Here is a 113,343-nt window from a genome sequence, read left to right on the forward strand (position 1 = left end):
TCCAGATGCCGGGTAGCGGACGCGATCGTCGCCGCATACCCGAACGACAGGCGGCCAGAGGCGAACAGGCCGGCGGTGTGGGGCAGGCGCGGAAGTTGCCGGGAGAGTGTGACACGTTCTCCGGCGCGGGCGGTGCGTGACCCGGTAGCGGATGCCAGCCATGCTCCGATCGACCGCCGCCCGAACAGGTGGTGGCCTTTACCCGCTTCGGCTATCGGGAGGCGGGCGGCGATCGCGGCTTCGGCCAGATCGATCGCCCGTGCCAGGGCGACGATCTCCGCCATCGCCACCTCAACCTCGGCACCGGCCTCGGCCCCTGCGCTAACACCGGCCCGAGCGCCAACACCGGTCTCGGCCTCGGCTCCAGACCCGGTCTTGGTTTCGCCCGGCACCTTCCCCGCAGCCGCGGCCAGCCGCTCGGCACGAACGAGCAGGTCGATGACATCGCGTCCAGCCAGGTTCAGATCGGGCCAGTCCGCTACCCGGCTATCACCACCAGCAGCATCCGGGCCCGCACCGTTCTGGCCAGCGCTGCCAACATCAGCGTCTCGGCGGTTGGTGGCAGCGCCCCGGCCATCACCAACAGCATTGCCATCGGCCCGCCGGTCACTGCCACGCCGACCCACGTTCTGCTGCCGATCGTCCCGACCGGCACGCTGGGATCCGTTCGACGATGGCAGGCGGGACCGGTCGGGCCCTATGAAAGCGGACGCGATCGGCGATTGCGCCGGACCCGAAGGCCATCCACCGCCGTCAGGCTTCTGGTCTTCCGCCGCGTCCGGGAGGCCGAGCAGCCGCCGAGCCCATGACTGTGTCGTCTCCGGCTCGCCGCGTCGCCCACCTCGCCCGTCAACGCGCGCCGTGGCGTCCGGCTCGTCGCGTCCCGCAGCTCGCCCCTCAGAGCGCGCCGGGTCGTGCGGGGCGGGGTCAGTGACTCCCGCACAGCCGCTGGCGCTGCGGGTGCGGTCGAGGAGCCCGGCATCGCGGGCACGATCGAGAAGCACCGCCCCGTAGGAGTCACCGGAGAAGCGACCGGATCCGATGAACGGCGTGTGCCGCCTGGACCCGCGCCGCCGCGGGGACGTGGAAGGCGCGTCGGACGGCCGGGACGGAGGCGTTTCCCCTGGTCGGCATGACAGCAGCACACCACCCGAAAGCATCATCTCTTCGCACCTCCCCTCCCGGTCTGACGGTCGAGCCTCTGCGAGGATATCGTTCATGCGTTCGATAGGCAACTCTAAGTAGTCACACTTGTACTATTTGTGAGCACTGTAGATGGCATTCCGATTGGTGGGCATTCGTGAGCGGAGGCGGCCCGCCAAGGTCGGGGTCTCTGGTGTCAGGGTCTCTGGTGTCGGCGTCATCGCTGACGACTTCACGCGAAAAGGGGCACAGCCACATCCAGCAACGTTGACACTGCCCGGCCCTGCCCGGCTTGGGCACCTTGCGCCCACACGCCAACCCCAGGACCGAAGCGTTCTCATGCTGTGAGACCGAGTAATTGAAGGCCGTCGGCGGGATGGCTGCGGTAGTGGCCGGTGACGGCGACGAAATTGGTCAGGCCGATCAGGCGAGCCAGGCGCCCGGTCCGCGCTCTCGGCCGGAAACCCGTCCACGTTCTTGCCCAGCGTGTCGTCGTACCGCAGCTCGGCGCGCTATGCGAGTTACGCCACCGACGCTGTGCGAGTTGTGCCACCGAAACGGCGGTGAGCCGGGGAGCGCGTCAATGCTGGCGGTGGAGCGACCTGGTCGCGGACGTGCAGATCGGCGAGTGGACCAGCCATGGAAGGCCAAGGGCGACTGGTCGGTCAGAACGCCCCGGCCAGCGCCGTGTGGACCACCATGCGGAGACGCAGGGCTTTCTCGCCGGCTGCTGGAGCGATAGGCGCCTCCTGCGGATCGCGCTTCGCCGGGGATCTTGGTCGAATGGACGAACAGCTCGGCGGTCTTCGGAAAAACGGACGAATTCCCCGACCGGCCCTTCTCATACCGTGGCGGTAAACATCGACCGGAGGGCTGGTACGCGTTGTCCGTTGGTCTTCATCACCGCGCTCTGATCGCCCGGCGGGGGTCCCCGCGGTGAACCTCGACCTGATGCTCCAGGACCTGGAGGAGCTCGTCGTCTGCGAGTCCTTCTCCGCCGACCACGAGGCGGTCGCCCGCAGCGCCGCCGTGGTCGCCGAGCAGGGGGCCCGCCGACTCGGGACGCCCCCGGAGACGATCGTGATCGACGGGGTCAGCCACCTGCGGTGGACCTTCGGCCGTCCCCGCGTGCTGCTCGTCGGGCACCACGACACAGTGTGGCCGATCGGGTCGCTGCGCGAGCACCCCTGGTCGGTGCGGGACGGCGTCGCCCGGGGACCGGGCGTGTTCGACATGAAGGCCGGGCTGGTGCAGGCCTTCCACGCGCTGGCCGCGCTGCCCTCCCCGGAAGGGGTGTGCCTGCTGATCACGGGTGACGAGGAGCTCGGCTCCCCCACCTCGCGGGCGCTGATCGAGGACGCGGCGCGCGCCTGCTCGGCCGCGTTCGTGCTGGAGGCGAGCGCCGACGGCGGCGCGCTCAAGACCGGCCGCAAGGGCATCTCCGCCTATGAGCTCACCGTGCTGGGGAAGGCCGCGCACGCGGGCCTGGAACCGCACGCGGGAGCCAATGCGGCGGTCGAGCTGGCCCACCAGATCCTCGCCCTGAGCATGATGGGCGACGGCGCGACCACGGTGACGCCGACGCTGGTGTCCGCCGGGAGCACGATGAACACCGTGCCCGCCCTGGCCTCGGTCGCGGTGGACGTGCGGGTCCCCACCGTCGAGGAGCAGAAGCGGGTGGACGACCTGGTTCGGGCGCTGGCCCCGCGCGTGGCCGGAACCCGGCTGCGGGTGAGCGGCGGGCCGAACCGCCCGCCGCTGGAGGAGGCCTCGTCGGCGGGGCTGTTCGAGCTGGCCCGCCGCATCGCGGACGGCCTGGGCCTGCCCCCGTTGCGGGGCGTGGCCGTGGGCGGCGCCTCCGACGGCAACATCACCGCGGGCGTCGGCTGCCCCACGCTCGACGGGCTCGGCGCGGTCGGCGGCGGCGCGCACGCGGCACACGAGCACGCGCTCATCGCGGAGATACCCGGCCGCACCCGGCTGCTCGCGGAGCTGATCCGGGCGGTGCTCGCGTGACCGCCGCGCCGCGCGAGCTCCACAGCGTCCAGGAGTTCGAGGATGTCTTCCAGCTCTTCGACGACATCTGGCATCCCGAGCCGGGCGGGGCGCCCATCAGCGTCGAGCTGATGCGGGCGCTGTCCCATGCGGGCAACTACGTGGCCGGGGTCTACGAGGACGGCCGGCTGGCCGGCGCCTCGGTGGGTTTCCTGGCGGCGCCGGCGGGGCGGGTGCTGCACTCGCACGTCACCGGCGCCGCGGCCGGCCGCGGGATCGGTTTCGCGCTCAAGACGCACCAGCGGGCCTGGGCGCTCGAACGGGGCATCGAGCGGATCACCTGGACCTACGACCCTCTGGTGCGCCGCAACGCCTACTTCAACCTGGCCAAGCTCGGCGCCCGTCCGGAGGAGTACCTGCCGTCGTTCTACGGCGTCATGGAGGACGCGATCAACGCCGGGGACGAGTCGGACCGGATGCTCGCCGTCTGGCGGCTGACCGATCCGCGTGTGCTCGCCGCCGTACGGCGGGAGCCGTACGTGCCGGTGGTCCCGGCGGACGCGGCGGTCGGGCTGGCCGACGCGGACGGACGGCCGGTCCCCGGCCGGACGGACGCGGGGACGGTCCTCGTGGCGGTGCCGGAGGACATCGAGAGCCTGCGCCGCACGGACCCCGGGCTGGCCAAGGCGTGGCGGCACGCCGTGCGCGACGTGCTCGGCGGCCTGCTGGAGGAAGGGGCCCAGGTCACCGGTTTCCACCGGAGAACGTGCTACATCGTGGAACGCACCGTCTGATCGCGGCCGAACGCGGCAGGCGGTCCTACCGGAAGGAGGCGCGGCGAGACGCCGCACACCCACTATGAAGATCACTGGAATCGAGCTGCGGCGGATCGCGATGCCGCTGGTCGCGCCGTTCCGCACCTCGTTCGGGACGGAGACGGCGCGCGACGTGCTGCTCGTGCGGGTCGTCACGCCCGAGGCCGAGGGGTGGGGCGAGTGCGTGGCCATGTCACGGCCGCTCTACTCCCCCGAGTACGTCGACGGCGCGGCCGAGGTAATGCGCCGCTTCCTCATCCCGGCGCTGCCCGCCCACGCCGACGCCCAGGCGGCCGGCCGGGCGCTCGCGCCGTTCAAGGGGCACCGGATGGCCAAGGCCGCGCTGGAGACCGCGGTCCTGGACGCCCAGCTCCGGGCCCGCGGCGAGTCGTTCGCGGCGTACTTCGGCGCGACCCGTGAGCGGGTCCCCTGCGGGGTGTCGGTCGGCATCATGAACTCGATCCCCGAGCTGCTCGACGCCGTCGAGGGCTTCCTGGCCGAGGGCTACGTCCGGATCAAGCTGAAGATCGAACCGGGCTGGGACCTGGAGCCGGTCCGCGCCGTACGCGAGCGGTTCGGCCCCGACCTGCTGCTCCAGGTCGACGCCAACGCCGCGTACACGCTGGCCGACGCCCCGCACCTGGCCAAGCTGGACGCCTTCGACCTGCTGCTGATCGAGCAGCCACTGGCCAACGACGACATGGTCCAGCACGCCGCGCTCGCCCGCCGGATCTCCACCCCGATCTGCCTGGACGAGTCGATCGAGTCGGCCGAGCACGCCGCGGCCGCCATCACACTGGGCGCGTGCTCGATCATCAACGTCAAGCCGGGCCGGATCGGGGGCTACCTGGAGGCGCGCCGCATCCACGACCTGGCCCGCGCCCACGGTGTCGCGCTGTGGTGCGGCGGGATGCTGGAGACGGGCATCGGCCGCGCCGCCAACGTCGCGCTGGCCGCCCTGCCCGGCTTCACGCTGCCGGGCGACACCTCGGCCTCGCGCCGCTACTTCGCGACGGACGTCACCGCGCCGTTCGAACTGCGTGACGGCCACCTGGATGTCCCGGCCGGGCCCGGTATCGGCGTGGACCCCGTCCCGGACATCCTGGACGAGGTCACCACCTCGACCGAGTGGATCACCAGGTAGTTCCCGGAGCTTCTTGGGAGTGTCTGACAAATGTTGCCCGTAGCAGGGCTTGATTTGTCAGACACGACCTACTCCGAAGGGCGTGCCACGCGGCAGGCGCCGCTTCGCGTCAGGCCCTGGAGGGCCGCTGTCTCTGGGAGCTGTCGGCCGCGAGCGGGAGACCGCGCAGCGACAGAGCACTCGGCGGAGGTAGGGCCCCGTGAGCCGCCTCGGCGCGGAACGACTGGAGCAGGTACGCCACCAGGCGCCGGGGCGCAGCACTGTCACGCGGCAGCGCGGTGACCAGACCGCAGTGCGACAACAGGGCCACGGCGAGGTCGGAAGGGTGGAAATCGGCCCGCAGCGCGCCCGCTGCCTGGGCTCTGCGGACCAGGGTCATGAGGTCCCGCTCGGCCCGTTCTCGGGCCTGCGCGTGTTCCACCGTGCTGTCCGGGAAGGCCGCGACGAACGCGGCCGAGAACCCCTGTTCCTCCCGCTGAAGCTCGCAGGCCGTCTCGACCAGCCGCTGGAAACCCCGCCAGGGGTCGGGGTCGGCCAGCGCCTCGGTGAGCGCTCGGGCGCAGGTCTCCATCTGCTGCGCGAACGCGGCCCGGACCAGGGCGTCCCGGGTCGGAAAACGCCGGTACAGCGTCGCTACGCCGACCCCGGCCCGTCGGGCCACGGTCGCTATGGGCGCGTCGATCCCGTGCTCGGCGAAGACCGCACGGGCGGCGACGAGGATGCGCCCCCGGTTGCGCCGGGCGTCGGCCCGCAGCCCCGGGCCCGCGATCCGAGAGGATTCCTCCACCACTGTCTCTCACCTCCGGTCCAAACGGACGGTGCCGTCCGTTTAAGAGCCTACGCTCAGGGCCAGATCCCCCGTACGGCCACTGGTGGCGAAGGTGAGAACGATGGACGACCGCACGATGAGAGCAGTACTTTTCGACCGCTTCGGCGGCCCCGAGGTGCTGTACGTGGGCCGGGTACCACGCCCCGAACCGGCGCTCGGCGAGGTACTCGTGCGGGTGCGCGCGTTCAGCGTCAACGGCGGCGAACTGGCGGCCCGTTCCGGCAGCCTCCGTCTCTTCACCGGACAGAAGTTCCCGCAACGCGTCGGGTTGGACTTCACCGGCGAGGTTGCCGCGCTCGGCGCCGGCGCGACGGACGTCGCGGTCGGCGACCGTGTGTGGGGCACGGTGGGCCGTACCGGATTCGGCAGCGCCGCCGAGTACGTGACAGTCCGGGCCGAGCGGCTCGGCCGGGTCCCGGACGGACTGGATCTGGTGGCAGCCGCCGCGCTGCCGGTGGCAACCACGGCCATCACGGCGCTGCGCGACAAGGCCAGGCTGCGCCCCGGCGAACGACTGCTCGTACGGGGCGCAGCGGGTGGCGTCGGCAACGCCGCCGTCCAGCTCGGACAGGCATATGGTGCCGAGGTCACGGCCCTGGCCCGCGCCGCCAACCTCGACTTCGTCCGCACGCTCGGCGCCCACCACGCCATCGACCACCGGGCCGTCCCGCCGAGGGAACTGGGCCTGTTCGACGTGGTCCTCGACACCGCGGGCACCGACCTGCGGGCCTTCCGGCGCCTGCTGACGCCGGGCGGACGCATGGTCACCATCGCCTTCGACGTGACACGGCCCGCCGCCTCACTCGGCTACATCGCCGCCAGCGCCGTACACGGACGCGGCCGGGTGCGCTTCTTCAGCGGCAACCCCACGCGGGCGCTCTTCGACGACCTCGCCCGCCAGGTGGCGGAGGGGGGACTGCGCCCTGCGGTGGACAGGTACTTCCCGCTGGAGGAGACAGCGGCGGCCCACCGGGCGCTGGAGGCGGGCGGGGTACGGGGCAAGTACGTGGTCAGGGTCGACTGAGCGACGGCACCCGATCCCGCCCGGGCGACGGGGCAAAGATCGACGGGGAGGGAATTAGTGCCCCTCCCGCCAATTTTTGCCCCGTCGCGTCGCCCAGGGCGGCACCTCGCTGCGTTGACGCCCCACCCACGAAAAGTCCTCGCAGGCTCGGACTTTCCGCGGGGCCCGGGATTGTCGGCCGTAGGCTCCGCTACGGCCTCCTCCTCCGCCTTGCGATACACCACCCTGGATCGCCGCTCCGTCCGGGCAAACCTTGCCGGTCACGGCACTAGCTCCGGGCGAGGCGGGGAACCGCGTCGAGGAGCGAGCGGGTGTAGGCGTCCGAAGGCGCCTTCACCACCTCCTCGGTCGGCCCCGCCTCGACCAGCCGGCCCCGGTGCATCACCGCGACCACGTCGGAGACGTACCGCACCACGGCCAGGTTGTGCGAGATGAACAGCATCGACAGCCCGATCTCCTCGCGCAGCGAGCGGATCAGGTTGAGCACCGCGCCCTGGACGGAGACGTCCAGGGCGGAGGTGATCTCGTCGGCGATCAGCAGCGCCGGCCGGACGCCGAGCGCGCGGGCGATCGCCACCCGCTGCCGCTGGCCCCCGGACAGCTCGCGTGGGTAGCGCTCCGCGAGTGCGACGGGCAGGGACACCAGGGTCAGCAGCCGCTCCACCTCCGCCTGGCGGGCGGCCCGCGGCAGGCGCAGGCCCTCCGCGACCGACGCGCCGATGGTCATGCGCGGGTCGAGGGAGGTGAGCGGGTCCTGGAACACCATCTGCACCCGGCTCGGGTCCACCCCCTCGACGACCCCCGTGTACGGCACCAGCCCGCTCACCGCACGCGCGAGCGTGGACTTGCCCGACCCGGACTCGCCCACCAGGCCGACGATCGCGCCGTCGGGGATCTCCAGGGTGACGTCGTCCACGGCGGTGAAGGCGCCGAACCGGACGGTCAGGTTCTTGATGATCACTTGGCCTCCCAGCAGGCGACGCGGTGTCCCGCGCGGTACGGGATCAGGGGCGGCAGCTCGGCGCACTTGGCGCTCGCCAGCTCGCAGCGGTCCGCGAAGGCGCATCCGCCGGGCACCTCCGCCGGCGAGGGCTGGCGGCCGGGGATGCTCGCCAGCGGCAGCGACCTGTCGGTCTCCATGTCGGGCAGCGAGGCGACCAGCGCCCGCGTGTAGGGGTGCGCGGCGCCCGAGGCCAGCTCCCCGACCGGCAGCTCCTCGACCACCCGGCCCGCGTACATCACCACGACGCGGTGGCACAGCTCGCCGATGACGGCGATGTCATGGGAGATGAACAGGGTGGCCGCACCGGTCTCGTCGGTCACCTCGCGCAGCAGCCGGAGGATCTCCCGCTGCACGGTCACGTCGAGAGCGGTGGTCGGCTCGTCGGCGATGATCAGCCGGGGCGCGCCCATCAGGCCCATGGCGATGACGGCGCGCTGCCGCATGCCGCCGGACAGTTCGTGCGGGTGTTGCCGCGCCCGCGCGGCGGGCTCCGGGATGCGTACGTGCTCCAGCCGGTCCACCGCGCGGGCGAAAGCCTCGGCCCGGCTCGCGCCCTGGTGGACGGTCGCCACCTCGGCGAGCTGCCCGCCGACCTTCAGCGCCGGGTTGAGCGCGGCCATCGGGTCCTGGAAGACCATCGCCAGGGACGTGCCGAGCAGCTTGCGGCACTCGTCCTCCGGCAGCTCGCGGACGTCGGCGCCGCACATCCGCAGCCGGCCGGCGCTCACCTCTCCCGGGTACGGGACCAGCCCGCCGATCGCCGCGGCGGTCAGGCTCTTGCCGCTGCCGGACTCGCCCACCAGGCCGACGATCTCGCCGGGCGCGATCGTCAGCGAGAGCCCGCGCACCGGCGTGACGCCGCCGGGGAAGGTGACGGTCAGGTCCCGCACCTCCAGGACGGCGTCCGGGTCGGGCTCGCCGAGCTCGCCCACCTCGGGTACGGCTCGTCCGGCGGCCGCGTCGGTGGGCGTGGCACGGCGCGACGCCGCCCGCGCCAGGACGTCTCCCAGCAGGTTGAACCCGATGCCCGCGAGCGCGATCGCGGCGGCCGGGCCGAGGGCGACGGCCGGGGTGGCGTAGATCCGGCCGAAGCCGTCGAAGAGCAGCCGTCCCCAGTCGAACGACGGCGGCTGCACGCCGAGACCGAGGAAGGACATCCCGGCGAGCGCGAGAAGAGCGCCGCCCAGCACCTGGGTGAGCTGGAGGATGAGCGGCTCGGCGATGTTGGGCAGGACGTGCCTCGTCATGACACGCCACCGGGAGACGCCGAGCATGCGCGCGACCGCGACGTAGTCGGCCCCGGCGACGGAGGCCGCGAGCGTCTGGGTGAGCCGGGCGAAGCCGGGGGCGATGGCGGCGCCGATGCCGAGCACGGCGCCGCGCGCGCCGAGCCCCGCGATCACCGCGGTGAACATCGCGAGCAGCAGGCCGGGGAACGCGACCAGCGCGTTGACCGTACCGGTGACCAGGCGCGCGCCCCGGCGCGGCAGCACCGAGGGGAGCGCGCCGAGGATGACGCCGGCCGTCGCGCCGATGAGTGTGGCGATCATGGCGAGGGTGAGCGAGAGCCGCCCGGCGACCAGCACCCGGGCGAGGATGTCGCGGCCCAGGTTGTCGGTGCCGAGCGGGTGCGCGGCCGAGGCTCCCTGGAGGATGACCGCGGAGTCGATCCGCTCGGCCTCCGCTCCCCAGATCAGCGGCCCGGCGATCGCCAGGATCACCATGAGCGCGACCAGGAGGGTCCCGGCGATCCCGGCGGGGGTCCGCAGCAGGTGACGCATCAGGTCTCCTTCAGCTTGGAGGTGGGATCGAGCACGCCGAGCAGCAGGTCGACGAGCAGGTTCACCACCAGCACGATCGCGCCGTAGACGAGGATCACGCCCTGGGCCACCGGATAGTCCTTCTGGGTGATGGACTCCACGACCCGCAGTCCCAGGCCCGGCCAGGCGAAGACGTACTCGACGAGCACGCTCCCGGCGATCAGCGCGCCGAGCAGCAGGCCGCCCACGGTCAGCGTCGCGGTGAGCGTGTTGGGCAGGACGTGCCGGAAGTACAGCCGGGCGGCGGGCAGCCGCTTGGCCCGGGCCAGCCGGACGTAGTCCATGCCCAGTTCACGTAGGGTCTCCACCCGGGAGATACGGGCGATCATCGCGGTCGGCGAGATGGCCAGGGAGAGGATCGGCAGGACGTAGGACACGGGTCCCGCCTTGCCCGCGGGAGGGAACCAGCGGAGTCCGATCGCGAACACGGTGACCAGGGCGATCGAGTAGAGGAACTCGGGCACGGCGATGGCCGCGCCGGTCGCCGAGGTGAAGGTCACCTCGGTGCCCCTGTTGCGGCCGTTCTCGGTGCGGATCGCGGCCCACATGCCGAGCGGTACGGCCACGAGCAGGGCCGCGGCGGTCGCGAGCAGGGCGAGCCCGACGGTGTTGGGGAGCCGGGAGGCGATGATCTCCCGGACCGGCTCCCCGCTGAGGAACGACGTGCCGAAGTCCCCGCGGAACACGTTGCCCACATAGGACAGGAGCTGGGACAGGATCGGCTCGTCCAGCCCGAGCGCCGCACGCCTGGCGGCGACCAGTTCGACCGGCGCGGCCGGGCCGAGCGAGGCGCGTACGGGGTCGCCCGGGATCAGGTGCATCATCGCGAAGGACGCGACGAGCAGCACGGCCAGGGAGACGACGAACCGGACGACGCGCCGCAGCACGAACCCGCCACGGACCCGGCCGAGTGCCCGGCCGGCGAGCCTCCGCCGACCGGCCCGCCCGCCCTCGGCGGACGGACCGGCGGCGGACGGGCGCAGAGACTCCGCCATTCAGCCCGCCTCGGTCATCCGGATCGTGGTCGGTGCGACCGAGCCCGCCACTAGGTCGAACTTCGCGTTCTTGGTGGCGACCAGCACGGTGTCCTCCACGACCGGCACCAGGTCGGCGTCCTCGAACAGCGCGGACTCCGACTCCAGCCAGAGCTTGCAGCCCTCCTCGCCCGGCTTGCCGACGGCTTCGGTCACGAGCTTCTGGTAGCGGTCGTTGGCCAGGTGGGCGAAGTTGGCGCCCTCCGGCGCGGCCGGGCCGGACAGGAACCCTTCGAGCTGCGTGGGCAGCGTGACGCCGATCGGCAGCCAGACGACGTCCCAGTCCTGGGTGGCGGTCAGCGACTCCGACAGTTTGGTGTCGATGACGCCGTTCAGCGTGACATCGGCGCCCGCCTTCTTCCACGCCGCCGCGAGGTATTCGGCCGCGGCCTGCACGCCCGCGCCCTTGGTGGTGCCGTAGAGCAGGCGCAGGGTCAGTTTGCGCCCGTCCTTGACGCGGACGCCGTCGGGGCCGGCCTTCCACCCGGCGGCGTCCAGCGCGGCGGACGCGGCGGCCTCGTCGAAGGCCGGGACGTGACCGGTGACGCTGTCGCCCGGGCAGGGCCGCGGGTCCAGCACCAGCCCGGTGGCGGGGCGGCCGGTGCCGCTCGAGGAGATGCCGGCGAGTTCCTTGAGGTTGACCGCCTGGGTGAGCGCCTTGCGCACCGCCGGGTCCTTGGCGGGCCGGTCCTCGCCCTGGTGGTAGAAGAACTGCCCGTTGCCCGCCGAGATGACCAGCTTGCCGATGCCCGGGGTCGCCTCGAGCCGGGCGCGGTCCGCGCCGTAGATGACCGCGCCGTTGATGTCACCGGAGATCAGCAGGTTGGCCGCGGTCTGCTCGTTCGGCACGACCTTCAGCACGATCTTGTCGGGCTGACCGGATTCCTTGGTGGTGGCTCCGCCGGGTCCCCAGACGTAGTCCTTGCGCACCTGGAACGTGTAGTGGTCGCTGGGAGCCGCCTCGGTCAGCGTGTACGGCCCGGAACCCGAGGTGCCGCGGGCGAGGACCGAGCGGTCCTTCGCCCCCTTGCCGCAGACGACGAAGATCTGCGGGGCGTTCTCCAGGATGAAGCTGAACGGTTTCGGCGTGGAGAGTGTCACCGTTCCCGCCGCGTCGTCCGCCTCGGCCTTCATGCCGACGGGGACGGTCACACCGTTGAGCGGTGACTTGGTGGCGGGATCGGTGATGTGGTTGACGCTGCCGGCCACGTCCGAGGGGGTGAGCGGGGACCCGTCGGAGCAGGTGACGTCCTTGCGGAGGGTGAAGGTGACCGCGTCGGGTTTGACGTCCCATTTCTCGGCCAGCCCAGGGACGATCTTTCCATCGGGCCCGTAGTAGACGAGCGTGTCGTACGCGAACGACAGCACGCTGTTGGTCACAGAGAGCACGGCCATGGCCGGGTCGAGCGCGCCCGGATCGGCGCGGATCGCGAAGGTGAAGGTGCCGCCGTCGGCGGTCCGGCCGGACCCGGTGTCCGTGCTGCCGCCGCATGCGGCGGCGAACAGGCTGAGTGCGCCGATCACGGCCGCCGCTCGTGTGTTTCTCATCGGGGCTCCTGGAAGCTGGGGAGATGCCCCACATTCGCCGGTTCCGGGCGAACCTTCTTCGTTGCTCCGGACGAAAAGCGGGTGATCTCTCGTGCTAACCGCCGAAGATGCGCATCTGAAGCATCACCGCCAGCCGCGCCTCGGGATCGGCCAGGTCCAGCCCGCTGATCTGGACCAGCCGCTTGAGCCGGTACCGGAAGGTGTTGGCGTGCACGTGGATCTTGGCCGACGCGGCGTTCACGTCGCCGAAGGCGTCCAGGTACGCCCGCAGGGTGCTGACCAGCTCACTGCCGTGCCGGGCGTCGTGCTCCAGAAGCCGCTCGTAGGGGCCGGTCGGCGTCTGCTCCTCGGCCTGGACCAGGTCCGAGAGCTGGAGCAGCAGCGATTCGAAATGCACGCCGGTGTAGCCGGCGACCACGCCGGACGCCTCACGGGCGCGCAACACCCGCAGGGCCCGGTCGGCGTCGGCCCGGGATCGCGCCACCTCGGCCAGGTTGCGCGCCATGCGCCCGACGCCGATGTTGGCCGCGTGCCGGGGACCGACCCGGGCGAGGAAGCTTTCCGCGACCCGTACGGCCCTGGCCTCCTCCTCGCCGCCCGCGTGCAGGGGCAGCACGGCGTACGCCACCGAGCCGACCAGCGCCGCGGCGGCCTTGGGATGGATGGCGCCGACGTGCAGGGCGAGCGCGTCGCAGAACCGCTGCCGGTCGCTCTCCCGGCGGGCCGCGTCGGCGTCGGGGCCGTCGCTGAGCTGGGCGGCGAGCACGCACAGGCGCTCGCTGGCCACGCCGAGCCGGCCCGCGGCCTCGGCGGCGTCCCCGCCGCCCGCCAGCACCGTGGACAGCAGGTCGGCGCGCAGCCGTCGCCGGGTGTCGGCCCCGGCCCGCTGGCGCAGCAACTGCAGGGCGACGATCTTGGCGGCGTCGGCGAGCGCCTGCCGGCGCTGCCCGCTCAGCGGCTCGCGCACCACCGCCCAGATGGAGCCGAGAATCTCGTCCCCGGAGCGCACGGCGACCGCGGCCCGCGCGATGGCCTCGTCGTTGAGTTCGATGTAGATCGGCTCGCCGCTCTGGTAGAGCTGCCGGAAGAACCCGCGCTCCTCCAGCATCCGCCGGTAGCGTTCCGGCACCTGGCGGCCGAGCACGGTCTCGATCCGCCCCGCGTCGGCCTCGTCCTGCCGCCCCGAGTACGCCAGCACGCGGGAGGACCGGTCCTCGATGGTGATCGGCGCGTCCAGCAGCGCGCACACGGCGTTGGCCAGCGCGAACAGGTCGTCGAGCGGAGTGTCGTTCCCCGGTTCCGCGAGGTCGCCCTCGGCCAGCAGGGCGCGCAGCAGCGCCGCCACCTGCGCCCAGGAGGCGGCCCGGGTGAGCCCCAGCACCGCCACCCCGGTCTCGCGGACCTTCGCGTGGACGCGGCCGTCCACGTCCACCGGCTGCTTGACGACGACGCCCGCCGCCGGGCCCGCCGCGTCGAGCAGGGCGCATATCTGCTCGGCGCGATCGACCCCGACGGCGAGCACGATGCTCCCGGCGGGCAGGAGCGGCTCGTCGAGCGGATCGTAGATGTGGACTCCGGTGACCTCGGCGTCGAGGAGGTCACCCTCCGCGGCGGCAACGTCCAGGACGGTGCTGCCGAGGTCCTCCAGGATGCGGCGCAGGCTCGCGCGGGGCCGATCACTCATCCGCTCACGATAGTGAACATAAACCGACATTATTCGCGGAGGTGCTCAATTGCCATGCGGGCCGCCCGGCCGATCGCCGCGTCCGCCTGGGGCAGCCGGAACCCGAGCGAGTCCGTCCGGAGGTAAACCGCGGCGGCGTAGCGCCGCCCGTCCGGAAATTCCACGACACCGGCCTCGTTGCGCACGCCCGGGAGGGTGCCGGTCTTGCCGGAGACCTTCACCTCGTCGCCGAACCCGGAGGAGAGGCGGTGCGGCCAGACCTGGTTGCCCATGATCTTCCGTACCTCCGCGCACGCCTCCGCCGGACCGGCCTCGTCCCGCCAGATCTTGCTCAGCAGGCTCGTGGTCTCACGAGGTGTCCCCGAGGTCGTCCGCTCCGGGTCGAGCACCGACAGCGCCCGCATCCGCTCCTCGGACACACCGGCGAGATCCTCCTCGGAGACGTTCTCGACGGAGAGGCCGAGCTCGGTCACCATGCTGCCCAGCAGTTCGGCGCAGCCGCCGATCAGGCGAGTACGCCCGAGGCCGAGCCCGCGCAGCGTGGCGTGCAGGTTGTCCAGCCCGACCCGCCGCAGCAGCACGTCGGTGGCCGCGTTGTCGCTCATGGTCATCATGAAGTGGGCCAGGTCGCGCAAGGTCAGCGAGACGTCGTCGGCGCACCCGGAGGTGCCGATGCCTCCGTCCTTGTCGGCCGTCGTGACGGTGAGCCGCTCGGTGCGATCCAGGGTCCCCGCCGCCGCCTGCCTGGCGTACTCCAGCACTACAGGGATCTTGAACACCGAGGCGAGCACGACCGGTTCGTCGGGGTTGAGTCCGATTTCGGCGGAGCCGTCGACTTCGCGGACGTGGACGAAGCCCTCCACGTCCGCGTCGTCGAACACCTCCTTCAGGAGGTCACACACGGCGCAGCGCCCGTCCGTTGTGGACGTAGGCGGCCCGGCCGTCCTCGACCACGAAGGTGAGGGTCTCGTGCCTGCCCTCCTCCGGCTCGACCGCGATGAAGGAGTGATCGCGGTAGTGGACGAACCGGGTGGTGGTCTCCGGGGCCCCCGTGCTCGCCATGAACTCGCCGGGGATCAACGTGACATCCAGGCCGCCGTCCGCCCCGGCCACCTCGTACGAGAGCGCCGGGCCGTCGTACCTGCCGGCGTAGGGCGTGGGATCCACGGCCTGCGGCGTCGCGGGCAGAGCGGGCAGGGCGGGCACCGGGAGCCCGGCGACCTCGCGGATCAGCGGCAGGGCCACGTCGGTGAACAGCCCCATGAAGCCGGGGCCGTTGACGGTCATCGCGATCGCGAAGTCCGCGCCGGGCGCGACCCGCCAGAACGTGCTCTGCCCGATCGTCCCGCCGTCGTGACCGAAGACCTCACCACCCCAGTCGAACAGCTCGAACCCGAGCCCCCAACGGCCGGCGAGCAGCCCGGAGACGCCGGGCACGTCGACCTGCCCGGTCCGCATGGCGGCGACCGCCTCCTCCGACAGCAGGCGGGTGCCGTCCTCGGCCACTCCCCCGGCCATGAACATCCGGCCGAAGCGGACCAGCTCGCGCGGGGCCAGGCACATCGTGGAGCCGGCCGGAGCGTTGGAGCGCGGCAACTGCCACGAGGGGAAGACGGTGCCCTCGGGACCGACATGTCCGGCCGACGCCCGGAAGAGGATCGCCTCCTCGGCCAGGAGCGCCCAGTTCGTGGCGCCGAGCGGCTTCAGCAGGCGCTCGCGCATCGCCTCCTCCCACGTGGTGCCCCGCACCCGCGCGACCAGCGCGCCCAGGACGCAGTAGCCCGCGTTGCAGTACGAGAACAGGGCGCCCGGCTCGTGCACGTGACCGGCGCCGTGCAGGAAGGCCACGAACTTGTCCAGGCAGTCGTCGCCGCGCCCGGTGTCCTCGAACAGGTCGCCGTCGAAGCCGCCCGTGTGGGTGAGCAGGTGCCGGACGGTGATGCTCTTCTCCGCGCCGTCGGCGACGGCGAACTCGGGCAGGTAGTCACGGACCGGCCGGTCCAGCTCGACCAGCCCTTCGTCCACGAGCTGCATGACCAGGGCGGCGGTCCAGACCTTGGTGGTGGAGCCGACCTGGAAGACGCTGTCGGGCGTGGCCTCCACGCCGGTGTTCCGGTTCACCACCCCGGTGGCGACCTCGACGAGCTCGCCGCCCGTCCAGACGGCGAGCGCGGCGCCGGGCACTCCGTGCCGGCCGGCCGCCTCGTCGAAACGCTTCTGCAGATCCTCACGCATGCCGGCTCCTCAGGCGGTCTTGGGCGTGGCGCGCACGCCGAGGTGGACGTAACGCGAACCGTCGGGGAGCTCGTAGAAGACCGCCGAGGTCCACTGCGGCTCCCCTTCGGGACGGCCGACGAAGGTGGTGTCGTCCACCGGGACGAGGTCGAACTCCATGGGCGGCTGCAGCCCGGCGAGGGCGCCGGTGGCCTCGCCGTACAGCGAGAGCCGTCCGTCGCGGGCCGTGAGCGTCATCCGGACGCCGGCCCGCTCGTACACGCCGGCGTACCGCTCGACGTCGGTCTCGTACGGCTCGGCCGGGGGTCCGAGCACGGGCGGCACGGCCAGGCCGAGCAGCTCGTCGAACAGCTCGGTGGCCAGGGCGTGATGGAAGGCGGCGGTGTGGCCGCCGTTGGCCAGCACGCACACCACCGTCTCGGTCTCGGGGACCATCCAGAGCATGGCGGCCTGGCCGATGGTGTTGCCTCCGTGGGAGACGATACGGCGGCCCTGCCACTCGTCCAGGATCCAGCCGAGGCCCCACTGCTTGCCGATCGTGTGTGGGTCGGGGATGTCCACCTGGGGCTCCCACATCGCCTGCGGGTCGGCGAGCAGCTCGGTGCCGAGGTGCGCCCGCGCGAAGGCGACGACGTCCGCGGGCCGGGCGCAGATCAGCCCCGCCGGGCCGCAGGACCGCATCAGGCCCCAGGCGGGGGCGGGCCGGCCCTGCATGTGGCCCATCGCGCCGCGGAAGCGCAGCACGTCCTCCGGCAGGGTCCAGGTGTGGGTCAGGCCCAGCGGCTCGATGATCTGCTCGCGCAGCGCGGCGTCCCAGACCTTGCCCGTGAGGCGCTCGACAACGCGCCCGGCGATGATGAACCCGGAGTTGCAGTACGACTGGGTGGCGCCGAGCGGATGGTTCTGCGCCAGGTCGGCGCACGCCTGCACGTACTTCTCCACGCAGTCGTCACCGCGGCCCGTGTCGAGGAACAGGTCGCCGTCGATGCCGGAGGTGTGCGTGAGCAGGTGCCGGATCGTGACGGTCTTGGTCACCTCGGGGTCGGCGACCCGGAACTCCGGCAGCACCTCGGCGACCGGGGTCTCGAGCGTCAGCTCGCCCCGCTCGATGAGGAGCATGATCTGCGTGGCGGTCCACACCTTGGTGACCGAGCCGATCTGGAAGAGGGAGTCGGTGGTCACCTCCACCCCGGTGTCCGTGTTGAGCACGCCCGCCGCGAACTCGTGCACCTCACCCTCGTGCAGGAAGGCCAGGTTCGCGCCGGGAACCTCGAACTGGGTGATCAGCTCGGCGAGGCGGGAGTGCCAGCGACCGGGATCCACTGCTGCAGCCACTCGACGATCCTTTCGTTGTAGTCCACCCGGTGGGACGGGCGGCCGTTGAGGATGAACAGATGTGAGCCGCCCGGATAGCGGACCAGCCGGACCGGCACGCCCTGCTCGCGCAGGGCGGCGAACCACTGCTCGGCCTGGCCGACCGGGCACCGGTCGTCGGCGTCGCCGTGCAGGAGCAGCGTGGGCGTGGTCACCTGGGCGACGTGCGTCATCGGTGACTGCGCGGTGATGTCGCCCCGGCACTCGTACGCCTTGAGAAGGTGCCCCGCGTCCGAGGTGCCGGCCATGCTGACCAGGTCGCTGACGCACCCGCCGGGGATGGCCGCCTTGAACCGGCCGGTCTGCGTCGACAGCCAGCAGGACATGTAGCCGCCGTAGCTGTAGCCGGTGACCGCGAGCCGTTCCGGGTCAGCGGTCCCCTCGTCGACCAGCTCGTCGATCGGGTTCAGGAAGTCGCCGGTGTCGGCGATGCCCCAGGCGCCCACCGCGGCCGTGTAGAACGCCTCGCCGTACCCGTCGCTGGCCCGCGGGTTCATGGTGAGCACGGTCCAGCCGCGCGCGGCGAGCACCTGGTGGTAGAGGTGCGCCCCGTCGAACACCGGCGCCCAGGCGTTGTGCGGGCCGCCGTGCGCGTCCAGCAGGAGCGGCCCCGGCCCGGTGAGCGTCTCGTCCCGCAGCACGAACCCCTCCACGAGGGTCCCGTCGGGCGCGGTGAAGGTACGGCGCTTCGGCGTGAACAGTTCGACGTCGTGGAGCGCGTAGTCGGTGAGCCGTGTCGTGGCCGTGTCGTCCCGGCCGTCGCCCGGGAGCGCGTCGAGGTCGGCGAGGTAGACGTCACCCGCGCTGTACGGCGTCGACGCGACATAGGCGATCCGGCCGCCCGCCGCGCTGACGCCCGAGACCACCTGGTCACCACCGATGACCTTCTCGCCGGGGGCGCGATAGACGTGGGTGCAGCCGCCGTCCCGGGCGCAGAAGATCAGCTCGTCGCCCGCCTGCTGGGGGACGGCGCCCGGATAGCCGGGGGCGCCCACCATGATGTTGCGGTCGAGCCCCGTCTTGATCTCCACGAGGCTGTCCGGGCCGAGCTCGAACATGCGGGTGTGGCCCACCGGGTCGCCGGTGTTCCCGGCGACGAGCAGCCGCTCGCCCAGCCACCAGGCCCCGGCGCAGATCACGTCGGCGCCGGTGAGCCGCTCGGGCTCGCCGCCGGAGGCGTCCACCGCGTAGACGGCGCCGCCGGCGACCAGGTCGCGGTCGGCCTCCATGTTCGCGGTGAACGCGAGCCGCCGGCCGTCCGGCGACCAGGAGGGCTCGCCCGCGAAGAAGTCGCCCGAGGTGACCTGCCGGGTGTCCCCCGTCTCGACCTCCACCACGAAGACGTGCAGGGTGAGGCCGCGCAGCAGGCCGGTGCCGTCGGCCTTGTATTCCAGGCTGTCGGCCACGACCGGGGCGTGCGGGTCGACCTCGCCGCACGGCGCGCTGTACGCGATGGAGCGCCCGTCGGGCGACCAGACCGCGGGGCCCGCGCCGAGGGACGCGGCGGTGAGGACGCGGGGCTCGCCCCCCTCCATGGGGAGCAGGTGAAGCTGCGGCTTCCCGTCCACGGGGCGCAGGAAGGCGAGCGAGCGCCCGTCGGGCGACCAGCGCGGGGAGGAGTCGTGCGGGCCGCCCGTCAGGCGCCGTGGCGCGCCACCGGCAGCGACGAGCCAGATCTCGGAGCGGTTCTCATCGGACTCCCGGTCGGCGGTCGTGACCGTGTACGCCACGGTGTTCCCGTCCGGGCGCAGCCGGGGGTCTCCCGGAACCGCGATTCGATAAATGTCGCTGAGGGAGAGGCGAGACATGCCCGAACCCTAGGCTCGGTGTGCCTCGCCTTCATCGGCCTCCAGGACGAATCCAGCTCGATCCGTTGTGCTGTTCTCCAACCCCGTACGGTGCGCGGCCGGTCGGGCGCGCGGACACGGCAGGCCCTCCCTTCCCAGGGGTGGTTCAGGCGGGGGCCGCGGGCCGTTCCGGGGGTGCGCCCGTCCGGTCGTGGGACTGGAGCTCGGTGAGGTGGGCGGCGATGGCGTCGATCGTCGGGTGGTCCCAGGCCAGGGTCGGCTCGACCAGCAGGCCGGTGGCCTCTTCGACATCGACGCACAGGCTGAGCGCGTGGATCGATTCCAGCCCGTAGGTGCGGAGCTTGACCCGGGGATCGATCTCGGCGGGTGGCAGCTGGAGGTAGTGAGCTATCCGCTCGGTAAGCCATCGGTGCACGTCACGGTCGGGCACGGTCTCTCCTGGGTCGGATTTCTGACACGTTCATGAGCGGACCCGCAGCAGATCGTGCACCGCGGGTTCCAACTCGGCGTGCAGCGGCGTGAGCCTCCCGCCGCGGAAGAGCTCCCGCATGTGCCGGCGGCGCAGCTTGCCGCTGGTGGTCTGCCGCACTCCTCCACGGGCTACCAGCATCAGACTGAGCGGGATGCCGAACTCTCTCGTCACCAGGTCCATGACCCGGTCGGCCGTTTCGCTGAGGATCGCCGGATCTCCGTGGCGGACCTCCTGGATCAGGACGACGTGTTCCCGGCCGTCCGGCCGGCGGATGCCGAAGGCGGCGCTCCGTCCTCCGGCGGAGTTCGCCCGGGAGGCCGCCTCCTCCAGGTCCTGGGGGTAGAGATTGCGGCCGTTGACGATGATGACGTCCTTGATCCGCCCGGTCACGTAGAGCTGTCCGTCCAGGAGAAAGCCCAGGTCACCGGTGCGCAGCCAGCGGCCCCCACCCGCGCGGAAGGTGGCACGGGTCTCCTCGGGACGGCCACGGTAGCCGAGGGCCACGCTCGGGCCCGCCACCCAGATCTCCCCGATCCCGCCGTCGGGCACGGGGGCGCAACTCTCCGGGTCGACGATCCGCAGGTCGAGCCCGGCGACCGGACCGCACGCCACCAGGGGAACGCCGTCGGGGTCGGCGATCGCCTGATGCCGTTCCAGCGCGGAGGCGGCGAACCTGCGGACCGTCACGCCCTGCCCTCGCGGCACGCAGGCGACCATCAGGGTGCACTCGGCCAAGCCGTAACCGGGATTCCAGGTGGTCGGGCGGAAGCCGGCGGGCCCGAATCTGCGCTCGAAGTCGGCGAGCGTGGCGGCCTTGATCGGCTCGGCTCCGCTGAGGGCCATGCCCAACGTGGACAGGTCCAGCCCGGCAAGCTGCTCATCGGTGATCCTGCGGGTGCACCAGGAGTAGCCGAAATCCGGGGACACGGTCCAGTCCGCGCCGTACCGGCTGATCAGCTCCAGCCAGCGCACCGGCCGCGCGACGAACGCGTTCGGCGACATGAACACCAGGTCGGCACCCGCGTAGAGCGCGTGCAGCTGGAGGCCGACCAAGCCCATGTCGTGGTAGTGGGGCAGCCAGCCGGCCAGCCGCCGTGGCGGTTCCGCACCCGCCAGGGACAGGAACGACTCAAGGTTGTGCAGCAGGTTGCCGTGTGACACCTCGACTCCGCGCGGATCGCTCGTCGAGCCGGAGGTGTACTGCAGGTACGCGATGGTGTCGGGGCGCAGATCCGGCGAGGTCCAGGCGCCGGGATCGGCGGAGGGGGCGACGGCGCGGGCCGAGAGGCCGGACAGCTGGGACACGTGTGCGGGATCGGTCAGGATCAGGTGCGCCCCCGAGTCCCGCAACAGCGCCGTAACGCGGCTCGAGTGCGGTGCGCCCACGTCCGGCAAAGGCGCGGGGATCGCCGGGACCCGGGCGTAGAGGCAGCCGAGGAACGCGACGGTGAAGTCGAGCCCGGCCGGATAGAGCAGCAGCGCCGGCCGGTCGGTCATGCCGCGTTCGGTGAGCCACACGGCGACGGCGCGGGCCCGCCGATCCAGTTCGGCGAACGTGAGCCGGGCCGGCTCCCCGTTGTCCTGCACGAAGACCAGTTCCCGGTCGCCGCTGAGGCGGCCCCGTACCTGCGTGACGAAATCGGTCATTCCGGTAACCCCTCACGGACGTACCACGAGACCAACCGGTCGAGGACCGCGGGAGTGACGGCCGGCGGGGCCGCCCGGTCGCGCCACTCGAAGTCGTAGTGATGCCGGAAGTAGGTCGCGGTGTACTTGGCTCGCATGTTGACCACCGCCTCGAAGCGGTTGAACGGCTCGTCCCGGATCTGCTCGGGTGTGGCCGGGACCAGCTCGATCGGCAGCCGAGCGTTGATCACCTCGAACAGGTCCCGGACGGGCACGGTCTCCCCGTTCACCACATGGAAGACCGGACGATCGAGATCCGCGGCGGCGAGCGGAAGCAGCCGGGAGACCGTCGTGTCGATGGGCGTCAGATGGAGGTTGGCGTCCGGATGGCACGGCAGGCGGACCCGTTCACCGGGCGTGCGCCGGGCGAAGAAGGCCATCACGCGGAGGAAGTCGTACAGGCCGTAGTCGGTCAGCGCGCGGCCGGTCTGGGAGTGGCCGACCATCACGCCCAACCGCGCCGTCAGGACGGCACCCTCACGGACGGACCGCGACCGGGCCAGCGCGATCTCCGCCTCGCGTTTGGAGTATTCGTAGAAATTCCGGAATCGGTCCGGCGGCGCGTGCGCGGGCCAGTTCTCGGGTACCCGCCCCTCGGTGCCGAGCCCGCACTGGTAGGCCGTTCCGATGAAGATGTAGCGCGACCCCGGACGGGCCCGCCGCTCGTAGGTGGCCAGAACGTTCGCGGAACCCGCCACGTTCACGTTCATGAGCTCCTCCTCGCGGCGCGGGAAGAACGTGACGAGCGCGGCGGTGTGCCAGTAGGCGCAGGGCTCGGCGAAGACCTCGGCCACCGGCAGGCCGAGGTCCGGCTCGTTCAACGCCAGCCTCCGCACCCGGAGCCGGCCCGCCAGGGACTCCTCGAAGCCGAGGCAGCGCAGCGCGTCCGCGACCCGGCGGCGCACCACCTCCGCGGAGGCGCGGGCCAGGGCGATCACTTCGTCGCCCCGGGCCAGCAGGGCGCCGATCAGATGGGAACCCACGAATCCGTTGGCTCCGTCGACCACCTGAACATTCACCAAGGAACCTTCCCACAAGCGGCAACAAACAGTAAAGTAACCGGCACTCAACGTAGTCGAAGCGGGAGGCTCCATGCTCAACGACCTGCAGCTGCGCAAGATGGCCCATCTCTTCGCACTCCTGGACGTGGACGACGACGGAGCCATCGACAAGATGGACTACTCCGCCTCGGCCGACCGGCTGGTGAACGCGTTCGGGTTCGCGCCGGGCTCGCCCGAGTCGCAGCGGGTCCGGGCCCGGTACGCGCGTCTGTGGGACGAGGTGACGCTTCCCATGGACACCAACGGCGACGAGCGGGTCGATCTGACCGAGTTCACGGCCGGATTCGACCGGTTCGTCACACAGCCCGAGGAGGGCTACCTCCGGCATATCGCGCCGGTCGCCGACGCCTTCTACGACCTGATGGACACCGACGGAGACGGGCGGATCACCCGGACCGAGTATCTCCGCATGGCCGGAAGCGCGTTCCGCATGTCGGAGCCGAACAGCCTCTCCGCGTTCGAGCGCCTCGACCTGGACGGCAACGGCTCACTGAGCAGGCAGGAGCTGCACAGGGCGAACGAGCAGTTCTTCCGCAGCCCTGACGCGCAGGCCCCGGGCAACTGGCTGTTCGGCCCGCTCCCGCCGCGGATCTGAACGACGGCGGCCGGCTCGGCGCCTGACCCGCCGCCGACCGGTCACGGCCGCCCGCTACCGGGTGGGCCTGGTTGTCTTCCTCGCTTCGGAGGCCGGGGAAGGCGGCAGGATGCCGACACCGGTGCGGGCCTCGAAGACGAGCTGGGTCTGGGTCTGGCGTACGCCGGGATGCACGGTGATTCGTTCGAGGATCAGGTCGCGCAGGTCCTGCGGGGTGGCGACGGCGGCGTGCACGAGGAAGTCGTCGTCGCCGCTGACGTGGAAGACCGTCAGGACGCCGGGTGTCTCAACCAGCCGGTCAAAGAGGGTGTGGACCGGGTCGCGGTAGTGGCCGCCGAGCCGGACCCGGATGATCGCGTGCAGCGGGCGGCCCAGCGCGGCGGTGTCGACGTGCGCGTGGATAGCGGTGATCACACCGGACGCGCGCAGCGCGCGCACGCGATAGGCGCACGTCGACTCGGCGACCCCGACCTGAGCCGCGAGTGCGGCGTTGGTCAGGCGGCCGTCCCGCGACAAGGCCGCCAGGATCTTCAGGTCGGTGCCGTCGAGCTGCGGATCCTGCGGTACACGTCGCGACATCGACCCTCCAATTACGGAATCCGCACCAACTATCCAAAAACGGACCTTCTTCCGCAACATATCTTGAAGGTGATTGGCGATTTCGCCGACAGTCGGGCCATGACATCGCGTTCTCTTCATCCCGACACCGTCGCCGTCCACGCCGGGCGCGAGGACCTGACGGACCTCGGGGTGCATGCGCCTCCGATCGACCTCTCCTCGACCAACCCGTTGCCGGACATCGAGACCGGAGGGTCCGCCTACGAGACGTTGGCCTCCGGCGGATATCCGGAGGGAACGGCGGTCTACGCGCGGCTGTGGAACCCGACGGTGGCGCGGTTTGAGACGGGGTTGGCGCGATTGGAGCACGCGGAGGCGGCGGTCGCCTTCTCGTCCGGCATGGCGGCGCTGACGGCGGCGGTGCTGGCGACGACGCGGGAGACCGGGCGACGCCATGTCGTGGCGGTCCGCCCGCTGTACGGCGGCACCGATCACCTGCTGGCCTCCGACCTGCTGGGCGTCGAGACGACGTTCTGCGAGGGCACGAGCGCGGCGGTGGCCGCGGCGATCCGCCGGGACACCGCGCTGGTCGTGCTGGAGACCCCCGCCAACCCCACGCTCGACCTGGTCGACATTCGTTCCGTCGTGATGGCGGCGGACGGGGTGCCGGTGCTGGTGGACAACACGTTCGCGACGCCCGTGCTGCAGAACCCGCTCGAGTTCGGCGCCGCGATGGTGCTGCACAGCGCGACCAAGTACCTGGGCGGGCACGGCGACGTGGTGGCGGGTGTGATCGCGTGTGACGAGGAGCGCGCCGCGGCCCTGCGCCGGGTGCGCGCGATCACGGGTGCGCTGCTCCATCCGCTGGGCGCCTACCTGCTGCATCGCGGACTGGCGACGTTGCCGGTGCGGGTACGCACCCAGCAGGCGAACGCGCGCGCCGTCGCCGCCTGGCTCGCCGACCACCCGGACGTGGCTCGCCTCTACTACCCCACCGACGACCATCCGCTGATCGGGCGGCAGATGGACGGCACCGGCGCGATGCTGTCGATCGAGTTGCGCGGCGGCTACGACCAGGCCGCCCGCCTCACCTCAGCCGTCCAGGTGTTCACGCACGCGGTGTCACTGGGCGGCGTCGACTCCCTGATCCAGCACCCGGCGGCGCTCACCCACCGCCCGGTGGCCCCCGAGGCCCGCCCCGACGCGGCCCTGGTCCGCCTGTCCATCGGCCTGGAGAACCCTACGGATCTCATCACCGACCTGGACCGCGCGCTGTCCGTGAACGGCCACGCGCACCCGCCCCTTACGGCGATCAGGTCCCGGATCCCGGATCTTCAGACCTGATCACGGGGCCGCGTCCCTCCGGCCGGCCGGAAAGGCCGAGGAGACGTGACCGACGCGGGGTGGGAGCGGCCGAAACGTCGCTCCCACCCCAGGAAAGCGGCGCAGCCGGACCGGGAGGCGGCGGGACGGGCCACTCCCGGGAAGAGCGCGGCCGGCCGGATGGTTGTACGACCTGGAGCGGGGCCCCTGGCACTCCGCCGGAGAGCGCACCCCTTCCAGATGCCGGACATGGCCGTGTTTGCCACGTAAAGACTGAGCTTTCCTGCTATGGGTTGACTCAAGGAAATTGTTATTCCCGATGAGGGCCTTTGTCGGGGCAACACGTCCGAACGAAGGGAGCCAGGCCGACCGCCGCTCATCATGTGGAGCATCCGACCGCCGAAGGCGGTGACGTCCCCCCTCGCCCTGGTGGCTCGCCTCGAAGGCGAGACATGGCGCGCGGGGACGCTGGCGGCTGCCAAGATCCGCGGATGGGTGGGTGACCTCACGGCAGCGCCGTCCATGCTGGTCGCGCCATGCGGCGCCGGGCACGACGGTCCCGCCTCGGCCACGGCCGCGTGCTTCGTGGAGGCGCGTCCCGAGAGCCTGCCGCCGATCACCTTCGCCTACGAACGGCACGGATCGGGCGAGCCGCTGGTCCTCCTGCACGGCATCGGATCGCATCGTCAGGCGTGGGACCCGATCGTGCCGTTGCTCGTGGCCGAGCACACGGTGATCACGGTGGACCTTCCGGGCTTCGGCGACTCCCCCGACCTCCCGCGCGACCTGTCCCGCGATCTGCCGACCATGGTGACCGAACTGGGCGCCATGTTCACCGCGCTCGGGCTCGACCTGCCGCACGTGGCGGGCCACTCGCTCGGAGGGCTGATCGCGTTGCGGCTGGCCCAGGCCGGTCTCGCCCGGTCCGTCACCGCGCTCGCGCCCGCCGGGTTCTGGACCGAGGCCGAGCGGCGGTACGCGTTCGCCGTCCTGACCGCGGCCCGCAACCTCGCCCGGCTGCCGTCCTGGATGGTGGTCCGCCTGGCGACGACCCCCATCGGCCGGGCCGCCCTGACCGGCACCCTCTACGGACGCCCGGATCGCTGCCCGCCGGGCGAGGTCGTGACGTCGCTGGCCATCCTGCGCCAGTCCGTGGCGTTCAACGCCACCTTGCGCGCGGGGCGGGCGTCGGACCTCTTCGTCGGCGACATCCCCGGCGTACCCGTGACGATCGCGTGGGGCAGCGCGGACCGCGTCCTCTTCGCCCGGCAGGCGGCCCGGGCGGCGGCGACGATCCCGGGGGCGCACATGGTGTGGCTGCCCGGATGCGGGCACGTGCCCATGAACGACGCGCCCGAGCTGGTCGCGGATGTCATCCTCGAGGCCACCCGCTCCCCCGGTCTGGTCGGCGTGCACGCGCCCGACCTCCTTCCGGAGAGCGCCCCCGTCTACTCGGTCCGCGCGAGCAAGCCGGAGTAGGCCGGCCCGGGGTCAGGTCGCTCGGGCCGGCGTACCCACGCTCGCGAGCCCGAGCGTGGTGGCCGGCTCCCCGGTGAGCTGCCACACCCGCGCGGCTTCCCGCTGGTACGGCGGCGCCGCGCGGCCGGCCAGGGGCGAGCCGCTTCCGCGGTTGTCGAAGGCGAGCATGACGGCCAGCACTCCGAGCATGCCGCCCATGACGACCCGCTGCGCCCGCAGCCAGGCGGGGCGGCGGACGAGGAACCCGGCGATGCCGTCGGCGGCGAGCACGATCGACAGGTTCACCGTGGTGGCGACGATGATTTGAGAACCGCCGAGAACGATGCCCTGAAGCAGCACGTTCCCTTTGCCGAGATCGATGAACTGCGGAATGACGGATATATAGAGGATGGCGATCTTCGGGTTGAGCAGATTCGTCATCAGCCCCATCGCGAAAAGCCGGCGCGGCGGGTCCGCGGGAATGTCCTGAACGGTGAACACCGACACGCCGCCCGGCCGGACCGTCTTCCAGGCGAGCCACAGCAGATATGCGGCCCCGACCAGTCTGATCGTCGTGAGGATCTGCGGCACCGCGGTGAACAGCACCGCCAGACCGAGGTTCGCCCCGATCAGGTATATGAGGAATCCGGCCACGACCCCGGACAGCGATATGACTCCGGCCCGCCGCCCCTGGCTGATGCTCCGTGAAGCGAGATACATCATGTTCGGGCCCGGGGAAAGCACCATTCCGAGAGCGACGGAAACCACGCCCAGAAGCGCACTCTGTTCGACCATCGGCGCCGCCTTCTTTCTGCGATCGGCCCATACGGATCAGGGCAGGCCCGCCTTTCGGAAGGTCTTTCGCGCCGAACGGGAAGGCTGATTTGAGGCTATTCCACCGATCCAACCGAGTGCAATATTCCTCATTGCACTCGGAGCAATGTTGTTTTGCCTTCGCCCGCTTCCGCGTCGCGGTACGCGTTCGTCGCCGGAAACGGCGCCGCCCGGGGGCGCAGGGACGGGTGTCCTCGCGCCCCCGGGCGGGGGAAGCCGGGGCGGGGGGCTCCCCGGCTAGCTCTTACTCGTGCGCGTGCTCGTACGCGGCCGCCGCGCCGTGCTCGGGCACGTCGCTGCCGCGCACCGCCGCGTACGGGGCGTCCTTGCCCTTGGCCCGCGGGTCGGCGACGAGCTCGGCGCACTGGCCGGCGCCGGTGACCCCGTTCGCCACTCCGGCGTCGGACGGCGCGGGGGTGTTGCCGCTGCAGGCGAGGCCACCGCGCACGGAGGTGCCGGTGACGACGGGGGCGTCCACGGTGGTGTTGCCGGTCAGCCCGGCCGAGCCGCGCAGGTCGGAGCCCGCGACGATGAGCTGGCCGGTGGTGCCGTGGATCGCGACGGAGCCGTGCACGGTCGCCTTGAGCAGGTGGATCTCCGCGGCGCCGGTCGCGTTCAGCGATCCGCTGATCGTGCCGCCCTTGACGACCAGGGACGCGCCGGAGCCGACGGTCACCCCGCCGTTGATCCGGGCGTCGTCGAGGCAGGTGACGCCCGACCGCACGGACAGCGCGCCGTTCCGGGTGCCGGTGATCGTGGTGGTGCACTCGGGCGGCGCGGCGAGGGTGGTCACGGTGAAGCTCTTCGGCGTCCCGTAGTTGCCGCTGGGGTCGATCGACCGGTACTCGACGGTGTGCCCGCCGCGCGGCAGCTTGCCGTAGGTGAGGCTGTCGATGACCGTGCCGTTCTCGGTGAACAGCCACGGCTCGTCGGCGGACGTCGGCCAGCCGAAGTAGTTGAACCAGCCGTCGCCGTCCACGCGGGACTCGCGCACCACGTACCCGTCCCGGTCGTCCTCGCCGGTGAGACGCATGGTGAACGGGCCGTTGAACACGTAGCTCTCGCCGGACTTCACCAGCGGCTCCGACAGCTCGTACGCGGTGGCGGGCAGGGTGTTGTCCACCGTCCAGGTGCGCGTGTCGCCGCCCGCCGAGGCGGTCAGCGTGTGGTTGCCGGAGGTCAGGTCGAGCGCGGACAGGTCAAGGACCGGGCCGGTCTCACCGAGGGCGGTGCCGTCCAGCGCCCAGGTGACCGCGGGCACGCTGTCGTCGGGGTGGGTGGTCTCGACGTACACGACCTCGTCGTGGGCCACGGCGCGCTCGGTGGGGGTGGACGAGCGCAGTCCCGGCGTGACCTGGGCGGGCGTGGTGGTCGAGGCGGTGTCCACCGTCCAGGTGCGGGTCGCGGTGAGCGCGCCGCCGCGGATCGCGGGGTCGCGGACGAAGTCCGTCGGGTCGGTCACGGTCGCCTTGACCGTGTGCGTGCCGGGCGACAGCTTCAGGGTGCGCAGGTCGAGCGCGGCGCCGCGGGCGGACACGGCGGCGCCGTCCACGCTCCACGTGGTGGTCAGCGCGTGGCTGTTGGGGTGCAGCGGCTCCACCCAGAGGACCCGGTCGGCGCCGACCGCGGCCGTGGTGGGCGTGCTGTCCTGGATGAGGCTGGTCTTGGCGGAGATCCGCTGGGTCATCACCTCGCGGCCGACCTGGTCGTAGTAGTAGCCCAGTGTCCGCATGATCGAGTGCTCGCTCGGGCGCCAGACCTTGCTGCTGTAGTACAGGCCGCCCTCGTACCTGCCGATGGCGCCGCCGGCCTCGCTCGGCTCGCCGAGCCAGCGCCACCACTTCTTCTGCTGGTCCCGGATCTGCTGCTCGGTGAGCAGGGTGTGGTGCGCCGAGCTGGGCTCGCCGCCGGAGTACGGGCCGCCGTCGACGCCGCGGCTGTAGTACGTGTACTCGTCCTGCAGGCCGCCGAGCGAGTGGCCGATCTCGTGCGGCGCGATGAGGGCGGACATCGAGTTGTGCCCGGAGGAGGTGGCGTAGGCGCCGCCCGCTCCGCCGTACGTCCCGCTGTTGGCGAGCGCGAGGATCTGCCGGTTGGCGCTGCTCGTCCCAGCCACCATGTTGGCGTACGTGTTGGCCGCGGTGTTGCTCATGGTGATCAGCCGCTGCACGCTGGAGGCGCTGCATCCGCCCCAGAAGGCCATGCTCAGCGGGGTGTTCTTCTTGCCGGAGGCCAGGTCGGGGTCGCAGCCGATGCCGGACTCGCCGGACACGATGTCCACCCGGTAGACGTTGAAGTAGTTCCGGTACGACTTGTACGGCTCGATGGACCACATCACGTTGAGCTGCTGGTCGGTGTCGGCCGCGAACGTGGACAGCTCGTTGTTCGTGTAGCCGTCGCCCATGATGATCAAGTTGAACCGCTTGGCGGGGTCACCGGTGACCTGGATCGGGACCACGGTGGCGCTGCCGACGTCGGCGGCCTGCGCGGGAGGGATGGTGATCAGAGCGGCGGCCAGCGGGACCGCCGCCAGGGCCGCGAACGGCCGTCGTGCACGCATGGGGAGGGAACCTCCAGAGCGAAGAGGGGGCGTGCCATGCACTATCGGGCTTCGCTGCTCCCCACGCACATCCCATGTCGGGATAACTCCAGATTTATGGCTCCAGTGGGCACGGATTCGTCCCCGCCCGGCTCCCGGCCGCGTCTCCCCCGCTGACCTGGGCGAAATCCCACGCTCCGGCGCGTGCCCACCGCCCCGGCCACGTCCCGCCCGATCCGCCCGATCGCAGGAAAACCGCGCGGAACACCCGCCGCCGCCACCTCATGCTCAGCAGCGCGACACCCCATGTCACCAGATATCACTTGATGGATGGCTATAGTGCTCGCGTTATGGCGGCGAAAGGAGGGGCCTGAGTGCAGGTGGAGCTTCGCCACCTTCGCGTCATCTGCGCCATCGCCGACGCCGGGAGCCTGAGCCGGGCGGCCAACGCCGTGGGCGTCTCGCAGCCCGCGATCACCGCCCAGTTGCAACGCGTGGAGGGCGCCCTCAACGGCCAGATCTTCCGGCGGAGCCGGCTCGGCGTCACCCCGACGCCCTTCGGCCAGTTCGTGCTCGCCCGCGCCCGGTCCATCCTGCTCGCCGTGGACGAGCTGGTCTCCGGCGCCGGCGCGTACGACAGCCGGACCGACGTCGCGCGGATCGGCGGGTACGTGACACCGGTGCTGTCCGGCCTGGTCACCCGGCTCTTCAGGCTGCCCGACCTGTCGGTCACCGTGCACACCGAGTATTCGCCCCGGCTGCTGCTCGACCTGCTGGCCTCCCGCCGCCTGGACGCGGCGACCCTCGTCGACTATCCGGGCAACGAGCTGCCCGCGCCGACCTCGGTCGGCATGCGACTGATCGCCACCGAGCCGGTCTTCGTGCTGATGAGCAGCGAGCACCCACTGGCCGGACGGGAAGAGGTCGATCTCGCCGACCTCGCCGGGGACGACTGGGTGATCTCACCGCCGGACGGGGTCGGCTGGCCGGAGTGCGTCTACTCCGCCTGCCGCCAGGCGGGCTTCACCCCCCGCGTCCCGCACAGCACGACCGAGCAGGCGATGATCCGGCAGCTCGTCGCCGCGGGCCACGCGATCTCCCCCTGCCAGGCCACGGTGCAGGACGGTCCCGGGATCGTCGTGCGCCCGCTCGCCGGCACCCCGCTGCGGCTCAGGCACCTGGTGGCCTGGCGGCGGGACGGGCCGCTCGCCGGCCGAGCCGAGGAGCTGGCCGAGTTCGCCGCGCAGGCCCACCGCGAGGCCATCGCCGACCGCCCGCACTACGCCGCCTGGATGGCCAGGCACGGCGCAACCCCGCTCGGCGGATAGCACGGCGTTCGCGGCCACCGCTACCCGACATTTGTCGGAAATGCCTCGATCGACACAGAACGGCCGTCCGAAGACATTCCACACCCCGCCCCCTACCATCGGGCCTTCTTGGGGCTGCCTTTACGGTCCCTTGACCCCCAATGGGGCCGGTGCTCCGGCCCCTCCCGCCCTGATGGTTAGGGAAGGTTTGCCGATGTCTCTGCCGCACCGGATGACGGACCCCGTGGCGTCGACCGCGTTCCGTACTCGGGGATCAGCACGCCGCGGCGCCGCCGCGCTGGGCCTCGCCGCCGCCATGTCCCTCGCCGCGGTCACCGCGAACCCGGCCGCGGCCGGCGCGGCCGCCCCCGTCGAACCGGTCTTCCAGGACGGCATGGCCCAGCCGGTGTTCTCGTCCAACCGCAACGACTGGATCCGCGAGGAGATCTGGATCGAGACCCCGATCGACAGTGACGGCGACGGCCGGGGCGACCGGGTGCACGCCGAGGTGACCCGGCTCAAGGAGACCGAGACGGCCGGCTTGAAGTCCCCCGTCGTGTACGAGGCCAGCCCCTACTACGCCGGAGGCAACGACGTCGCGAACCACGACGTCGACCACGAGCTCCACGAGGCGCTCCGGCCGGGCAAGGGCTGGTTGAACCGCGGCGGTCCGGTGCGGGACCCGGCGGCCGACGAGCGGCTGGCCGCCGCCGGCGTGGACGAGGCGGCCGCCGCCGACGCTGCGGCGGGCACCGGCCCGCAGCCCGCCATCAGCACCAGCCACGAGGCGAACTGGCTTCCTCGCGGCTTCGCGGTCGTCCACGCCGAGTCGCTGGGCAGCGGCAAGTCCGACGGCTGCCCGACAACCGGCGGGCGCAACGAGACGATCGGCGCGAAGTCCGTCGTCGACTGGCTGAACGGCCGCGCCAAGGCCTACAACGCCGCGGGCACGGAGGTCCACGCGACGTGGACGACCGGCAAGGTCGGCATGATCGGCACGTCGTACAACGGCACCCTGCCCAACGCGGTCGCGAGCACCGGTGTCGAGGGCCTGGAGGCCATCGTTCCGATCTCGGCGATCTCCAGCTGGTACGACTACTACCGCGCGAACGGCGCCGTGGTCGCCCCCGGCGGCTACCAGGGCGAGGACGCCGACGTGCTCGCGGAGTACGTCTACACCCGCGCGGACCGGCAGGTCTGCCGGAACGTCATCGAGGACCTCGCGAAGGAGCAGGACCGGGTCACCGGCGACTACAACGCCTTCTGGGCCGAGCGCGACTACATGAACGACGTGGGCAACGTCCACGCCGCGGTGCTGGTCGCGCACGGGCTCAACGACTGGAACGTCAAGACCAAGCACGCCGCGCAGTGGTACGAGGCGCTCAAGGCGCGCGGGGTGCCGCACAAGATCTACCTGCACCAGGGCGGGCACGGCGGCTCCCCCAGCGTCGACGTGCTCAACCGCTGGTTCACCCGCTACCTGTGGGGCTACGAGAACGGCGTGGAGAACGACCCGCGGGCGCTGGTCCAGCGGGAGGACAGGACGCTGGTGGAGTACCCCGAGTGGCCGGAGCCCGCCGCCGCGGACACCGAGCTCAACCTGGCGCCGGGTGTGGGCGGGGCCGCCGGTGAGCTCACCCTCGACCGGACCCGCCAGGGCAAGCCGGTGACCGAGACGATCGTCGACGACGCCACGAAGCGGGCGCAGACGCTCGCCGACGCCGCGACCTCGCCCAACCGCCTCGCGTACAAGACGGAGGCGCTGACCGGCGCGGTCCGGTTCAGCGGCACGCCGCGGGTGTCGCTGCGGATGTCCTTCGGCCGGCCGGCCGCGAACGTCACGGCGCTGCTCGTCGACTACGACCAGAACGGCAAGGCGAAGATCATCACCCGGGGCTGGACGGATCCGCAGAACCGCAAGTCGATCTCGCGGACCGAGCCGGTCAAGCCGGGCACCCCGTATCGCATCGACGTCGACCTGCAGCCGCACGACTACGTCTTCGCGGCGGGACACCGCATCGGCGTCGTGCTGCTGTCGAGCGACTACGAGTACACGATCCGGCCCGCTCCCGGCACGCAGCTGTTCCTCGACACGACGAAGAGCACGGTCACGCTGCCGCTCGTCGGCGGGGCGGCCGCGCTCACCGCGGCGAACGGCTGACCCGGGCCGCGCCGGGCGCGTGACCACCGGCCACGTGCCCGCCCGCCCGCCGCAGGCCGCGGCGGGCGGGCGATGCCGTGAGGCCTCCGGCCCATCCCGGGGGCCCCGCGGCCGGTGCGCCCCTGGCGTCCCGCCGCCCGGCGAACGCGCGTGTGGGCACCGCCCCGGGGATTCAGCGCGGGCGCTCGACCCGGCCCTCGTGCCAAACCGGTTCCGGACTCTCGTAAACGGCCCCGTCCGCGCCGAAAATCAGGAACCGGTCGAAGTCGGCGGCGAACCAGCGGTCATGGGTCACGGCCAGAACGGTGCCGGAGAAGGCGGACAGGCCCTGCTGCAGAGCCTCGGCGCTGGCCAGGTCCAGGTTGTCGGTCGGCTCGTCGAGCAGGAGCAGGGTGGCGCCGGACAGCTCCAGCAGCAGGATCTGCAGTCGGGCCTGCTGGCCGCCGGACAGGGTCTCGAACCGCTGGCCTGCGGCGGGCGCGAGTTCGTAGCGGGCCAGAGCGGCCATCGCCTCGTTCAGGGTGAGCGCCTGACCGGCCATGACCAGGTCGGCCGGGGTACGGCCGTGCAGATCCGGCCGGGAGTGCGTCTGCACGAAGCGGCCGGGTACCACCCGCGCTCCCAACCGCACCGTTCCGCTGTGCCGGGTGGTCGGCACCGCGCTGTCCGCGGCCTGCTCCAGCAGTTGGAGGAAGTGGGATTTGCCCGAGCCGTTGGAGCCGAGCACTCCGATGCGTTCGCCGTACCAGATCTCGGCGTCGAAGGGCCGCATCAGCCCGGTGAGTTCCAGGTTCTCGCAGACGACGGCGCGTTTGCCGGTGCGGCCGCCGCGCAGCCGGATCCGCACGTTCTGTCTCCTGGGCGGCTGTTCGGGCGGACCGACCTCCTCGAACCGGCTCAGCCGGGTGCGCGCGGCCCGGTATGAGGAGGCCACCGCGTCGTTTTTGGCCGCGGTCTGCTGGAGGGTGCGTACCAACTGCTTGAGCCTGGCGTGTTCCTCGTTCCAGCGGCGGCGGCGCTCCTCCAGCCGGGCTATGCGGTCGCGACGGCCCTGGGCGTAGGTGGCGAAACCCCCACCGTGGACCCAGACGCCCCGGGCCTCCACGGTGACGATGCGGTCGGTGACATTGGCCAGCAGCTGCCGATCATGGGAGACCAGCAGCACGGTCTTCGAGGTCGCCTTCAGCCGCTCCTCCAGCCACTCCTTGCCGGGCACGTCCAGGTAGTTGTCCGGTTCGTCCAGCAGCAGGACCTCGTCGGGGCCGCGCAGCAGCGCCTCCAGAACGAGCCGCTTCTGCTCGCCCCCCGACAGCGTGGCCACCGGGCGGTCCCGGACCGCGTCGTACGGCAGGCCCAGGGCGGCGGTGGTGCAGGTGTCCCAGACCACCTCCATGTCATAGCCGCCCGCGTCGGCGTAGTCGCTGATCGCCTGCGCGTAGGCCAGTTGCGTCGCCTCGTCGCCGCGGGCCGTCATCGCCGCCTCCGCCCGTCCCAGGGCCGCGGCGGCCGCGCGGACCCGGTCCGGCGCCACCGACAGCAGCACATCGTGCAGGGTCCGGCCATCACGGACGCTGCCGATGAACTGCCGCATCACCCCCAGGCCTCCGTGGAGGGCGCCGGGCGGCTGACCATGCGGCGGCTCGCCGAGCGCCTCGGCACCGGCTCCACCACGCTGTACTGGCATGTGAAGACCAAGGACGACGTCCTCGACCTCGCTCTTGACGCGATCTTCGCAGACGTCCGGATCCCGGGCGGGAGCAACCAGGGCTGGCGTGCCGACCTCACCGCCCTGATCGACGGATGGCGGGCCGTTCTCCTGAAACACCCCTGGTCGTCGGCGCTTCTGGGCCGTCCGATGCTCGGCCCCAACGTGCTCGCGCGCAGCGAGTTCCTGTACGCCACGCTGCTTGAGGCGGGGGTCGCCGAGCCCCACCTCACCGCCGCGGCGTTCGGGTTGTCCAACTACGTCATCGGTTCCGCGTTGATGCAGACCACCTGGTCGACCAGCGCGGAGCAGACGGTACGGCAGGCCGCCCAGGAGCACATGCGCGTCAACCGGGAGCGCTACCCCGCGCTCGCGGCGCACGGCCCCCTTGTCGCGGGCGACGACTGGGACACCAGCTTCGCCCTCGGTCTTGCCTGGCTTCTCGACGGCATCGAGGCCAACGCCGCCACCGAGCGGGAGTCGCCCCGGGACCGGCACCTGAACGGTTCGGTCTTGGACGACTGATCACCTGGCTACCGAGTCATCACTTCTCGTTCGCACGCGTCACCTACGCGGTCCAGTTCGTCGGCCCGGTCGAGCAGTGCGCGGCGTTCGGGTTCGGAGTAGGCGACGGAGGCCGCCTGCCGGAACAGGGCGGCGGCCCGGACGCGGTCGCCGTGGCGGGCGGTGAGGTCGGCTTCCGCTGCGACGGCGAGCGGGTAGTCGTCCAATGCGCCACCCGCGCGGGCCTGGGCGAGCAGGGCCAGCCCGGCCGTCGGCCCGTGCGCGTAGCCGTGCGCCACAGCGCGGTTCAGCTCGACCACCGGGGAGGGGTGGATCCACGCAAGCTTGTCGTACCATGCAGCGATCGCCGGCCAGTCGGTGGCGTCGACGGAGGCGGCGGTGGCGTGGCAGGCGGCGATCCGGGCCTGCAGTGCATACGGGCCGTCCTCTGGAGTTTCGGCAAGGATGTGCAGACCGTCGGTGATCGCAGTACGGTCCCAGCGGAGCCGGTCCTGCTTGTCCAGAGGGAGCAGGTTACCGCGCTGGTCGCGGCGGGCGTCGCGCCGGGAGTGCTGGAACAGGAACAACGCCAGCAGCGCCGACACCTCGCCCTGACCGGGGATGAGCTGCTGGAGGAGCCGGGCCAGGCGGATCGCCTCGTCGGCGAACGCGGGCTGGCCGTCGGCGTTGTAGCCGTGGGTGAACAGCAGGTATAGCACGGCCAGAACACCGGGGAGCCGCTCGGCGAGCGCCCGGCCGGTCGGCACCTGGTACGGGATGCCCGCGTCCGCGATCTTCGTTTTGGCCCGGGTGAGGCGCCGGGTCATGGTCGACTCGCTGACCAGGAAGGCCCGCGCGATGTCGGCGGTGGGCACCCCGCAGATCGTCCGCAGCGTCAGCGCCACACGCGCCTCCAGAGCGAGTGCGGGGTGGCAGCAGGTGAAGATGAGCCGCAGCCGGTCGTCCACGACCTCCTCCGCCGGCGTAGGGTTCGGATCGGCAAGCGCCAGCACAGCCAGTTCTGCCAACTTGCGGCGTTCAACCGACGCGCGGCGCAGCATGTCGATCGCTCGGTTGCGGGCCACCGTCATCAGCCAGCCGCCCGGGTTGCCCGGCGCGCCCTCCTGAGGCCACCGCTGCAGGGCGAGCGTCAGCGCTTCCTGGGCGCAGTCCTCCGCCAGCGTCCAGTCATCAGTGATGCGAATCAGCGCGGCGACGATCCGCGCGTAGGCATCCGTGCTGGCGGCTGCGATGGCGTCTGCCATCGCAGCCGAAGGCGCGTCGGTCACTCCGTCAGTCGTTCAGGTCGACCAGCGGGCGCAGCTCCAGCCGTCCCGCTCGAGCCATCGGGTGGGCGCGGGCCACCTCGATCGCCTCGTCCAGATCGGCGCACTCCAGCAGGTCGTAGCCCACGATCACTTCCTTGGTCTCCGCGAACGGACCGTCCGAGACGAGCAGTCGGCCGTTGCGGACCCGGACCGTCGTGGCCGCGGACGTCGGCGCCAGCGCGCTGCCCTCCAAACGGCGGCCGCACGTGTCGCTCTCCGACACCCACACATCGATGTCGGGCTCGTCAGCCTTGTCGGTGTCGGGCTCGGTGTCGGTGCACACGAACATCATGTACTTCATCTTCGCTCCTCGGTTTCGGGGACTCACCACGATGACGAACGAGCGGCCCGGTTTCGGACACAACGCGTCGACAATGTCACACCACCCCGACATGCCGACGACAAGTGCTCGCACGCCCGCAGCAGTCACGGAAGCAGCAGGCCCCAGTAGAGGCCCCACGGGATGAGCACCAGCCCGCCGACGACCAGGAGGCCGAGCCGTCCCCTCTCCCCTCGCGGCAGGGAGCCGCGGGCGCGGCGCCAGGCCAGCGCGGACAGAACCGTGGCGGCCACGGAAGCGACCGTGAGGGCCTGCAGCGTGAGCCAGATCAGCGGACGCCCTGCCAGCACGGGGCCGGGAGCGGCCAGCTTGCCGCCGGTCATCACCAGATAGAACAGGTAGGCGAACGACCCGAGCACCACCGTGAGCCCTGCCGCGCTGAGGAACCGCGCCGCCCTGCTCACCGGTGCCCGCGATCCGCCGCGCAGGCGACGCACCAGCGCGATCACGGGGTAGGCGGCGAACGCGACGATGAGCAGCACCAGAGCCGCGAGCTGCGTCGGCGCCGACTCCCACCAGGCCGGCGGATCCACCGGCACGGTCGGGGACTCCTGTACGGGTGCGGGTCCGGACGTCTGCGCGAGCGGCGGTCGGCCCGCCGTCACGTCATGAACCCAGGAGCCGACCAGTTCGGCGTAGCCGGGGGCGAGTTCGGGCAGCCGGGTGACGCCGCCGTCCGGGGTCAGGTGCGCGGCGTGGTCGGCGTCGGGGAAGAAGCGGAAGGTGTAATTCCGGTTGCCGCTCTTCTCAAGTGCCTCGGCAAACCCCGGCGGGCTCTCCTGAGGCGGAGTCAGCAGGTCGTGGACGCCCCAGATGCCGAGCACCGGCTGGCGTACGGCGGCGATGGTCGGCGCCGGGTCGTAGTACGGCTCGGGGAACATGTCGCCGTCGGCCAGAGTGCGGTACAGGTTGAGCTCGGCCCGGTCGACGAGCGAGCCCGACACCCCGGCCTTGCGCAGCCCGGCCGCCACCGCCCAGGTCTGCTGGCGCAGCGGTTGCTGGCTGTTCGCGCCCACAAGCACGACGAAGGCGACGTCCTTGGAACGGGAGGTCGCGATCGGGGCCACCCAGCCGCCCTCACTCAACCCCCAGAGCCCGACCTTCGCCGGGTCGACGCCCGGTTGGGACCGCAGCGCGGCCACGCCGCCGAGCGCGTCGCCGGCGAGCTGTGAGTACGACCGGTGGAAGAGCGAATAGCCCTCGGACCGCTTGTCGTAGATCAGAACGGACAGCCCCTGGCGGGCGAACGCGACGGCCTCGCCCATCAGTTTCGTCCGGGGCGTGGCCGTACCCGCGCCGTGCACGAGGACGATGCCGGGCCGCGCGGGCTTCGCCGAGGCGGGCGAGAGGACCGTGCCGTGCAGGGTGAGACCTCCGTCGCCGCGGAAGCTCACCTCGGTCGCCGTCAGATCGGACGGTATGGCGGAGGGAGGCTCGGCGGCGGCCGCGGCAGCCGCAGGAGTGGCGAACAAGAAGAAGGCGGCGACCGCCGTCAGGAGGCTTCGTCTCATAACTGCAGATAATATTCTGCAGAGAGACCTCGGCAGACACATATCGGCAGAAATCGTTCTGCGGTACTAGGCTGCTCCTCATGAAGGATGACGAGTCGTTCCTGCTCGACGACCCGGCGCGACTCAAGGCGCTGGCCCATCCCATGCGGCGGCTCATGCTGCGCCACCTCAACGTGCACGGCCCCGCGACCTCGACGACGCTCGGCGAACTGCTCGGCGCCAAGACGGGCACGACCAGCTACCACCTGCGGCAACTCGAGAAGTACGGGTTCATCGAGGAGATCCCCGAGCGCTCGACCGGAAGGGAACGCTGGTGGCGTAAGGCCAAGGGGCCGAGAGACATGCGGCTGCCGACGCCCGACCAGCTCGCCCCCGAGGACCGCCCCGTGCTCGCCGAGTTCCACCGGATCGGCATGGACGAGGATCGCGTGCTGTTCGAGCGCTTTCCCGAGGCGTACCGGCGCGATCCCGACTGGGCCAAGGGGTCACGCGGTCTCGGCCGGATGACCAAGGCCGAGTTCCAGGAGTTCTTCGACGCCTACATCGCACTGCTGATGAAGTACAGCCATCCCGCGGAGGACGCCCCGCCGGATGCACGCCCCCTGCACATCCGGCTCTTCGCCCTCCCCGCCGACGAGGACTGACTCAACTCGGTCGCGCCTGCACGTCCCCGACGATCGTCCTCAATGCGGCCGATCGACGTCAGCGTCGCTGCCCGCCCGTACCGAAGCGATGAGCGTCGCCACTCCGTCCAGCAGGCGTCGCAGGCCGAACTCGAAGAGCGTGTTCAGGTCGAGCGAGTCGGGAGGGATCCGCGACAGCAGCGGGAACTCCCGCATCTGGGGCAGCACGGCGGATTCGAGCCACTCGTCGTCGGTGGTGCCGCTCTGCTGAACGGCCTCGGCCTCGGCTTCCAGGTGGGCGGCGGTGCCGTGCACGTAGTTGGCCACCGTCACGTAGATGTGGACCATCGTGACCGGGTCGAGGCCGAGGCCGTCCACCACCCGCATCCCCCACTCGCCCTGGGCCATCGCGTGAGGTGTGGCCATGGGGCGGGTGAACGAGACGGCTTGCGCCAGCCACGGATGGCGGCGGTAGAGGGCCCATTGCCTTCTGGCCGACCATTCGAGGCAGGCCCGCCAGCCCGGCGGCTGCGGCTCGGGTAGCCAGCCGTCGGCCAGCACCCTGTCCGCCATGAGGGTGACCAGCTCATCCCTGCCGGACACGTACCGATAGAGCGCCATGACCGACGTTCCCAGGCTCGTGGCGATCCGGCGCATGGTCAGCGTCGCCAGGCCCTCGGCGTCGGCGATGGCGATCGCGGCCCGCACGATGCGCTCCTCGCTCAGTTCGGGAGCCGAGCGACGGGACGGGACAGCGCCCGTTCCGGCGTCGGCCACCACGGTCCCGACCCCGGGCACCGGGCGGACGAGCCCCTCCTGCTGCAGGGTGGCCAGCGCCTTGGTGGCGGTGGCCATCGCCACGCCCCATTCCCGCGTGATCTGCCGCGTCGACGGCACCCGGTCTCCGGGCCGGAGCCGGCCCGCCGTGATGCGTCGCCTCAGCTCGGTGACGATGCGCAGGTACGGAGGTGGGTCCTCGTCCATGGTTCACGCTCCCGCTGTCCTAGTGCACCAGGCCCGCTTCAGCCTGGATCGCTGCGGGACAAATTACTGCACTAGTGCCCTGTTAACAATGTACGCGCACTACGCATACGGTGGCCGTGCACGGACAAGCGAGGGAGCACGTGATGACGAATGTCCTGATCAGCGGCGGCGGCGTCGCCGGAACCGCCCTGGCCTACTGGTTGCACCGCTACGGCTTCACCGTGACGGTGGTCGAGCGGGCCCCCGCGCCGCGCCTCGGCGGGCACACGGTCGACCTCCGCGGCGCCGCCCGCGAGGTGGTGGAGCGCATGGGGCTTCTCCAGGACGCCCGCCGGGTGGCGGTCGACTCCAAGGGGATGTCGTACGTGAACGCGGCCGGCAGGCGCGTCGCCGACATGCCCGCCTCCTTCCTCGGCGGGGTGGGCGTGGTCGGCGAGGTGGAGATTCTCCGCGGCGACCTGGTCGAACTCCTTCATGGGGCGACCGGGGACGGGACGGAATACGTCTTCGACGACACGATCACCGAGGTGACCCAGACGGCGGAGAACGTGCGCGTCGCCTTCGAACGGTCCGCGCCGCGCGTCTTCGACGTGGTCGTCGGGGCCGACGGCACGCATTCACTGACCCGCTCACTGGTCTTCGGCCCCGAGTCGCGCTTCCGCCGCGACCTCGGCTGTTACACGGCGTACTTCACCGCGCGCAACATCTTCGGCATCCAGGACTGGGAGCTGTTCCACAACATGCCCGGCCAGAAGCTGGCGGCGCTGCGGCCGTCCCGGCGGCCGGAGGACGCCAAGGTCCTGTTCGGGTTCGCGTCGAAGCCGCTGGAGTACGACCACCGGGACCAGCGACGCCAGAAGGAACTCGTGGCCGAGGTCTTCGCCGGAGCGGGCTGGCACGTACCCGCGATGCTGCGGGAGATGGAGGCGGCCACCGACTTCTACTTCGACTCGGCGACGCAGATCGTCATGGACAGTTGGTCCCACGGCAGGGTGGCGCTGCTCGGCGACGCCGGATACAGCCCCTCGCCGCTGGGCGGCAACGGCACGGGCCTGGCCCTGGTCGGGGCGTACGTCCTGGCCGGAGAGCTGGCCGCGGCCGGAGGAGATCACACGGCAGCCTTCGCCGCCTACGAGCGGGAGATGCGCGACTTCGTCCGGCAGAACCACCAACTGCCGCCGGGCGGCGTCAACGGCTTCGTCCCCAAGTCGCGGACGGCCATCCGGATGCGCGATCTGTCCATCAGGCTGATGCCCCACCTGCCGTGGGCCGGCCTGATCGCGAAGGCGATGAACCGGGCCGACGCCGTCACCCTCAAGGACTATCCGTTCAGCAGGGCCCACTGCGTTTGATTGCCTCGCTCCGCTCGGCGGCTCGGGTCGCCCTCAGTCGATGTCTTCCCTCGTCACTCAGGGTCGCTCGTCCCTCGCTCCCCACTCGCTCCTCAGTCCAGACACCGCCGCGCCCCTCGCAGAGCCGCTCGTCCCTCGCTCCCCACTCGCTCCTCAGTCCAGACACCGCCGCGCCCCTCGCTGCGTTTGATTGCCTCGCTCCGCTCGGCGGCTCGGGTCGCCCGAAGTCGGCTCGTGCCCGCCCGTGTGTTCGACATCACCTGCCAGGCGGGTAATCTGTGTCGGCCTCCCGGATTCACCCCCCGACACCGACCCGGAGATCCACGTCGACCCGCGCCGACAGGCGAGGCGGACCGCCGCCTCCGGACGAACGCAGACGAACGAAGAGATCATGAGCGTCACCCACTCCGAAACGCCGCGGCGACTGACCCCGCCGGACCCCGCCGTGCTGGCGGCCGTGCAGGCCGCCGTCCCGGGGATCACCCGTTCGCGGGTGAGCGACCGCCTCGGCATGGCCCACGACGCCTCGCACTACCTGCTGACCCCGCAGGCGATCCTGGTGCCCGAGAGCGCCGAGCAGGTCGCCGCGCTGCTGCGCACCGGCCTGCCGCTGACCTTCCGTTCCGGCGGCACCAGCCTGAGCGGCCAGGCCGTGAGCGAGCACCTGCTCGTGGACACCCGGCGCAACTTCCGCGGCATCGAGGTGCTCGACGACGGCGCCCGGGTCCGGGTGCAGCCCGGAGCCGTGCTGCGCCAGGTCAACGCGCGGCTCGCCGCGTACGGCCGCAAGCTGGGGCCCGACCCGGCCAGCGAGTCGGCGTGCACGATCGGCGGCGTCGTCGCCAACAACTCCAGCGGCATGACGTGCGGCACCCACGCCAACACGTACCAGACGCTCGAATCGCTGGTGCTCGTGCTGCCCGGCGGCACGGTTATCGACACCGGCGCCCCCGACGCCGACGCGCGGCTGCGCGCGCTCGAACCCGAGCTGGCGCGGGGCCTGGAGCGGCTGCGCGACCGGGTCCGGGGCGACGCGGAGTCGGTACGCCGGCTCAAGGCCCAGTTCTCCCTCAAGAACACCATGGGTTACGGGCTCAACAGCTTCCTCGACCACGACTCGCCCGCGCAGATCCTCGCCCACCTCGTCGTCGGCAGCGAGGGAACCCTCGCGTTCGTCGCCGAGGCCGTCCTGCGTACGGTGCCGGCGAACCGGCTCGCCGCGACCGGCCTGGTCGTCTTCCCCACCCTGCGGGAGGCGATGGCCGCGATGCCCGAGATCGTCGCCGCGGGGCCCGCCGCCGTCGAGCTGCTCGACGCCGAGTCCCTGCGGGCGGCGCAGACCGACCCGAAGGCCGACGACGTGCTGCGCACGCTGTCGGTGAAGTCCCATGCCGCGCTTCTGGTGGAGTGGCAGGAGTCGGACCCCGAGCGGCTCGCCGAGCGCGAGCGGGAGGCCGAGCGGGCGTTCGGCGGGCTCTCCCTGTCCGCGCCGGCCCGGCTGAGCAGGGACACCGGCGACCGGGCGGCCCTGTGGCACATCCGCAAGGGCCTGTACGCCTCCGTCGCCGGGGCCCGCCCGAGTGGCACCACCGCCCTGCTGGAGGACGTCGCCGTCCCCGTGCCCGTCCTGGCCGACCTGTGCGACGACCTGGCCGAGCTGTTCGTCAAGTACCGCTACGAGCGCAGCGTCATCTTCGGCCACGCCAAGGACGGCAACCTGCACTTCATGCTCAACGAGCACTTCGGCACCGACCTGGAGCGCTACGCCGACTTCACCGAGGACATGGTCGACGCCGTCCTCGGCCGCGGCGGCACGCTCAAGGCCGAGCACGGCACCGGCCGCGTCATGGCCCCCTTCGTGCGCCGCCAGTACGGCGACGAGCTGTACGAGGTGATGCGCGAGGTCAAGCGGCTGTGCGACCCCGGCGGCACGCTCAACCCGGGCGTCGTGCTCACCGACGATCCGCGCGCGCACCTGCGCGACCTCAAGGCCGTCGTGACGGTGGAGCCCGAGGTCGACCGGTGCGTGGAGTGCGGCTACTGCGAGCCCGTCTGCCCGAGCCGCGACCTGACCACGACCCCGCGCCAGCGCATCGTGCTGCGCCGCGAGCTGGCCGCGGCCCGCGCCGCCGGCGACCATGAGCTCGCCCGCCGGCTGGAGGAGGAGTACGGCTACGACGCCGTGGACACCTGCGCCGTGGACGGCATGTGCGCCACCGCCTGTCCGGTGTTCATCAACACCGGCGACCTGACCAAGCGCCTGCGCGCCGAGCGCCACGGGCGGGCGGCGCGGGCGGGCTGGAAGAAGGCCGCCGACCACTGGGGCACGGTCACGCGGGCGATGGACCTGGCCCTCGACGCGGCCGCCGCGGCGCCGCCCGCCCTGGTCGAGGGGGCCAGCCGGGCCGCCCGCGCGGTCGCCGGTCCGGACGCCGTCCCGCAGTGGAGCCGCGACCTGCCCCGCGGCGGGACGCCCCGCCGGCCGGCACCCGCCCCCGAGGCGGACGCCGTGTACGTGCCGTCCTGCCTGAACACGCTGTTCGCCCCCGCGGCCGGAGGCAGCGGGGTCATGGCCGCGCTGCAGCGCCTCGCGGAACGCGCGGGCCTGCGCCTGCGCGTCCCGGACGACATCGCCGGCCTGTGCTGCGCCACCCCGTGGTCGTCGAAGGGCTTCACCGGAGGCTACGAGGCGATGCGCCGCCGGGTGGCGAAGGCGCTCGTGGCGGCCACCGACGGCGGCCGGATCCCGGTCGTCAGCGACGCCGCCTCCTGCACGGAGGGGTTCGAGCGGCTCGTCGCCGCGGCCTCGCCCGCCGTCCAGGTGGTCGACGCGGTGACCTTCGCGGCCGAGCGCGTCCTGCCCCGGCTGCCCGCCGCCCGCCGCCTTCCCTCGCTGGCCCTGCACCCGACCTGCTCGTCCACCCGGCTCGGCCTCGACGCCGCGATCGCCAAGATCGCCGAGGCCGTCGCGGAGCAGGTCGTCGTCCCCGACGACTGGCAGTGCTGCGCGTTCGCCGGCGACCGTGGCCTGCTGCACCCGGAGCTGACGGCGTCGGCGACCCGCGCCGAAGCGGCGGCGGTCGCGGAGAGCGACTACGCGGCCCACGCCTCGGTCAACCGCACCTGCGAGATCGGGATGACCCGCGCCACCGGGAAGACCTACCACCACCTGCTCGACCTGCTGGACCAGGTCACCGCCTGACACCGAGGCCGCGGGCCGGCCGGCGGCCGTCCGGGACGAGCGGCGCCCGCTCAGGGAACCCGGGTGAGGCGGACGAGGGCGCTGCCGTGGCCGGCGCCCGGCAGTTCGAGTGGGAGGCCGTGGGCCAGCAGGACGGCCCCGTGGTGGATCGTCCCCGTGTCGTCGTCGCGATAGCGGGCGTCCGGGTCCAGCGTGCGCAGCCGCAGCGGGACGGGCGGAGCGCCGAATCGGGACGAGAGCCGCCAGGCGAGCACGACCACCCGGTCGCCCGCGACATACTGTGTGCTCCAGGCCATCCACGCCGACGCGAACCAGTCCGCGCGGATGCGCGCCCAGGGCGACTGGGACTCCGGTGCGCGCAAGCTGTCCTGCCCGGACGACCAGCGCCTGATCGGCATCAGCCAGAAGGGCCAGGGCGGCCTGTGCACCGACACCGGCATGGCGAACATGTGGGGATCCGCCGCGGCCACCATGGTGAAGAGTGAGAGCGTCACGACCGACTGGGCGGTCGGGTTCACCAAGTACCAGTGCCCCAACGGCTCGTTCATGAACGGCTACAGCCTGCGCGGCGACCGGGTGTCGGCCGTCCTGTGCGCCCCCGGACGCGTCCCGCTCGCCGGGGCCGGGCGGACACTGTGGGACGACCGGGGCGACAGCCGCCCCGCGTCCGGCGAGGGCGGCGACTATGCCAACGGCTACTACAAGGCGCAATGCGCGGCCGACGAGTACGCCGCCGGGATCGCGTTCTCCACCAGCGTCGGCCGCTACGGTACCCCCGACGCGCTCTACTGCCGCAGGTTCTGAAAGGTCTCCCCTCCGTTGTCTGCTCTTCCCCCGTCCCTGCGGGCGGCACTGGCCCGGCCGGTGCCGCCCGGGGGTCTCGGCTCCCTCCGGCACGTCGTGTTCTTCATGCAGGAGAACCGCTCCTTCGACCACTATTTCGGGACGCTGCGCGGCGTGCGCGGGTTCGGCGACCGCAACGCCATCACGCTGCCGGACGGCCGGTCGGTGTTCGACCAGTCCGGTGTCTTCCCGTACCCGGTGCGCGAAGGGACGGGCGATCGGGACCTGACCGAAGGCGACCTCCAGTACGTCGAGGGCGTGGACCACGAATGGGAGACGGGTCAGCGGACCAGGGGCGGCGGCTGGCACGACGGCTGGATCGCGGGCAAGGGACCCGGCGCGATGGTCCACTTCGATCGCCGCGACCTGTCCTTCCAGTTCGAGCTCGCCGACGCCTTCACCCTGTGCGACGCCTATCACTGTTCGGTGTTCGGGCCGACGAACCCCAACCGCCTCCATCACTGGTCGGGAACCGTCGGACCTGAGCCGTCCGGGCGGCGGACCACCGCGAACGACTCCTGCGAGGAGGACACCCACCCCGGCTACCGCCACACCTCCTATCCCGAGCGGCTGACGGCGGCGGGCGAGAGCTGGCGGGTCTACCAGGAGTGGGACAACTACCAGTGCAACGCGCTGGACTACTTCACGTCCTTCAAGAGGATCGCGCGCCTGGCCCTGACCCACACGCCCTACCGGAGCCTGCACTCCTTCTACACGTCGATCGCCTCCCTGCCCGAGGCGGAGCGTGCGGAGATGCTCGCGGCGCTGGAGAAGGGAGTCGCGCAGCTCGCCCCGGCCGATCTGGTCACCTACCAGCGGGGGCTGCGGCGGGTCGCCCCGGGGCGGCTCGCCGCCGCCTTCCGGGCGGACGTGGCCGAGGGCCGGCTTCCGCGGGTCTCCTACATCGTCGCGCCGGAGGCGTACTCCGAGCACCCGGACCCGTCCAGCCCGGCGCACGGCGCTGGCCTCATCTATGGGCGACTTCGGCCAGGTCTACCCGATCGCCAGGGGAAGCGCTCCGCTGCTCGTCGCGATCGTGGCCGGCATCCAGGGTGAAAGGCTCACGGTCCTTCAGGTGTGCGGCCTGGCCGCGACCTGCGGTGGCCTCGCGGCGCTCGCGCTCGCCGGGGTGGGGCGGCGCGACCTGCCGTCCCGCAAGGCCGTGACGGCGGCCGTGCTGACAGGGGCCGCCATCGCGTCGTACACCGTGGTGGACGGCCTGGGCGTGCGGGAGTCCGGTACCGCGCTCGGCTACACGACCTGGATGTTCGCCGTCGAAGGGGTGCTGACCTTCGCGGTGATGACGGCCGTACGCGGCCGGGCGATCGCACCCGCGTTGCGCGACCGCTGGCTGGTCTCGGCCGGCGGAGGGACGATCTCGATGCTGGCGTACGGCCTGGTGCTGTGGGCCCAGACCCGGAGCGCGCTCGCCGAGGTCGCGGCGCTCCGCGAGACGGGCATCCTGTGGGGCGCGCTCATCGGCGCGGTGTTCTTCGCCGAACGGCTCGGTCCCCGGCGCGTGGCCGCGGCCGGGATCGTGGCCCTCGGTGTCATCCTGCTGTCCGCGCATTGACGACAGCCCCGCCCGTCGCATCGGGAGGGGCACCAGCGCAGCAGGCGACGTTTGCCCTGTTGTGAACGGCTTCGACTCCCTCTACCCGAAATACCGAGGCGGGCAACCCAAAACGAGGTGGTCACACGGGCGGCGTCGCCTGATCGTCTCAGCGCTCGGCGAGCAGCAACTCGCCGACGATCTGTCCGTGGATCTCCTGCCCGGTCGGACGGAACCCGAGCCGCAAATAGAACTGCTCGGGGCCGTGCTCGCCTGCCGCCCACAGCACCGTTACCCGATCCTGCCCGCGACGGCGGGCTTCCGCGCATACCGACTCCACCGCGAAACGCCCGTAACCCCGGCCCTGCTGACCGGCCACGATGTTCAACCGCCAGATCCCGCAGCGGAACACGTCGACCGGACTTTGCGGATCGAAGCCGCCCATGACGAAGCCCACAAGCTCGTCTGCATCGAAGATGAGCCGAGGCCAGGCCGTCTCGCCGTTCGCATACGCCTCGGCGAGCGACCACGCGACCGGAGCCACGAAGTCCTCCTGCTCGGGCCGCACTCTCAACCGGCAGGCAGCGCCGACGTTGTCCGGCGTGATCGTTTCCAGGCGCAGCGATGAAGTCATTCCGCCACCCTACGGATCACCCCCGACAATTCGACGGGGCAAACGTCGTCGCGGCCCGCCGAGCGGAGCGCGCGCGGAGCCGTCCCCGGGACCCGCCGTATCAGCTGCCACGGCTGATACCGCCTACACCTCGCGGCCGGTCATCTTCCGGCCTCGCGGCTCGCCGCGCGCTGCTCACGTCCCCGGCGGCGGGGCGACTCCGTCGAACTCGATGAGGAGGTGGCGCGGACCGCGCAGCGCCACGTTCTCCCGGTAGGGCGGCGGATCGGCGACCAGCCGGGGGTTCTCCAGCCGGGAGGCGAGCGCGGACAGCGCGAGCCGCGTCTCCAGGCGGGCCAGCGGAGCGCCGAAGCAGAAGTGGATGCCGCCGCCGAAGCCGAGGTGCTCCTTGTCCGCCCGGTCGGGGTCGAACCGGTCCGGGTCGGGGAAGTGCCCGGGGTCGCGGTCGGCGGCGGCGAGCACGAGCGTGATCGTCGCCCCCTTGGGGATGGTGGTGCCGGCGATCTCGATGTCGTCCAGCGCGGTGCGCTGGGGCAGCATCTGCACCGGCGGCTCGTAGCGCAGCAGTTCCTCGACCAGGGGGACGACGCGGCCGGGGTCGCGGCGCAGCCGGTCGAGCTCGGCGGGGTGGCGCAGCAGGGTCAGCATCCCGTTGGTGATGAGGTTGACGGTGGTCTCGTGACCGGCGACGAGCAGCAGGGAGGCGGTGCTCAGCAGTTCGTCGCGCGACATGGCCCCTTCGACGCCGTCGTCGGTGACCAGCGCGGACAGCAGGTCCCCGGACGGCTGCCGCAGACGGGCCTCGGCCAGCTCGTCCAGGTACGCGCGCAGTTCCAGGCCGGCCTCGACCCGGCGCCGTTGCGTGGCCTCCCCGGCTCTCGGGTCGATCGCCTCGACCAGCGCCGCCGCCCACACGCGGAAGCGCGGCTCGTCCTCGGTCGGCACACCCAGCAGCCGGCAGATCGCCGTGACCGGCAGCGGGTAGGCGAAGTCGTCGACCACGTCCACCCGGGTCCGGTCCGCGAAGCCGTCGATGAGACCGGTGACGATCTCGGAGAGCGCGCCCCGCATGCCCTCGACGCGTCCGGGTGAGCGAGGCGGCCCGAAGTGCCGCATCGCCACGCGGCGGACCCGGTCGTGGTCCGGTGGATCACGGCGGATGAAGGCGGGCGGCAGGCCGGGCAGGCTCTCCCCGTCCGACGGCCCGCCGCCGGCGACGTCTTCCTCGCGGATCGAGCTGATCCGCGGATCGTGCAGCAGCTCGACGACCTCCCGGTAGGTGCTGACCACGTAACGGCCGTCGACGCGCAGGACCGGGGTCTCGCGCAGCTCGGCGTACAGCGGGTAGGGGTCGGCGCGGTTCGCGTAGTCCAGGATCCGCGCGAAGACGGACGTCTCGGCCATGGCGTCGCTCCTCGGCTTCGCGGGCTGTCCGGATGTGTACGGTGCAGGGCCGGTGTGACGGTCACTGCGGGCGGCGCACCAGGGTGGCTCTCCGCTCGCCCGGGTCGTGGCCGGTCACCACGACGGTGGCTCCCTGGGCGACCGCGACGCGCGGCGGCACCTCCGCCGGCACCGGGAGCATCTCGGCGGGCCGGCCGACCATGGCGAAGTCCGGCGGGAACGGCGCGGCCCGCTCGATCATCCGCTGGTAGAACTCCAGCCACATGGCCTGGTCGAACGTGACGGCCGCGGTGACGCGCCCCCGGTACCCGTAGACCGCGACGAAGCGGCGCTCGGCGACCGAGCCCTGCGCGATCACGACCTCGTCCGCGAACGTCGGCACCCCGACGGACTTGATGTTGATCCCGAACTGGCTGGACCAGAACACCGGCAGGGCCAGGTGCGCCCACCGCCGGGTCTGGTCGCTGACCATGTTGTGCGCGGCGATCTCCGCCTGGGCGACCGCGTTGCCCCAGTGCTCCAGGGCCAGGAACTGGAACTCGTACGCCGGATGCGGGAAGCGCGCGATGTCCCCGGCGGCGAAGATGTCGTCGGTCACCACCCCGTTGATGTCGAAGACGCGGCAGCCCGCGTCGCAGCCCACGCCCCAGACTCCGGCGGCCAGCCCCGCGCCCTCCAGCCAGTCGACGTTGCGGACCGCGCCGAGGCCGACCACCGCCGTCTCCACCTCCAGGGTGGTGCCGTCGGACAGGCGCGCGGCGCGCAGCCGCCCCTCCGCGTCGCCGTCGAGCCCGATGACGGTGGTGTCGCAGTGCAGGTCCACGCCGTGCTCCCGCTGGATCTGCGCCGCGATCCCGCCGATCACCCTGCCGAGCGCGCCGGCCAGCGGCGCCGGTCCCCGGTCGACGACTGTCACCGGCCGGCCCAGCTCCCGGCAGACGGAGGCGACCTCCGACCCGGTGAATCCGGCGCCGATGACCAGCACCCGCCCGTTCCCGGACGCGAGCCGCCGCCGCAGCAGGGTCGCGTCCTCGATCGTGCGCAGCACGCGCACGCCGTCCAGCGCGGCCTCCGCCTCGTTGGGCCACGGCCGGGCCCGCGCGCCGGTGGCGATCAGCAGGCGGTCGAACTCGACCTCCCGGCCGTCGGCGAGGCGCACCCGCTTGCCGGCCACGTCCAGGCCGGTCGCCCGCTGGCCCAGCAGCCATTCGGCGTCCAGGTCCCTCAGCCGGGGCAGCGTGGTGTGCTCCAGGGGCATCCGGCCCGTCAGCACCTGCTTGGACAGCGGCGGCCGGTCGTACGGCTCGTGCGGCTCGTCCCCGATCAGGGTGAGCGACCCGGCGAAGCCGTCCCGGCGCAGCACCGCGGCGGCCCGCACGCCGGCCAGCGACGCGCCCACGATGACGATCCGCCCGGAACGCCGGAACCCGTCCCCCCTGTCGGGAGCGCTGTCGGGGGCCGGGTACGGGTACGGCCGGGGGCCGGGGACGTGCCCGGCGAGCCGGTCGACGTGGATCGCCTGGACCGGGCACGCCGCCTGCGCCCGCAGCACGTGCTCCCGCTGCTCGTCGCTCGGGTCGGGGTCGTAGAGCAGCGACTCCTGTCCGGGCATCGCGAAGACGTCGGGCGCGGCGAAGACGCATTGCCCGTACCCCTGGCATCGGGTGAGATCGACGACGACGCGCATCGGGCACCTCCCTGCGCGCGAGTGCTGTGGGCGGCCAACCGCACGGCCGTGGTCCGATTTACAGCGGCATACAGCGGTATGTCCGAGAACCCGGCGGTAAGTCCGGACACGGGACGTCCCTACCCCGGTCGCGCGGCTCTATCCCCGCCGCCCCGCCCGCCGCCCGGGGCGGCCGAGGACGCGCGGATCCGGAAGTCGGCCGAGAACAGGCGGCCGTCGTCGCCGCCGCGGCCGTCCAGGCGGTCGACGAGCAGCTCCACCGCCGCCCGCGCGGTCTCGCCGGGCAGGAAGCTGAGCGTGCTGATCGGCGGGTCGGTGTAGGACGCCGCCGGGTCCTCCGTGGTGCAGACCAGCAGCAGGTCGCCGGGGACGGAGCGGCCGAGCCGGCGGATCGTGTCCAGCAGCAGCGGCGTGCTCAGTTCGACCAGGGTGAACAGCGCGTCCGGCGGGACCGGGGCGGCGAGCAGCTCCGTCACGGCCTGGAGCGTCTGCTCGACGCCGGGGGCGGGCAGGCAGGCGATCCGGGGGGCGCGTCCCCGCTCGGCGCACCAGTCGTGGTACGCGCGGACGGACTGCTGGTGAAAGCAGGCCGTGGTCGCGCCGGCGACGACGGCGATGCGTTCGGCGCCCGCCTCCTCCAGGTGATCGAGGACCTGGCGTACGGCGGCGTCGTTGTCGAAGTCGACCCAGCCGCCGGCCGCCCGTGCCTCGCCCGGGACCTCGGCCAGGGCCCGGCGGTCGGAGACCACGGGGACGCCCGCGGCGAGGAAGTCCCGGACCATCGGGTCCCCCTCGACCGGGTCGATGACGAACACGCCGTCCAGCGGGATGTCCAGCCAGCAGTCGTCCGGCCCGTAGGTGGGCAGCAGGACGACGCCGTACCCGTGCGCGAGGGCCGCCCGGGTCGTCGCGGTGACGATCTGGGAGAAGTAGGCCAGGTCGGCGTAGACCCAGGGCGTCTCGACGTACTCGCGTGCCGCGAGGCCGAGCAGGCGGGTGTGCCCGGCGCGCAGCAGCCGTGCCGTCGCGTTCGGGCGGTAGCCGAGGGCCCGGGCCACCTTCTGCACGTGCTCGCGGGTGGCCGCGGGGAGCCGCCCGGCCCCGTTCAGCGCGTCCGACACGGTCGTCTTGGACACTCCGGCGGCGCGGGCCACGTCCACGAGACGGACCCGCGGTGTGCGGTCTGACTGGCTCATGAGCGCGATCCTGTCATCCGGGCGGACGCTCCGCCACCCACCCGTATGCAGTGCAGAATCGTTCCGCCTAACCCTTGTGCAGGAACGTTCCTTCACGAATACTCACAGCCACCTCTGCCGCACACCTGATCGTTGCGGCCCGTTCAGAAAGAGGTGGTCTGATGCGCACCTCCCGTTTCGCCGCCGCAACGGCGCTGCTCGCACTCGCGGTCGCCGCCTGCGGCGGCGCCTCGCCCGCCGGCAAAGGTGGCGGCTCCGCCGCATTCGAGATCACGAAGGACACCGCGCCGGCCAGGGACGCCGTGGACACGGTGACCTGGTCGCTCTACGCCGAACCGCAGTCCCTGGACTACGCGTACGCCTTCGATTACCACCCCAACACCGTGCTCGCCAACGTGTGCGAGCAGCTCATGCGGATCACCCCCGAGCTGAAGGTGGAGCCCGGCCTGGCCGTCGCCGCGGCCAACCCCGACCCCAAGCGCTGGGTCTACACGATCCGCGACGGCGTGAAGTTCCACGACGGCTCCACGCTCACCGCCGACGACGTCGTCGCCAGTATGCGGCGCCACATGGATCCCAAGGTCGGCTCGTACTGGGTCTCCGTCTACCAGAACGTCGACAAGATCGAGAAGACCGGGCCGATGGAGGTCACGGTCCACCTTAAGAAGCCCGACCAGCTCTTCAACGAAGAAATGGGCACCTCCGCCGGAACCATCGAGAGCGCCGCCTCGCTGGCCAAGGAGGGCTACGGCACACCGGACGTCGGAGTCAACTGCACCGGCCCCTTCTCGTTCGAGTCGTGGCAGAAGGGCCAGTCGATCAACTTCAAGAAGTTCGCCGGCTACTGGGACAAGGCGCTCGAACCCAAGGTGAACACGCTCACGATGGTGTTCATCCCGGACCCCGCCGCCCGCGTCAACGCGATGCTCGCCGGGGAGGTCGACGGCGGCTACCTGCTGCCGCCTCCCGGATTCGCCAAGCTCCGCACCGCCACCAACGGCACGCTCTACTTCGGCCCCAACACGACGGCGGTGAGCCTGATCCCCGCCAACCTCAAGGGCACGCTCGGTGACGTCGACGTTCGCCGGGCGCTGTCCATGGCGCTCGACCGCGACGGCATCATCAAGGCCGCCGCGGGCGGAGCCGGCACACCGGCGAAGGCGCCCGGCGCCATCGGAGCCTGGGGAATCGCCCCTGACGCGGCCAAGGAGTACTACGCCAAGCTTCCGGCCCCCACCAGGGACGTCGCCGGGGCGAAGAAGCTGGTCGAGGAGGCCGGCGCCTCCGGCAAGAAGGTCGTGATCGCGACGAGCACGCTCTCGCCCGACATCGGCGTCATCGCCAACGCGGTGCAGTCGGCGGGGCAGGCCATCGGCCTGAAGGTCGAACTGAAGGCGGTCGCCCCCGAGGCCTACACGGCGCTGTTCTCCGACCCGAAGGCCCGCGAGGGCATCGACCTGTTTATGACGATCTGGTATGACTCCACCCCCGACCCGCTGGAGTTCTACGGAATCCTGCGGACCGGCGACTTCGCCAACTACGGCGGCTACTCCAACCCCGAGTACGACGCCCTGGTCGACGAGGCCGTCGCCCAGGCCGATCCGGCCGCGCGCGCCGCGACGGTCGCCAAGCTGCAGGAGATCGCCGTCCGTGACGTGATTTGGATCCCGCTGTACGAGCCGCCGCACACCATGTTCCTGAACAAGCGACTCACCGGCGCGCCGACCGGCATCTCCCAGCTCGTCTTCCCGTGGGCGGCTCGTCTGGGTTCGGCCGGTTGAGTCCCGCCATGGCAGGCTTCCTCCTCCGCCGGATCGGCGGGATCGCCGTGACGTTGCTCGTCACATCGTTCCTGGTCTTCGGTTCGGTCCACCTCGCCCCCGGTGACCCGGCGTCCTTCCTCCTGGGAGGGCGCTCGGCGTCACCGGCCGCCGTCGCGGCCATCAAGGAGCAGTACCACCTCGATGACCCGTTCCTGGTCCAGTACACGAAGTGGATCGGCGGCGTCGTCACCGGCGACTTCGGCAAGTCCGCGACGTTCCGGCAGGACGTGGGCGGCCTGATCGCCGCCCGGTTGCCGACGACGCTGCTGCTCATCGGCTATGCCGGCGTGCTCATCCTGGTCGGCGGCCTGGCGTTCGGGGCGCTGGCCGCCCTGCGGCGGGGCGTCGTCGACCGGGCGGTCCTCGTCGGCACGGGCATCGCCACGGCCACCCCCTCGTTCGTCGCGGCGATCGGCCTGATCTCACTCTTCGCCGTCCGACTCGGCTGGTTTCCCGCCTTCGGCAACGGCGGCGGTTTCGGTGACCGGATCTACCATCTGACGCTCCCGGCGGCGGCGCTCGCCCTGACCTTCGTCGGCCTGCTGGCCCGGGTGACCCGGACGTCGATGCTGGAGGAACTGGGACGCGAGCACGTCGAGGTGGCCCGCTCACGCGGGGTGCCCGGCTCGGACGTCGTACGGCGGCATGTGCTGCGCAACGCCCTCGGCCCGATCACCACCGTGACCGGAACGGTCGTGGCCGGCCTGCTGGTCGCCACCTCGATCGTGGAGACCGCCTTCGGCCTGTCCGGCGTCGGTCAGCTGCTGGTCAGCTCCGTCACCGTCAAGGACTTCCCGGTCGTGCAGGCCGTCAGCCTGCTGGTCGTGCTGGCCTTCGTCACCGCCAACCTCGTCGTCGACCTGGTCCACCCGCTCATCGACCCCCGTCTGTCCCATGCGAAGGGAGGCAAGGCATGACCGCCGTGCCCATCCATCGGCGCAGGTTGCTCGCGCCGCTGGCCCGCATCGCGGGCGGCGACAAACTCGTCACAGCCGCCCTCGCCGTGCTCGCCGTACTGATCGTCGCGGCGGCCTTCGCCCCGTGGATCGCACCGTACGACCCCGACTCCGTGGACCTGTCCGCGACCCTGAGCGGCTCCACCCCCGAGCACCTGCTGGGCGCGGACCAGTCCGGCCGCGACGTCCTCTCCCGGCTGATCTTCGGCGCCCGCACCGGACTGCTCGGCCCGCTGGTCGTCGTGATCGTCTCGACGCTGCTCGGCATGCTGATCGGGGTGGCGGCGGCCTGGCATGGCGGGGTCGTCGACTCCGTCCTCTCGCGGGCCATGGAGCTCATCTTCTCCTTCCCCGCCCTGCTGCTGGCCATCATCCTGGTGGCCGTCTTCGGCGTCGGGCTGACCGCGCCGGTGATCGCGATGAGCGTCGCCTACGCCCCGTACGTCGGCAGGCTCGCGCGCGGCGTGGCCCTGCAGGAGAAGGCCCGCCCCTACATCCAGGCGTACAAGGTGCAGGGCTGGTCCGGCTGGGTGATCTGCGTGAAGCACCTGCTGCCCAACATCGCTCCGCTGATCCTCGCCCAGTCCGCGATCAACTTCGGGTACGCGCTCATGGACCTCGCGGCGCTCTCCTTCCTCGGCTTCGGTGTGCAGCCGCCCACCGCCGACTGGGGTGCGATGATCAACGAGGGCTCCTCGTCCCTGCTGCAGGGCGCGATGCTCCCCGCCCTCGCCCCCGGCGTCGCCATCGTGATCACGGTGGTGGCGTTCAGCCTCGTCGGCGAGTCCATCGCCGATCGCGTCGCACGGCGGGAGCAGTGATGACCACCCGGCTGCTGGAGATCGAGAACCTGACCGTGCGGCTCGCGGCCGGCCAGGCCGCGCGCCCCATCATCGACGGGGTGTCACTGCACGTCGAGCACGGCGAGGCCGTCGGGCTGGTCGGCGAGTCGGGGTCGGGCAAGTCCGTCACCTGCCGTTCGGTGCTGGGCCTCTTCCCCGAGGGAGCCGAAGCCGCCGGCGGCCTGCGGGTGGACGGAGCGGACATCCTCACGATGTCGCCCACCCGGCTCCGCGACCTGCGCCGCCGCGACGCCTCCATGATCTTCCAGGACCCTCGGGCCTCCATCAACCCGCTGCGCAGGATCGGCGACTTCGTCACCGAGGGGTTGCGGGCCTCCGGGGTGTCCCGGAAGGGCGCCCTGGACCGGGCCGAGGAGCTGCTGGAGTCGGTCGGCATCCGTGCGCCGCGCGCGGCCCTGCGCAGGTACCCGCACGAGTTCTCCGGCGGCATGCTGCAGCGCGTGATGATCGCCGGCGCGCTCGCCGGAGGGCCCCGGCTGCTGCTGGCCGACGAGCCCACCACGGCGCTGGACGTCACCACCCAGGCCGAGGTCGTCTCGATCCTCACTCGGCTCCAGGCCGAGCGTGACATGGGGATGCTCTTCGTCACCCATGACCTGGAGCTGGCCGCCGCGATCTGCGACCGCGTCTACGTGATGTACGCGGGCCGGATCGTCGAGGCGCAGTCCGCCGAAGGACTCTTCAGCCGACCACGCCATCCGTACACCTCGGGGCTGCTGGCCGCGACCCCGCGTCTGGAGTCGGACCGGCCGCCGCACGGCGTCCCCGGGCGTCCGGTGTCGCTGTCCGAGGCTCCGAGCGGATGCGCCTTCGCGGCCCGTTGCGCCCACGCCCGGCCCGGCTGCACCGAGCACGAACCCGGCCTGCGGGAGATCGACGGCGCCCAGGTGGCCTGCCTGCGCGCGGAGGAGCTGATCCATGACTGAGTACGCGCTGGAGGTGGAGAACCTGCGCAAGACGTTCGGCGACCACGTGGCCGTCGACGACGTCTCCCTCACGCTCCGGCCCGGCGGCTCCCTGGCCATCGTCGGTGAGTCGGGATCGGGGAAGACGACGACCGCCCGGATGCTCGTCGGCCTGGAGCGACCGGACTCCGGCCGGATCCGCGTGGCCGGCCGGGACCGCTCGGGCGCGGCCCGCGGCAGGGCGACCCGGCTGGCCCGCGCCCGCGAGATCCAGATGGTCTTCCAGGACCCCTACCTCTCGCTCGATCCGCGCGTCACCGTCGCCGCGTGCGTCGAGGAGCCGCTGCGTCTGCACTTCGCGATGACCTCGGCGGAACGGCGGGCCCGCCGTGACGAGCTGCTGGCGCGGGTCGGCCTCGGCGAGCGCGAGGCCGACGCGCTGCCCAGGCGACTCTCCGGCGGCCAGCGCCAGCGGGTCGCCATCGCCCGCGCGCTGGCGACCGAGCCGAAGGTGCTGATCCTGGACGAGGCGACCGCCGCCCTCGACGTGTCCATCCAGGCCCAGATCCTCGACCTGCTGGCGGAGATCCGCCGCGACACCGGCGTGGCGTACGTGTTCGTCACGCACAACCTGGCGCTCGTCCGGCATGTCGCCGACGACGTCCTCGTGCTCTACCGGGGACGGGTGGCCGAGTCGGGTCCGGCCCGCGACGTACTGGCCGCCCCCGAACACCCGTACACCCGGCTGCTGTTGCACTCCCTGCCGCACCGCGGCTGGGATCCCGCCCGGATCGCCGCCGACCGGCGCGCCCTCGCGACCGCGACACGGGAGAGGCCGCCTGCCCCCACCTCCGAGAAAAGGAGTGTCACCTCGTGACCGACCTCGCCTACCTGCCCGCGACCGAGGCCCTGCGGCTGTTCCGGTCCCGCGAGCTGTCCCCCGTCGAGCTGATGGCCGCCGTCATCGACCGCGCCGAGGCCGTCGAACCCCAGGTCAACGCGCTCAGCGAGCGCACCTTCGAGGAGGCCCTCCTCCAGGCGAAGCAGGCCGAGCGCGCCTACCGCGACGGCTCGCCGCGACCGCTGGAAGGGCTTCCCGTGGCGGCCAAGGACGAGCAGCCGATCGCCGGCCGTCTCGCCACGGACGGCTCGCTCGCGTACGCCGGCCACGTGGCCGAGGTGACCCACCCGATCATCGAGCGGATCGTGGCCGCCGGCGGCATCATTCATGCCCGTACGACGACGCCCGAGTTCTGCTGCGCGGGCTTCACCCACTCGAAGTTGTGGGGCATCACGCGCAACCCGTGGAACCTCGACTACTCCCCCGGCGGCTCCTCGGGCGGCTCCGGCGCGGCGCTCGCCTCCGGTACGGCCATGCTCGCCACCGGCTCCGACATCGGTGGCTCGATCCGGCTGCCCGCCGCCAACACCGGCACGGTCGGCTTCAAGCCGCCCTACGGCCGGGTGCCCGCGATGCCGCCGTTCAACCTGGACCACTACTGCCACGACGGGCCGATGGCGCGCACGGTCGCCGACTGCGCGCTGCTGCAGAACACCATCGTCGGCCCGCACCCGCATGACGTGGTCTCGCTCCGCCCGGCCGTTCGCATCCCCGACCGGCTCGGCGACGTGACCGGGATGCGCGTCGCGTACGCGCCCAGCCTGGGCGACTGGGAGATCGAGCCGGAGATCGCGGCCAACACCGAGGCCGTGGCCGACGCGCTGCGGGAGGCCGGGGCGATCGTCGAGGAGGTCGCGGTCGGGCTGCGCCGCGCCGACGTCATGCGCGCCGCGTTCATCCACTTCGGCGCGATCTTCGGCCCCATGGTGGGCCGGGTCGCCGCCGAGCACGGCGACCTGCTCAATCCCTACGCCCTCGCTTTCGCCGCCGACGCCGCGCGGGCGATGGAGGAGCCCGGCGCCTTCCTGACCGGGCTGGAGATCGAGGCGGCGATCTACCGGCCCATCGGCGAGCTGCTCGACCGCTACGACGCGCTGATCTGCCCGACCACAGGGGCGTCGGGCCTGCGCGCGGGCGAGGAGTACGTCGACACCAAGCTCAGTGTGAACGGCGTCGAGCTCGACCACTATCTGGAGTACTCGCTCACCACGGTTTTCAACATCGCCAGCCGCTGCCCGGTGCTCAACGTCCCGTCGGGTCGCGCCTCCAACGGCGTGCCGACCGGGGTACAGATCGTCGGCCGCGGCTACGACGACGCGACCGTCTTCCACGTCGGCACGGCCGTCGAACACGTCCGGCCCTGGGCGCACCGCCCCGACTCGCTGTGATCCCTCCGCTCACGTCCCAAGGAGAAACCGCATGACGACCCCCGCCGACCTCGTCTTCCTCGGCGGCCCGGTGCACACGCTCGGACCGGTCCGCACCGCGGCCACGGCGGTCGCCGTCCGCGACGGCCGGATCGTCGCCGTCGGCGCGAACCCGGACGTCCGGCCGCTGATCGGCCGCGCCACCGAGGTCGTCGACCTGGCCGGCCGCGCCCTGCTCCCCGGCTTCCAGGACGCCCACGTGCATCCCGTCCTGGCCGGCCTCGCCATGATCCGGTGCGACCTGCACGACGTTCGCGACGCGGACGAGGCGGTCGCCGCCGTCCGCGCGTACGCCGAAGCGAACCCCGACGCCAAGTGGATCAGCGGCGGCGGCTGGTCCATGGAGTGGTTCCCCGGCGGAACGCCGAGCAGGCACCTGCTGGACGCGGTGGTCCCCGACCGGCCCGTCCATCTGATCAACCGGGACGGCCACGGGGCGTGGGTCAACACCCGGGCGCTGGAGCTGAGCGGCGTCGACGCGGGCACGCCTGACCCGGCCGACGGGCGCGTCGAGAGGGAGGCCGACGGCAGCCCGCAGGGCACACTCCACGAGGGCGCGTCCCACCTGGTCGACCGGCACGTCCCCGAACCGACCGCGGACATGATGCTGCGCGCGCTCCGGGCGGGCCAGCGGCGGCTGCACTCCGCCGGTGTGACCACCTGGCAGGACGCGATGGTCGATCCGAAAGTGCAGCGCGCCTATCTGGCGGCGGCCGAGTCCGGGCTGCTCACCGCGCGGGTGGTCGGCGCCCTCTGGTGGGACCGTGACAGGGGCGAGGAGCAGATCCCCGAGTTGCTCTCGCGCCGAGGTGAGGCGGGCCGGTTCCGCGCCACCAGCGTGAAGATCATGCAGGACGGGGTGGCGGAGAACTTCACCGCCGCCATGACCTCCTCCTACCTCGACGGCTGCGGCTGCCGGACCGGCAACGAGGGGATCAGCTTCGTCGATCCCGAGAAGTTGCGCGGGCACGTCACCCGCCTGGACGCCGAGGGCTTCCAGGTCCACGTGCACGCCGTCGGAGACCGCGCGGCCCGCGAGGCCCTGGACGCGTTCGAGGCGGCGCGCGCCGCCAACGGCGCGAACGACCACCGGCACCACATCGCGCACCTGCAGGTCGTGCACCCGGACGACGTGCCGCGGTTCGCCGCCCTCGGCGTCACCGCCAACATGCAGCCGCTGTGGGCGGCGCACGAGCCGCAGATGGACGAGCTGACCATCCCGTTCCTCGGCCCCGAGCGGGCGGCCTGGCAGTATCCGTTCGGGGATCTCGCCCGCGCCGGCGCCTCGCTCGCGGCCGGGAGCGACTGGCCGGTCAGCAGCCCCGATCCGTTCCTGGGCATCCACGTCGCCGTCAACCGGTGGGTCCCGGGCGAGCCCGCGGAGGCGTTCCTGCCGGAGCAGCGCCTCACCCTGGCGGCCGCCCTGGCCGCGTACACGATCGGCGCGGCGCGGGTGAACCACCTGGACACCGAGACCGGCACCATCGAGCAGGGCAAGGTCGCCGACCTGGTGGTCACCGACCGCGACCCGTACGCGATCCCGGCCGGCGAGCTCGCCGAGACGTCGGTGCTGGCCACGTACGTCGAAGGCCGCCTCGTCCACACCGATCCGGCCTACTGACGGTCTCCCTGAGGACGCGCGGGCGAGGGCGGCCTGGCCTCGCCCGCGTCCCGGAAGGACCGTACTAGTTGCAAGAGATTTGCAACTACTTGATCTAGGCGAGAGAGTCCGGGCCCAGTAGGGTGATCGCGTGATCAGTGACGTGACGGTTTCTCCGGCCACTTGGGACGACGGGGATGCGGTGGGCGAGATCCACGCGGAGTCGTGGAAGGCCGCCTACGCCGGCTTCTTCACTCCGGAGTTCTTCGCGGAGGCGGTGCGGCAGCGGCGCCACAAGTGGCACGACGTGCTCGCCGGGAGCAAGGGAACGATCATGCTGGCCGCCCTGAACGGGCGACCGCTGGCCTTCTCCTACTTCGGCCCCTCGGCCGAGCGGCCGGAGGCGACGGAGATCTTCGGCTTCTACGGCCACCCGGACGGCTGGGGAAGCGGTGTCGCGAGCGTCCTGATGACCGCCTCCCTGCGGAGAATGCGCGAGGACGGCGTCAGGCGGGTCCACCTGTGGACGCTACGGGACACGCTCCAGTCCCGCCGCTTCTACGTGAAGAGCGGCTTCACGGAGTCGGGCGTGGTCCGCGACCACGACTACGGCGACGGCAACCCGATCGAGCAGGTCGAGTACGAGCTGACCCTCCCCTGACGGCCCCAGCGTCTCCACAGGGGCCGGCGTTGTCCGGTTTGATCACGCGACGCCGAGGAAACCGGCCAGCACAGGGTTGACCAGCGCGGGTTCGTCCTCGTGGAGGACGTGCCCCAGGCCGGGGAACATGCGGAGGGTGGATCCCGGGATACTGCGGCGCAGCCGGTCGGCCTGCTCGGGGGCGACGAACGTGTCCCGGTCCCCCCACAGGATCAGCGTGGGAGCGCGGATGCCGCCCAGCTTCCGCTCGACGAGCGACAGGTCAAGCTCGCGGACCTGCTTCCACATCGCCGTGCGGTTGGGTCGGCGGCTCAGCGGCGCCCAGTACTCGTCGACGACCCTGGAGGTCATCCGTTCACTGTGTGCGTAGGCCCCCGACAGGCCTGAGGCGAAGGTCGATCTGCCCATCAGCTTGGTCACCGCCTCGCCGATCACGGGCACGCGCATCATTTCGAGATTGGCGTTGCCTGGCGCGTCCAGCCCCAGGGGCGCCATCAGGATCAGCTTTCCCACGCGTTCGGGACGGGTCTCGGCGAGGTACAGCGCCACGGAACCGTTCAGCGAATGGGCGACCACGGACGCCCGCGGCACGCCGACGGCGTCCATGAATGAGCCGAGAGCATCGGTCATCGCCCGCACGTCATAGCCGAAACCCTCGTCGTGGACGCTCGTGTATCCGTATCCAGGCAGGTCGACCGCGTACACGGTGTGATCGCCGGCGAGGGCGGGGATGGTGTCGCGATAGGTGTAGATCCACAGCGTGCCACCGGGAAGCAGCACAACGGGCGAGCCGTTCCCGGTCTTGGTGTAGTGGAAGCGGGCCACGGGCGTGTCGACGAAGCGCGACTCCGCCGACCAGGACGAGCGGAAATCCCGCTCCTCGGGTGGCTGCCACGCGTACGCCACGGCCAGGAGCGCCGCGACCACCACGGCCATCAGCGCGGCGACCGCCTTCAGCGCGCGGCGTAGCCCTCGCCGCCGTGGGGCCGCCCCGGGCTGTTGCGTGGGGTTCTCATCCTTGGTGACCATGAGACCTCGTCCTCCGTCTGCGAACTATGTATAAAGACGGCACGCCCGTGGGCCATGTGACGGCCGGGCCGCGTGAGGTCGATCACAGGCGCGCGACTCTCCGGCGGTCGCGCAGGCCACATCACTCAGCGATCAGCCCCGATCCGGCATCGTCCGCTCTCCACCGGCCCGCGACCGGCCCGTAATCGTCGCCGAATCAACGCGGCGTATAGTTTGAATTAACGAAATATGGCCCGCCGAACCACTCCCCGACCAAAACGGCCGGGACGCCGAAACCAAAGGGGACGCCAGCGAAAACAGCACACGCACACCGTTCAGAAAAGGTCGTAGAAACAATGAGGAGATACAAGGTCAGAACTTTGATAACGCTGCTACGCCCGGAGGAAGGAGGACTGAAACACGAATTACTCAGCCCCACACATTCGCTGGTGGTCCACGTACGCCGCCGCGAAGGGACCAAGATCCGTAGCCACCTGTTCGAAACGGCGATCACGACCGACGACGACGAACCGCTGGTCCCCGGTGACAAGGACCGCCTGGTCACCATCCTCGTGACGGACGACCAGGCGAGCGAATATCTGCAGCCTGGTCAGCACTTCGACCTCTGGCCCGAGCATGATGTGGGAGCCGCGTTCGGGAAGAACGTCGGGACCGGCGTCGTCTCCCGGCGCGTGTTCGTCTGATCCGTGAAGTCTCGTATCCGCGGATCGGGCCCGACGTGCCGAACGCGGCCGAAGAAGGGGTGGACAGCGTGAGCAGGGGGCACCGGGTGGTCCCCCACACCGCCGGCATCGCGCTGGAGGCGTGGGCGGACGGCCGCGAGGAATGCCTGGCCGAAGCGGCACGGGCACTGGTGGAGACCTTCGCCGACGTCGGCGACGCGGTCCCGGACCACTGCGACACCATCGCCCTGGCCGAGGAGACCGACGAAGAGCTGCTCATCACGCTGCTGGACGAGGTCGTCCGCGAGGTCGAGAGGTCCGGCCGGGTGGCGGTGGACGTGTCGATCGACGAACGGACGGGCGCCACCGAGGGGCAGGTCGAGATGCGATTGGCGACCGTCCCGCTGGAGACGGTCGGCCGCGCCGGCGCGTCACCCGCGCCGATCAGCCGCGAGGGACTGCGGTTCGGCCGCGAGTCCGGGATGTGGCACGCCCACGTCGTGATCGGCCTCTGACCGGGGGAGCCATTGTCAGAAAGACACTCGGGCGCGGAGACGGCGCAGCATCCGGGCATCTTCGAACCCCACCTCGCGCGCGGCGGTCTCCACCGTCGTGCCACGGCCGACCAGGTGCTCCGCACGTTCCAGTCGCAGCGTCTGCTGGTAACGCAGCGGGGTGAGCCCGCCGGTGGCGCGCGCGAACAGCCGGGTCAGGGTGCGTTCGCTCACGCCGGCGGAGGCGGCCAGGTGGGCGAGCGGCAGCGGCTCGGCGAACCGCGCATCGATGAGGTCCTGTACGCGGTGGACGGTGTCGTCCAGGTGGGAGCGGTGCCGCAGCATGGCGCTGGCCTGCGGCTCGTGGCCGTTGCGGCGGGCGTAGACGACCATGGCCCTCGCCACCTGGGCGGCGAGTGCCGGGCCGTGCCTGACGGCCAGCAGGTGCAGCGTCAGGTCGATGCCGCTCGCGATGCCCGCCGAGGTCACCACCCCGTCGTCGGCGGTGAACAGCACGTCCCGCACCACGATCGCCCGGGGATGCCGGGCCGCCAACTCGTCCTGGAGTTCGTGGTGCGTGGTGCAGCGGCGCCCGTCCAGCAGCCCCGCCTGGCCCAGCGCCTCCGCCCCGGCGCAGACGCTCGCGACGGTGCCGCCGGCGGCGTGGTGCGCGCGCATCCGCTCCAGCGCGGCCGGGCTCAGCTCCGGCCCGCCACGCAGTGTGGGCGCCCGCCAGCCCGGCACCACGACCAGATCGTCGAGGCCCAGCTCCGGCCACTCGATGTCCGCGATCAGCGGCAGGCCCTGCGCGGTGCGCACCTGCTCCTGCTCGGCGACGTAACTGAGCCGGTAGGGCTGCCCGAAGTCCGCCGCCGTACTGAATACCTGGGCCGGCCCGGCCAGGTCGAGCAGGTGGACACCGGGCAGCAGGACGAAGACGACACGGCTCACGCCTCGGATGCTCCCAGCTCCGCCTCCAGTTCGGCTACCGTGGCGATCCGGGCGAAGCGGTCGCGGAGGACCGCCTCCGTACGCTGGATGATCGCGTCGGCGCCCAGCTCACCGATCGGGTTCGTCGTGGTGGCGTCCGTGACGAAGACCATCCGGTAGCCGAGGTCGCTGCCCACCCGGGTGGTGGTCTCCACACACTGCTCCGTGCGGATCCCGCAGACCAGCAGCTCGCGTACGCCCGCCCCGGTCAGCAGCTGTTGCAGGTTGGTGGTGGTGAAGGCGTTGTGGGACGTCTTGCGCAGCACCGGCTCGCCGGGCTGCGGCTGCTCCAGCTCGTCGAGCAGGCGCACGTGTCCGAGGGCCGGGTCGAACACGTCTCCGCTGCCGGGTTCGGCGTGCAGCACCCAGACCACCAGGTCGCCGTTGGCGCGGGCGAGGCGGACCAGCCGGTTGACCGGATCCGCGATCTTCGGGTTGGCGATCTGCTCCCAGAGGGGGCGGGCGCGGAAGGACTCCTGGACATCGATCACGATCAGCGCTCGGTTCATGTCCCCTATTCTGACCAGCGCCGATGCCGGTACGGCAGGCCCGATCTGGCCTCGTACCGGAACGATCCGGTCACCGGCTCCCCTCGGCCCATCGCCCCGGCACCGGCGGCTCAGGCCGGCGCTTGGATCTTCACTCGAGAAGTGCGGCGAAAGTCGATCGTCTGCTTGATCGCGAGATACACGTTCACGGCGGCTATCGACCACCAGATTCCTGCCAGCCCGAAGTGGTCGCGGACAGGAAAGATCGACAGCGCGAGCAACGAGTAGCCGACCGCGAAGTTCACCAGGCTGACCCGCGCTTCCTTGAGAGCCAGCAGGCTTCGCCCAGATGCGGCCTTCGCCCCTTCCGGCAACGCCGAGAGAATCATCAATCCCAGGAGTGAGCCGACCTCTCCGCGAACGGCGGGGTCAGGTGTGAAGACTCCGATGATCCAGGGTTTCGCCGCCAACAGCACGCATGCGCCCGCTCCGGCCACCGACACTCCCACCAGCAAACTCGTACGGGCGATCCGGCGACACAGAGCGAGGTCCCCTGCCGCGGCGGCCCTCGCAAGAATCGGAACCGCAGCTTGTGCGGTTGCGAGTGATGCCACCATCAAGAAGCCGTTAATAGACGAAAGAACAGCGTGAACCGCGCCGGCAGACGCCCCGATCCGAGCTACGCCGAGCGACGCCAGCCCGAGAGCGAACGCCTTTACCAACAGGGTCGCCGAAGAAGGAACACCAACCCGGGCCAGCTCCTTGATTTTGTGTGGCCGAGGCCGGCCCGGCCACAGGGAAGCCCCGGAAAGCACCGGCACATTGCGCAGGTGGATGTTCGCCTGGACAGCGCTTGCCGTTGAACTCACGACCAGCGCGACCCCCGCTCCGCTGATCCCCAGGCCCGGGAGGAAGCCGGCGCCGGAAACGAGCAGCGGGGTCAGAAGCATCGCGCTCGCGGTACTCGTGACCGCCACCCACAATACTTGACGATTCTTTCCGTACGCGATCAGGACCGATGTCCGCGCCCCGCCCACTGTAATTACCAGCAGATTCAGAGCCATGAGGAGAGGGAGCGACCCGAGTTCATTCAGAATCTCCGGCGAGGCACCGAAAAGGCTGCCGACGAGAGGAACGAGGGTGACCGGAAACGCACCCATCGTTCCGATGACGACTCCGAACCAATAGGAGTCCCGGATGATCGGAACAGCTACGCGCGGGTTCTCTCGATACGGAGCGATGAAGGGGACGGCGGCGCGCAAACAACCGCTCAGCGCGACGCTTGCCGGCGTGTACACGGATCCCGTGAGATTGAACGCCGCAAGGGCGGCAGTATCGTAATCCCCCAAAATGGCCACCACAATTGCCGAGCCCACGGAAGCAGCTATCATGGACAGGAAAAGCGGCAGGCCACCGGCGACGATCGAACGAAATACGCCTTCGGCTGACTGCGTCTCGTCCCATCGGGTCACATCGATGCGACTCGGTTCTCGAGCTGGGTTCATAAAACGCAGAATTCCCGGGCGACTCGTCCCGGGAATTCTCAATCATTATAACGGAGAACCGCAGCCGTCGAGTAGTACTTCCCCAGGCGATCGCGGTCGCCCTTGAGCAGGCCGGGCCGTTCCGGGTGGCATGAAACCCTTGAGCTCTTCAGCGCGGACATACGGCTTCGGCTGTTCGGGCGAACGGCTTCCCAGGTGGGAGGGCATTCGCCCGGGGTCACCAGACGGCGTGGAAGTGGTGGACCGGGCCGCGGCCGTGGCCGACGCCCAGGGTGTCGGCGGCGCGCAGCGCGCCGGTCAGGTACTCCTTGGCCTCGCGAACGGCGGCGAGCCAGTCCGCATGACGCGGCCGCAGCGCCGCGATCGCCGCGGACAGGGTGCAGCCGGTGCCGTGGGTGTTGCGGGTCGCGACGCGCGGCGCGGAGAGCTCGATCGCGCCGTCCCCTTCGCTGAAGACGTCCACGCAGACGTCGCCGTCGAGATGGCCGCCCTTGAGCAGCACCCGCCGCGCCCCCAGCGCGTGCAGCCGCTTGACCTGCTCGCGCATCTCCTCGACGCCGACCGCCTGGGGCACGTCCAGCAGGTCCGCGGCCTCGGGCAGGTTCGGCGTGATCAGGTCGACACGGGGCAGGAGCTCCTCGCGCAGCGCGGCCACCGCGTCCTGCGCCAGCAGCCGGTCGCCGCTCTTGGCCACCATCACCGGGTCGAGCACCACGTACGGGGGCGAGAACCGGTCCAGCGCCGCGGCCACCGCCCGGACGACCGCGGCCTCCCCCAGCATGCCGATCTTCACCGCGTCCGCCGGGACGTCGGTCAGCAGCGTGTCCAACTGGGACTCGACGAACGCGGCGGGCACCTCGAGGATCTCGCGTACGCCGGTGGTCGTCTGCGCGACCAGGCCGGTGATCACCGCCATGCCGTAGCCGCCGAGCGCGGAAAAGGCCTTCAGGTCGGCCTGGATGCCCGCGCCGCCGCTGGGGTCGGTGCCGGCGATCGACAACACCTTGGGGATGGCAGTCAACGATGACGTCCCTTCGCTAGTGAGAACTAGATCAGGTTCGACGGGTGTGATCTCAGCCCGGCTCCCGGGCACCCCGCGTCACGAGCAACCGTAACAGAGCACCGAGCGAGGTCGATCTACGACCTCGTCGTCGTCCAGGCCGGACCTGCTCCCGTCGAGCGGACCGGGGAACACCTCGGCCCGCACGTGATCGACGGGGACGTGCGGGCCGGAGTTCTTGGCCCGCAACGACGACCAACAACCGCCATCGGCAAAACGCCCTCGAAGCGTCCACGAGAAAAGCCCGGTGATATTTACCTGGAATAGTAGTTCCCCTTCCCGATGACTATTGGCGACTGCTTTTCCCCAGCCCCCCGAATTTGACAGCGCGCATGACCGGGGAGGCGCCGCTCCGGCCAACCTGGCCCGGGCGTCCGCGTGAACGGCGCGGTGTCAGTACGCGTGGTCGGCCGTGACGTCGGCCGACAGGCGCAGTGCCTGTTCGGCGGTGGCGCCGCGCAGGGAGAGCAGGGTCAGAGTCAGCGCGTCCACGACAGCGAGGTGGGCCAGGCGGCTGGCAACGGTTTCCAGCCCGAAGACGAGGTCCTGCCCGCCGGCGACAAGTGTGACGGTGCTGGTGTCGCTCAGCGGAGAGTGGGCGTAGCTGGTTAGCGCGATGACGCTCGCACCTCCCTGGCGGGCGCGGCGGGCGGCGTCCACCGTGCTGCGGGTCGCGCCGGTGTGGCTGATGGCCAGGCAGGCGGCGGACGCCGGGAGCTGGCCGGCGGCCAACTGGGCCGTGATCGGGTCAAGCGGGGCGTCCACGACGGAGCCGAGGGCCCGCAGGCGGTAGGCGGCGTCCGCGGCCACGGCGCCGGACAGCCCGGCTCCGACGACGAGGACGCGGGTCGCCGCGTGCAGGGTCCGCGCCGCCTCGCGCAGGCGCTCCACGGGGAGGGTGGCGGACAGCCCGTCGAGGGCGTCCCGCGCGGCGCGCACCGTGTCGGCGAGCGCGCGGGCCGCGGGATCCCGGTCACGGGAAGGGCGGGGAGGGGGCGCCTCGCGCGCCGCGGCGATCTTCACCTCCTGGAACCCGCGAAACCCGAGGCGCTGGCAGGCGCGTACGACCGATGAGGGCGCGGTGCGGGCGAGCGCGGCGACGTCGCTGACGCTGAGATGCACCAGGTCCGCGCCCTTGTCGAGGATGACCCGCGCGACGCGGGCCTCGGTGTCGCGCAGGTCGGACAGGTGCGCGCGCACATGGGCCGCGAGGGATGCGGAACGCTCTTCCATAGAACTAGAGTAGCGTGGAATTAAATTCCGGACATATGGGAGCGTTCCATGCTTGGGATCATGCCGGGTGCGGGTGCCGTAGCCGCCGTGGTGCTGGCGGCGGCGGTGCTGCACGCCGTATGGAACGCGATGGCGCACGGCATGAAGGACAAGCTGGTCGCGTTCACCCTGATCAACGTCGCCTCCACCGGGTGCGCCGCCGTGATGGTCTGCCTCACGCCGATGCCGGACGCGGCGGCGTGGCCGTTCATCGCCGCCTCGGCCCTGCTGCAGGTCGGGTACCAGATCCTGCTGCTGCGGGCGTACCAGCTCGGCGACTTCGGGCAGATGTACCCGGTGGCGCGCGGCACGTCGCCCCTGCTGGTCGCCGTCCTGTCCGTGACCGTGCTCGACCGGCCGCTACCGCCCGAGAACGTCGCCGGAGTGGTGGTGATCTCGTGCGGGCTGGCCGGACTGGCGCTCGCGGACGGCATACCCGGCCGGGCCCAACTGCCGGCGCTGGCCGCCGCACTCGGCACCGGAGCGATGATCGCCCTCTACACGGTCGTCGACGGCACCGGGGTCCGGCATTCGGGAACGGTCACCGGCTACATCGCGTGGATGTTCCTCTGCCAGGGACCGATATTGCCGTTGATCGCCTGGGTACGACGGGGCCGCTCCCTCATCGACCAGATGCGCCCCGTGTACGTACGCGGCCTGACGGGAGGGGTGCTCTCCTTGCTGGCCTACGGGCTCGTCGTGTGGGCGCAGTCCCGCGGCGACCTGGCCACCGTCGCCGCCCTGCGCGAGACGAGCATCGTCGTCGCCGCCCTGATCGGCACGCTGATCTTCCGGGAGCGATTGGGCGTCCTGCGGGTCACCGCCGCCGTCACCGTCCTGACCGGCATCGCCGTACTGGAGCTGGCCCACTGGTGATCGGCCGCGCCGCCCGCGAGGCGGCGGCCTGTCCGGCGGCGGAACGTCACGGACTCGGCGTCACCCGAAGTCACGGCGGCCGCATCCCGCTAACCCTGCCCGAGATCCGCCGACTGCCGGCCGCCCTGCTGCTTGAACCGGCCGCCTGCGCCGGTCAGCCCGACACCGACGGCACCACGCCATCGCCCGACACTGCCATTACCAGCGCAGACCCAACCATGATCGCGAAATGACACTGGAGCGCCAACCACCGGCTCGCGCCTTATACCCTGGTCAGGGTGGATTTCTCCGGTCGACTCCGGCGCTGGTGGGGCAACCTACGGGAAGATCCCACGCTCCTGGTGCCTCTAGCGCTGACAGTCATCATCACCGTGCTGGCCTTCGCAACCCCGAGTCATCTCTACTTCAGCCGCTTTCTCGCAGTCGCCCCCGCTTTTGCCGCCTCGGTGTGGCCGGTGGTCCGAACGATGACCATCGGTGTGCTCGCCGCGGCCATCTACGTAGTGATCGCCTTGACCATCGGCCAACGCGAGCCCCCGCAGTCACACCTGTTCACCCTCGCGGTGATCGCCGGCGTTACCGCCGCGGCCGCCTACGCCAGCCATGTGCGCCAGCAGCGGGAGCAGACCCTCGCCGACGTCCGCTCCGTCGCCGAGACGACCCAGAAAGTCCTGCTGCGCCCCATACCGCACCGCCTCGGCGGGTTGGAGATTGACGCCCTGTACCTGGCCGCCGCGGCCCAGGCCCGCGTCGGCGGCGACTTCTACGAAGCACTGGAGACAGCCCACGGCGTCCGCCTGATCATCGGAGACGTGCGCGGCAAGGGCCTCCCCGCGGTCGGGACGGCCTCAGCGATCGTCGGCTGCTTCCGGGAAGCCGCCTACGACGAGCCGGACCTGGCACGGCTGGCACGCCGACTGGACGTGAGCGCGAGCCGTTACACAACGCTGGTGCCCGGCGACCAGATGGAGGGCTTCGCCACGGCCCTGCTCGTCGAGATCCCCCACGACGAATCGGCCGTCGAAATCGTCAACTGCGGACATCCTCCTCCACTACTGTTCCACGCGGGAGCGGTCCGCGAGGTCACCCCCACGGCGCCCTCACCGCCCATCAACATGGGTGCGCTACTCGGGGCGGACTACCACATCGACACCGTCCGCTTCGCCGCCGACGACCATCTACTGCTCTACACCGACGGCGTCACCGAGACCCGCGACCACACCGGTGCGTTCTTCCCGCTGGTGAAGCACGCGGGCCGATGGGACTCGGACGCCCCGTCCCGGCTGCTCAAGCAGTTGCACAGGGACCTGGTCCGCTACAGCCCCGGCCGTCTCGACGACGACATCGCGGCCATCGCCGTCCGTGCGGCGGCCACTACGCCGTCGGCTGCCAGTACCGGTTCAAAGTCGTCCCGGGGCGCTTGACCTCAGCCCGACCGCTACGTCCCGTCCTTGACCGCGACGCACGTGTAGCTGCGGAGGGACACGAGCTGCTGCCCCTGCTCCCCCGGCGGACGTCGAGCACGGCCGCAACATCGCGCGGCGCCGCCACCGGCCGCTCCGGAGCCGGGCCGTCGAAGGGGACGAGACGCGCCTCGGACGAGTCGGCGATCATTCGGAACGGCCTGATCAGCGTTGAGGGCGCGACCAACCCGAACAGACCCATCCCGAGAAAGAAGACCGTCAGCCGTCAATGCGGTGGGTGGTCCAGAACGATGACAGGTCGACCGAGGTGGTGGCCTGGGCGGCGGCCTTGAACTCGGCGGTGGTCGAGATCCCGTACCAGTGGGCGCTGGCGTAGTTCCTCAGCAGGTTCTCCATCGCCGTGGTGCCGATCATGCGCCGCAGGTCGTGCAGCGCGCACTTACCGTAGGTGTAGACCACGGTTCCGTACCGGCTCGAGTGAGCGTCCCAGTAGGCCATCGAGTTGCTGATCTTCTCGGCCGACGACTGCCAGGTGACGTTGTTCCAGCAGTTGTTGCCCGAGACGCCGTTGTAGAGATCGGTGGCGTAGTCGGTGAACGACTCGTCCAGCCACGGGCTGGTGTACTCGTCGTCACCGACGATGCCGTACCACCACTGGTGGGCCAGTTCGTGGGCGAGGGCTGTCGAGCTGACCACGTCGAGCACGAAGCCGGGATACTCCATGCCGCCGAACCAGAAGTTGTTGTCCAGCACAACGTCCGCCTCGCCGTACGGGTAGGCCCCGAACCGCCCGGCGTGGGCGACCAGCGCGTTCTTGGCGGTGGTCATCATCGAGGAGGCGCTGGCCGAACTGATCGAGCTCACCCGGTAGACGTTCACCGTGACGCCGGTGGTCGTGGTGCTTGTGGTCTTCACGAACGGCCCGGCCGCCCAGGCGAACTCCCGCACGTTGGCGGCGGTGGCCGTGGTGACCGTACGACCGGACGTCCCCGGCGTATCGACTGAGGTGCCTGTGGCAGGCACCAGCAGCGAGGTCGGGTGGTCGAGCGCGACGGAGTAGTTACTGGTGAGCGCGTAGAAAGACTCACCGTTGTTGCTGTACGGATCGAGGTGCCAGCCGCTCGCGTCGCGGACCGCCAGAACAGGCAGCGCGTTGCCGATGAAGTTGTAGGACCCATCGCGGCCGAACCGGTCCGCGCCGCTGGGCACCACGATGCTCAGGTCGAAGCCGATCGAGGCGCTGTCGTTCTGGGCGAGCGGGGCGGGCAGTGCGATCTTCAGCGTGGTGCAGGCGACCGACAGCGGGGACGGCGTGCCCCCGGTCACGTTGGTCACGGTTATCGGTGTGGACGGGCACGTGCCGTGGTAGTTGTCCCACAACCGGAGGTAGACCTCCGTCAGGGGATCCGCGGACGGGTTGGTGAAGGTGATGCCTTCGTGTCCGGTCCATGTGCTGCCCGACGTGTTGCTGGTCAGGCTGACCGTGTAGGAGGGCGACGCCGGCGTCCGGGTTCCGTCCACCGCGAAGGCGGCCGGTGGAGTACCCCAGATCAGGAAAAGTAAGGCTGCGACGGTGGGAATCAGGGCTCGACGCACCATCAGGACGGTCTCCCTTTCGAGCGCACGGGTCCCCCGATCTGTCAGCACAATGTAATTTTTTGTCAAATCGCAGTCAATGATCGATTTGGATAGCTCTGGTTCCCGCGTGGCACGTGGGTGACCTCGTCTGACACACATCTCGCATCTATGTCGGGTGCGAGGAGCGGGACGACCACCCAAGACGCCGCCGCGCCACCCTCGGCCGCGAAATCCGCGTACGAGTCGATCAAGGCATGGATCCTCGCCAGGGAGCTGGGGCGCGGTCGGGACGACAGGATTTGAACCTGCGACCCCTTGCCCCCGGGTCATTGGCGTGGGCATTTTTGGAAAACCCGCCGAGTTCAAGCCCAAGAGCGTTGCCGACTACGTTGCGACTGTTACTGCACGCACATTCACCAAGAAAGGATCTTCCCCAGCACGCCGGACTCCAGCACGATGAACGCCCCGATGGCCATGAACACCAGGGGGACGATCCACTGCCCGTAGCGCTCTATCACCGCGACGACCTTCTTGTGCGAGCCCAGCCAGGCGCCCACCAGGCACCAGACCGCCACCCCTGCCGCGAACACGGCGATGGTCAGAATCGTCGGGCCGACGCCGACGGCGCGGAAGACCGGCGTATAGACCGAGATGTTGTCGGCGCCGTTCGCGACCGTCACCCCGATCACCGACGCCAGCCCGGACGCCACCGCCGGGGCGGGGCCGTCGCTCCCGTCGGCCCGAGCGCGTAGCGCCCTGACCAACGCCCATACCCCGAGCCCGAGGGGCACCAGGCCCAGCAGGCCGACGTAGTCGTCCGGCACGATGGTCAGCCCCAGCGCGGCCACCACCGACACCAGGACCAACGCCGCGACGCCGAGATACTGGCCGGTCCAGATCTGCCACGTCCTGGGCGCGCCGCCGGCCCGCGACGACAGGAACAGGACCGTCAACACGATGATGTCGTCGACGTTCGTGCCGGCGAACATCCCCACCGCGGAGGCCACCGTGCCCAAGATTCCATCCACGACCGGCAAAGCTATCGCGTCGCGGCGAACACCCACTTTCGGGACGGAAAGGCCCGGGGCGGCTCGACGGACGCGTCGGCCGGGACGGCGGCGACGTGGCCGGTCAGCCCTCCAACGAGCGGACGCCCTCGTCCGCGCCGCCCGGGATCCCCTCCTGGCCGAAGGTGATCACCATGTACCTGCCGTTGGCGTAGCTGACCACCGGCCGGCCGAGCATGTCCCCCACCCTGCGGGCGACCTCCTGGAACACCTCCACCAACTCCGGGGTGTCGGCGCTCACCCTGAACCGGCCGCCGGCGACGAGATGCTCGATGACCAAGGGGGTGAATCCCGCCACGGCTCGGGCCCTCTCGTCCGCGGCGAGTGGGGTACGCCTGAGGGCGACCTGCGTGTCGAGAGGGTGCGCCATCGCTGATCTCCTCGTGATCGTCGGCTCTCCAGGATGCCATCGGAGCCGCGCCGCATGAGCGACAACCGGAGCAAATATCGCTTACGTGCATAACGCGGGACTTCAGCCGGAACGGCCGGGCTTCCTCGGCGCCCGGCGGGCGAAGACGGGGGCGCGCTCGGGGCGGACGCCCACCCCGATGATGTACGCGGGCACGGCCGACAGAGCCGGCACGGCCGCGAGCAGGGCCAGGAGCAGCTTGGGCGGAGCGAGGGGCCGGTCGTCGAGGACCGGCTCCATCACGCGCCGGTGCAGGAGCCTCTGCAGACCCTGGGTGACGGCGGTGGGCAGGATGCGCCGGCGACGCACCGCGTCCAGGTCGTGGCCGGTGACGCGGTGCCGCCTGAGCGGGGCGGCGAGCAGCCGGGCGGCGGCCACGGCATCCTGGACGGCCAGGTTGATGCCGACGCCGCCGACCGGCGACATGGCGTGGGCGGCGTCCCCGATGCACAGCAGCCCCGCGGTGTGCCAGCGCCGCAGCCGGTTCAGCCGCACGTCCAGGTGCTTGACGTCGTCCATCGACTCCAGGGCGTCGATGGCGCCGTCGAGTTCGGGCGCGACCTCGACGACGTCACGGCGGAACGCCTCGACGCCGCGTGCGCGCAGCGCCGCGTCGCCGCCCTTGTGGCCGAGGTAGGCGATCTGCAGGTAGCCCTCGCGGGGGATCATGGCGATGGCCCTGCCCCGGCCGAAGCGCGGGGTCAGGGACGAGGGGACCGCTCCCTGGACCGGGACCCGGAACCACCAGACGTCGATGCCGACCGGGAACTCCCGCACCCGCAGCCCGGAGTCGCGGCGGGCGAGCGACCAGCGGCCGTCGCAGGCCACGGTCAGGTCGGCGCGCAGCTCACCGGGTCCGTCCGGGCCGGAGTAGCGGACGCCGGCCACCCTGCCGTTCTCGCGGAGCAGGCCGGTGGCCTCGGTGCTCATGCGCAGGGTGAACGCGCGCTCCTCCTGTCCGGCCTGGGCCAGCAGGTTGAGCAGGTCCCACTGCGGGACCATGGCGACATAGGGGTGGGCGACGCGCAGGCGGCTGAAGTCGCCCAGCGGCACCCGGCGGCCGCCCGGCAGCTCGAAGGCCAGCCGCTCCACCCGGTTGTGCGGCAGCGCGGCGAAGCGCTCGCCCAGGCCGAGCTCGTCCAGCAGGGCGAGGGTGCTCGGGTGGACGGTGTCACCGCGGAAGTCGCGCAGGAAGTCGGCGTGCTTCTCCAGCACGGTGACCTCCACCCCGGCCCGGGCCAGTAACAGGCCCAGCACCATCCCGGCGGGCCCTCCGCCGATGATCGCGCACGTGGTGGTCTCACTCATCGAAGCTCCTCTCGATGGAGTAGGGGATGTCCGTCCGCCCCGGCCGGTGGCTCGGGAAGGGCGACGGCACGCAGAAACGTCTCGGCGAACATCTCGCAGGCCTCCTCCACGCTGGGCAGGACCACATCGGGTACGCGCTCGGCGACCGGGCGCAGCAGGAAGTGGAACACCAGCGGGCCGGCCATCTGGTGGATGAGCAGCAGGAGCGGCAGGTCGCGGACGCGGCCGGCGGCCACCTCGGCGGCCAGCCACCGCCCGAGCCCGCCGAGCAGGCGCGGCGCGAAGTGCTGGGCCAGGATGTCCGTGCCCTCGTCGTTCGGCCTGGCCAGGGCCTGGGCGAGAACGGCCGGCAGCACCCGGGGCGGGCGGGCGAGCCCGTCGGCCAGCAGGCGGTAGACCCGGCGGACCGTCTCGGCCAGATCCGCCGGCGGCCCGGACAGCGTCTCCTCCAGGTCCAGGATCGGGCTGTAGCGGTCGAAGACGGCGCACAGCAGCTCGTCCCGGCCGCCGAAGGTCGCGTACAGGCTGTGCACCGAGCACTGGGCGGCGGCGGCGACCGCCTCCAGGGTGGCCGCGGCCAGGCCCTGCTCGCCGATCAGGTGCGCCGCGGCCTCGACGGCGCGGTCGCGCACCGGCCGCTGCCCGCCGGGATCCACCCCGGCGGCGCGCACCGCCTCGTCCAGCGCCTGGCGGGTGCCGCCCAGCCGGCGCAGCAGCGTGCTGCGTGAGATCCCGGCCTCCTGGGCGATCGCGAGTATCGGCACGTCGGCCACGTCCCGGTTCAGCCGGGCGGCGGCGCGGAGCGCGGCCCGGACCAGCTCGGAGGGGATCTCCGCACGGTTGGCGTCCGGCAGGCGGTCGAATTCATCTTTCGGTGACACATCTTTAAGCGTACGCCGTAATAGAGTTTCATCAAGGGGCGAATTTTTTGCCGGGCCACGCGTGGACAGGATCAGATGCCGCAGGCGGTCGCGGACCGGATCGCCACGTCGGCGAGGCCTGCCGGGGCGAACGGGGTCAGTGGTCGTCCCAGTGCCCGTTGTGGCCGGCATGGCGGTGACCGTCATGGACGTAGTCCACGTGGTCGCCGTGCGGGACGGCCACGTGTCCGCACCCCGGCCCATGCTGATGATCGTGATCGCCGTGCGGCACGTGACCCGGCGGCTCGCACTCGTCGACGTGGCCCTCGTGCACCCGGTGCATGCAGCCGTCGTGGACGTAGTCCACGTGGTCGCCGTGCGGGACGGCGACATGCCCGCAACCGGCGCCGTGGACATGGTCGTGATTCCGATGCTGATGGTGCTCGGCAGATGTGGTCATTGGCCCCCACCTCACTGCTCGATCATGGCGGCGGTGCTCCCGCGGCCGGTCAGCGAACCCGTACCCGTGAGTCGTTCACGGGCAACGCCGTTTCTCCTCAGAAGCACACAGAGCAGGTAAAACCCGGCAAATAGCGGCAACCGGGCCACCCGACACGGGTTCGCACCCGCCCGGGCGACCCGGTGCGCCGCCGTCTCACCGAGGCGTGCCGAGCCCCCGCCGGTACGCGCGGACGAGGGGGCGCGGGACCAGCAGCTCCTGCCCGTTCACGGTGATCGGGACGAGGTCGGGCACGACCGCCTTCCACTGGCTGCGGCGATGCCGTGTGTTGCCACGCGAGGTCCTGCGCTTGGGCACGGCCACGACTACCAGCTCGCCTTCGTGACGCCGGGGAGCTCGCCGCGGTGGGCCATCTCGCGGAAGCGGACGCGAGACAGCCCGAACCTGGTCAGATGGCCGCGCGGGCGGCCGTCGACGGAGTCGCGGTTGCGGACGCGGGTCGCGCTGGCGTCGCGCGGCTGCCGGCTCAGCTCCCGTACGGCCGAGGCCCGCTCCTCGGGCGTGCCGGTACGTACGAGCTCCTTCAACCGCGCGCGCCGCTCGGCGTACCGAGCCACGACGGCCTTGCGCCGCCCGTTGGCGACGATCTTGCTCTTCTTGGCCATCAGACCCTCTCTCCTCGGGCGCGGACCAGCGCGACGGCCTTCTCGACGCCGATCCGGTCGATCGTCTTGATCGCCCGCGCACTGAGCGTCAGCCGGACGAAGCGGCCCTCGCTCGGCACCCAGTAGCGGCGCCGCTGGATGTTGGGATTCCACCTCCGGCCGGTGCGCCGATGGGAGTGGGAGACGGTGTTGCCGAAGACCGGCTTGACACCGGTGAGCTGACAGTGGGCGGACATCAACTCCTCCCGTAGCGCTGGTTGAACCGCTCGACGCGGCCGGCCGCGTCCAGGACGCGGTTGCGGCCGGTGTAGAAGGGGTGGCTCGCGGAGGAGACGTCCACGTCGACCACCGGGTAGGTGTTGCCGTCGGTCCATTCGACGGTCTTGTCGCTGGTGATCGTGGAACGGCTGAGGAACGCGTAGTCCGCGCCCGGGTCCCGGAAGACGACGGGGTGGTAGTCGGGGTGGATGTTCTTCTTCATCGTTCCTCCCGGAACTCGACGTGCCGGCGGATGGCCGGGTCGTACTTGCGGAGCGTGAGCCGGTCCGGATCGTTGCGCCGGTTCTTCGTGGTCACGTACGTGTAGCCGGTCCCGGCGGTCGAGCGGAGCTTGATCACCGGACGGAGTTCGTTCCTGGCCAAGTCGGATCCTTTCTGATCGTCAGGATGTGCAATGATAACGATAACCATTTTTATTCCTGCAACTGGAGGAGGACCCGTGTCCACCCCCGTCGTCCTCGTCGCCGGCCTGCACTCCTCGGCCCGCACGGCGACCGTCGACCGACTGTTGAGCGAGCACCCCGGATCCGTCGCGCTCCACCACGACCTGCACGCGGTCACCTCCGACCGCGTCCGCCGGGTCGTCCGCGACGCGGCCGAGGTGCTCGACGTGACCGAGGTGTGGCTCGCGCACGGCTGCGTCACCTGCACCATCCGCGAGGACCTCCTCCCCCAGCTCGTACGGATGGCGGACGCGGCCTCGCTGCTGATCGTCGACCTGTGGGACTCGGTCGAACCACGGTCCGTGGCCGAGGCGATCGACGGCGACGAGGCCGCGGGCATCCTGCGGCTGACCTCGGTGCTCACCGCGCTGGACGCCGAACACATGCCCGTCGACATCACCCGCGGCGACCGGCTGTCCGAGACCGGCAAGCAGGCGGCCAGAGTCGACCGGCGCTACCTGGCCGAGGTCCTCGCCCGCCAGATCGAGTACGCCACGGGGCTGGTGCTGCACGGCGGCGACGAGGAGGACGGCGACCTCTCCCGAACCGTGCTCGCCCACCTCGCCCCCGTCACGCCGGTGCACGAGATCACCGCACTGCCCCGCCCCACCGGCGCCGCCCTGTGCACCGCCGTACTGGCCGAACGCGTCGATCCGGCCACCGCCCAGCTCCCCTGCGACGCCCAGGACGACGAGATCACCACAGTGGTGTGGCACGACGTGCGCCCGCTGCACCCCGCCCGGCTGTTCGACGCCGTGGACGAGCTGGTCACCTCGTCGGTCCGCTCACGCGGCCGCTTCTGGCTGGCGACCCGGCACGACCGGCTGCTCGCCTGGGACGCGGTCGCGGGGGTCGTCTCGGTGGAGGACGCCGGCCCCTGGCTGGCCGCACTGCCCGCGGCCGACTGGGAGACGGCCTCTCCCGCCCGCCGCGTGGCCGCCACACTGGACTGGCACCCGGTCAGCGGCGACCGCGTCCAGCACCTGGTCTTCACCGGCCCGGACCTCGACCGCGAGCGCATCCACGAGCTGCTCGACTCCTGCCTGCTCACCCGCGACGAGGAGCGGGCCGGCCCCGACGCCTGGAGCCGCCACGACGACCCGTTCGCCCCCATCCTCAACCTGAAGGAGATCGCGTGAAGCCACGCCGTGCGACGGGGCCCGCTCATCCGCGTGGCCGGGGACGCCCGTGGAGGACGTCCCCGGACGACGCGCTACCGGGTCGCGCAGACGGTTCCGTTGAGGGTGAAGACGGCGGGCAGGACGTTCGGGCCGCTGTAGTCGCCGACGAAGCCGATCGTGGTCGACGCGCCGGTGGCGAGCGAGCCGTTGCCGGGCTCGTTGACGGCCTTCACCTCGGAGCCGCTCTCCGTCCAGACGGCGCTCCAGCCGCTGCCCAGGCTCTGCCACGTCCGGGGCCAGCGGAAATGCAGGGTCCAGCCGTTGATCGGGGCGCCGTTGTTGGTGATCTCGACGGCGCCGACGTAGCCGTTGCCCCAGTCGGACTGGTCGGTCAGCCGCACGGCGCAGGAGCTGGTGGCGGGCGTGCCGGTCGTGAACGTCACCGGCGGCGAGGCCCACGAGACGCCGCCGCCGCTGTCCCGCGCGATGACGTTGACGGTGTAGCGCGTGCCCGCCGTGAGGTTGCGCGCGGTGAAGGAGGTGCCGGAGGTCTCGCCGAGCTGCTCCGCGACCGCTCCGTTGTTGCGGTAGACCTCGTACTTCGCGATCGGACGCGGGCCGGCGGAGGCGGCCGGCCAGGAGATCGCGGCGGTCGTGTCCGTCACGTTCGAGACCGCCGGCTGTCCCGGCGCGCCGGGCAGCCCGGTCTGGGCCGAGGCGGGAGACACGACGATCGTGGTCATGGACAGCGGCGGCAGCGTCCGGCTGGTCGCGCTCCCCGAGGTCGAGCGGGTGATGTCGGTGGCGCCGTTGGTGTGGGTCAGCACGGTGGGCGCGCCGGAGGCCGGGACGAAGCCGGAGTAGCCGATCGCGACCGGGTACGACGTGTCGGACGAGGTGTTGATCAGCAGGACCGCCAGGGAGCCGTCGGCGCGGCGGACGGCGTGCGCGCTGACCTTCGCCTGGTCGGTGGCGGCCTGGACGAACCGGTCGCCGGGCCGGGCGAACGCGCTCATCATCCGCAGCGCGTAATACGGGGCGAAGGGCGTGTTCGCCGGCGGCTCGCAGACGCTGCCGTCGGAGGTGCAGGCCGCCGACGACAGCAGGCCGAAGTCGCCGTAGTCGGTGTGCCCGGCGACCTGCGTGACCGCGCCGATGCCGTTGTGCGCGTTCCACCAGTCCACGGTGAACACGCCGTTCGCGAGCAGCGTCGCGTACGCGTCGGCGGCGGCGAGCGCGCCGGGCTGGGTGTTCGTGCCGTTGCTGCTGCTCCCGGTGTTGAACTCGGTCATCGCGATGCCGATCCGCTCCGCCCCGGGCCCCGCGTACGCGGCGATCTGCCGGCGGGTGAGATCGATCATGTCGGGGACGTGGGCGGCCTTGTCGAGGGCGCCGGGGTACCAGTGCAGGATCACGAAGTCGATCTTCGGTCCGGCGAGCGACAGGACGACCTTGTTCCAGGTCCCGTCGTCGCCGTCGGCGGTCAGCCCGTCGGGCCAGTTGGCCGGCGTGGTCAGCACCGCGCCGATCTTGATGGTCGGGTCGACCGCCTTCATCGCGTCCGCGTAGGCGACGACGGTGCGGGCGTACTCGGCGGGGCTCTTGTCGGCGTGGTCGTCCGCCTCCCAGGCGGAGCCGTAGTGGCCGTTGCCGTAGTTCTCGTTGCCGATCTCCCAGTACTTGACGCCGTACCCCTTGGTGACGTTGGCGGAGCGGACCCAGGCGGCGGCCTCCTCGGCGGTGCCGGTGCCGTAGTTGGCGGTCACCATCGCCTGCGCCCCGGTGCGCCGCGCGCCGCTCATGAAGGTGTCGAAGTCGGTACCGGGGGCGACGTAGCCGCCGGGGGCGGTGTGGTCGGCCCAGTGGTAGATGTCGGAGTACGAGCCGCCGGGATAGCGCAGCAGCTTCACGCCCGCGTCCTTGAGCAGGTCCGCGGTCTCGTCGGTGCCGAGCCGGCTGTCCCAGATCGCGTGGTTGGCGCCGATACCGGTCTCGGGGACGGCGGAGAGCCCGGCGCGGGCGTCCACGGTCACCGCGACCGGGGTGACCTCGTCGGCGTGCGCGGCGGGGATGTTCAGGGCGGCCAGCGTGAGCAGGACCGCGGACGCGAGTCGTAACGGAGTTCTCGTGATCAGGGGGGTTTTCGGCATCGGCACACCTCGTCATGGACAGCGGCATTCACTCGACGCCCCCTCCTGACCAGGCGGCACCATGATCCTGTGGGCTCGCGCGACGCGCGTCAACCGCCGGTGAAAGTTTCAGCCCGCGGCCCGCCGTCGGCCCCCGCCGAGGGCGGTCATTGCCCGCGGGCGCCGGCGTTGACGACGAGCAGGGCGATGAGGGCGACGACCGCCACACCCGCGAGGACGGCGGCGATGATCCGCGCGGCACTGTACGGCCGCTGCCCGATGACCTCGCCGGTGCTGGCGTTCACCATCACCTGCCAGGTCTTGCCGCCGTGCACGTAGCCGAGGAACCAGACCGGCAGCAGCACCAGCTTGTAGGTGAGGTCGGAGTACCGGGTGGCGACCGAACTCACCCGCTGCTCGTCACCGCCGATGTCGTCCCGGCAGTCGGACTCGATGACCTGGGCCATGCGCCGCTTGGCCGCTTCCAGGCCGTCCTCCGGCTCGATGTCGTAGCGCACGGTCTGGAAGCCCGCCAGGTACCTCTCCTCGTAGGGCACCGCCCGGTCCAGGAGCCACGGGGTGAGCTTGTCCAGCCGCTCGGAGGCGACCCGGCTCGTTCCGGGGACGAGCACGTCGTCGAAGTCGCGCGACACCCTGCCGGCGGCGTGCGACCAGCGGGTCCGCCGCACCTGCCGGGTCTCGGTGCGGGTCGAGCCGTTCTCCGTGACGGTGTAGGTCTCGGTCACCCAGTAGTAGACACCCCGCCGGCCGGTGTAGTCGGAGACCGTGCGGGCGTCGTACGTCCAGTACGGCAGGTAACTCCCCTTGAAGGTCTCCGCCTCGGACACCTTCTTCAGGCTGGAGGGGGCGAACCAGCGGGAGGACGTCCATTTGCGCAGCGCGTCGCGGGCGCCGGCCCGGTCGATGCCGAAGGGGAGGATCGCCTCGGGCACGATCCGCTCGGTGGACGCCGCGTCGGCCACGAGAGGCGTGCCGCAGAACTGGCACCGTTCGGACAGCGTGTCGCTCTCCGTGCGCGCGCCGCACCCCGGGCAGGCGAACAGGCGCGCCGCACCGGCGATCCCCCTCGGCTTGGGCGGCATCTGGGCCAGCTCGGCGTAGTCGTGCTCCCGGACGGGCCGCCCGGCCGGCGCGATCGGGTGCTCCCGCCCGCAGTACGGGCAGCGCATGGACCCGGTGCCCGGGGCGTACTCCAGGCCGGCGCCGCAGGACTGGCAGGCGTAGGAGCGGGACCCGGGCTCGGCGCCGGCGACGTTGGGATCGGACACGACCGGTCCTCCGGAAAGACGGGCAGGGGGAAGGGGGACGCGGCGCTCACGCCGGCGGCAGCGGCGGCGGGACGCTGGACATCAGCGGAGCCAGCTCGCGGACCTGGTCGGCCGGCGTCCAGGCGGCCATGCCCGCGTGCCACACCAGGCTGGCGCGGGTCAGCTCACCGCTCCGGACCAGACCGGGCAGCGCGTCCGCGTCGTAGGGGCCCTGCTGCCGGCCGTTCACCGCGACGTACCACTGCTCCTGCGACGGCAGCGGCGGCGGGCCGCCCGCCGCGTCGGCCGGAGCCGCCTGCGGGGCCAGGCCGGCGGCGAGGCGCTGTCCGACGGCCATCCCCATGCCCAGGCCGATGCCCTCGCCGGCGCCGCCGGGGTTGCGGGCGGCGTCGCCGATCGCGTTCGCGGTCTGGAACCGGGTGTACCGGTCGAGGTCGCCCACGACGCCCATCTTGGTGCGCGTGTCGACCGCCGCCTCGACCTCCGGCGGCAGGGAGATGTTCTCGATGATGAACGTGGGCACCGCGACGCCGACGGGGGCCAGTTCGTCGCTGAGGACGGCCGCGAGGCGCGCGCCGAGCGCGTCCTGGTGCGCCGCCAGGTCGAGGACGGGGACGTTCGCGGTGGCCAGCGCGTTCGCCAGCCGTCCCACGATCAGCTGGCGCAGGTACTCGCGCACCTCCTCGGTGCGGAACCGCGGGTCGGTTCCGGCCAGCTCGCGCAGGAGCGCGGCGGCGTCCGTGATCCGGGTCGCGAACGTGCCGAACGCGCGCAGCCGGACCATGCCGAACTCCGCGTCGCGGACGATGACCGGGTTCTGCGTGCCCCACTTCATGTCCGTGAACAGGCGGGTGTTCACGAAGTAGACCTCGGCCTTGAACGGCGAGTGGAAGCCGTACTTCCAGCCCTTCAGCGTGGCCAGCAGCGGGAGGTTCTGCGTCTCCAGGACGTACGTGCCGGGGGTGAACACGTCGGCGATGCGGCCCTCGTTGACGAAGACGGCGGTCTGGGACTCCCGGACCACCAGCCGGGCGCCCATCTTGATCTCGTTCTCGTAGCGCGGGAAGCGCCAGACGATCGTGTCTCTGCTGTCGTCCGTCCACTCGACGATGTCGACGAACTCACCGCGGATGCGGTCCATCAAGCCCACGTTTCCCCGCCGTCCTGTTGCTCCCCCGTACGTCAGTGCCGGGCGGCCCGTGCGCGGCACCGCTGACGACGATAACAAGTCACGAAATCAACCGACAGACACACACCTAACGGACGGACTCCTGGTTTTTCGTCATCTCCGGCGCCGGTGCCGAGATCGGCGATCATCATCCGTGTTATGTTCTGCGGCATGCCCAGGGGGACCGACGAAGTCAGCGAGCCCATGTACTACGTGCTCACCGCGCTGCTCGACGGACCCCTGCACGGTCACGCGATCATGAAGATCGTCGGTGAGCTCTCGGACGGCCGGGTGAAGCCGTCCGTCGGCACCCTCTACGGCATCCTGGAGCGCCTCGGCGACCGGGGCCTGGTCACGGTGGACCGGGAGGAGAAGGTCAACGGCCGCGACCGGCGTTACTTCCGCATCTCCGACTCGGGCCAGTCCGCGGTGGAGGCGGAGGCGCGGCGGATGCACGAGGCCGCCGCTCTGGTGATGAAGCGCACCAGCTTCGCATGACGCCGCTCGAACGCCGTTACCGGCTGCTGCTGCGTGCCTATCCGCCCGCCTATCGCGCCGCCCACGGCACGGAACTCGTCGGCGTCCTGCTCGACTGCGCCGCGCCGGACCGCACGACCCCGGAGCTCAGGGAGGCGGCCGGCCTCCTCACCGGCGGCCTGCGCGAGCGGGTGCGGCACGCGGCGGGCGGGAGCGCCTGGCGGGACGGCCTGCACCTGGGCGCCACCGCGGTGATGGCCATGCAGCTCGCGGCGATGCTGCCCTATGCCGGGTCGCTCCCGTTGTGGGGGGTGCTGTCCGCGCTGGCGCTGCTCGCCGTCGTCCGCGGCCGGGTACGGCTCGCGCTCCCCTTCGTGCTGCTGACCGGCGCCAAGGCGGTGGCGATCGCGAGCGGGCAGCAGCTCGTCGATATGACCATGCTGCCGGTCTATCCGGGTTTCCTCACGCCCCGGCCGATGTTCGTGGCGAGCGCTCCGGCGACCGTCGCGGTCGGCTACGGGCTCGTCTGCTGCTGCCTGCTGGCCCTCTCCGCCGGGGAGGCGCCGCGCACCAGGTCCTGGTGGTGGTGGGCCGCCGTGCCGTTCCTCGCCTGGGCGGGGCCGCAGTGGATGGCCGCGGAGACGCCCATCCCGATCAGCCTCAGCCGGATGGCCCTGGAGGTGGCCGTGCTCGGTCTGGCCGTCTGGGCGGCGCGGGTGGCCGGCGATCCCCGGTGGGCGCTCGCGGCCGCGCTGTACCTGCTGGTCGTCTCCGACCAGCTCGGCGAGCATTTCGCCGTCCTGACGCGGCAGCATCTGGCCTACTGGGGACTGCTGGCGCTGCTGACCGCGCTGGCGGCCTTCGTCCCGCACGGCGGGCGACGTCGCGTTCTTCTCGATTGACCATACTCCGTTCAACGGAGTATTGTCCTCCGCATGCCCAGAAGATCATTTCTGCCTCTTGCCGTTCTCACCCTGCTCGCCGGATGCGGCACCGGCACCACCGCGTCGCCGTCGGCCGCCCCCTCACCCGCGCAGGACAAGGCCCACGCGTTCCAGGCCGTCAAGGCGGACTGCATGAAGACGAAAGGCTTCCGATACGTCCCGTACGTGGGACGGCCGAAGCTCAGCGAGGAGGACATCCAGCCTTTCGACTACGCGACGGAGAAGGCCGATCGCTCGAAGAACGGCCTCGGCGTCTTCATCACGTACATCCACCCTGACAAGACCCCGGACCAAAGGGACAATCCCAATGACGCCATCTCCACGAACCTGTCGCCCGCGCAGTTGGGCGCCTACAAGAAGGCCCTGGAGAGCTGCGACGTCCAGGCGGTCAGGCAGGTCACCGGCAAGAACGTGACGTCCTGGTCGGACTGGGCCAGCCAGTCCGGCGAGATGGCCCAGCAACTCTGGAAACGAGAGATCGACGGCGACCCGAAGCTCGTCGAACTCGCCTCGACCATGGGCGACTGCCTCACCGGTAAGGGCTACCGGGTGACCTCCACCAACCCGGTGGCCATGGGCGGGTGGGCCCTGAGGACGGTCATGGGCGATCTCCGGGAGAACCGCGAGACCATCACCTCCGATGGGGACAGCCAGGTCTTCACGCCGATCACCCTTTCCCCGGACGAGGCGCGGCCCCGCCTGAACAAGGAGATCAAGCTGGCCCTCGACGACCTTGAATGCGGCAAGCGGTTCTACCCCGCCTTCCTGCCCAAGAGCAGGGAACTGGAACAGCGGATCGACGAAGAGTTCGGCATCATCTGAGGCCGGCCCGGCAGCTCTCACCCGGCACGGCTCCAGGCGGAGAACGCGCTCAGACAGCCCGACCGGCGCGCACCGGGCCGCCGGCGGCGGGTGAGACCGGCGCTACGACGACGCGGGGGCGCGGTGCGGGCCGTCGAGCGACTTCGCGAGATATTCGGCGGTATAGGTGGACGCGCGGGCCAGCTCGGCCGGGGTGCCCTCGAAGATCACCTCGCCGCCGTTCCGGCCGGCCTCCGGGCCCATGTCGATGACCCAGTCGGCATGCTTGACCACGTCGAGGTCGTGCTCCACCGCGATGACCGTGTTGCCCTCGTCCACCAGCCGGTCCAGCAGCGCCAGCAGGGTTTCGACGTCGGCCATGTGCAGCCCCGTGGTCGGCTCGTCGAACACGTACACCTTGCCGCGCTCGCGGAGCCGGTGCGCCAGCTTGAGCCGCTGCCGCTCCCCGCCCGACAGCGTGCTGAGGGGCTGCCCGAGCGTCAGGTAGCCCAGCCCCAGCTCGCCCAGCCTGCCGACGCCCGGCAGGTCGAACTCCCGGGCCGCCTCGTCGGCCGTCATGGCGAGCACGTCCGCGATCGTCCGGCCGGCCACCGTGTACGACAGCGCCTCGGCGCCGTACCGGCTGCCCCCACAGACGTCGCAGACCCGCGTGACCGGGTCCATGAACGCCAGGTCGGTCTTGATCTCGCCGCGCCCCTTGCACGCCGGGCACGCGCCGGTCGAGTTGAAGCTGAACATCCCCGGCTCCACCCGGTTGACCTCGGCGAACAACTTGCGCAACGCGTCCATGGCGTTCAGGTAGGTCGCCGGCGTCGAGCGGGGCGAGGCGGCGATGGCCGACTGGTCGATGACGATCGTGTCCGGGTGCCGGGCGACCAGCTCGCGCCGCATCAGGGTGCTCTTGCCCGACCCGGCCACGCCGGTGACGGCGGTGAGCACGCCGAGCGGCACCCGTACCGTGACGTTCTTGAGGTTGTGCGCATCGGCTCCCGCGACGGTCAGCCAGCCCGTCGGCGCGCGTACCGGCTCCTTGATCACGGTCGTCCGGCGCAGCATGCGGCCGGTCGGCGTGTCGGCGGCGGTCAGCCCGGCCACCGTGCCCTCGAACACCACGCGCCCGCCGTCGGCGCCCGCACCCGGCCCCAGGTCCACCACGTGGTCGGCCAGCCCGATCATGTGCCGGTCGTGCTCGACGACCAGCACGGTGTTGCCCTTGTCGCGCAGCTCCACCAGGAGGTCGGCCAGCCGGTGCACGTCGCGCGGGTGCAGGCCCACGCTCGGCTCGTCGAAGATGTACGTCATGCCGGTCAGGCTGCTGCCCAGGTTGCGTACCGTCTTGAGCCGCTGGGCCTCGCCGCCCGACAGCGTGGGCGTCTCACGGTCGAGGCTGAGATAGCCGAGGCCGATGGCGTCGATCCTGCGCAACGACTCCACGGCCGCCTCGGCGGCGGGGTCGGCCAGCCCCTCCAGCACGCCGATGAGGTCGGTGACCTCCATCCCGGCGTAGTCGGCGAGGTTGTGCCCGTCGATCCTGGACGCCAGCGCCGCCGCGTTGAGCCTGGTCCCGCCGCACAGCGGGCAGGTGCGCTCGCGCAGCATCGGCCGGGCCTCCGGGTCGACCTCCTCGCGGGCGCGCTTGAGGTAGAGCCGGTCGAAGCGGAGCGCCACACCTTCGTAGGTGTTCTGGTACCTGCCCCGCCGCACCTTGAAGCCGCTGCCATACAGCAGGAGCTTGCGCTCCTCGTCGGTGAAGTCCCGCAGCGGCTTGTCCGGGTCGAACAGGCCGGACTCCGCGTAGATCTGCCAGGCGGCGCCGCCGATGGGGTGCAGGGCCAGCGCGCCCTGGTTGAGCGACAGGTCGGGGTCGATCAGCTTGTCGATGTCCAGCTCGATCTTCCGGCCCAGACCGTCGCACTCGGGGCACATGCCCTGCGGGTCGTTGAACGAGTACGCCGTCGTGGGGCCGGCCGACGGCTCGCCCCGGCGTGAGAACAGCACCCGCAGGACGGCGTGGACCTCCGTCATCGTCCCCACCGTCGAGCGCGCGCCGCCCCCGACCGGCTTCTGGTCCACCACCACGGCGGCGGTCAGGTTCGCCATGCGCTCGGCGCGCGGCCGCTCGTGCTTGGGCAGCCGGTGCCGCAGGAACGCGCTGAACGTCTCGTTGAGCTGGCGCTGCGACTCCACCGCGATCGTGCCGAAGACGATCGACGACTTGCCCGAACCGGACACGCCGGTGAAGACCGTGATGCGTTCTTTCGGCAGCCGCAGCGAGACGTTCTTCAGGTTGTTCTGCCGCAGGCCGCTGAGCATGATGTCGCGCGACACGCTATCCCCCATAGGTATGGCTACTAGCATTAGCCTAAGCTATAGCCCATGGCTGATATTCCCGACCGTAGATCGCGCCGCCGGAACGAGACCAAGGCCGAGATCCTCGCCATCGCCCTGGATGTGATGGCGGAGGAGGGCGTCGCGGGACTGAGTCTGGCCACCGTGGCCCGGCGGCTCGGCGTCCGGCCGCCGTCCCTGTACAAGTACTTCTCGTCCCGGCACGCCGTGTACGACGCGCTGTTCAAGAAAGGGCAGGAGGGCTACCTGGACGCGACGCTCCGGGCCGCCGAGCCGTACGAGCCCGGCCTGGCCGCCATGGGCGCCGCGCTGGAGGCCGGCGCCCGGTGGATCATGGCCAACCAGGTCCTCGCCCAGCTGCTGTTCTGGCGGCCGGTGCCCGGCTTCACGCCGTCACCGGAGGCGTACGCGCCGGCCCTGGCCACGCACGAGCACTTCACGGCGTTGATCCGCGGCGCCGTGGAGCGGGGCGAGCTGCACCCGGACGCCGCGGGCGAGGAGGGCCTCGACCTGGCCGCCAGCCTGATCGCCGGGGTCGTCTCCCAGCAGCTCGGCAACCAGCCCGGCGTCACGTACGAGGAGGCCCGCTTCACCCGGCTCGTCCCGCGGCTCACCCGGATCTTCGCCGCCGCGTACCCGCCCCGCTGATCCGCCCCGCACCTCCGGGCCACCCCAACTCCGCGCTCAGCCGAAACTGGGGGCCGTCGCCGTGGCGTTCAGCGCCTTGACGATCGTGCGTTCCTCGTACTCGAAGTGCGTCTCCAACTGGACGGCCAGGCGTTCCAGTTCGCCGCGCAGCCGGACGGGGTCGCTCTCGCCGGGGACGAACCCGTCGACCAGCCGCCGGATCTCGTCCTGCAGGCGCGCGACCACCACGTGCTCCTGGCCGAGTTCGGTCAACGCCGGGGCGAGGCCCGGGAACTGTTTCGCCAGTATCGGGAACACGGCCATGTCCTCGCCGGTGTGGTGCTTCTTCAGCACACCGCAGAACTCCATGCAGTGCGTGCGCATCTGCTGCGCCAGGTCCGGCTTCGGCCGCTCAAGTGTGGCGGGCTCCGCGCCGGCGATCAGGTCGTCGACCTGGCGGCGCAGGTCGTCGAGCTCCTTGCGCAGCCAGTCGTGGACCTCGACGATCCAGTCGCCCATGCCCTTGACCCGCTCGGCGCCCGGCTCGGGGCCAACCCGGTGCAGCACGACCACGGGGATCACCCGGGTGGTCTTGGCCTGGTAGTCGCCGTAGCCAGGGGCCACCTCGACGACCTTCGCGAAGAGCTTGTCGCGCTCCTCCCCGTCCGGGATGGAGGCGATCGCCTCGTACGTCTCGGTGCCGACCTCAACGGTCACCATGGGGTTCTTCCTGATGTTGTGGTACCAGGCCGGGTGGGTGGGCGCGCCGAACATCGACGCGACCACGAGGGTTTCACCGTCGATCTCGACCTTGGCCAGCGGGCTCGTCCGCGGCTTGCCGGTCTTGGCGCCCGTGGTGGTCAGTAGGAGCAGTTGTGCCCCTTCGAACATCCCACCGACTTTGCCGTTGTTCTCCCGGAACTCCTTGATGACGCTCTGCTGAAAGGCGTCGGCGTCGAAGTCCTTGTACTTTTCGGGCGGTTCCTGGGTCACGCAGTAGTTCCTTCCGGATCAATCCTTTGGATGGATTGGAGGCGGGAGACCACCACGAGCCGACACAAAAAAACCCCACAGGCCGTACTTGCACTGGAGACGCAGCACAGAACCCCCTTTTTGAGGGGTGCCATAACGGCGAGAGAGTCGGAAGACGTGCCGATCTCTGCGGTGGCTTGAAAAGCCGCTACCTCCATGCAGTAGGCCCATACGGGGCTCGCCGCCGAGGCTAACGTAAAGCGTGTCGCCTGTGCAAGGTGTTACCCGTGTGCTCGGTCGACGTGACGCAGGGGAAGTAGTCTACGATCAAGATCAGCATCTCCCCCCGACCCTAAGGATCGCTACCTTGTCCCTCCGCACCAAAATCCAAGCGGGTCTCGCCTGCACAATCATCGCCGCCGCCACGGTCATGACGGCAGCCAGCCCCGCCGCGGCCACCGGCGGAACGTGCGGCTCCGGATACAACTTCCTGAAGTCGTATCCGCTGAAAAGCATCTTCACCAGCACCGTCCCCGGAGATCTCAGCATCTACTACAGTCCTTCCACGGGAAATAATTGCGCCATCACCCGAGTGAGGGCGGCATGGGACGGCAAGGCACAGAATGTGTATGTCTCACTGGGCGACGGCAGGGCCTCGTACGTAGTGGACCCGCCGAGCGGCAGCACCAAGAATTACCACTATTACGCGGGGCCGGTTTACAAATACCTGAAGGGGAAGTGCGTTTATACCGTGGGGTATTTGGAGTATGGCGGATACGAATACTCCGCGCACGCCGATGGGGTTCACTGCGGATAATCCCGGGCTCCTCGACGTAAAGAAGTTGTATTCCGTCGACTGAATCGGGAAAGTCTACGTACGGTCGCGGTTTCGTGTGGGCTCCGGCGCCGGCCGGCACAGGCGACTCCCGACAAGGTCGGGCAGAACGGTGAAGCCACTTCTGCCCGACCTTCCGACCGTCCACCCACGCAAGGGGCCGCACATCTTCGGCGGAGTAGGGCGTCGCGTACGGCGTGGCCGAGGCGACCAGCCGCCCCAAGCGCAGGTCACGCGCGCGCCGCCGACCCCGTCGACCCCGCGCTGTTGGCCCGCTGTATCCGCTTCCGCATCACAGCAGGTCGACCCTGCAGACCCGCGACGCGGGCCTGCCGGGCAGTTGCCGTGAGTCGCACGCACTGCATGGACGAGACTCATGCGGCACTCTCTGTCTCGTGAATGCTATGGCAACGCCGTAGATCCTGCCGCTAATGCGATGGAAGATCGGCATTCTGGATCGTAAATGCGGAATGTATGGTTGGGCAGTGACGACGTTTCGGATCAGCGAGGCCGCGGTGCTGCTCGGGGTCGGCTCCGACACCGTCCGCCGCTGGATGGACGCGGGCCGACTGAATGTCGGGCGTGACCAGCAGGGCCACCGGCAGATCGACGGCGCCACCGTGCTTGTCACCCCCGGCCAACAGATCCGGGCGTCGGTCAAAGCCACCGAGACGCATGCCCACCCGGCATGAAGACGCCGCAGGACGACCACCACGAGTGCAACGCGATCTGTCTCGGCGGTCCCTGCCACGGCATGCTGACCCACATCGATCAGGACATCGGCATCCTGTTCGTCCCTGTGCCTCGGTGCTCGCCCGACGAGCCCGAGACACACGCGCGCTACCGCGTCACCCGCGAACGGGTGAGCTACCACGGCCACGCCGAGCCATACGTTGCCCTGCACTGGGCCGACCCGCACCGCTCGTGCGGTCAGCCGCAGACCTGATCACCAGACCAGAGCCGGATGTCGGTGACCTGGCTGACATGATCGCCTCGCGCCGCGGCATCGAGCGGCGCTTCTCGACACTGAGCCAGGCGGGCATGCCCAGCCGGCACCGGTAGCCTGCGCCCATGGCCATGGGCGACCCGACGGGGACGGATCTCAACCGCTATCGCGGGGAACTGACCGGCTACTGCTACCGGATGCTCGGCTCACCGTTCGAGGCGGAGGACGCGGTGCAGGAGACACTGCTCCGGGCCTGGCGCGGCCTGGCGGCCTACGACGAGCGGCGGGCCTCGCTGCGAACCTGGCTCTACCGCATCGCCACCAACATCTGCCTGGACATCCTCAGGAGCGCCGCGCGCCGGGCCCGCCCCATGGACCTCGGGCCGGCCGCGCAGGGGCCGGATCTGGGCGCGCCGCTGCCCGAACACGCCTGGGTGCAGCCCGCGCCCGACGCGCTCGTCCTGCCGGCCGCCGCCGATCCGGCGGCGGCGGCCGTGGCGCGGGAGACGGTCGGCCTGGCGTTCGTCGCGGCGCTGCAGGTCCTGTCGCCGCGGCAGCGGGCGGTGCTGATCCTGCGTGACGTCCTGTGCTGGCGGGCCGCCGAGGTCGCGACGCTGCTCGGCACGACGGTCGCCGCGGTGAACAGCGCGCTGCAGCGCGCGCGGGCCGCCCTTCCCGCCGGGCCCGCACGCGCCGCCGACCCCGTCGACCCCGCGCTGCTGGCCCGCTATGTGGACGCCTTCGAGCGGTACGACGTGGCGGCGCTGGTCGCGCTGCTGCGCGAGGACGCGACGATGTCGATGCCTCCGTTCGCGTGGTGGCTGCGCGGCAGGGACGCGATCGAGCGGGCGCTGGTCGCCTCGGGTGGGCCGTGCGCGGGGTCCCGGCTGGTGCCCGTGGCGGCCAACGGAACGGCCGCGTTCGGGCACTACCTGCCGGACGGCGCCGGCGGATACCAGAGGTTCGGATTCGTCGTCCTGGAGATCGAGGGCGCACGCGTGGGGTCGACGACCTCCTACCTCGGCGACACCCGGCTGTTCGACCTTTTCGGCCTGCCGGACTCACCTCCCGCGATGAGTTAGGGGCGGCCGCGTCGTACACCCTCCGACCGACCGGTTCAGCGAGAGGAACGATGTCCCATGGCCGACTACATCGAGATCAACGGGATCCCCACCTGGTACGACGAACGGGGGTCCGGCGCCGAGGCCCTGGTGCTGCTGCACGGCGGCTTCAGCGACTCCAGGGACTTCGCCGGCAACCTGGACACGCTCACCGACCGCTTCACCGTCTTCATGCCCGACCGGCGCGGGCACGGACGCACGCCCGACGCGCCCGGGCCGATCACGCTGCCCCTCCTGGTCGAGGACGCGATCGCGTTCTGCGAGTTCGCCGTCAAGAAGACCGGCGGCCGCGTCAACCTCGCCGGATACAGCTTCGGCGGCACGATCGCGCTGGCGGTCGCACTGCGCCGCCCCGACCTGGTGCGCGCACTGGTGTTGATCAGCACGGCGTTCCACCACGAGGGCATGATCATCGCGCCGTCCGGCGACGGGAGCGCGATGCCGGAGCAGGTCGTCGCCGCGTACGCCGAGGTCTCCCCGGACGGGCGGGACCACTTCCCGGTGGTGGCCGCGAAGATCATGGCGGGGATCGCGGCGGAGCCCCTGGCCCTGACCGAGGCCGAGGTGTCCGCGGTCGCGGCCCGCACGCTAGTGATGGCGGCCGACGACGACATCGTCCACCTGGAGCACGTGCTGGCCCTGTATCGGGCGATCCCCGACGCCGAGCTGGCCGTGGTGCCGGGCGCCTCGCACGTGCTCCTGCACGAGAAGCCCGCGCTGTGCGCCCGACTGGTCGGCGATTTCCTCACCCTTCCCGCCGGCCCCACCTACCTGCCCGTCCGCCGCGGGGGCCGATGACGGGTCCGCCCCCCGCGTTCCCTTCCCGTGCTCCCCCGGCGCATCCTGGCAGGAGGAGCGAACCCGGATGGCGGCCACGGCGACGCGGCCGGCCGCCATCCAGCGGATAGGCGGTAACGGCGATGAGCGACGAACGACGATCCGGCGGCGCGGCCGGGAAGCGGGCAGGACGGAGCCTCCTCTCGACGGCCGCGCTCGCGACCTGGCTCGTGGTGCTCTCCGCGATCGTCGTCGTGCTCGACATCGCCACCGGCACCCGCGTGCGATTGGCCCCGCTGCTCGTCTTCCTGCCCGCGTTCGTCGCGGGCGTCGGCACCGTGCGGCAGACCGTGGTGGCGTCCGTGTGGGCGACCGCCATCGTCGGCAGCTCCGCCGTCTATCTCGGCGGGGACCTGTTCGACAACCTGCTCTCGGTGCTCTTCACCGCGGCCTTCGGCGCGCTGAGCATCGTCACCTGCCGGTACCGGATCCACCGCGACGAGGTGGTCGTCCGGCTGCGCTCCGCCGCCGCGGCTCTGCAGCGGCAGCTTCTCCGGCCGCTCCCCCTCATCACCGACCAGATCGCCGTCGAGGGCGTCTACCAGCCGGTCGAGGAGGACAACATGGTCGGCGGGGACGTCTACGAGGTGGCGGCGTCGCCGTACGGGACCCGGGTGCTGATCGCCGACGTCCAGGGCAAGGGACTGCCCGCGCTCGGCGCCGCCTTCGCCGTCCTCGGCGCCTTCCGGGAGGTGGCCCACCGCGAAGCCGCCCTCAGCGTGATCGTCGACGCGCTGGAGCAGGCGGTCGTCCGGCACAACGAATTCGCGGCGGAGACGGGCGAGCCGGAGCGGTTCGTGACCGCCCTCCTGCTCGACATCGACGGCGCGCTCCAGGTGCAGGCCGTCAACTGCGGCCACATCCCCCCGTACCTGCTGCGTGCGGGGCGCGCGGCGGCGGTGGCGCTGCCGGGCACCGGGGTGCCCCTCGGGCTCGCCCGGCTCACGCGGGACCCCCACGTCGTGGAGCGGTTCACCTTCCCCCACGACGCGACCCTCGTCCTCTGCACCGACGGCGTCACCGAGGCCCGGAACGCGGACGGCGACTTCTATCCGCTGCGGGCACGGCTGCGCACGTGGGGGGAGCTTCCGCCGGAGCGGCTCACCGCGACGCTCCGCGCCGACCTGGCCCACTTCACAGGGGGCAACCCCCGGGACGACATCGCCGTGCTGGTCCTGCGCCGCAGGTCCTGGCGACGCCTGACGGTCGACCGCTCCGTGACCCGGCACGCCGAACAGAGCTAACCGGGGGTCACGGCGCCGGCGGGAAGGGGCTGCTCGGTCCAGATGACCTTGCCGTCGGCGGTGTGCCGGGTGCCCCAGCGCTGGGCGAGCTGGGCGACGAGGAACAGGCCGCGTCCCCCCTCGTCCGTGGTGGCGGAGCGCCGCAGGCGCGGTGAGGTGCTGCTGCCGTCGGAGACCTCGCAGATCAGCGTGCGGTCGCGCAGGAGCCGCACCTGGATGGGGCCGCCCGCGTACCGGATGGCGTTGGTGACCAGCTCGCTGATCACCAGCTCCGTGGAGAACGCCAGCTCTTCCAGGTCCCAGTCGGCCAGCTGCCGGGTGACCTCCGTACGTATGCCGGAGACGGCCGCCGGGTCGGCGGGCACGTCCCACTGCGCGACCTGGCCGGCGTTCAGCGCGCGGGTGCGGGCGACGAGCAGGGCGACGTCGTCGCTCGGCTGGGTGGGGAGCAGCGCTTCGACCAGGGCGTCGCAGGTCTCCTCCGGCGAGCGGAGCGGGTCGTGGGTGAGAACGCGTCGCAACCGGTCGAGCGCGACGTCGATGTCGCGGTCGCGGTGCTCGATGAGCCCGTCGGTGTAGAGGATGAGCCGGCTGCCCTCGGGCATCGCGATGTCGACGGTCTCGAACGGCACGCAGCCCAGCCCGAGGGGCGGGCCCGCGGGCACCTCGGGAAGCTCGACGGTGCCGTCGGGGAGGACCAGCGCCGGCGCGGGATGGCCCGCGCGCGCCATGGTGCAGCGTTGCGAGGCCGGGTCGTAGACCGCGTACAGGCAGGTGGCGCCGATGATCCCGGCTCCGCCCGCGCCGTCCGGGTCCTCGTCCAGGTCGAGCCGGCCGACGAGGTCGTCGAGATGGGCGAGCACCTCGTCCACGGGCAGGTCGAGGTCGGAGAAGTTCTGGACGGCGGTGCGCAGGCGGCCCATCGTGGCGGAGGCGTGCAGGCCGTGGCCGACGACGTCGCCGACGACCAGCGCCACGCGGGCGCCCGAGAGCGGGATGATGTCGAACCAGTCCCCGCCCACGCCGGCCTGCGCGGGCAGGTAGCGGTGCGCGGCCTCGACGGCGTTCTGCTCGGGCAGGCCGTGCGGGAGCAGGCTGCGCTGCAGGGTCAGGGCCGTCGCGCGTTCGAGCGTGAACCGGCGGGCGTTGTCGATGCACACGGCGGCCCGGCCGGACAGCTCCTCGGCGAGGGACAGGTCGTCGCCTTCGAAGGGCCCCCGGTGCTCCAGCCGGTAGAAGGTCGCCACGCCCAGGACGACGCCCCGGGCGAGCAGGGGGACGGCGATGGCGGAGTGGATCCCCGACGCGCGGACCTTCTGGGCGCGCCCGGGATCCTCGGGCATCCACGTGGACGCGGGGGTCGGCAGCGGTGAGAGCACGGACTGCCCGGTGGCCAGGCACCGTGCCTGCGGCGTCGCCGGGACGAACGTGACCAGATGGCCCACCGGGTACAGCTGCGAGTCCCCGTTGACGGCGCCGAGCGCCACCCGGCGCATCGCCGCTCCGTTCACGCTGGTCGGCTCCTCCCCCATCAGCACGACGTCCGGCAGATCGACGGTGACGAAGTCCGCGAGCCGCGGGATCGCGACCTCGGTCAACTCCTCGGCGGTCCGGGTCACATCGAGCGTGGTACCGATGCGGACGCCGGCTTCGGTGAGCAGCTCAAGACGCTGCCGCGCCAGCAGGGCGAGCCGGCCGACCCCCGGCTCGCCCACCGCGATCAGGCACTCGTCGGTGACACTGGGCGGCTCGGCGACGGTGGTCTGGGTGGAGGAGGCGGTCCAGGCGGAGGGAGCGGTCGCGCGCGGCGCCGGCAGGGTGATCGCGTTCGGGAGCCGCTCGTACGGCGTGGCGGAGCGAGCGGTGGCGAGGCGACGCAGCCCGCCGCCGGGCAGGACCGCCTCGACGGCGATGCCGGTCTCCCCGGAGGAGCACGTCACCGGCCGGCTCAGGAGCGTCGCCGCCCGGCCGTTCGGGAGCGCCACCTCGACGACGGCCGCGTGCCCCAAGGAGATCAGCTCCGCGGCCTTCTCCTCCAGGATGAGCCGGTCGCCGCGGCCCAGCGGGTCGCCGCCGGGTGCTCCCAGGCCGGCGGGCTCGCCCGCGTCCGGCAGCAGGAGGGCGGCCGCCCGGTCGCCGCGCGCCGCGAGGCGGGCCTGAACGAACGTCTGGAGCAGCGCCCGCTCGCGCTCCGCGGTCTGCTCCAGCAGGCGCCGCTCGATGTCGCGGGCCGCCTCGCGGACGAGGGCCGTCATCAAGGGGTCGGCGTCCTCACGCAGGCAGGTCAGGTCCAGCAGACCCCGGCTCTGGCCGCTAAGGGGGTCGCGGACGGGGACGGCCGCGCAGCTGAACACCTGCAGGGACTCGACGAAGTGCTCGCGTCCGTGGACGAAGGCGGGCCCCCGTTCGACCAGCGCGGTGCCGATGCCGTTGGTGCCGGCGATCTCCTCGGCGTACGCGAATCCGGGCGCGATCTCCCGCTCGTCGAGAACCTTCCGCAACGACGGATCGTCCACGCGCCGCCTGACTATCCGCGCCTGCTCGTCGCAGACGATAACGCTCATCCGCATGCTGCGGAGCGCGGAATTCAGCCGGTCGAGCACGGGACCGGCGGCGCGAATGAGATCGCTTTCCAGATCCAGGTCCTGGTGGTACGGAACGGCGATGCGATCGGCCGGAATGCCCAGGTTCTGACAGCGCTGCCACGAGGTCAGCACCGATGCCCGCACGCCCGCGCCGACCGGTCTGCCTGTGAGGAGGCGTTCGCGGGCGTCGGCGAGGGCATCGTTGTCACTCAATCCGGCCGGCACGTCGACCACTCCCCCCGATGTGGCGAATTCGGCTATTCCATGGAGACAGGACAGCATTTAGCCGATTCAGCGCATTAGTGAAGCTTATTAACGCTCCGCAAAGTCAGGGGAGATTCCCGCTCTTGATTTCATCCGTTTGGGCAAAATCGGCTCCGGCCGTACCGGAGCGGCGGCCGGAGGACCGGACCCGGCAGGCCGGGCGCGTCAGGCCGGGCGCGTCAGCCGGTCCCGGCCATCGCCGCGAGGCGGCCGGCAAGTAGGGCGGCGGCCTCCCGCAGCTCCGGAGGCTCCAGCACCTCCGCCTCGAAGCCCAGCCCGGCCACGCGAATGGCGAGCCAGTTCAGGTCCTCTCCGCCGACGACGAGCACGCACCACCCGTCGCGATCGCCCTCGACCCGCCCCACCTGGGGCGGCACCAGCTCCCGCACCCGCTCGGGCCGGGCGCGCACCCGCACCCGGGCGAGATACCGGTACGGCGCCTCGGTCACGGACCGCTGCACGTAGGCGACCGGGTCCGGATGCTCCGTGGTCCGGAAACGCCAGGTCGTCGCCGCCACATCACGCATCCGGTCCAGCCGGAAGGTGCGCCAGTCGTCGCGGTCGACGTCCCGGGCCATCAAATACCAGCGGCGGCCGGTGGTGACCATCCGCACCGGCTCGACCGTCCGCTCGCGCTCCTCGCCGCCGCGGCCGGCGTACCGGAACCGCACCCGCACGGCGTCGCGGCAGGCCCGCGCGAGCGTCATCAGCAGCTCCGCGTCGATCTCGACCCCGGGGCCGACAAGGGTCTCGGTGGCGCCGTACACCGCCCGCACCTCGGCGCGCAGCCGGGGCGGCATCACCTGGTCGAGCTTCGCGAGCGCCCGCAGTGCCGCCTCGCCCGCCCCGGCAACCGTGCCCCCCGCCGCCAGCCGCAGGGACACCGCCGTCGCGATCGCCTCCTCGTCGTCGAAGAGCAGCGGCGGCAGCCGGGTGCCCGCGCCGAGCTGGTAGCCGCCGCCGACACCCGCCATCGCGTGCACGGGGTAGCCGAGCGCGCGCAGCCGCTCCACGTCGCGGCGCACACAGCGGTCGGTGACCCCCAGCTCGGCGGCCAGCTCGGCGGCGGTCCAGGACGGCCGGCGCTGCAGCAGCGCCAGCAACCGCAACACCCGCTCGGTGGTCCCCTCGACAGTCACGCGTTCATCGTTTCACAATCGCGGAACGATCCTGTCCGCTATAGGCGGCAGGCTGGCACCATGACCGACCGGACCTGGAACCCCATGCTCCGCGACCTTCACCCGCATACCCGCAAGCAGATCCGTCAGGAGGCGAGCTGAAATGGCCCGCGACATCCAGATCACTTTCGACTGCGCCGACCCGGCCGGGTTGGCGGCCTTCTGGGCCGAGGCCCTCGGCTACCGGCTGCAGGACCCGCCCGAGGGCTTCGAGTCGTGGGAGCAGGCCATGGACGCGATGGGCCTGCCGCCCGAGCGCCGCAACGACGCCTCGGCGGTGGTCGACCCCGAGGGTTCGGGGCCGCGGCTGTTCTTCCAGCGGGTGCCGGAGGGCAAGCAGGCCAAGAACCGTGTGCACCTCGACGTACGAGCCGCCCCGGGACTCGTGGGCGACGCGCGGATGGCGGCCCTGGAGGCGGAGGCCCAGCGGCTCGTCTCCCACGGCGCCACCCGGCTTCAGCGCCACGAGCCCGCTCCCCCGCTCGGCGCCGGTCACATCGTGATGGCCGACCCTGAGGGCAACGAGTTCTGCCTCGACTGATCAGCCGTCCGGCGGGGGCGGCGACACCACCACCGCCCCCATGAGGCGGCGGCCCCCGCGTGGAGATCACGCGGGGGCCGCCGTCGTCCTGGCCGGCCGCGAGGGGCGTGCCCGACAGATGCCGCGCACGGCAGGGCGCGAATTGTCAGGAACGCCCCGGGGTCAGCCGCAGTTCGTCTTGCGCTTGCCGCCCTCCGTACCGGAGATGCGACCCATCCAGTCCACGCACTTGCCGGACGCGGACAGGTAGATCGGACCGGCGTAGCTCGTGTAGTAGCCGCCGTCGTAGACGTCCCAGTGATTTCCGGCGGGATTGACCGACAGGCCGGCCTCGACGAGGACGGCCGAGCCGGCCGAGTTCCGCTTGGCCACCACGCAGTTCTTGCCGGTGGCGGAGCTGTACGTCAGGAACACCGTCCCCTTGGTGCCGATCGCGGCGGAGTTGACGACCGAGTAGCCGCTTCCGCACTCGTTTCCGTACGTCGCCGCGGAGGCGGGGGAGGCCGTGGCCATCGCCCCGACGAGCGCGGTTACCGCGACCGCCGCCGCGGCGGCCGCCTTCTTCACGGGCGTCATATGGGTTGTCCCTCTTCCTGTCGCTTCGGGTTCTTCATCCGGATCAACCGCAGTTGGTGCCCTTCTTGTACTGGGTGGCCGTGCCGATGGTGCCGCCCCAGTCGACGCACGAGCCCGCCGCCGACACGTAGATGGGGCCGGCGAAGCTGGTGTAGTTGCCGCTGTCCTTGATCCAGGTGGAGCTGGAGGACTTCTTGAGGTAGGCCTCCACCAGCGTGGCCGTCCCCGAGGTGGTCCGGACGGTCACCACGCAGTTCTTGCCGGTGGCGGAGCTGTAGGTCAGGAACACCGTCCCCCGGCTGTCGGGGAGGTGGAAGGAGTTGACGACGGAGTAGCCGCTTCCGCACTGGCCACCGTAGGTGGCGGCGGACGCAGGGAGGGCCATGGTCATCGACCCGGCGACGGCGGCAGCGGCGGCGGCGCCGATCAGCGCGGTCTTCAGAAGCAGTTTCTGCATGGTCGTCCTCTGATGCCTCTCGATGGATCGGGGGTCAGCCGCAGTTGGTGTTCTCTCCACCGGCGTAGGTGCCGCTGATGGCGCCGCCCCAGGTGACACAGGAGCCCTTGGCGGACCGGTAGACCGGCCCGGCGTAGGAGGTGTACGACCCCTCGTCCATGGCGTACCAGGCCGGGTCGGACGACTTGGCGATGGCCGCCATCATCGGAACGGCGGAACCGGTGCTGTTGCGGACCGTGACGACGCAGTTGTAGCCGTTGGAGTTGTTGTAGGTCAGGAAAACGGTGCCCTTGCCGCTGATGGTCTTCTGGTTGACGACGGAGTAGCCGCTTCCGCACTGGCTGCCGTACGTCGCCGCGGAGGCGGGGGTCGCGATGGCCAGTGTCCCGGCGGCGATCGCGAGCGCGGCAATGCCTGTCGCGGTGATCCTCTTCGAGATGCGCATGATCCGCTCTTCCTGTCACCGGTGCGGCTCCCCTGCGGAACCGCACCGGAGACGCTACGGAGCGGTAGGAAGACCCGGAAGGCGGCCGGCCGGTGTTTCGGCTGAGACCGAAAGATGAGACCGGTCCCGATTCAGCCCCCGCGTCCGGCCCGCGGGGCGCGGGCACGAAAGAGCGTTGAGCCTATCGACATCACGATCACCTAACGGCATAATGATCTACGCAAGTCAGGAGGAGTTGGTGCGCATTGTCAAGTGCTTGACCGGCGGTTTCTCGGGGTGATCGGCTCGGTCGGCCGATCTTCCGCGCGGCGGCGCTCTCACCGGTGACCCTCCTGTGCGTCCCAGCTCTGCCCGGACGCCGGCGGGCGCGCCTCACCATCCGCGCAGAAGACCCGCGATCATGGATCGCCATTTCAGGACTTGGCCCACTTCCTTCTCATCGGGGCAACAGCGGGATGGAATGCCAGATGCTACGCGTCCATTTTTCTGCGCAGGATTGGGAACGGCTCCGCGTCGTTTCGAGGCCCGACCCCATGTGGGAGCTCGTCCTCAGCCTTTACATGCTGGGAGAGGCATCCGATGAAATCGTCTTCGGGCAGTGGAGGCAGCGGGTCCTGTCCCGGCTGAAGCCGGAGTCCCGGATGCTCCTCGACCTGGTGCCACCCCAGGGATACGCCCCGGACTTCCTCAGCCCGCCGGTGGGGGGCGAGGACCCTGGCGACGGGATCGACGCCGTCCTGAACACCCCGCGGCAGCGTATCGGCGAGGAGCTCGACCGGAGGTTCGACGCCGGTCCGCGACCGGAGTGGTCCGGCGCGCTGGCGCGCAAGGAAGGCCGTGCCGTACGAGCTCTGGGCAGGTCGATGCGCGCCTACTTCGACATCGCGCTTCGCCCGTACTGGGGCTACATCTCCCAGGTCGCCGAGCACAGCGCCACATCGATCGGCGATGCGGCGGAGGGACCGGTGGCGCCGATCCTCCGGCTCAGGGACCTGCCCGCGGCCCGGCGGACCTGCCGTACGACCGTGGAACTGGAGTACGCGCAGGAGCGGGAGCTCGACCTTCGGGGCCGGGGCCTGGTGCTCATCCCCGCGTTCTTCTGCGCCGTCAACCCGGTGACCTTCTACGACCCCTCCCTGCCGCCGGTGCTCCTGTACCCGGTCGGCCACCGCCCGATGTCGTTCCTGGCCCGCGCCGCCCAGTCGGCGGGGCCGAGTGAGGGGGTCCTCCAGCGTCTGTTCGGACGCACCCGCGCCATGGTCCTGCGGACATTGGAGGGAAGAGTCCACACGACGGGCGAGATCGCGCGCATCCTCGGCATCTCACCCGCCTCGGCCAGCGAGCACGCCTCCCTCCTGCGCGACGCCGGGCTCGTGTCCAGCGAGCGCCGCGGCAACCGGGTCTGCCACCGGCTCACGCCGCTCGGGCTGGAGTTCCTCCACGGCCCCGTGGCCGGCTCGACCTCTGAGTTCAGGTCACCTCTCTGCGGACCGCGCGCCTGAGACCCGCCGCCGTCGGCGCGGCGATCCAGAAGGCCACGGACACGGCCAGCCGGGCGAGATCACCGCCCGTCATGTCCGCGGACGCGAGGGGTGCGGCGGTGGCGTTCAGATCGAGCCACCCGGCCAGAACCTCCCCGGATGTGCCGAGCCTCGCGACGATCCCCCACATCACCGGGCCGGCGACGCAGACGACGATCGCCGCCGGGGCGTTCATGAGCAGCATGCCCAGGGCGAGCCCTTCCGCGACCACGAGGACGTTCGCCCCGGTCCAGCCCAGCAGGACAAGCGGTGAGATGTCCCAGGTCGCCGGGACATGCCGGACCTCGGCAACGATCACCGTGACGAGCACCGCCGCCAGCAGCGCGAGCAGCGACGCGGCCACCGCGGCGATCAGCGGCGGCAGGCACTTGGCCGCCAGCACACGCATCCGCCGGGGTTCCAGGGCGAACGTGGTCAGGGCGGTGTGATGGGTCCACTCGGCGGTCACCGTGAGAATGCCGAGCACCGGGAGCAGCGTGCCGAGCCCGATGCCCGCCGTACCCAGCACGGTGAGCGCGCGGGGACCGACGACGACGCCGCGCGCCACAACCGACGCCACCGTCAGGCCGACCAGGAGTGCGGCGAGGATCAGGCCGCTGCGGGTGTCGACGAGCTTGCGCGCCTCCACGGCCACGAGGCGCCGGAACGGGGCCCGCGCCCCGGCCGCGACCGGCGCGCCGCCGCCCTCGGTGACAGGGACCATGTGCTCGCTCATGCCACGCTCCGGTCGGCGCCGGCGGTCAGGTCGAAGAAGGTCTGCTCCAGGGTCCGGCCCCGGTTCAGCTCGTCCATCGTGCCCTGGGCGAGCACCCGGCCGCGGCCGACGACCACGACCCGGTCGGCGACCTCCTCGGCCTCGTGCAGCAGATGGGAGCTGAGGAGCACCGCGCATCCGGAGTCGGCGAGGCCGCGGAGCAGCCCGCGCATCCATCGCATGCCCTGGGGGTCCAGTCCGTTGCCGGGTTCGTCCAGGACCAGCACGCCGGGCCGGCCGAGGAGGGCGTGCGCGACGCCGAGCCGTTGCCGCATGCCCAGGGAGTAGCCCTTGACGACGCGCCGGCTCTCCCGGTGCGTCAGCCCGACCAGGTCGAGGACCTCGTCGACCCGCCGCCTGGGCAGGCCGAGCGTCATCGCACCCAGAGTGAGGGATTCCCGCCCGGTGCGTCCCGGGTGGTACGCGTTCGGGGCGAACATCGTGCCCACCCGATGGGCCGGGCCGTCCAGCTCGGCGTAGGCGCGGCCGAACACGGTGGCCGATCCCGATGTCGCACGGGACAGCCCGACCAGGATGCGCAGCGCCGTCGACTTTCCGGCGCCGTTGGGGCCGAGGAAGGCGGTGACGCTGCCCGCCCCAACGGTGAAGGACACGTCGTCGAGCGCCTTCACCTCTTTGTAGACCTTGCTGACATGGTTGAACTCGATCACCCGTCCAGTCCAGCGGAGAGGGCGTCACCCGTCATCGGCCCCGGGGCGTGCCCTCCCCGTCCCCGAGGCCGGTTCCGACCGCGCCGATCTCGACCTGCGGCCATGGTGATGTCGACCATGGTCGCTGACGCGCCGGCCCCCGGGCTTCATAGGCTGTGGCGCGTGCATGACCGTACGGACGACCAGCCACCCCTGGACCGGACGGATGTCGCGCTGCGCTATCTCTGCGCCGTGGTCCCGATGCTGTTCTACGGCGTCATCCTGGCCTGGCTCGTCCTCCGGGAGCCCGACCGGCTCCTGCCGGCCGCGGCCGACGTGGCGATGGGAGTGGCCGGGCTGGTCCTGATGCGCCGGCGACGACACCGGCCCTTGCCGGTCGCGCTGGCGACCGCCCTGCTCACCGTGTTCTCGACCACGGCGGCCGGCCCGGCCCAGGTCGCGTACGTGTCCCTGTGCACGCACCGGCGCCCGCGCCAGATCGTCCTGGCCGCCGCCGTCTCGTGGCTGTGCCTGGCGGGGCAGGCCGCCTGGTACGGCATCGGCCAGGCGGCCGTCGTCTCCGTGACGACCGGGACCGTCCTCCTCGGCGGGCTGACGGTCTTCGGCCTGTACCTGCGCGGACGGCGCGATCTCGCCGCATCGCAGCGGGAGGCGGCGCTGGCGGCGGAGCGCGAGCAGCTCCACCGGATCGAGCAGGCCAGGTTCGCGGAACGGGCCAAGATCGCGCAGGAGATGCACGACGTCCTGGCCCACCGCGTCTCACTGCTGTCGATGCTCGCGGGCGGCCTGGCGTACCGGACGGACCTCGGCCCCGAGGAGACCCGCAGGATCGCGCTGGCGATTCAGGAGAACGCGCACCAGTCGTTGAACGAACTGCGGGCCGTGCTCGGCGCGCTCCGGCGCGACAGCGCCGTGGAGGCGCCGCAGCCGACCCTGTCCCGGGTGGGCGACCTGTTCGACGAGGTACGCGCCGCCGGGCAGCACGTCGAGGTGGACGACGGCGTCCGCGACGCCGACCTGCTGCCGGCCCCCACCGCCCGGCACGCGTACCGGATCGTGCAGGAGGCCCTGACCAACGCGCGCAAGCACGCGCCGGGCAGCCCCGTGACGGCCCGGCTGCACGGGCGGCCGGGGCGCGGCCTGCACATCCGGGTGAGCAATCCGGTGCCACCGGGGACGTCGGCGGGCCCCGGAAGCAGGCTGGGCCTGGTCGGGCTGGCGGAACGGGCCCAGATGGCCGGAGGCACCATCAGCCATGCCGTCCGGGACGGACGCTTCGTGCTCGACGTACGGCTGCCGTGGGAGGTATGACGCCGTGATCCGACTGATGATCGTGGACGACGACCCGATGGTGCGCACCGGGCTGCGCCTCATCTTCGGCGGGGACCCCGACCTGGAGATCGTCGGCGAGGCCGGGGACGGACGGCAGGCGATGGCGCTGATCCGTGACGTGCGGCCGGATGTGGTGGTGATGGACATCAGGATGCCGATCCAGGACGGTCTGGCCACCACCGAATCGCTGATGGCCGAGCCGGACCCGCCCCGGGTCCTCGTGCTCACCACCTTCGACGCCGACGACATGGTGCTGCGCGCCCTGCGGCTCGGAGCCTGCGGCTTCCTGCTGAAGGACACCCCTCCCCCGAAGATGATCGAGGCGGTCCGGGCGGCGGCGAAGGGTGAGCCGGTGCTGTCCCCGAGCGTCATGCACCAGGTGATCGACGCGGCCACCGGCAGACACGAGCCGGACCGGCCGGAGGCACGCCGGGAGCTGGCCAGGCTCACCGAACGCGAACGCGAGGTCGCCGTCGAAGTGGCACGGGGCAGCTCGAACGCGGAGATCGCCGAGCGTCTCTACATGAGCGTCGCCACCGTGAAGGCCAACATCACGCGGATCTTCGCCAAGCTGGGCACCGACAACCGCGTCCGCGTCGCGATGAAGGTGCGCGACGCCGGCCTTCTCTGATGCCGGCACCCGGCCCGCGGTGAGGCGGGCCGTCTCCAGTCCGGCGAGCTGAAGCACGTCCGCCGACGTGCCGCGGCGGCAGCGTCGGGCGTGCGCCGCACGACCAGCCGGTCCCCCCCGGGCAGCTAGGGTCACGTCATGGACGTGATGCTGCTGACGGTCCCCGGCTGCCCCAATCTGCCCCTGATAGAGGAACGCCTGGCCGAGGCGCTGTCCGGGCGTCCGGAGATCCACGTCGCCCGCCACGTCGTGACCGATCACCGCCAGGCGCAGGAACTCGGCATGCGCGGTTCGCCCACGATCCTGGTCAACGGGCGTGACCCATTCGCCCGGCCGGGGCAACCCGCAGGACTCGCATGTCGCCTGTACCGCGACGCCGGAGGCGTCTCCGGTGCCCCGTCGGTGGCTCAACTCCGCGCGGCCCTCGCAGGTGAGGCGGGCGACGACACGTAGTCGCGTGATCTCCCGCGTCCTCGTTCTCCTCGCCCCCGGCGCATTCGCCGTGCGTGCCGCCGGTTACACGGTCAAGCCATTGGTCGGCGAGGTTCCTCGCCGCTCATGACATCCCCACAGCAGGGCGCGCGGATCAGGCGCCGGTGAGCGGAAGCCCCAGCTGGTCCGCGAGGACACGCCGCGCGTCGGCCATCGAGGGGCCGTACCAGGTGAGATGACGGCCGCTGACCAGGGCCGCGTCGACGCCGGGGAAGCTCTCCGGCCCGTCGTCCGCGGTGAAGCGGTACGGCTCGTCGGGCAGGACGGCCAGCTCGGGCCGCGCGGCCATGATGTCGGCGAGGGGGATCTTCGGATACCGCTCCGGATGCGAGGCGAAGACGTTGTCGATCCCCAGCCGCTCCAGCACGTCTCCGGTGAAGGTGTCTCGGCCGACGACCATCCAGGGACGCCGCCACACGGGGATGACGGCACGCCGCCGGAGGGTCGGCGCCGGCGCGGCCCATGCCCGCGCCGCCTCCTCCAGCCAGGCGGGGCGGGGAAGCCGGCAGGCCAGGGTGAGCATGCGCTCCAACGAGGTCAGCGCCTCGTCCACGGTGCGGATCGCGGTCGTCCAGACCGGGACGCCCGCGCCGCGCAGCGCCTCGAGGTCGACGTGCCGGTTCTCCTCGAAGTTGGCCAGCACGATGTCCGGGCGAAGCGATGTGATCACGGCGAGGTCGGGGTTCTTGGTCCCGCGGACCCTCATGACGTCGAGGTCGGCGGGATGGCTGCACCAGTCGGTGGCCCCGACGAGCACCTCCCGCCGGGTGGCCGCGACGGCCTCGGTCAGCGAGGGGACAAGGGAGACCACCCGCCGTACCCGCGTGGGGACGGAGACGGCCCGGCCGAGATCGTCGAACTCCGGCGGGGAGCCGTCGAACGCGGCGTCTTCCCTGGCGTCACTCACCCGCGGCCTCCTTCTCGTTGTAGTCGAGGGCTTCCCGGATCCACGAGTCGAAGGCTTCGTCGGACTCGGTGCCGCCGGCGTCGACGACCAGCCAGCCCTTACTCATTCTCCGGCCGCGCATCTCGGGCCAGAACGCCCCCTCGCGCCGGAGCAGCTCCTCGACCCGGTCGGAATCGCATCGGAGCTTGAGCCGGCCATGGCTGTCGGCGCCGACCGCCAGCTTGCCGTTCACCATGAAGGCGAGGCCGCCGAACATCTTCACCTCGCGCACGTCGGCCTCCTCGGACAACGCCTCGCGGACGCGGTCGGCGAGCTCCGGATCGTATGCCATGCTCTGCATCCCCTCTGCGCATGAACTCGCGGAAGCTGTCATTGTGGTCCAAGACGACACCACTCCCCCATCACCGACGTCGGCGAGCGGGGGGAAGCCTCGGCGTTCCCCACCAAACCAGTCGAAGTCGCACCGTACGAGCCGGGATCATGGCGCGCATGACGTTCCGTACGGACGAGGACGGCGACCAGAGGCGGCGGGAGATCCTGGCCGAGCTGCACGGGTCGCTGGATCGGCGGTACCGCCCCGAGGACGTCGCCGACCTGGTGCTTCTGGCACTGGACGGGCGGCTGTCGCGGCGCGAGCGCGTGGTGCTAGAGCGCGCGGCCCGACACTCCTCCCGCCGCGCGGGCGGGTTCTCCTCGATGTCCGGCGACTACGCCAGGCCGGTGGGCGGCGGGCGGCAGGTCGTCACCAGGCCGGCGCAGGTTCCGTGCTCTCGGCCCCGGCACGCACCTGGGTGCGCTTGGCCAACGCCAGACGCGCGAGGATGGCCGCCCCGGCGGCGAGGGCGAACGCGGCGCCGGTCCAAGGAAGGAGGCGGGTACCGAAGGCGGCCAGGGTCCAGCCTCCGACCCCGGTGCCCACGGTGATGCCCAGGTTGGAGAACGAGACGAACAGGGCGTTGCCGAACTCGGGGGCGTCGCGCGCGTCGCGGCCCAGCCAGGTCTGGCACACGATGAGGCCTCCGGAGTGGACGGCCGCCCAAAGCGCGACAACCGCGATCATCGGCGCGAAGCGCGGGCCGAGGGCGAACACCAGGGCGAAAACGGCGAGGCAAAGGACGGGATAGGCGAGCACGGTACGGACGACGCCGGACCGCAGCAGCGCCGCGAAGGCGAAGTTGCCGAAGATCATCACGATGCCGAACACCAGCAGCATCGCGCTGACCCACGACTCGTTCATCGCCGTGACGGCGCCCAGGTATTCGGCGAAGTAGCCGTACACCGAGAACATCGCCGCGAACACGCAGATGACGGACAGGATCGACAGCCACATCCCGGGGCTGCGCAGCACACCCAGCTGAGCACGGTAGGAGATCCGCTCGTCGGCGGGCATCGCGGGAAGGAAGCACAGGATGCCGATGAACGCGACCAGGCTGACGGCCGCGCCGAACCAGAACGCGGCCTGAAGGGTGACGTGCCCGGCCAGGTAGGACGTCACGGGGACGCCGAAGGCGAAGCCGACGGTGACTCCGGCGAAGACGCGCGCGGCCGCGCGGGCCGGGTCCGAGGCCGGGGCCAGCCGGACGGCCGCCGCCAGCGCGACCGAGAAGAAGACCGGGTGGAGGAGCGCGGGGATGATGCGGAAGGCGAGCATCACCTCGAAGTACGCGGTCAGCGCGTAGACGGCATTCGAGACGGCGAAGACGGCCATGGTCGCCGCCAGTACGGTCCTGCGGTCGATGCGGGACGCCGCGAGTGTCATGAAGGGGCCGAAGGCGGCGACGACGAACGCGAAGGAGCCGACGAGCAACCCCGCCATGGACGTGCTGACGTCCAGCCTGGCCGCGATCTGGGGAAGCACTCCGACGATGCCCATCTCGGTCGTGATGATGCCGAACACGCCCAGGGCGAGCGTCAGGAGGGACAACGAACTTCTTCTCATGATCAGCTTTCGTGTGACGCGACCCCATGGATCTACGTATCTGTTTTTGTAGAAATGAATCGGCGTGAGGATGCCGTGCGACACCGCCGCAATCAGGCGGGGGCGCCGCAGGTGCGCCCCCGGCCCGGGGGCGCCCCGGGGTCAGAGCTCGTCGCGGACGTACGCGGCGTAGGCGGCGATGGCCTGCTCGTTGCGCCGGTAGTACGTCCACTTACCGATCCGCTCGGACTCCAGCAGCCCGGCATCCTTGAGCGTCTGCAGGTAGCCGGAGACCACGGACTGGGAGAGGCCGGACCGGGCCTGGATGTCACCGACGCAGACCCCGATGTGGAATCCCAGGCCCTGCCGGAGGTAGGCGCTCTCGTCGAAGTACTCCGCAGGCGTCTTCAGCCAGCGCAGGAACTGCAGGCGTGCGGGGTTGGCCAGTGCCTTGTGCACGGTCAGCGGGTCCACGACGTCCCCCTTTCCGGTCGACCCCAGGCATGAAGTTGCATCTACTTTTCTGGATTTGTCGTAACATGTCAAACCAAACGAGCCCTCCCTGATGCCTTGGGAAGGTCGAGTCAGGTGCCCGCTCCGGCCGCCACCCCGCTCGATGGGCCGCGGATCACCCGGGGGCGGACGTCGGGAGGCACCGCCCGAAAAGCGATTGAGCGGTCCACCACCTGCGCCGGCGGCACGTCCGGCAGCCCCGTCTCGGGTGCGCCGTCGACGCAGCTGGTAGGCCACTACCTTGCGGTATACCTTCGGCGCGGGCACAATCTGCCGGGAGATGAACCAGCCCACACCCGCTCCCGGCTCTTTGCGCGACCTCGCCTACGAGGCGATACGCGAGCGGATCGTCGAGGGCGGGTGGCACCCCGGCCGCCGGATCGTCGAACGCGATGTGGCCGCCGAGCTCGGCATCTCACGCATCCCCCTGCGCGAGGCGCTGCGGCGGCTGCACGACGAGGGGCTCGTCATCCTCGTCCCCCGCCAGGGGGCGCTGGTCAGCCCCTTCACCCCGGCCGACGTCTCCGACCTGTTCGACATCCGCGAATACCTCGAAGAACTGGCCGCCCGCCGTGCCGCCGAACGTGCCGACGAGAGCATCCTGTCCCGCCTGCGCGAACCCCTGCGGGCGGCGGAGGACGCGCGGGCGCGCGGAGACGAGCGCGGCCTGGCCCTCGCCAACGCCACCTTTCACACCGAGGTCGTCAACGCCTCCGGCAACGCGCTCCTCCAGTCGATCATGGATCCGCTCGCCACCAAGCTGCGCTGGCTCTTCCGCCTGACCTCCGTGCGCGACCCCGGCCGGCAGTGCGCCGAGCACGCCCAGCTGTTCGAGGCGATCGCCGCGCGCGACTCAGAGAAGGCCGGCACGCTCGCCCGCGCGCACGCCGCCGCGGGCCGCGAGCTGTCGATGCGCATGGCCGAGGAATGGAGCGATCCGCGCTTCAACCCGATCACGGCCACCCGAACCCGGCGGCGCGGCCCCAAACCGTGACGACGGGAGGCGCCACCCGGGCCGGCGGCGCCTCCGTTCGCGGGCACTCAGACGAGCCGGCCGTCGCGGGCCACAACGCGTCCCGCCCGGACCACCACGTCGCGGCGCGGCAGGTCGATCACGACCTGTGGCAGGCACTCGCCCTCGACCAGCATGAAGTCGGCGGGCGCCCCCGGTCGCAGATCCGCCTTCGGCAGCCCGAGCAGCTCGGCGCCGCCGTCCGCCGCCAGCCGGAAGCACGCCTCCAGCTCCTCGTCGAGGCGCACGCCACGGGTCCACCCCAGCAGCCAGACGCGGTGGAGCATGTCCGCGTTGCCGTACGGGCTCCAGTTGTCGCGTACGCCGTCCGAGCCGAGACCGACCCGCACGCCGCGCTCGGCCAGCCGCCGGAAGGGCAGCACGGTCTTCGCCGACGGCGCGACCGTGGTGAGCGCGATGTCCGCCGAGGCCAGCAGGTCCGCCGTCGCGTCCAGCTCCCGTCCGGAGAGGGCGGCGACCGCGAAGGCGTGGCTGATCGTGACCTTCCCCCGCAGGCCGAGCGCCTCGGTCCGCGCGGCGATGTCGCGCAGCGGGCCGAGGCCTCGCTCCCCGACGTCGTGCAGGTGGATGTCGACCGCCAGCCCGTGCCGTTCGGCGATCCCGAAGACGAGGTCGAGCTGCCGGTTCTCCCCGGACGTGCCGTCGCCTGAGTCGAAGCCCGCGGGGTCGATCCCGCCCACCGCGTCGATGAGGCCGCCGGCGGCCGCCTCCTCCAGCAGTTCGGCGGCGCCGGGCGCCCGCTCCACGCCGTGCTGCGGGAACGCCACGAGTTGCACGTCGAGGACGCCGCGCAGCTTCTCGCGCGCCTCGGCCACGCCGAGGACGCCCTTCAGCCCGTACGCGGGCGCCACGTCGGCGTGGGCGCGCATCGCGCGCGTGCCCTGCGCGGCGGCGTGCGCCATCAGCCGCCGCGCGCGCTCGGCGACCGGGGTGGGCAGGGCGCGGTGCAGCTCCACATCCCCGGCCACGTACTCGGCGATGCCGCGGGCCGGCCGGCGGCTGTGCCAGGGCTCGCCCCAGGCCGTCTTGTCGGGGTGGATGTGCGTGTCCACCAGCGTGGGCAGGGCCAGCCGTCCGCCCCCGTCGACGTACTCGACCACGGCGCCGTCCGGGACGGCGTCCGCCAGCACACCGTCCACGGCGATCAGGTCGACGGCGGGCCCGCCGAAGGGGCGTACGTCGCGGAAGACGGTGGCGGAGGCACCGGCGACGGTACGGGGGCCGGCATCGGCGGTGTGGTTCGTCATCGCGATCTCCCTCGAAAGTTTTTGGTATACCAGTATCGCATCCTGGGTCGTCCGAGCCCGCCCGGAGCGCCCCCGGGGAGTCCGGAGGTCGTCGCGTCGTCGCGGGACGCCTGGCAGTGGAGCCTGGTCAGTGGAGCCTGATCAGGCGTCGCTCGACCGCGGCGGTGACGGCGGCGGTACGCGTGTCCACGCCGAGCTTGCGGTAGATGTGCACCAGGTGGGTCTTGACCGTCGCCTCGGTGATGAAGAGCCGCCGGGCGATCTCCCGGTTGCCCGCGCCGCCGGCCAGCAGCTCCAGGATCTCGACCTCACGGGCGCTCAGCGCCGAGCCCGGGTCGCGCATCCGGTTCATCATCCGGGTCGCCACCTTGGCGGACAGCACCGTCTCACCCCTGGCCGCGGCCCTGATGGCCTGGAACAGTTCCTCGGGCGGGCACGCCTTGAGCAGATAGCCGGTGGCCCCCGCGTCGACGGCCCGCATGATGTCCGCGTCGCTCTCGTACGTCGTCAGCACCAGGACCCGCGGCGGCGAGGGCAGCTCCCGGATCCGCCGGGTGACCTCGACGCCGTCGACGCCGTCACCGAGTTGCAGGTCCATGAGCACGACGTCCGGCTTCCGCGCCGCGATGCCGCGCAGCGCCTCGCCTCCGTCGGCGGCCGCGCCGACGATCTCCATGTCGTCCTCGCCGCCGAGCAGCGCCGCCAGCCCCGCCCGGACCACCGGGTGGTCGTCCACCAGGAACAGCCTCATCGCGTCTCCCCCCGGCTCGTCGCGCCGTCCGTGACGCCTGTTCGTACGCTGCGCGGGCACTCGGTGGGGACCGTGGCCGCGACCGCCGTGCCCTCGCCGGGGACGCTTTCGACGACCAGGACGCCGTTCACCTCCGCCAGCCTGTCGCGCATCGCCCGCAGCCCGTATCCCCGGCCCGGCGCGGGGGTCGGCGCGGCGAAGCCGACGCCGTCGTCGAAGACGTCCAGCGTGACCTCGCCGTCGAGGTAGGACAGGGTCACCGTGGCCGTGCCGGCGCGCGAGTGGTCGCGGACGTTGGCCAGCACC

At 71.4% G+C, this 113,343-nt stretch carries 108 protein-coding genes, 1 pseudogene and 1 riboswitch (1 of these 110 only partly in view); of the genes and pseudogenes, 47 read left to right on the forward strand and 62 right to left on the reverse strand.

Annotation, left to right across the window (positions count from 1 at the left end; genetic code table 11):
- Positions 1-191 precede the first annotated feature (191 nt).
- From AWQ71_RS42800 to menC, 4 genes are all read left to right on the forward strand, one after another.
- On the forward strand, positions 192-809 hold the full coding sequence (locus AWQ71_RS42800) for a hypothetical protein (RefSeq protein ID WP_169806672.1): 618 nt from the start codon (positions 192-194) through the stop codon (positions 807-809).
- A gap of 1,270 nt (positions 810-2,079) precedes the next feature.
- On the forward strand, positions 2,080-3,159 hold the full coding sequence (locus AWQ71_RS30400) for a M20/M25/M40 family metallo-hydrolase (RefSeq protein WP_218002030.1): 1,080 nt from the start codon (positions 2,080-2,082) through the stop codon (positions 3,157-3,159).
- On the forward strand, positions 3,156-3,932 hold the full coding sequence (locus tag AWQ71_RS30405) for a GNAT family N-acetyltransferase (protein WP_067139446.1): 777 nt from the start codon (positions 3,156-3,158) through the stop codon (positions 3,930-3,932). The genes AWQ71_RS30400 and AWQ71_RS30405 overlap by 4 nt, the downstream gene beginning before the upstream one ends.
- A gap of 64 nt (positions 3,933-3,996) precedes the next feature.
- On the forward strand, positions 3,997-5,097 hold the full coding sequence (gene menC / locus AWQ71_RS30410; RefSeq protein ID WP_067139448.1) for an o-succinylbenzoate synthase: 1,101 nt from the start codon (positions 3,997-3,999) through the stop codon (positions 5,095-5,097).
- 109 nt (positions 5,098-5,206) lie between these two features.
- On the opposite strand, the gene AWQ71_RS30415 is transcribed toward menC, so the two are convergent.
- Positions 5,207-5,884, reverse strand: coding sequence for a TetR/AcrR family transcriptional regulator (locus tag AWQ71_RS30415; protein WP_067139718.1), 678 nt, complete (start codon positions 5,882-5,884; stop codon positions 5,207-5,209).
- A gap of 118 nt (positions 5,885-6,002) precedes the next feature.
- On the opposite strand from AWQ71_RS30415, the gene AWQ71_RS30420 reads away from it, so the two are divergent.
- The gene (locus AWQ71_RS30420; RefSeq protein WP_245658614.1) at positions 6,003-6,950 is read left to right on the forward strand and encodes an NAD(P)-dependent alcohol dehydrogenase; all 948 of its coding nucleotides are present in this window, start codon (positions 6,003-6,005) and stop codon (positions 6,948-6,950) included.
- Between the two features lie 268 nt (positions 6,951-7,218).
- On the opposite strand, the gene AWQ71_RS30425 is transcribed toward AWQ71_RS30420, so the two are convergent.
- The 12 genes from AWQ71_RS30425 to AWQ71_RS30480 form a co-directional block, all read right to left on the reverse strand.
- Positions 7,219-7,911, reverse strand: coding sequence for an ABC transporter ATP-binding protein (locus tag AWQ71_RS30425; RefSeq protein WP_067139454.1), 693 nt, complete (start codon positions 7,909-7,911; stop codon positions 7,219-7,221).
- The gene (locus tag AWQ71_RS30430; RefSeq protein WP_067139457.1) at positions 7,908-9,734 is read right to left on the reverse strand and encodes a dipeptide/oligopeptide/nickel ABC transporter permease/ATP-binding protein; all 1,827 of its coding nucleotides are present in this window, start codon (positions 9,732-9,734) and stop codon (positions 7,908-7,910) included. Before AWQ71_RS30430 ends, AWQ71_RS30425 begins: the two co-directional genes overlap by 4 nt.
- Positions 9,734-10,768: an ABC transporter permease gene (locus AWQ71_RS30435; protein WP_067139460.1), complete on the reverse strand. Its 1,035-nt coding sequence runs from the start codon at positions 10,766-10,768 to the stop codon at positions 9,734-9,736. Before AWQ71_RS30435 ends, AWQ71_RS30430 begins: the two co-directional genes overlap by 1 nt.
- Positions 10,769-12,355, reverse strand: a complete 1,587-nt coding sequence (locus tag AWQ71_RS30440) for an ABC transporter substrate-binding protein (protein WP_067139462.1) — start codon at positions 12,353-12,355, stop codon at positions 10,769-10,771.
- A 94-nt stretch (positions 12,356-12,449) separates the two neighbouring features.
- The gene (locus tag AWQ71_RS30445) at positions 12,450-14,039 is read right to left on the reverse strand and encodes a PucR family transcriptional regulator (protein WP_067139465.1); all 1,590 of its coding nucleotides are present in this window, start codon (positions 14,037-14,039) and stop codon (positions 12,450-12,452) included.
- Positions 14,040-14,068: 29 nt separating this feature from the next.
- Complete coding sequence (locus AWQ71_RS30450) at positions 14,069-14,941, reverse strand: serine hydrolase (RefSeq protein ID WP_067139468.1); 873 nt, start codon at positions 14,939-14,941, stop codon at positions 14,069-14,071.
- Entirely contained in the window at positions 14,934-16,274 is a 1,341-nt protein-coding gene (locus AWQ71_RS30455; protein WP_067139471.1) for a serine hydrolase domain-containing protein, read from the reverse strand. The genes AWQ71_RS30450 and AWQ71_RS30455 overlap by 8 nt, the downstream gene beginning before the upstream one ends.
- A gap of 9 nt (positions 16,275-16,283) precedes the next feature.
- Positions 16,284-17,609: a serine hydrolase gene (locus AWQ71_RS43430; RefSeq protein WP_245658616.1), complete on the reverse strand. Its 1,326-nt coding sequence runs from the start codon at positions 17,607-17,609 to the stop codon at positions 16,284-16,286.
- Positions 17,558-19,456 (reverse strand): S9 family peptidase, encoded by a 1,899-nt coding sequence (locus AWQ71_RS43435; RefSeq protein WP_067139478.1) that lies wholly within the window; start codon positions 19,454-19,456, stop codon positions 17,558-17,560. Before AWQ71_RS43435 ends, AWQ71_RS43430 begins: the two co-directional genes overlap by 52 nt.
- Positions 19,457-19,601: 145 nt before the next feature.
- Positions 19,602-19,886: an acyl carrier protein gene (locus AWQ71_RS30470; RefSeq protein ID WP_067139481.1), complete on the reverse strand. Its 285-nt coding sequence runs from the start codon at positions 19,884-19,886 to the stop codon at positions 19,602-19,604.
- Between the two features lie 30 nt (positions 19,887-19,916).
- Positions 19,917-21,575, reverse strand: a complete 1,659-nt coding sequence (locus AWQ71_RS30475; protein WP_067139484.1) for a fatty acyl-AMP ligase — start codon at positions 21,573-21,575, stop codon at positions 19,917-19,919.
- The gene (locus tag AWQ71_RS30480; protein ID WP_169806674.1) at positions 21,572-22,633 is read right to left on the reverse strand and encodes an SDR family oxidoreductase; all 1,062 of its coding nucleotides are present in this window, start codon (positions 22,631-22,633) and stop codon (positions 21,572-21,574) included. Before AWQ71_RS30480 ends, AWQ71_RS30475 begins: the two co-directional genes overlap by 4 nt.
- A 73-nt stretch (positions 22,634-22,706) precedes the next feature.
- Here AWQ71_RS30480 and AWQ71_RS42070 point away from each other — a divergent pair, with 73 nt between their 5' ends.
- Positions 22,707-23,270 carry an EF-hand domain-containing protein gene (locus tag AWQ71_RS42070; protein WP_157570670.1) on the forward strand — a complete coding sequence of 188 codons (564 nt, stop codon included), beginning with the start codon at positions 22,707-22,709 and terminating at the stop codon, positions 23,268-23,270.
- Between the two features lie 54 nt (positions 23,271-23,324).
- Here AWQ71_RS42070 and AWQ71_RS30490 read toward each other — a convergent pair whose 3' ends face one another.
- A complete protein-coding gene (locus tag AWQ71_RS30490) occupies positions 23,325-23,849 on the reverse strand; it encodes an Lrp/AsnC family transcriptional regulator (protein WP_067139489.1) in 525 nt (174 codons plus the stop codon).
- A gap of 99 nt (positions 23,850-23,948) precedes the next feature.
- Between AWQ71_RS30490 and AWQ71_RS30495 the strand changes: the two genes are divergently transcribed.
- Positions 23,949-25,172, forward strand: coding sequence for a trans-sulfuration enzyme family protein (locus AWQ71_RS30495; protein ID WP_084259461.1), 1,224 nt, complete (start codon positions 23,949-23,951; stop codon positions 25,170-25,172).
- A 387-nt stretch (positions 25,173-25,559) separates the two neighbouring features.
- Complete coding sequence (locus tag AWQ71_RS30500; RefSeq protein ID WP_245658617.1) at positions 25,560-26,630, forward strand: alpha/beta fold hydrolase; 1,071 nt, start codon at positions 25,560-25,562, stop codon at positions 26,628-26,630.
- Between the two features lie 12 nt (positions 26,631-26,642).
- Here the strand turns inward: AWQ71_RS30500 and AWQ71_RS30505 are convergent, their stop codons facing one another.
- Together AWQ71_RS30505 and AWQ71_RS30510 are read right to left on the reverse strand one after the other, a co-directional pair.
- Positions 26,643-27,404: a LysE family translocator gene (locus AWQ71_RS30505; RefSeq protein WP_067139495.1), complete on the reverse strand. Its 762-nt coding sequence runs from the start codon at positions 27,402-27,404 to the stop codon at positions 26,643-26,645.
- 283 nt (positions 27,405-27,687) lie between these two features.
- Positions 27,688-30,003 (reverse strand): M64 family metallopeptidase, encoded by a 2,316-nt coding sequence (locus tag AWQ71_RS30510; RefSeq protein ID WP_067139498.1) that lies wholly within the window; start codon positions 30,001-30,003, stop codon positions 27,688-27,690.
- 353 nt (positions 30,004-30,356) lie between these two features.
- On the opposite strand from AWQ71_RS30510, the gene AWQ71_RS30515 reads away from it, so the two are divergent.
- Together AWQ71_RS30515 and AWQ71_RS30520 are read left to right on the forward strand one after the other, a co-directional pair.
- Complete coding sequence (locus tag AWQ71_RS30515) at positions 30,357-31,310, forward strand: LysR family transcriptional regulator (RefSeq protein WP_067139500.1); 954 nt, start codon at positions 30,357-30,359, stop codon at positions 31,308-31,310.
- 193 nt (positions 31,311-31,503) lie between these two features.
- On the forward strand, positions 31,504-33,450 hold the full coding sequence (locus tag AWQ71_RS30520; RefSeq protein ID WP_245658618.1) for a Xaa-Pro dipeptidyl-peptidase: 1,947 nt from the start codon (positions 31,504-31,506) through the stop codon (positions 33,448-33,450).
- Between the two features lie 172 nt (positions 33,451-33,622).
- Here the strand turns inward: AWQ71_RS30520 and AWQ71_RS30525 are convergent, their stop codons facing one another.
- Entirely contained in the window at positions 33,623-35,215 is a 1,593-nt protein-coding gene (locus AWQ71_RS30525; protein ID WP_439650379.1) for an ATP-binding cassette domain-containing protein, read from the reverse strand.
- Here AWQ71_RS30525 and AWQ71_RS30530 point away from each other — a divergent pair.
- A pseudogene (locus AWQ71_RS30530) lies at positions 35,108-35,680 on the forward strand (TetR/AcrR family transcriptional regulator C-terminal domain-containing protein); the annotation flags it as partial. The gene AWQ71_RS30525 and the pseudogene AWQ71_RS30530 sit on opposite strands and share 108 nt — an antisense overlap.
- A gap of 8 nt (positions 35,681-35,688) precedes the next feature.
- Here AWQ71_RS30530 and AWQ71_RS30535 read toward each other — a convergent pair.
- From AWQ71_RS30535 to AWQ71_RS30545, 3 genes are all read right to left on the reverse strand, one after another.
- A complete protein-coding gene (locus AWQ71_RS30535) occupies positions 35,689-36,924 on the reverse strand; it encodes an RNA polymerase sigma factor (protein WP_067139503.1) in 1,236 nt (411 codons plus the stop codon).
- A gap of 28 nt (positions 36,925-36,952) precedes the next feature.
- Entirely contained in the window at positions 36,953-37,288 is a 336-nt protein-coding gene (locus AWQ71_RS30540; RefSeq protein ID WP_067139506.1) for a YciI family protein, read from the reverse strand.
- Positions 37,289-37,413: 125 nt separating this feature from the next.
- Positions 37,414-38,838 carry an alpha/beta hydrolase family protein gene (locus AWQ71_RS30545; protein WP_084259463.1) on the reverse strand — a complete coding sequence of 475 codons (1,425 nt, stop codon included), beginning with the start codon at positions 38,836-38,838 and terminating at the stop codon, positions 37,414-37,416.
- 80 nt (positions 38,839-38,918) lie between these two features.
- Between AWQ71_RS30545 and AWQ71_RS30550 the strand changes: the two genes are divergently transcribed.
- Positions 38,919-39,482: an ArsR/SmtB family transcription factor gene (locus AWQ71_RS30550; protein WP_067139509.1), complete on the forward strand. Its 564-nt coding sequence runs from the start codon at positions 38,919-38,921 to the stop codon at positions 39,480-39,482.
- Positions 39,483-39,521: 39 nt separating this feature from the next.
- On the opposite strand, the gene AWQ71_RS30555 is transcribed toward AWQ71_RS30550, so the two are convergent.
- Positions 39,522-40,445 carry a TetR/AcrR family transcriptional regulator C-terminal domain-containing protein gene (locus tag AWQ71_RS30555; RefSeq protein WP_067139512.1) on the reverse strand — a complete coding sequence of 308 codons (924 nt, stop codon included), beginning with the start codon at positions 40,443-40,445 and terminating at the stop codon, positions 39,522-39,524.
- Positions 40,446-40,588: 143 nt separating this feature from the next.
- Between AWQ71_RS30555 and AWQ71_RS30560 the strand changes: the two genes are divergently transcribed.
- Both AWQ71_RS30560 and AWQ71_RS30565 read left to right on the forward strand, forming a co-directional pair.
- The gene (locus tag AWQ71_RS30560; protein ID WP_067139515.1) at positions 40,589-41,797 is read left to right on the forward strand and encodes an FAD-dependent monooxygenase; all 1,209 of its coding nucleotides are present in this window, start codon (positions 40,589-40,591) and stop codon (positions 41,795-41,797) included.
- 391 nt (positions 41,798-42,188) lie between these two features.
- A complete protein-coding gene (locus tag AWQ71_RS30565) occupies positions 42,189-44,999 on the forward strand; it encodes an FAD-binding and (Fe-S)-binding domain-containing protein (protein ID WP_067139518.1) in 2,811 nt (936 codons plus the stop codon).
- A gap of 50 nt (positions 45,000-45,049) precedes the next feature.
- Here AWQ71_RS30565 and AWQ71_RS42810 read toward each other — a convergent pair whose 3' ends face one another.
- Positions 45,050-45,295, reverse strand: coding sequence for a GH36 C-terminal domain-containing protein (locus AWQ71_RS42810; protein WP_169806675.1), 246 nt, complete (start codon positions 45,293-45,295; stop codon positions 45,050-45,052).
- Here AWQ71_RS42810 and AWQ71_RS42815 point away from each other — a divergent pair.
- Genes AWQ71_RS42815 through AWQ71_RS30585 form a run of 3 tightly spaced genes read left to right on the forward strand, consistent with a single transcriptional unit; the run spans position 45,282 to position 47,415 of the window.
- Positions 45,282-45,803, forward strand: coding sequence for a hypothetical protein (locus tag AWQ71_RS42815; protein ID WP_067139524.1), 522 nt, complete (start codon positions 45,282-45,284; stop codon positions 45,801-45,803). The genes AWQ71_RS42810 and AWQ71_RS42815 overlap by 14 nt on opposite strands.
- Before the next feature lie 15 nt (positions 45,804-45,818).
- Positions 45,819-46,898, forward strand: a complete 1,080-nt coding sequence (locus tag AWQ71_RS30580; RefSeq protein ID WP_157570671.1) for an alkaline phosphatase family protein — start codon at positions 45,819-45,821, stop codon at positions 46,896-46,898.
- A complete protein-coding gene (locus AWQ71_RS30585; RefSeq protein WP_067139529.1) occupies positions 46,816-47,415 on the forward strand; it encodes an EamA family transporter in 600 nt (199 codons plus the stop codon). The genes AWQ71_RS30580 and AWQ71_RS30585 overlap by 83 nt, the downstream gene beginning before the upstream one ends.
- A gap of 148 nt (positions 47,416-47,563) precedes the next feature.
- On the opposite strand, the gene AWQ71_RS30590 is transcribed toward AWQ71_RS30585, so the two are convergent.
- The 4 genes from AWQ71_RS30590 to AWQ71_RS30605 form a co-directional block, all read right to left on the reverse strand.
- On the reverse strand, positions 47,564-48,028 hold the full coding sequence (locus AWQ71_RS30590) for a GNAT family N-acetyltransferase (protein WP_067139532.1): 465 nt from the start codon (positions 48,026-48,028) through the stop codon (positions 47,564-47,566).
- Positions 48,029-48,202: 174 nt separating this feature from the next.
- A complete protein-coding gene (locus tag AWQ71_RS30595) occupies positions 48,203-49,432 on the reverse strand; it encodes a cytochrome P450 (RefSeq protein WP_067139535.1) in 1,230 nt (409 codons plus the stop codon).
- Positions 49,433-49,493: 61 nt separating this feature from the next.
- On the reverse strand, positions 49,494-51,119 hold the full coding sequence (locus AWQ71_RS30600) for an FAD-dependent oxidoreductase (RefSeq protein ID WP_067139538.1): 1,626 nt from the start codon (positions 51,117-51,119) through the stop codon (positions 49,494-49,496).
- 119 nt (positions 51,120-51,238) lie between these two features.
- Positions 51,239-52,315: a LacI family DNA-binding transcriptional regulator gene (locus tag AWQ71_RS30605; protein WP_084259466.1), complete on the reverse strand. Its 1,077-nt coding sequence runs from the start codon at positions 52,313-52,315 to the stop codon at positions 51,239-51,241.
- 161 nt (positions 52,316-52,476) lie between these two features.
- Here AWQ71_RS30605 and AWQ71_RS30610 point away from each other — a divergent pair, with 161 nt between their 5' ends.
- The 8 genes from AWQ71_RS30610 to AWQ71_RS30645 all read left to right on the forward strand — a co-directional run bounded on the left by AWQ71_RS30610 (position 52,477) and on the right by AWQ71_RS30645 (position 61,451).
- Positions 52,477-54,096 carry an ABC transporter substrate-binding protein gene (locus tag AWQ71_RS30610; protein ID WP_067139541.1) on the forward strand — a complete coding sequence of 540 codons (1,620 nt, stop codon included), beginning with the start codon at positions 52,477-52,479 and terminating at the stop codon, positions 54,094-54,096.
- Between the two features lie 8 nt (positions 54,097-54,104).
- Positions 54,105-55,055, forward strand: coding sequence for an ABC transporter permease (locus AWQ71_RS30615; RefSeq protein ID WP_067139543.1), 951 nt, complete (start codon positions 54,105-54,107; stop codon positions 55,053-55,055).
- The gene (locus AWQ71_RS30620) at positions 55,052-55,915 is read left to right on the forward strand and encodes an ABC transporter permease (protein ID WP_067139546.1); all 864 of its coding nucleotides are present in this window, start codon (positions 55,052-55,054) and stop codon (positions 55,913-55,915) included. Before AWQ71_RS30615 ends, AWQ71_RS30620 begins: the two co-directional genes overlap by 4 nt.
- A complete protein-coding gene (locus AWQ71_RS30625) occupies positions 55,915-56,883 on the forward strand; it encodes an ABC transporter ATP-binding protein (RefSeq protein ID WP_067139549.1) in 969 nt (322 codons plus the stop codon). The genes AWQ71_RS30620 and AWQ71_RS30625 overlap by 1 nt, the downstream gene beginning before the upstream one ends.
- The gene (locus AWQ71_RS30630) at positions 56,876-57,739 is read left to right on the forward strand and encodes an ABC transporter ATP-binding protein (RefSeq protein WP_067139552.1); all 864 of its coding nucleotides are present in this window, start codon (positions 56,876-56,878) and stop codon (positions 57,737-57,739) included. Before AWQ71_RS30625 ends, AWQ71_RS30630 begins: the two co-directional genes overlap by 8 nt.
- Positions 57,736-59,151, forward strand: coding sequence for an amidase (locus AWQ71_RS30635; RefSeq protein WP_067139555.1), 1,416 nt, complete (start codon positions 57,736-57,738; stop codon positions 59,149-59,151). Before AWQ71_RS30630 ends, AWQ71_RS30635 begins: the two co-directional genes overlap by 4 nt.
- A gap of 31 nt (positions 59,152-59,182) precedes the next feature.
- Positions 59,183-60,811, forward strand: a complete 1,629-nt coding sequence (locus AWQ71_RS30640) for an amidohydrolase (RefSeq protein WP_067139558.1) — start codon at positions 59,183-59,185, stop codon at positions 60,809-60,811.
- A 130-nt stretch (positions 60,812-60,941) separates the two neighbouring features.
- The gene (locus AWQ71_RS30645) at positions 60,942-61,451 is read left to right on the forward strand and encodes a GNAT family N-acetyltransferase (RefSeq protein ID WP_084259467.1); all 510 of its coding nucleotides are present in this window, start codon (positions 60,942-60,944) and stop codon (positions 61,449-61,451) included.
- Between the two features lie 42 nt (positions 61,452-61,493).
- On the opposite strand, the gene AWQ71_RS30650 is transcribed toward AWQ71_RS30645, so the two are convergent.
- The gene (locus AWQ71_RS30650) at positions 61,494-62,480 is read right to left on the reverse strand and encodes an alpha/beta fold hydrolase (protein WP_067139561.1); all 987 of its coding nucleotides are present in this window, start codon (positions 62,478-62,480) and stop codon (positions 61,494-61,496) included.
- A gap of 428 nt (positions 62,481-62,908) precedes the next feature.
- On the opposite strand from AWQ71_RS30650, the gene AWQ71_RS30655 reads away from it, so the two are divergent.
- Positions 62,909-63,163 carry a hypothetical protein gene (locus AWQ71_RS30655; protein WP_067139564.1) on the forward strand — a complete coding sequence of 85 codons (255 nt, stop codon included), beginning with the start codon at positions 62,909-62,911 and terminating at the stop codon, positions 63,161-63,163.
- 68 nt (positions 63,164-63,231) lie between these two features.
- Positions 63,232-63,657, forward strand: coding sequence for an archease (locus AWQ71_RS30660; RefSeq protein ID WP_067139739.1), 426 nt, complete (start codon positions 63,232-63,234; stop codon positions 63,655-63,657).
- 15 nt (positions 63,658-63,672) lie between these two features.
- Here AWQ71_RS30660 and AWQ71_RS30665 read toward each other — a convergent pair whose 3' ends face one another.
- The 5 genes from AWQ71_RS30665 to AWQ71_RS30685 form a co-directional block, all read right to left on the reverse strand.
- Positions 63,673-64,587 carry a GlxA family transcriptional regulator gene (locus AWQ71_RS30665; protein ID WP_067139567.1) on the reverse strand — a complete coding sequence of 305 codons (915 nt, stop codon included), beginning with the start codon at positions 64,585-64,587 and terminating at the stop codon, positions 63,673-63,675.
- Positions 64,584-65,135, reverse strand: a complete 552-nt coding sequence (locus tag AWQ71_RS30670) for a cysteine hydrolase family protein (RefSeq protein WP_067139570.1) — start codon at positions 65,133-65,135, stop codon at positions 64,584-64,586. Before AWQ71_RS30670 ends, AWQ71_RS30665 begins: the two co-directional genes overlap by 4 nt.
- A 110-nt stretch (positions 65,136-65,245) precedes the next feature.
- Complete coding sequence (locus AWQ71_RS30675) at positions 65,246-66,619, reverse strand: MATE family efflux transporter (RefSeq protein ID WP_084259469.1); 1,374 nt, start codon at positions 66,617-66,619, stop codon at positions 65,246-65,248.
- 217 nt (positions 66,620-66,836) lie between these two features.
- Positions 66,837-67,640: a bifunctional hydroxymethylpyrimidine kinase/phosphomethylpyrimidine kinase gene (thiD, locus tag AWQ71_RS30680; protein WP_218002031.1), complete on the reverse strand. Its 804-nt coding sequence runs from the start codon at positions 67,638-67,640 to the stop codon at positions 66,837-66,839.
- A riboswitch (TPP riboswitch) is annotated at positions 67,632-67,726 on the reverse strand. It overlaps the preceding gene by 9 nt.
- 346 nt (positions 67,727-68,072) lie before the next feature.
- A complete protein-coding gene (locus tag AWQ71_RS30685; RefSeq protein WP_067139576.1) occupies positions 68,073-68,912 on the reverse strand; it encodes a MurR/RpiR family transcriptional regulator in 840 nt (279 codons plus the stop codon).
- A 48-nt stretch (positions 68,913-68,960) separates the two neighbouring features.
- Between AWQ71_RS30685 and AWQ71_RS30690 the strand changes: the two genes are divergently transcribed.
- The 3 genes from AWQ71_RS30690 to AWQ71_RS30695 all read left to right on the forward strand — a co-directional run bounded on the left by AWQ71_RS30690 (position 68,961) and on the right by AWQ71_RS30695 (position 71,251).
- The gene (locus tag AWQ71_RS30690; protein WP_245658619.1) at positions 68,961-69,827 is read left to right on the forward strand and encodes an EamA family transporter; all 867 of its coding nucleotides are present in this window, start codon (positions 68,961-68,963) and stop codon (positions 69,825-69,827) included.
- Positions 69,824-70,060 (forward strand): hypothetical protein, encoded by a 237-nt coding sequence (locus AWQ71_RS42075; protein ID WP_157570672.1) that lies wholly within the window; start codon positions 69,824-69,826, stop codon positions 70,058-70,060. The genes AWQ71_RS30690 and AWQ71_RS42075 overlap by 4 nt, the downstream gene beginning before the upstream one ends.
- 234 nt (positions 70,061-70,294) lie before the next feature.
- On the forward strand, positions 70,295-71,251 hold the full coding sequence (locus AWQ71_RS30695; protein WP_245658621.1) for a PP2C family protein-serine/threonine phosphatase: 957 nt from the start codon (positions 70,295-70,297) through the stop codon (positions 71,249-71,251).
- Positions 71,252-71,509: 258 nt separating this feature from the next.
- On the opposite strand, the gene AWQ71_RS30700 is transcribed toward AWQ71_RS30695, so the two are convergent.
- The 11 genes from AWQ71_RS30700 to rpmG all read right to left on the reverse strand — a co-directional run bounded on the left by AWQ71_RS30700 (position 71,510) and on the right by rpmG (position 78,240).
- Positions 71,510-72,850 carry a M1 family metallopeptidase gene (locus tag AWQ71_RS30700; RefSeq protein ID WP_218002032.1) on the reverse strand — a complete coding sequence of 447 codons (1,341 nt, stop codon included), beginning with the start codon at positions 72,848-72,850 and terminating at the stop codon, positions 71,510-71,512.
- A gap of 392 nt (positions 72,851-73,242) precedes the next feature.
- Positions 73,243-73,857 (reverse strand): cadmium resistance transporter, encoded by a 615-nt coding sequence (locus AWQ71_RS30705; RefSeq protein WP_218002033.1) that lies wholly within the window; start codon positions 73,855-73,857, stop codon positions 73,243-73,245.
- A gap of 103 nt (positions 73,858-73,960) precedes the next feature.
- Positions 73,961-74,266 carry a hypothetical protein gene (locus AWQ71_RS30710; protein ID WP_067139578.1) on the reverse strand — a complete coding sequence of 102 codons (306 nt, stop codon included), beginning with the start codon at positions 74,264-74,266 and terminating at the stop codon, positions 73,961-73,963.
- Between the two features lie 102 nt (positions 74,267-74,368).
- Complete coding sequence (locus AWQ71_RS30715) at positions 74,369-75,613, reverse strand: FAD-dependent oxidoreductase (RefSeq protein ID WP_067139581.1); 1,245 nt, start codon at positions 75,611-75,613, stop codon at positions 74,369-74,371.
- Positions 75,610-76,494: a TetR/AcrR family transcriptional regulator gene (locus AWQ71_RS30720; RefSeq protein WP_245658623.1), complete on the reverse strand. Its 885-nt coding sequence runs from the start codon at positions 76,492-76,494 to the stop codon at positions 75,610-75,612. The genes AWQ71_RS30715 and AWQ71_RS30720 overlap by 4 nt, the downstream gene beginning before the upstream one ends.
- 136 nt (positions 76,495-76,630) lie before the next feature.
- Positions 76,631-76,933: a hypothetical protein gene (locus AWQ71_RS40805; RefSeq protein ID WP_084259472.1), complete on the reverse strand. Its 303-nt coding sequence runs from the start codon at positions 76,931-76,933 to the stop codon at positions 76,631-76,633.
- A 195-nt stretch (positions 76,934-77,128) separates the two neighbouring features.
- Positions 77,129-77,296, reverse strand: a complete 168-nt coding sequence (gene rpmF / locus AWQ71_RS30730; RefSeq protein ID WP_067139586.1) for a 50S ribosomal protein L32 — start codon at positions 77,294-77,296, stop codon at positions 77,129-77,131.
- Between the two features lie 2 nt (positions 77,297-77,298).
- Positions 77,299-77,598, reverse strand: coding sequence for a 30S ribosomal protein S14 (gene rpsN / locus AWQ71_RS30735; protein ID WP_067139588.1), 300 nt, complete (start codon positions 77,596-77,598; stop codon positions 77,299-77,301).
- On the reverse strand, positions 77,598-77,834 hold the full coding sequence (rpmB, locus tag AWQ71_RS30740) for a 50S ribosomal protein L28 (RefSeq protein ID WP_067139591.1): 237 nt from the start codon (positions 77,832-77,834) through the stop codon (positions 77,598-77,600). The genes rpsN and rpmB overlap by 1 nt, the downstream gene beginning before the upstream one ends.
- Positions 77,834-78,079 carry a type B 50S ribosomal protein L31 gene (locus tag AWQ71_RS30745; protein WP_067139594.1) on the reverse strand — a complete coding sequence of 82 codons (246 nt, stop codon included), beginning with the start codon at positions 78,077-78,079 and terminating at the stop codon, positions 77,834-77,836. The genes rpmB and AWQ71_RS30745 overlap by 1 nt, the downstream gene beginning before the upstream one ends.
- Positions 78,076-78,240, reverse strand: a complete 165-nt coding sequence (gene rpmG, locus AWQ71_RS30750) for a 50S ribosomal protein L33 (protein WP_067139597.1) — start codon at positions 78,238-78,240, stop codon at positions 78,076-78,078. Before rpmG ends, AWQ71_RS30745 begins: the two co-directional genes overlap by 4 nt.
- A 76-nt stretch (positions 78,241-78,316) precedes the next feature.
- Here rpmG and AWQ71_RS30755 point away from each other — a divergent pair, with 76 nt between their 5' ends.
- Positions 78,317-79,459, forward strand: a complete 1,143-nt coding sequence (locus AWQ71_RS30755) for a CobW family GTP-binding protein (RefSeq protein WP_245658625.1) — start codon at positions 78,317-78,319, stop codon at positions 79,457-79,459.
- A 74-nt stretch (positions 79,460-79,533) separates the two neighbouring features.
- On the opposite strand, the gene AWQ71_RS30760 is transcribed toward AWQ71_RS30755, so the two are convergent.
- The 3 genes from AWQ71_RS30760 to AWQ71_RS30770 form a co-directional block, all read right to left on the reverse strand.
- The gene (locus AWQ71_RS30760) at positions 79,534-81,591 is read right to left on the reverse strand and encodes a cellulose binding domain-containing protein (RefSeq protein ID WP_067139603.1); all 2,058 of its coding nucleotides are present in this window, start codon (positions 81,589-81,591) and stop codon (positions 79,534-79,536) included.
- Between the two features lie 146 nt (positions 81,592-81,737).
- A complete protein-coding gene (locus AWQ71_RS30765) occupies positions 81,738-82,859 on the reverse strand; it encodes a TFIIB-type zinc ribbon-containing protein (RefSeq protein WP_067139605.1) in 1,122 nt (373 codons plus the stop codon).
- 46 nt (positions 82,860-82,905) lie between these two features.
- Complete coding sequence (locus AWQ71_RS30770; protein WP_245658627.1) at positions 82,906-84,000, reverse strand: SPFH domain-containing protein; 1,095 nt, start codon at positions 83,998-84,000, stop codon at positions 82,906-82,908.
- A 198-nt stretch (positions 84,001-84,198) separates the two neighbouring features.
- On the opposite strand from AWQ71_RS30770, the gene AWQ71_RS30775 reads away from it, so the two are divergent.
- Genes AWQ71_RS30775 through AWQ71_RS30785 form a run of 3 tightly spaced genes read left to right on the forward strand, consistent with a single transcriptional unit; the run spans position 84,199 to position 86,270 of the window.
- Positions 84,199-84,525 (forward strand): PadR family transcriptional regulator, encoded by a 327-nt coding sequence (locus tag AWQ71_RS30775; RefSeq protein WP_067139762.1) that lies wholly within the window; start codon positions 84,199-84,201, stop codon positions 84,523-84,525.
- Complete coding sequence (locus AWQ71_RS30780) at positions 84,522-85,406, forward strand: hypothetical protein (RefSeq protein ID WP_067139610.1); 885 nt, start codon at positions 84,522-84,524, stop codon at positions 85,404-85,406. Before AWQ71_RS30775 ends, AWQ71_RS30780 begins: the two co-directional genes overlap by 4 nt.
- A 33-nt stretch (positions 85,407-85,439) precedes the next feature.
- Positions 85,440-86,270 (forward strand): hypothetical protein, encoded by an 831-nt coding sequence (locus AWQ71_RS30785; protein WP_067139613.1) that lies wholly within the window; start codon positions 85,440-85,442, stop codon positions 86,268-86,270.
- Positions 86,271-86,372: 102 nt separating this feature from the next.
- Here AWQ71_RS30785 and AWQ71_RS30790 read toward each other — a convergent pair whose 3' ends face one another.
- Positions 86,373-88,598 (reverse strand): ATP-binding cassette domain-containing protein, encoded by a 2,226-nt coding sequence (locus AWQ71_RS30790; RefSeq protein ID WP_067139616.1) that lies wholly within the window; start codon positions 88,596-88,598, stop codon positions 86,373-86,375.
- Positions 88,599-88,646: 48 nt separating this feature from the next.
- Here AWQ71_RS30790 and AWQ71_RS30795 point away from each other — a divergent pair, with 48 nt between their 5' ends.
- The gene (locus AWQ71_RS30795) at positions 88,647-89,267 is read left to right on the forward strand and encodes a TetR/AcrR family transcriptional regulator (RefSeq protein ID WP_067139619.1); all 621 of its coding nucleotides are present in this window, start codon (positions 88,647-88,649) and stop codon (positions 89,265-89,267) included.
- A 36-nt stretch (positions 89,268-89,303) separates the two neighbouring features.
- On the opposite strand, the gene AWQ71_RS30800 is transcribed toward AWQ71_RS30795, so the two are convergent.
- Positions 89,304-90,239 (reverse strand): nitroreductase/quinone reductase family protein, encoded by a 936-nt coding sequence (locus tag AWQ71_RS30800; RefSeq protein ID WP_245658628.1) that lies wholly within the window; start codon positions 90,237-90,239, stop codon positions 89,304-89,306.
- A 346-nt stretch (positions 90,240-90,585) separates the two neighbouring features.
- Between AWQ71_RS30800 and AWQ71_RS42080 the strand changes: the two genes are divergently transcribed.
- The 6 genes from AWQ71_RS42080 (at position 90,586) to AWQ71_RS30830 (ending at position 95,201) form a co-directional block, all read left to right on the forward strand.
- The gene (locus tag AWQ71_RS42080) at positions 90,586-91,035 is read left to right on the forward strand and encodes a hypothetical protein (protein WP_157570673.1); all 450 of its coding nucleotides are present in this window, start codon (positions 90,586-90,588) and stop codon (positions 91,033-91,035) included.
- A gap of 503 nt (positions 91,036-91,538) precedes the next feature.
- Entirely contained in the window at positions 91,539-91,745 is a 207-nt protein-coding gene (locus AWQ71_RS42085; protein ID WP_157570674.1) for a helix-turn-helix domain-containing protein, read from the forward strand.
- A complete protein-coding gene (locus AWQ71_RS30815) occupies positions 91,742-91,999 on the forward strand; it encodes a hypothetical protein (RefSeq protein ID WP_067139623.1) in 258 nt (85 codons plus the stop codon). Before AWQ71_RS42085 ends, AWQ71_RS30815 begins: the two co-directional genes overlap by 4 nt.
- Before the next feature lie 125 nt (positions 92,000-92,124).
- Positions 92,125-93,081: a sigma-70 family RNA polymerase sigma factor gene (locus AWQ71_RS30820; RefSeq protein ID WP_084259474.1), complete on the forward strand. Its 957-nt coding sequence runs from the start codon at positions 92,125-92,127 to the stop codon at positions 93,079-93,081.
- A 57-nt stretch (positions 93,082-93,138) separates the two neighbouring features.
- The gene (locus AWQ71_RS30825; RefSeq protein WP_067139626.1) at positions 93,139-93,918 is read left to right on the forward strand and encodes an alpha/beta fold hydrolase; all 780 of its coding nucleotides are present in this window, start codon (positions 93,139-93,141) and stop codon (positions 93,916-93,918) included.
- Positions 93,919-94,040: 122 nt separating this feature from the next.
- The gene (locus AWQ71_RS30830; protein ID WP_067139629.1) at positions 94,041-95,201 is read left to right on the forward strand and encodes a PP2C family protein-serine/threonine phosphatase; all 1,161 of its coding nucleotides are present in this window, start codon (positions 94,041-94,043) and stop codon (positions 95,199-95,201) included.
- Here AWQ71_RS30830 and AWQ71_RS30835 read toward each other — a convergent pair.
- Together AWQ71_RS30835 and AWQ71_RS30840 are read right to left on the reverse strand one after the other, a co-directional pair.
- Complete coding sequence (locus tag AWQ71_RS30835; protein WP_067139772.1) at positions 95,198-97,999, reverse strand: SpoIIE family protein phosphatase; 2,802 nt, start codon at positions 97,997-97,999, stop codon at positions 95,198-95,200. The two genes, AWQ71_RS30830 and AWQ71_RS30835, sit on opposite strands and share 4 nt — an antisense overlap.
- 230 nt (positions 98,000-98,229) lie before the next feature.
- Positions 98,230-99,189, reverse strand: a complete 960-nt coding sequence (locus tag AWQ71_RS30840; RefSeq protein ID WP_067139632.1) for a helix-turn-helix transcriptional regulator — start codon at positions 99,187-99,189, stop codon at positions 98,230-98,232.
- Positions 99,190-99,331: 142 nt separating this feature from the next.
- On the opposite strand from AWQ71_RS30840, the gene AWQ71_RS30845 reads away from it, so the two are divergent.
- The gene (locus AWQ71_RS30845; RefSeq protein ID WP_067139635.1) at positions 99,332-99,769 is read left to right on the forward strand and encodes a VOC family protein; all 438 of its coding nucleotides are present in this window, start codon (positions 99,332-99,334) and stop codon (positions 99,767-99,769) included.
- A gap of 162 nt (positions 99,770-99,931) precedes the next feature.
- On the opposite strand, the gene AWQ71_RS30850 is transcribed toward AWQ71_RS30845, so the two are convergent.
- The 3 genes from AWQ71_RS30850 to AWQ71_RS30860 are packed head-to-tail and all read right to left on the reverse strand — an operon-like array spanning position 99,932 to position 101,247.
- Positions 99,932-100,345: a spore-associated protein A gene (locus AWQ71_RS30850; protein WP_067139638.1), complete on the reverse strand. Its 414-nt coding sequence runs from the start codon at positions 100,343-100,345 to the stop codon at positions 99,932-99,934.
- Positions 100,346-100,388: 43 nt separating this feature from the next.
- The gene (locus AWQ71_RS30855) at positions 100,389-100,802 is read right to left on the reverse strand and encodes a spore-associated protein A (RefSeq protein WP_084259476.1); all 414 of its coding nucleotides are present in this window, start codon (positions 100,800-100,802) and stop codon (positions 100,389-100,391) included.
- Positions 100,803-100,836: 34 nt separating this feature from the next.
- Complete coding sequence (locus AWQ71_RS30860) at positions 100,837-101,247, reverse strand: spore-associated protein A (RefSeq protein WP_067139641.1); 411 nt, start codon at positions 101,245-101,247, stop codon at positions 100,837-100,839.
- A 533-nt stretch (positions 101,248-101,780) separates the two neighbouring features.
- Here AWQ71_RS30860 and AWQ71_RS30865 point away from each other — a divergent pair.
- A complete protein-coding gene (locus tag AWQ71_RS30865; RefSeq protein ID WP_084259477.1) occupies positions 101,781-102,749 on the forward strand; it encodes an ArsR/SmtB family transcription factor in 969 nt (322 codons plus the stop codon).
- Here the strand turns inward: AWQ71_RS30865 and AWQ71_RS30870 are convergent.
- Both AWQ71_RS30870 and AWQ71_RS30875 read right to left on the reverse strand, forming a co-directional pair.
- Positions 102,718-103,503, reverse strand: a complete 786-nt coding sequence (locus AWQ71_RS30870; protein WP_157570675.1) for an ABC transporter permease — start codon at positions 103,501-103,503, stop codon at positions 102,718-102,720. The genes AWQ71_RS30865 and AWQ71_RS30870 overlap by 32 nt on opposite strands.
- The gene (locus AWQ71_RS30875; protein ID WP_067139650.1) at positions 103,500-104,213 is read right to left on the reverse strand and encodes an ABC transporter ATP-binding protein; all 714 of its coding nucleotides are present in this window, start codon (positions 104,211-104,213) and stop codon (positions 103,500-103,502) included. The genes AWQ71_RS30870 and AWQ71_RS30875 overlap by 4 nt, the downstream gene beginning before the upstream one ends.
- A 162-nt stretch (positions 104,214-104,375) precedes the next feature.
- On the opposite strand from AWQ71_RS30875, the gene AWQ71_RS30880 reads away from it, so the two are divergent.
- From AWQ71_RS30880 to AWQ71_RS30890, 3 genes are all read left to right on the forward strand, one after another.
- A complete protein-coding gene (locus tag AWQ71_RS30880; protein ID WP_157570676.1) occupies positions 104,376-105,524 on the forward strand; it encodes a sensor histidine kinase in 1,149 nt (382 codons plus the stop codon).
- Between the two features lie 4 nt (positions 105,525-105,528).
- Positions 105,529-106,176 (forward strand): response regulator, encoded by a 648-nt coding sequence (locus AWQ71_RS30885; RefSeq protein WP_157570677.1) that lies wholly within the window; start codon positions 105,529-105,531, stop codon positions 106,174-106,176.
- Between the two features lie 138 nt (positions 106,177-106,314).
- Positions 106,315-106,629: a hypothetical protein gene (locus tag AWQ71_RS30890; protein WP_067139656.1), complete on the forward strand. Its 315-nt coding sequence runs from the start codon at positions 106,315-106,317 to the stop codon at positions 106,627-106,629.
- Positions 106,630-106,762: 133 nt separating this feature from the next.
- On the opposite strand, the gene AWQ71_RS30895 is transcribed toward AWQ71_RS30890, so the two are convergent.
- The 4 genes from AWQ71_RS30895 to AWQ71_RS30910 form a co-directional block, all read right to left on the reverse strand.
- On the reverse strand, positions 106,763-107,575 hold the full coding sequence (locus AWQ71_RS30895) for a helical backbone metal receptor (protein ID WP_067139659.1): 813 nt from the start codon (positions 107,573-107,575) through the stop codon (positions 106,763-106,765).
- Positions 107,568-107,906 (reverse strand): TfoX/Sxy family protein, encoded by a 339-nt coding sequence (locus AWQ71_RS30900; RefSeq protein WP_067139781.1) that lies wholly within the window; start codon positions 107,904-107,906, stop codon positions 107,568-107,570. The genes AWQ71_RS30895 and AWQ71_RS30900 overlap by 8 nt, the downstream gene beginning before the upstream one ends.
- 411 nt (positions 107,907-108,317) lie before the next feature.
- Positions 108,318-109,499, reverse strand: coding sequence for an MFS transporter (locus AWQ71_RS30905; RefSeq protein WP_218002035.1), 1,182 nt, complete (start codon positions 109,497-109,499; stop codon positions 108,318-108,320).
- Between the two features lie 156 nt (positions 109,500-109,655).
- Entirely contained in the window at positions 109,656-109,967 is a 312-nt protein-coding gene (locus AWQ71_RS30910; RefSeq protein ID WP_067139662.1) for an ArsR/SmtB family transcription factor, read from the reverse strand.
- A 319-nt stretch (positions 109,968-110,286) separates the two neighbouring features.
- Between AWQ71_RS30910 and AWQ71_RS30915 the strand changes: the two genes are divergently transcribed.
- Positions 110,287-111,000: a GntR family transcriptional regulator gene (locus AWQ71_RS30915; RefSeq protein WP_067139665.1), complete on the forward strand. Its 714-nt coding sequence runs from the start codon at positions 110,287-110,289 to the stop codon at positions 110,998-111,000.
- A gap of 47 nt (positions 111,001-111,047) precedes the next feature.
- On the opposite strand, the gene AWQ71_RS30920 is transcribed toward AWQ71_RS30915, so the two are convergent.
- The 3 genes from AWQ71_RS30920 to AWQ71_RS30930 all read right to left on the reverse strand — a co-directional run.
- Positions 111,048-112,286 (reverse strand): amidohydrolase, encoded by a 1,239-nt coding sequence (locus tag AWQ71_RS30920; protein ID WP_067139668.1) that lies wholly within the window; start codon positions 112,284-112,286, stop codon positions 111,048-111,050.
- Between the two features lie 127 nt (positions 112,287-112,413).
- Complete coding sequence (locus AWQ71_RS30925) at positions 112,414-113,037, reverse strand: response regulator (protein WP_067139670.1); 624 nt, start codon at positions 113,035-113,037, stop codon at positions 112,414-112,416.
- Positions 113,034-113,343: the 3' portion of a sensor histidine kinase gene (locus tag AWQ71_RS30930; RefSeq protein WP_067139673.1), read on the reverse strand. It continues 893 nt past the right edge of the window; only the last 310 of its 1,203 coding nucleotides appear in the window; the start codon falls outside the window, past its right edge — the gene reads right to left on this strand; it ends in the stop codon at positions 113,034-113,036. Before AWQ71_RS30930 ends, AWQ71_RS30925 begins: the two co-directional genes overlap by 4 nt.

The organism is Microtetraspora malaysiensis (assembly GCF_001528665.1).
GTDB lineage: Bacteria > Actinomycetota > Actinomycetes > Streptosporangiales > Streptosporangiaceae > Microtetraspora_A > Microtetraspora_A malaysiensis.

Coding starts and splice junctions, on each gene's coding strand:
- menC (WP_067139448.1), top strand. CDS start 3,997: ATGAAGATCACTGGAATCGAGCTGCGGCGGATCGCGATGCCGCTGGTC.
- AWQ71_RS30420 (WP_245658614.1), top strand. CDS start 6,003: ATGAGAGCAGTACTTTTCGACCGCTTCGGCGGCCCCGAGGTGCTGTAC.
- AWQ71_RS30430 (WP_067139457.1), bottom strand. CDS start 9,734: ATGCGTCACCTGCTGCGGACCCCCGCCGGGATCGCCGGGACCCTCCTG.
- AWQ71_RS30435 (WP_067139460.1), bottom strand. CDS start 10,768: ATGGCGGAGTCTCTGCGCCCGTCCGCCGCCGGTCCGTCCGCCGAGGGC.
- AWQ71_RS30440 (WP_067139462.1), bottom strand. CDS start 12,355: ATGAGAAACACACGAGCGGCGGCCGTGATCGGCGCACTCAGCCTGTTC.
- AWQ71_RS30445 (WP_067139465.1), bottom strand. CDS start 14,039: ATGAGTGATCGGCCCCGCGCGAGCCTGCGCCGCATCCTGGAGGACCTC.
- AWQ71_RS30455 (WP_067139471.1), bottom strand. CDS start 16,274: ATGCGTGAGGATCTGCAGAAGCGTTTCGACGAGGCGGCCGGCCGGCAC.
- AWQ71_RS43435 (WP_067139478.1), bottom strand. CDS start 19,456: ATGTCTCGCCTCTCCCTCAGCGACATTTATCGAATCGCGGTTCCGGGA.
- AWQ71_RS30475 (WP_067139484.1), bottom strand. CDS start 21,575: ATGACCGATTTCGTCACGCAGGTACGGGGCCGCCTCAGCGGCGACCGG.
- AWQ71_RS42070 (WP_157570670.1), top strand. CDS start 22,707: ATGCTCAACGACCTGCAGCTGCGCAAGATGGCCCATCTCTTCGCACTC.
- AWQ71_RS30490 (WP_067139489.1), bottom strand. CDS start 23,849: ATGTCGCGACGTGTACCGCAGGATCCGCAGCTCGACGGCACCGACCTG.
- AWQ71_RS30495 (WP_084259461.1), top strand. CDS start 23,949: ATGACATCGCGTTCTCTTCATCCCGACACCGTCGCCGTCCACGCCGGG.
- AWQ71_RS30505 (WP_067139495.1), bottom strand. CDS start 27,404: ATGGTCGAACAGAGTGCGCTTCTGGGCGTGGTTTCCGTCGCTCTCGGA.
- AWQ71_RS30510 (WP_067139498.1), bottom strand. CDS start 30,003: ATGCGTGCACGACGGCCGTTCGCGGCCCTGGCGGCGGTCCCGCTGGCC.
- AWQ71_RS30520 (WP_245658618.1), top strand. CDS start 31,504: ATGTCTCTGCCGCACCGGATGACGGACCCCGTGGCGTCGACCGCGTTC.
- AWQ71_RS30535 (WP_067139503.1), bottom strand. CDS start 36,924: ATGGCAGACGCCATCGCAGCCGCCAGCACGGATGCCTACGCGCGGATC.
- AWQ71_RS30540 (WP_067139506.1), bottom strand. CDS start 37,288: ATGAAGTACATGATGTTCGTGTGCACCGACACCGAGCCCGACACCGAC.
- AWQ71_RS30545 (WP_084259463.1), bottom strand. CDS start 38,838: ATGAGACGAAGCCTCCTGACGGCGGTCGCCGCCTTCTTCTTGTTCGCC.
- AWQ71_RS30550 (WP_067139509.1), top strand. CDS start 38,919: ATGAAGGATGACGAGTCGTTCCTGCTCGACGACCCGGCGCGACTCAAG.
- AWQ71_RS30555 (WP_067139512.1), bottom strand. CDS start 40,445: ATGGACGAGGACCCACCTCCGTACCTGCGCATCGTCACCGAGCTGAGG.
- AWQ71_RS30560 (WP_067139515.1), top strand. CDS start 40,589: ATGACGAATGTCCTGATCAGCGGCGGCGGCGTCGCCGGAACCGCCCTG.
- AWQ71_RS30565 (WP_067139518.1), top strand. CDS start 42,189: ATGAGCGTCACCCACTCCGAAACGCCGCGGCGACTGACCCCGCCGGAC.
- AWQ71_RS42810 (WP_169806675.1), bottom strand. CDS start 45,295: ATGGCCTGGAGCACACAGTATGTCGCGGGCGACCGGGTGGTCGTGCTC.
- AWQ71_RS30585 (WP_067139529.1), top strand. CDS start 46,816: ATGGGCGACTTCGGCCAGGTCTACCCGATCGCCAGGGGAAGCGCTCCG.
- AWQ71_RS30590 (WP_067139532.1), bottom strand. CDS start 48,028: ATGACTTCATCGCTGCGCCTGGAAACGATCACGCCGGACAACGTCGGC.
- AWQ71_RS30595 (WP_067139535.1), bottom strand. CDS start 49,432: ATGGCCGAGACGTCCGTCTTCGCGCGGATCCTGGACTACGCGAACCGC.
- AWQ71_RS30600 (WP_067139538.1), bottom strand. CDS start 51,119: ATGCGCGTCGTCGTCGATCTCACCCGATGCCAGGGGTACGGGCAATGC.
- AWQ71_RS30605 (WP_084259466.1), bottom strand. CDS start 52,315: ATGAGCCAGTCAGACCGCACACCGCGGGTCCGTCTCGTGGACGTGGCC.
- AWQ71_RS30610 (WP_067139541.1), top strand. CDS start 52,477: ATGCGCACCTCCCGTTTCGCCGCCGCAACGGCGCTGCTCGCACTCGCG.
- AWQ71_RS30615 (WP_067139543.1), top strand. CDS start 54,105: ATGGCAGGCTTCCTCCTCCGCCGGATCGGCGGGATCGCCGTGACGTTG.
- AWQ71_RS30620 (WP_067139546.1), top strand. CDS start 55,052: ATGACCGCCGTGCCCATCCATCGGCGCAGGTTGCTCGCGCCGCTGGCC.
- AWQ71_RS30625 (WP_067139549.1), top strand. CDS start 55,915: ATGACCACCCGGCTGCTGGAGATCGAGAACCTGACCGTGCGGCTCGCG.
- AWQ71_RS30630 (WP_067139552.1), top strand. CDS start 56,876: ATGACTGAGTACGCGCTGGAGGTGGAGAACCTGCGCAAGACGTTCGGC.
- AWQ71_RS30640 (WP_067139558.1), top strand. CDS start 59,183: ATGACGACCCCCGCCGACCTCGTCTTCCTCGGCGGCCCGGTGCACACG.
- AWQ71_RS30650 (WP_067139561.1), bottom strand. CDS start 62,480: ATGGTCACCAAGGATGAGAACCCCACGCAACAGCCCGGGGCGGCCCCA.
- AWQ71_RS30670 (WP_067139570.1), bottom strand. CDS start 65,135: ATGAACCGAGCGCTGATCGTGATCGATGTCCAGGAGTCCTTCCGCGCC.
- AWQ71_RS30675 (WP_084259469.1), bottom strand. CDS start 66,619: ATGAACCCAGCTCGAGAACCGAGTCGCATCGATGTGACCCGATGGGAC.
- AWQ71_RS30685 (WP_067139576.1), bottom strand. CDS start 68,912: ATGGAAGAGCGTTCCGCATCCCTCGCGGCCCATGTGCGCGCGCACCTG.
- AWQ71_RS30690 (WP_245658619.1), top strand. CDS start 68,961: ATGCTTGGGATCATGCCGGGTGCGGGTGCCGTAGCCGCCGTGGTGCTG.
- AWQ71_RS30695 (WP_245658621.1), top strand. CDS start 70,295: ATGACCATCGGTGTGCTCGCCGCGGCCATCTACGTAGTGATCGCCTTG.
- AWQ71_RS30700 (WP_218002032.1), bottom strand. CDS start 72,850: ATGGTGCGTCGAGCCCTGATTCCCACCGTCGCAGCCTTACTTTTCCTG.
- AWQ71_RS30710 (WP_067139578.1), bottom strand. CDS start 74,266: ATGGCGCACCCTCTCGACACGCAGGTCGCCCTCAGGCGTACCCCACTC.
- AWQ71_RS30715 (WP_067139581.1), bottom strand. CDS start 75,613: ATGAGTGAGACCACCACGTGCGCGATCATCGGCGGAGGGCCCGCCGGG.
- AWQ71_RS40805 (WP_084259472.1), bottom strand. CDS start 76,933: ATGACCACATCTGCCGAGCACCATCAGCATCGGAATCACGACCATGTC.
- rpsN (WP_067139588.1), bottom strand. CDS start 77,598: ATGGCCAAGAAGAGCAAGATCGTCGCCAACGGGCGGCGCAAGGCCGTC.
- rpmB (WP_067139591.1), bottom strand. CDS start 77,834: ATGTCCGCCCACTGTCAGCTCACCGGTGTCAAGCCGGTCTTCGGCAAC.
- AWQ71_RS30745 (WP_067139594.1), bottom strand. CDS start 78,079: ATGAAGAAGAACATCCACCCCGACTACCACCCCGTCGTCTTCCGGGAC.
- AWQ71_RS30760 (WP_067139603.1), bottom strand. CDS start 81,591: ATGCCGAAAACCCCCCTGATCACGAGAACTCCGTTACGACTCGCGTCC.
- AWQ71_RS30770 (WP_245658627.1), bottom strand. CDS start 84,000: ATGGACCGCATCCGCGGTGAGTTCGTCGACATCGTCGAGTGGACGGAC.
- AWQ71_RS30775 (WP_067139762.1), top strand. CDS start 84,199: ATGCCCAGGGGGACCGACGAAGTCAGCGAGCCCATGTACTACGTGCTC.
- AWQ71_RS30780 (WP_067139610.1), top strand. CDS start 84,522: ATGACGCCGCTCGAACGCCGTTACCGGCTGCTGCTGCGTGCCTATCCG.
- AWQ71_RS30785 (WP_067139613.1), top strand. CDS start 85,440: ATGCCCAGAAGATCATTTCTGCCTCTTGCCGTTCTCACCCTGCTCGCC.
- AWQ71_RS30795 (WP_067139619.1), top strand. CDS start 88,647: ATGGCTGATATTCCCGACCGTAGATCGCGCCGCCGGAACGAGACCAAG.
- AWQ71_RS30815 (WP_067139623.1), top strand. CDS start 91,742: ATGAAGACGCCGCAGGACGACCACCACGAGTGCAACGCGATCTGTCTC.
- AWQ71_RS30820 (WP_084259474.1), top strand. CDS start 92,125: ATGGCCATGGGCGACCCGACGGGGACGGATCTCAACCGCTATCGCGGG.
- AWQ71_RS30825 (WP_067139626.1), top strand. CDS start 93,139: ATGGCCGACTACATCGAGATCAACGGGATCCCCACCTGGTACGACGAA.
- AWQ71_RS30830 (WP_067139629.1), top strand. CDS start 94,041: ATGAGCGACGAACGACGATCCGGCGGCGCGGCCGGGAAGCGGGCAGGA.
- AWQ71_RS30845 (WP_067139635.1), top strand. CDS start 99,332: ATGGCCCGCGACATCCAGATCACTTTCGACTGCGCCGACCCGGCCGGG.
- AWQ71_RS30850 (WP_067139638.1), bottom strand. CDS start 100,345: ATGACGCCCGTGAAGAAGGCGGCCGCCGCGGCGGCGGTCGCGGTAACC.
- AWQ71_RS30855 (WP_084259476.1), bottom strand. CDS start 100,802: ATGCAGAAACTGCTTCTGAAGACCGCGCTGATCGGCGCCGCCGCCGCT.
- AWQ71_RS30860 (WP_067139641.1), bottom strand. CDS start 101,247: ATGCGCATCTCGAAGAGGATCACCGCGACAGGCATTGCCGCGCTCGCG.
- AWQ71_RS30865 (WP_084259477.1), top strand. CDS start 101,781: ATGTGGGAGCTCGTCCTCAGCCTTTACATGCTGGGAGAGGCATCCGAT.
- AWQ71_RS30870 (WP_157570675.1), bottom strand. CDS start 103,503: ATGAGCGAGCACATGGTCCCTGTCACCGAGGGCGGCGGCGCGCCGGTC.
- AWQ71_RS30890 (WP_067139656.1), top strand. CDS start 106,315: ATGGACGTGATGCTGCTGACGGTCCCCGGCTGCCCCAATCTGCCCCTG.
- AWQ71_RS30900 (WP_067139781.1), bottom strand. CDS start 107,906: ATGGCATACGATCCGGAGCTCGCCGACCGCGTCCGCGAGGCGTTGTCC.
- AWQ71_RS30915 (WP_067139665.1), top strand. CDS start 110,287: ATGAACCAGCCCACACCCGCTCCCGGCTCTTTGCGCGACCTCGCCTAC.
- AWQ71_RS30920 (WP_067139668.1), bottom strand. CDS start 112,286: ATGACGAACCACACCGCCGATGCCGGCCCCCGTACCGTCGCCGGTGCC.
- AWQ71_RS30925 (WP_067139670.1), bottom strand. CDS start 113,037: ATGAGGCTGTTCCTGGTGGACGACCACCCGGTGGTCCGGGCGGGGCTG.